A 115,343-nucleotide genomic window follows, 5' to 3' on the forward strand; every position below is an offset into this window, starting at 1 on the left:
CCGCCTCGCGCGGCCCACGGCAAGTCCCTTCTCAGGCAGGTGAGTTCCATGCGACGACGCGTTGCCCCCGACCCGATCCGTGTTGAAGTGGGCTCTATTGCCTCAGCCTGCTCTTCCAGCTACACCGTGCGCGGCGAGCCCTTCTGGTGGCACTTCGACCCGGTGGCCTCTGCTCCCATGCCACGGCAGGGCTGGAAGATCCACGTGAGCGCTGCGCCGCGTGATGCGGCCGAGGTGCTGCGCCGCGTCGCCGCTGTCGTGGTGCCCTTGTCGCTGCGCTGGAAGGCCGCGCGGTCTCTCGACAACCTGATGGACCTGAGCTCGCCGCCGTCGCCGCTCACCCAGTCCGGCAAGTTCATCACGATCTACCCGGACTCCTCGCTTGCGTCGCTCTGTTCGTCTTTGGACGCGGTGACGCGCGATTTCGACGCGCCTGTTGTGCCTTCGGATCGGCGGTTTCGCCCGCACAGCAACGTTTACCTGCGGTATGGGGCGTTTTCCGCTGCTTCGGTGTTCGACCCGGTCGAGCAGAGCCTGAAGCAGGTGCTGACCCACCCCGCTGGGCATCGGGTGGAGGATCGGCGCGCGCCTGGGGTGGCTGCGCCGGACTGGGTTGAAGATCCGTTGCCAGTGCAGTCGCGGGTGTTCCTGGAGCGGCCTGGGAGTGGGTTGTTCGGCCGGGAGATCGTGGTGCAGGGGGTGTTGCGGCAGTCGGTGAAGGGCGGGGTGTTCCGGGTTCGGTACCGGGGTGTGCCGGCGGTGCTGAAGGAAGCTCGGATCGGTACCACGCCTGATCGGCTGGGGCGGGACTCGCGCGCCGCTCTGTTGAACGAGTGGCGGTTGCTGCGGGTGTTGAGCGGGAGTGGGCTCGCGCCTGAGCCGCTTGCCTTCTTCCACCAGGAGGACAACGCCTATCTGGTGCAGGAGTTCTTGCCTGGGCGGACTTTGCGTGCTGAGGTTGAGCGGCGCAACTACACCGAGTCGGTTTCTTCTTCGGCTCTTTTGGGGTTGTTGGACGGGGTTCATCGGGTTGTGCGCGAGGTCGAGGCTCGTGGGATTCGACTGCTTGATCTGACGCCCAACAACATCATGGTCTCCGGTGATCGGCTTGCGGTGATCGACCTGGAGCACGCTGGGCTCGTTGATTCGCCTGAGCCGCCGTTTGTTGCGCACACGCCGGGGTATGTGCCGGAGTCGGCGCCTTGGGCCGGTGATGTGGAGTACGCGCTCGCGGCTATCGATCATTACGTGTTGACGGGGATCGACCCGTACCTGGGGCGTGGCGTCAGGTACGCGGATCACCTGCCGGCTGTGCTGGAGGCCTTCGCTCCGCGTCAGCTGGATGATTCCGCTCTGGACGGTGTTCACGCGAAACTTGGCGGGGGTTCGACGTCCCCTGGTGAGGACCTCACCGTCGAGGAAGCGGTCGAGGCGGGGGAGGAGCTGGTCAAGCTCGTCGAGTGGGACCGCACCCCCTGGCCCTGGCCGCAGCGCTGGGCACCGGGCTCGATGCACCCCGCGTCGTTCATGGCGGGCACGGCCGGCATCGCCCGCTTCTACCTCGACCTGTGGGAAGCCACCGGGGACAAGGCCTGGCTCCGCCACACCGACACCCTCCTGACCTGGACCGTCGACAACAACCCGGTGGTACCCGGCCAGGCCCCGCCCGGCCTGTACTTCGGCCTCGGCTCACTCCCGTGGTTGATGACAGACCTCGCGGCAGCGGGCCACGAACCGGAGCTGTGGCGCACCGAGGCTCGACGGTTCGCCGACGAGCTGAGCGAGATCGAGGTCCACGGCTGGGACATCACGCACGGCTGGGCGGGCATCGGCCTCGCCAAGATCGCCCTGCTCAAGGCCACAGGTGAGGGGCACGACGAGATCGCCGCGATCATCGCCAAGCTGCTCGCCGCGGTGTCGGCCAAGGACGGACCGAGCTGGCCGAACAACGGGTCGGACTTCCACGGGTTCGCGCACGGCAGCGCGGGCGTCGCGTACTTCCTGCTGCACGCCGGGCTCGCCGTGGACGACCCGGTGGCGGTCGATCTCGCCATCGCCACCGGCCGCGCGTTGCTGACCAAAGCGGTAGGAGCGGCGGAAGGGTTGTCGTGGCCGCACAAACCGGGTTCGGAGACCGTGTGGTCGCACTGGTGCAACGGTGCGGCCGGCGTTGGGATCCTGCTGCACGCCCTCGCGCAGCACACGAACGACGACGACTTCAGGAACGGCGTGACCAAAGCCGGGCGGGCGATCACGACGGCACGGCCGTTCGGTAGTGCGTGCCGGTGTCACGGGCTGGCCGGAGACGGGGACTTCCTGCTCGACCTCGCCGCGGATCCGAGGCACGGCGAGGAGTTCCACGACGGCGCTGTCCACATCGGACGCAAGCTCGACGCGCTGCGGTTCCGGGACGGGTTCGCCGTCAAGTGGGCGCCGGAAGGGCTTGGCGTGCCACGGCCCGACTACATGCGCGGGTACACCGGCGTGCACGCGTTCCGACTCAGGCTTGCCGGGCACGTTGCTCGTTCGCCCCTGACCCTGCGACTGGAGGACTGACCGTGAACCTCACCGATCTCCTGGTGCACGAGATGGTCGTGGACTGGGGGCCGAACCGGCGTGTGGTGGCGTCGCGCGCGGGCGAGACCGTGTTCTCGTGCGTGGTGCGTCCGGCTGGCGGCACCTGGTACGTGACGGACTGCCTGCCACAGCGCGATGATCCGGTGGTTGTCGCACAGCTGGAGCGGACACTCGTCTACCTGGCCGCGGAACACGGCATCAGCGACGTCATCGCCGTCGCGCCGGAGTTCTGGGACGTCGGGGGCGACGACTGCGGGCGGATCGTGCCGATGTGGCTGCGGCTGGACGGCGAGCTGATCGCGACGTTCGAGCGGGTGTTGCCGGTCGGGTACCGGGTCGTGCCGTTCGACGCCGAGCTGCCGGGTGCCGAGCACGACCTGCAGGTGTTTCGGCAGATCACGTCTGGCGACTACGGGCCGTTGGTGCCTGAGGCGTCGCTCAAGATCGTGGCTGACGGCACTGTGCGCGGGGCGATCGCGGTGACGGAGGACCGTGGAGTGCCGCTGATCGGGCACCTGGTGGTCGAAGCCGCCGAACGGGGTGGCGGACTCGGGAAGACGTTGCTGGTGCGCAGCATGCTCGGGCTGACGGCGGCCGGATACGCGGACTGCCGGCTCAACGTCATGGCGGACAACTTCACGGCGCGCCGGCTGTACCGGTCGATCGGCTTCGTGCAGGACCGCGCGACGCTCAAGGCGAGCCGGGTGACGTCATGAGCGTGACGGTGCTGTCGGTGGAGTCCGCGCGGACTCCCGATGTGCTGAACGACCTGAGGGAGCGCTACGGCCAGGTGAGGTACTACCTGTCCGCTGGCCGTGCGGTGTGGTTGCGTGGAACGGCTGAATGGCCCGTCGACCTGACGACGGCCATCTTGCGGTGCCATGACGAACGTGAGGCACGGCTGAGGGCCGAAGTCCGGGCCGTGCGTGAGTGGCTGGCCGAGGGCGGCTCACGGGCCGTGGTCGTGGAACTGTTCGGTGCTCCCACCCACGACGACGTGCGTTTCGTTCAGGAGTGCCGGATGCGTCTGGTGCGAGGCGAAGCGCAGTCGGTGACTGTGCTGCGCCACATCCCCGCCGAGTTGCCCGAGGTGGGAGACGAGATTCTGGCGATGCTGCGCCTGGCCGGTGGCGCGGTGTCCGAAGCGGAGTTCCGGCGCTGGCAGTCTGAACATGACTGGGGTGACGAACTCGTGCACACAGTAACGTCCACAAGGGACGGTCTGCGCACGTTCGCCTCGCCGGTGACGCGTCCGTTGCCCATCACCCCCGAACTGGCGGCGGAGGTTGTGGCAGGTTCCCACGCGCCGTTGCTGGAAACCGCCGCCCTGGTGCAGGACCCGGGGTTGACGCTGCAGGCCTTCACCACCGGTGCGGCCGCCGAAGCTGCGGGCCAGGGGCGCGTGCTGTCGCGGTATGCGGGCAACCTGTACCGCCGCGCGCTGCGGAGCACGGAGGTTTCGCACGCCACCGCCGCAACGGCGTACCTGGCGGCACTGGTCGCGGACCGCCGCCGGGTCTCCGGCCCGCTGGCGGATCTGTTGCTGAAGCACGCGGAACGCTGGGACGTCGAACCGTCCGCGCGGGCGATGCTGGCGTTCAGCCTCGGCCAGCTGCTGGCCAAGGACCCCGACGCGGAGGTGCGCTCGTCGGCCGCGCGGTGCTTCGCGCGGGCCCGCGAGCTCGACGTGCCGGTGACGCAGGTCGCGGCGTCGTTCAACGGTGCCGCGCTGGCGCTGTACCGCGACCGTGATCTCGACGGCGCGGTCACCAGCATGCGAGCGGCGCTGGCCGCGCTCGAAGGCCAGAAAATCGCTGCCGACCAACAGGTTCAGCTGCTCACCAACCTCGCCAAGCTCCGCCGCGGCACCCCCGAGGCGACGAGCCTGTACCGGCGGGCGTGGGCGGCCGCGGATGACGTCGCGACCGCCACCTACGTCGCCTCCGACCTGGTGCGGGTGCTGCTCGACGCGGGGGAGGAACGGGAGGCGGAAGCCGTCGCGACGCGGCTGCTCGACCTCTACGACCAGGCCGGCGACACCAGCCAGGCCAGCGAGAAGGCGGTCTCGGCGGTGTGCTTCCGCTTGGCGGACAACGCATCCGGCGAGCCGAAGGAAGCCGCCCGCTGGTACCTCGCCGCAGTCAGCCGGATGCGGCGCGGGGCACCGGAAGTCGTGGACGCCATCCTGCGCAACCTGGGCGACCAGCCGTCGGCCCTCATCGAACCCCTTGAACAGGAACGCATCGCACACGCGCTGGTCGCCGAGGATCTTCTCGCGCTGCGGTGTCTGCTGGCCGGTGCGGCATGATCCTCGGTCCCGACCTGCTCGCCGTCACCCGTCCCGGCGAGGTCGGCCTGGCCCGGCTCACCTCCGACGGCTCGCTCGTCGACCTCGACTGGATCCAGTGCGGCGACTGGCAACTGGTCGGCTGGGCGGCGCGCGACCTGCTCGCGTTGCGCCGCCGGGGCGAGCTGGCGCTCCTGGACACCGGCCGCCGGATGCTGACCTCGACGCATCCGGTGGTCGGCCGCACCTTGCGTTTCAACGGCACGCAAGCCCTGGTCGCGGTCGTGCGCAACGGTCGCCCGGTGCTGTGCCTGCACCGCCCGCTGACCGGTGCCTACCAGGTGCTCGACGCCACCGAGGGCGTGTCGTCCGTCGCCTCCTGGGACCCGGCAGCGCGCACCGCGTTGATCAACCGTGACGGTCAGGTGGTGCTCGTCCGGTACGACGACAGTTCGGCCGTTGAAATCGGTGCGGCGTCGGCGGCTTCGGGCGACGGACCGCTGATCGCGGTGACCGGCCACGACGGGCCGGGCGTGCTCGACCTCCACACCGGCGAGGTGCGCTGGTTCGCGCCGGGCGGAACGGGGATCGCGGTCTCGCGGTCGGGCCTTCTGCTGACCATGGCGTGGACCGATCACCGTTATGTGTACCGAGTGCTGGACCACGACGGCCAGGTGGTGGGAACCGCGGTGCCCGACCACGGCATCGCGACAGACCTGACCTTCACCGCCGACGAGCGTCACCTGCTGGGCCGGCACCAGTCGCCCGCGGCGCCGCCGGTGCTCGCGAAGTGGGAGATCCACAGTGGACGGATGACCGCTCTCCAGCAACGGACCGAGATCGCGGTCCGCTGGCAGCACCGGGAGAGCGAGCTGTCCCCGGAATGGCTCTACGAACCGGAAGGCGGCGGGCACGGCGGTGTGGTGCTGCACCTGCACGGCGGTCCGCGCAGCCAGCTCCGGCAGATCCACGAGCCGATGATCGCGGCGCTCGTCGCGGCCGGGTGGACCGTGATCGGCATGAACTACCCCGGCAGCTCGGGCTACTCCGACGAGTTCCGGGATGCCGTGGTCGGCGACTGGGGTGGTGCCGACGTGGCAGCGGTCGTCGCACGACTGCGCGCGCTGAAGGGCGATCGGCCGGTGTGCTTGTACGGCCAGAGTTATGGGGCTTACCTGGCGTTGCTGGCGGCGGCACCGGACTTGGTGGACGCGGTCGCTGTGTGGGCGCCGGTCACAGATCTGCCGCGGTTGCTGGAGTCGGCGACGGGGTTGCACCGGCAGTGGTTGCGGACGGAGTTGGGGGCCCTCGCGGACGACCCACGCGGACTTTCGGAACGGAGTCCGATCAACCGGCCGTACAACGCGCCGAGGCTGATGGTCGGGCACAGCAAGGGGGATGACCGGTGTCCGGTGGATCAGTCGCGGAGGTTCGTCGAGCTGGTGGGGGCTGATCGGTATGTCGAACAGCCCGGGGACGGCCATGAGCCGGCGGATTTCGAGGGGTGGAGCGACGCGGTGGTGAAGCACTTCGGGCAGGTGGCGTGTCGAGCGAACACCTCGGACGGGGTGGTGGCGTCGTGAGAACACTTCTGTGGCGAGCTGGTCGCTCCCGGTTCGCCCTGTTCTGCGTGCTGGCCGTCCTCCAAGGCCTCGCCCCCGCCGCCGCCATCGCCGCATCCGGCGTGCTCATCGCCGGCCTACCCGCCAACCCGTCCCAGGCCCTGCTCGGCCTCGCGCTGTTCGGCACCTCCCTCCTGTTCGGCACCCTCCTGTCCGCTGTGCTGGACCACGAAGCCGCGGTCCTCGACGGCCGGTTCGCCGCAGCTGTCCACAACACCGTGACCCGCGCGTCCCTGGGCACCGACGTCGCCCTTCTGGTCGACCCCAAGACAACCGCTGAACTGGGCGCCTTGGCCGAGTTCGAGCGCGTGGACGGCTTTGTCGGCACCGCCACCGCCCTGAGGGAACTCCTGCGGCAACGAGCAACGGGCGTTGGTGCGGCCGTGGTCCTCGCGACGTTCGCGTGGTGGGCGCCGCTGGTGATGTTCGCGGGCTGGCGCGGCCTCAGCGCAGCCGTCCGCAAGTGGCTCGACCACGGCATGACCCTCGGCGCACAGCAGGGCGAGACCGCGATGCGCCGGGCGCGTTACCTTCGCGGGCTGGCCGTGGACAGCCCGGCCGCCAAGGAGATCCGCGTGTTCGGCCTGGCCGGCTGGCTCGTCCCGCTCTACCGAGACGCCTACCTGGCGGCACTGGAGGTCGTCTGGGCGGGCCGGCGCCTCGGCATGCGCACGGTCCTCGCCGCGACCGGCGGAGTGTTGCTGGCGCACCTCGTGGTGCTGACCGCGATCGCCCAGGGCACGACCACCCCGGCCGAGATCGTCGTGTACGCGCAGGCTGTCCTGTCCACGAGTGCGCTGGGGTACGTGTTCGGCGCCGAGATTCCGCTCGCCCGCGCCCGCAAGGTCGCCGAACTGGCGCACGAGCTCTCGACCAGACTCGTCGCGACCACCACGAAGCACCGCGAAGCGCCGCAGATCGAGCTGCGCGATGTCCAGTTCACCTACCCAGGGCAGGAAAAGCCCGTGCTCGACGGGCTGAGCTTGACAGTCCCCAAAGGACAGTCGCTCGCGATCGTCGGCGAGAACGGCGCGGGCAAGAGCACGCTGGTCAACCTGCTGTGCGGTATCCACCAGCCCCAGCAGGGCGAGATCGCGATGCCGGGCAACGTCAGCGCGATCGTGCAACGGTTCACCCGCTTCGAACTCTCCCTGCGCGACAACATCGGTCTCGGTGCGACAGAAGAAGAAGCACGCCGAGCACTCGAAAAAGCTGGTGGAGCAAGCCTCCTCGACGATCTTCCGCACGGCTGGGACACGGTCCTTTCGTCGGCCCACCCGCACGGCCGCGATCTTTCCGGCGGCCAGTGGCAGAAGGTGGCGCTCGCCAGGGCGCTGCGGGCCGTCGACATCGGCGCGGACGTGCTGATCATGGATGAACCGTCGGCCAGCCTGGACGTGAAGGCGGAGGAGGAGCTGTTCCGGCGGTTCGGTGAGTTGGGCGGCGAGATCACCACGATCCTCGTGTCACACCGGCTCGCGTCCGTCCGGCACGCAGACCGGATCGTCGTGATCGCTGGAGGCCAGGTCGTGGAGGACGGCACGCACGCCGAGCTGATGGCCGCGAACTGCAGGTACGCCGCTATGTACTCGTTGCAGGCAGAACGGTTCAGGGAGTGGAGCCATGCGTGAAATCCGCCTGCTGGTCGCGACGGCCTGGCGGGTCGACCGCCGGCTGACCCTGGCCATGATCGCCGAACCGCTCGGCAACACCCTCGTGCTGATGTCCGGCCTGTGGCTGGCGATGCTCACGAACGGTGTCCTGCAAGGAGATCCGCGGCAAACAGCGATCGGCATCGGTGCGCTCGTGATCGGCGCCGGGCTCGGTTGGCAGCTCGACCTGTCCGCCAGCCAGTGGCGGATGGTGCTGGGGGAGAAGGTCGCGCACGCGTTCGACACGGAGATCGCTCGGATGTCGGCATCCCTGCCCACGCTGGAGCACTTCGACCGCGCCGAGTACCACGACCAGCTCGAATTGCTGCGCCAGCGCCAGGGCCAGCTCGGCAACTCGATGAGCGCCCTCGCCATGACGGTGAAGGCGCTCGCAGCCGGAGCGACTGTCCTCGTCCTGCTCGTCGTCGCCCACCCGGCGATGCTCGCGCTCGTGCTGCTCGCGTTGCCGGCGTTGCTGATCACCAAGACGCAGCAACGCTGGCGCGCACAAGGAGAGGACAGCTCGGCACTGCCGGGCCGCACCGCACGGCACCTGCGCACCGTCGCCCAGGATCGTGACGCCGCAGTGGAAATCCGGCTGTTCGGCCTCGCCGGTGACCTCGAACGCCGGATGAACGACCTGTGGCGCGAGCAACGCGTACCGATCGAGGCCGCCGAACGCAAGGTCGCCGGAGCGTCGCTGGCCCAGCAGCTCCTCTACGTGGCCGGAGTGATCGCCGCGGTCGGTTTCGTGCTGCACCAAGCGATCCAGGGCAGGTCAGCGCCGGGTGACGTGGTGCTCGCGATCTACCTCAGCCAGCAGGTGCAGACCGCGGTGATCTGGCCGATCCAGGCCGTCACCGGCTTCGGCCGCACCCTGCACACCGTCCGCCGCTACCGGTGGCTCGTCGACCGCGCTCGCACCGCCACCCCGACCGGCTCCCGGCCCGCCCCGACGGAGATCACCGACGGCATCCGGCTGGAGAACGTGTCGTTCCGCTACCCCGGCAGCGAGAAGTGGGTGCTGCGCAACGTGGATCTGCTGATCCCGGCCGGCAGCGCGCTGGCGGTCGTCGGCGAGAACGGCGCCGGCAAGACGACGTTGGTCAAGCTGCTGACCAGGATGTACGAGCCCACCGAAGGCCGCATCACGGTCGACGGCGTGGACCTGGCCGAACTCGACCTCGAAACGTGGCGCGCACGGCTCGCTGCGACGTTCCAGGACTTCGCCCGCTTCGAGTTCACCGTCCAGCACGCGGTGGGCGTCGGTGACCTGCCGCACCTCGACGACCACGAGCACGTCGAGGCCGCCCTCACGAGAGCGAACGCGCACGTCCTCCCGCAGGAAGCCCAGCTCGGCACGTCGTGGGGCGGCACCGACCTCTCCACCGGGCAGTGGCAGAAGCTCGCGCTGGCCCGCGGCCTGGCCCGCACCCCGCTGATCCGGTTCTTCGACGAACCGACGGCGTCGCTGGACGCGTTCACCGAGGACGCGCTCTTCACCGGCATGGCCAGGGCCACCGACGGCGCGCACGGCATGATCACGGTCCTGGTCACGCACCGCTTCTCCACGGTCCGGTCGAGCGACCTCATCGTCGTTCTCGCCGACGCGGGCGTGGCGGAACTCGGTTCACACCAGGAGTTGCTGGCGCGCAACGGACGTTATGCCGAGCTGTACCGGTCACAGGCCGACGCCTTCGCCTAGGGCCGCCACGAGCCGTCAAGCGGAATCCCCGCAGCCGTCGCGATGCCGCGAAACGCCGTCTGCCAGGTGTGGCGGTGGGTGTCGACGAAGCCGGGCAGCACGATCCGGCCGGTCGCGTCGATCACCTCGGCGTCCGGTGCGTCGATGTGCGCGGCCACCTCGGTGATCACGCCGTCGGTGATCAGCACGTCGCCGCGGGCCAGGTCGCCGATCGACGGGTCCAGGCTCAGCACGGTGCCGCCGGAAACAAGAGTCCTCATTCCCAGAAGACAAAGCGGCGGCCCCGGCTGTGACAAGCAGCTGTTCCGCTGGTCAGACCACGATCTTCTGGTACTGCTCACGATCCATGTCGTGCACCTCGAGCGTGAGCTGCGTCGTGAGCCCCTCCACCGGCTTGAGGTGCTGCCGCGCGAGGTCGATCGCGACCCGGCCCACCTCCTGCTTGAGGTCGGCCGGCCGCCCGGACAGCAGGCCGATCCGCACGTGGATCATCGCGGCCGGCGAGCCGTCACCGATCACGGACTCCTCGATCTGCCTCAACCTCGTCTTGAACGCGGCCACGTCCGAGCTGACCAGCGGCGACAGGGTCTGGTGCAGCGCGAGGGCGAAGGCGCGGCGGTCGAACGCCTCGGCGACCTCGGCGGAGTACTCGACGGTGATCTGTGGCATGCCGGTCACGCTACCGGTCGAGCGGTTCGAGCAGCCTGCGCGGAACGTTGAGCAGCTTGGAGACCGGGTCGGGGTTGGCGTTGCCCGCCTCGAACCCCGGTCCCGGCTCGATGCGGGTATCGGCCACCGGGATCACCGCGCCGCACTGCGCGCAGCGGCCCTCGTGGTCTAGCAGGCCGCCGTCGAGGTCGTGCCGCAGCGTGCGCTTGTCGCCGCGCGGTGAGTAGAACTCGTCGCCCCACGCCATCAAAGCGCGCAGGATCGGCCACAGCTCGACGCCCTTGTCGGTGAGCTGGTAGTCGCCGGCAGCGGTGCGTTCGAGCACGCCCTCGTGCACGAGCGCCTTGAGGCGGTTGGTCAGGACGGCCCGCGGGATGCCGAGCTGGGTGGCGAAGTCGCCGAACTTGCGCACGCCGTAGAAGGCGTCGCGGACGATCAGCAACGTCCACCGCTCGCCGACCACCTCCAGCGCTCGCGCCAGGGAGCAGTTGCGGTCCGCGTAGGTGCTGGGCAGTGCCATGGATCTCATCGTAGTTCATTCACCGAACTAGGCCGTGTTGCGGTGGCGGAGTTCAGTGAATGAACTACCCCTCGGGAGCGTGTTCGATGTACCAGTTCCTCGTGTCCTTCACCGTCCAGCCCGAACACCGCGACGACTTCATCCGGGTCGCCAGGAAGACCGCGGAGGACTCCCTCGCGAACGAGCCGGGCTCGCTGCGGTTCGAGGTCATCGCGGACGAGGAGAACCCGGATCTCTTCTACCTCAACGAGGTCTACTCCGACGTCGACGCGTTCGCCGCGCACGCGGGCGGCCCGCACTTCGGCGCGTTCTTCGCCGAGACCAGCGCCTACGCTGAGGGCCCGAACTGGCTCATGAAGGGCAACGTCGTTCCCGCCGTCTGACCACAGAGGACTGATCATGACCGACTCGCCGCGCAAGCGGACCGTGACCTGGAACGACCCGGCGGCGACCGCGGCGATGGCGGTGGGACGCGACGGTCTGGAGTTCATCCAGGCCCTCGCGTCCGGCGCGATCCCGCCGCCACCGATCGTCGAGCTCATCGGCGCGCGCCTGGTGTCCGCGACGAAGGGCGAAGTGGTGTTCGCCCTGGAACCGCAGGAGTTCCACTACAACCCGATCGGCTCAGTGCACGGCGGCATCTACGCGACGCTGCTGGACTCGGCGGCGGGCTGCGCCGTCCACACCACGCTCCCGGCCGGGACCGGCTACACCAGCCTCGACCTCAACGTCCGGTTCCTCCGTCCGATCAGGACGGACACCGGCACGGTCACCTGCACCGGCACGGTGGCGAACCTCGGCCGCCGGACCGCGCTCGCCGAAGCGCGCCTGGAGGACGGAGCCGGCCGCCTGCTCGCCACGGCCTCGAGCAACTGCCTGATCCTGGAAGGAAAACCTTGAGCACTTCACCGATCCTCGTCACGGGTGCCACGGGCCGGCACGGTGGTGGCACGATATGTCCACATTGGACGGCGTGGTGAAACCCGAACACGGCCCGGCACATCTCGGTCGTCGCGCATCGGATCGCGCAGACCGGTCCAACCTGGTCCGGCTGATCGGCCGGGCGCCGCTCACCTTCCGCGAGCACGTCCGAGAAGCTGCGGTGATCAGGTGGTGACGACGCCTGGGGTCCAGCGCCGGACGACGGTGACGCCGAGGAACCCGGCCACGCCCGCCCACCCGGCGAGCACCGCGGTCCACGTCGGCTCCCACCCGGTCTGGTCGAGCCGCAACGCCCAGCTCACTCCGAAGAGCACGAGAACGGCCGTGACCGCGAGATCACGGCCGGCGGCGGGCTGGGAAGCCTCGGCGAAGATCCGGTCGAGCCAGCCGGAGGCCGCGACCGCGATGCCGAGCAGCAGGCCGGCCGTGATCAGGTGCCACGCGGCGGCGGCCAGCGAGGAGCTGCCCGTGAACAGGTGCAACACGTCGAGTCCGGCCGCGAAGGTGAGCAGGGCGAGCGGCAGCACGGCCAGACGGCGCGGCATGGGCGAGTTCCTTTCCCGAGAGGCTTGAGGGTAGGTACCCGCACCTGCCACGGCCACACACATAGGATCCGTTGATGGACGTGTTGCGCAGGAACAACGTCGTCGTGACCGGGACCGGGCCGACGCTCCTGCTCGCGCACGGCTTCGGCTGCGACCAGAACCTGTGGAGCCGCGTGGTTCCCGACCTGGCCGAGCGGTGCCGGGTCGTGTTGTTCGACCACACCGGCTGCGGGCGTTCGGACACGTCGGCCTGGTCGCCCGAGCGGTACAGCGGCCTCGACGGGTACGCCGACGACGTCCTGGCCATCTGCCGTGAGCTCGATCTGCGCGACGTCATCCTGGTCGGGCACTCGGTGAGCGCCATGATCGCGGTGCTGGCGGCGAACGCCGAACCCGACCGGTTCGCAGGCCTGGTGCTGCTCACCCCGTCGCCGCGCTACGTCGACGACGTGGACTACCGGGGCGGGTTCAGCCGCGAGGACATCGACGAGCTGCTCACCGCGCTGGAGTCGAACTACCTCGGCTGGTCGGCGGCGATGGCACCGGTCATCGTGGACAATCCGGACCGGCCGGAACTGGCCGACGAACTCAAGAACAGCTTCTGCCAGACGGACCCGGCGATCGCGCGGGTGTTCGCGCGCGCGACGTTCCTCGCGGACAACCGGGCCGATCTGGCGAAGGTCACCGTGCCGACGCTGGTGATCCAGTGCGCCGTCGACGCGATCGCGCCGCCCGAGGTCGGCCGGTTCACGCACGAGCAGATTCCCGGCAGCCGGCTCGTCACGCTGGACGCGATCGGCCACTGCCCGCAGCTCAGCGCGCCGGAGATCACCGCACAGGCGATCCTGGAGTTCGTGGACTCACGATGAGCGGGGCGTGGCTGGAGGAGAGCGCCGAGGACCTCTACGACAACGCCCCTTGCGGCTACGTGTCGACGTTGCTCGACGGCACCATCGCGAAGATCAACGCGACGCTGCTGGGCTGGCTCGGCTACCGCGCGGACGAGCTGGTGGGGCTTCGGAGGTTCCCGGACCTGCTCACGGTCGGCGGCCGGATGTACTACGAGACGCACTTCGCGCCGCTGCTGCACATGCAGGGCGAGCTCGGCGGGGTCGCGCTGGAGATGAAGGCCGCGGACGGCACGCGGCTGCCGGTGCTGCTCACCTCGATCGTCAGGACCGGCCCAACGCAGAAGGTCATCCGCACGACCGTGTTCGACGCCCGCGACCGGCGTGCCTACGAGGAGGAACTGCTGCGCGCCCGTGAGCAGGCCGAACGGGAACGCGACAGGGCCCAGCAGCTGGCCAGGACGTTGCAGCAGACGCTGTTGCCACCGGCGTTGCCCGAGGTGCCCGGCATGCGGGCCGAGGCGTACTACCACCCGGCGTCGCTCGACCAGGTCGGTGGCGACTTCTACGACCTGTTCCCGCTCACCGGCGACACCTGGGGCTTCTTCCTCGGCGACGTGTCCGGCAAGGGCGTGGACGCGGCCGTGGTCACCTCGCTGGCGCGCTACACGCTGCGGGCGGCGGCGGTGTACAACCCGGAGCCGATCAGCGTGTTGAAGCAGCTCAACGCCGTGCTGACCCAGTCACGGCCGCGGTTGTGCACGGTGCTCTACGGCCACATCCGGCCTGGCGGAGACGGCGCCACCGTCAGCCTGGCCACCGGTGGGCACCCGCCGCCGCTCCTCCTGCGCGCGGACGGCACCTCGTCGTTGCTGCGCCTGCCCGGCGGGCAGCTGGTCGGCATGCTGCCGGACGCTCGGTTCGCCGCCACGGAGGTGCGTCTGGAACCAGGGGACGCACTGCTGCTGTACACCGACGGACTGACCGAGGCGCGCTCCGGAGACACCCGTTACAGCGAAGAGGCCCTGCTCAGCGACTTGAGCGGCCTCACGCCGGCAACCGCGTCCTCCGTGATCTCCGGTGCGACGCGGTTGCTGACTTCACTGGGTGCCGGGGTCGAGGACGACACCGCGCTGCTGGCGTTGAGCGTGCCCGCGCTCAGTCAGGTTGCTCCTGGTCGCCCGGCTCGTTGATCTCCGGCTCGGCCGGGGTCTCCTCGGGGATCCGCGGCTCCTCGTAGTCGAGGTCGCTCAACTGCGGTGTGCCCGGCGAGTGCGGTGCCTCTGGGTTCACTGGATCGGTCATCTGCCTGGTTACCCGCGGGCGCTAGTCGCCATGCGGGTCCGAGGCGTTGAGCGCGGTGACGACCTGGTCGTAGTCGCCGCGCGCCTCGCCGTAGCGGAGGAACTTCACGCGCTCGACCTGGATCTCGTGCGCGTCGGGCTGGGTCTCGATGATCGTCATGACCTCGTCGATGAACTCGGCCAGCGGCATCGCGTGGTCGTTGTCCGCCTGGCCGGGCAGCAGGTCCGTCTGCACCGACGGCGGCTCCAGTTCGACCACTCGCACCGGCGTGTCGGCGAGCTGGAGCCGCAGCGACTCGCTGAGCATGTGGATGGCGGCCTTCGAGGCGTTGTAGCTCGGCGTCACCTTCAACGGCGCGAAGGCGAGTCCGGAGGAGACGGTCATGATCGTGGCGTCCGGCTGCGTCTGCAGGTGTTCGACGAACGCCGCGATGAGGCGGATCGGGCCGAGGACGTTGGTCGTCACGATGCCCTCGGCCGACTCCAGGAACGACTCGGGGCGGTGCCAGTCCTCCACGCCCATGACGCCGGCCATGGTGATCAGCACGTTCAACGAGGGGAAGCGGGCCAGCACGTCCTTGGCGGCGGTCTGGACGCTCTCGGGGTCGGCGGTGTCGATCCGGACGGTCTCGACACCGGGGTGCTCGGCCGCGATCCGGTCGAGCAGTTCGGTGCGCCGGCCGCCGACGATCACGGTGTTGCCGCGCTCCCGCAGGGCGAGGGCGAGCGCCAGGCCGATGCCGCTGGTGGCGCCGGGGATGAAGACGGTGTTTCCGGTGATGTCCATGCACCGAGCTTCGGACAACGCTCTGACCGGCGGCAGAGAGCGCTTATCGGGGGATCGGCGATCCCTGGTCAACGGCCGCGGCGCCTCCATACTGGGGTTGTGGATCGTGTGGAGCTCGCGGCCTTCCTGCGCCGCCGCCGGGAAGAGCTGAGGCCGGAGGACGTCGGCCTGCCGGTGGGTGCGCGCAGGCGTGCGCCAGGCCTGCGACGCGAGGAGGTCGCGTCGCTCGCCGCGATGTCCACCGACTACTACACGCGCCTGGAGCAGCAACGGGGTCCGCAGCCCAGCGAGCAGATGCTGGCCGCGCTGGCCCGCGCCCTGCGGCTGAGCGACGACGAGCGCGACTACCTGTTCCTCGTCGCCGGTCGCAACGCCCCGTCGCCCCAGGTCACCGGCACGCACGTGGCGCCCGCGTTGCAACGGGTGCTGGACCGCCTCAACGACACGCCCGCGCTGATCCTGTCCAACCTCGGCGAGATCCTGGTGCAGAACCGGTTCGCGGAGGCGTTGTACGGCGACTCGTCCCGGTTCACGGGCCTGGCGCGCAGCGGGATCTACCGCTGGTTCCTCGACCCCGACGAACGCCTCATCTACCCCGAGCACGACCGCGACCGGCAGAGCCGTGCGCAGGTGGCGAACCTGCGCGCCGCCTACGCCGCGATGGGCCCTCGCTCACGGGCCGGCGAGCTCGTCCGCGTGCTGAAGAAGGAAAGCGCCGAGTTCGCCGAGATCTGGGAGCGGCACGAGGTCGCGAAACGCTTCGAGGACCACAAGGTGCTCGTGCACCCGCAGCTCGGTGAGATCGAGGTGGACTGCCAGGCGTTGTTCACCGAGGACCAGTCGCAGATGCTGTTGGTGCTCACCGCTCCGCCGCGCACCGAGGCGTTCGACAAGCTGCAGCTGCTCGGCGTGCTGGGCACCGAGAAGTTCGTCAGCTGAGGCGGAGGATCGTCTCCTCGATCTCCGCTTTCCTGGCCGTCGCGTAGGCGACCTCGGTGCCGATCTTCTCGAAGCCCGCCCTGGTCAGCACCCGCATCGAGCCCGTGTTGTCACTGGCGACGCGCGCGTACATCGGCCTCACCGCAACGATTTCGAGCAACAGCGCCAACGCCCGCCCGGCCACGCCCTGACCCCACACCGCGCGGTCGACCCAGTACGTGATCTCCTGATCGCCCTCCATGACGAAACTCGCGATGCTGCCGACCACCCGCCCGTCGCCGAGGATCACCATGTTGATGGTGTCGGGGTTGGCCCGGATCCTTTTCATGTGCGCGTCGAACGCCGCGCGGTCATCGGGGTCCTCCGCGGTGAACGCGGCCATCCGCACGGACTCCGGGTCGCGCATGAACTCGAACAGCGTGTCCAGGTCGGCGTCTTCCAGACCGCGCAACGACACATCCTGCATCAGCGAGCCAGCCTTTCCGCCAGCCAGGCCAGCGAGAGGGGATATCGGTAGTCGATCCCGCCGTGCCCGGCGTCGAACAGCTCGAAGTGCACCCGCTCGTCCGGCAGCCCGGCCTTGGTGATCTCCGCGCGGAACGCCTCCGCGCCCAGGTCGAGGAAGTACTCGTCGCTGCGGCCAGCGTCGATCCACACGGCGCGCAGCCCGCGGATCGCCTCTTCGTAGCGGGGCACCATCCGCACCGGGTCCCAGTCGAGCCAGCGCTGCCAGATCTCCGGCCGGATCGCCCCGGTCAGCGGGTCGAACGGCAGCTCCGGCGTGCCGTTCGCGGTGGCCGAGAAGCACGCCGAGACGCCGAGCAGCCCGAGCAACGTCGAGTCGTCCGGATTGGTGAACGACGGGCGGCCGCGGAAGTCCGCCCACCATGCCTGGATGTCGTGGTCGTAGGTGCGCAACGCTCGCGCGGCCGTGCCGAACTCCGTGATGTAGCACTGCTCGTAGAGCGCGTCGCCCGCGTGCGTGGCCAGCGCGCCGAACAGGTCGGGGCGCAGCATCGGCGTGATCATCGCGCCGAACCCGCCCGAGGACTTGCCCATGATCGCGCGCGACTCCGCCGTGGGGATCGTGCGGTAGCGGGCATCGACCCACGGCACGATCTCGTTGCACAGGTACGAGTGGTACTGCCCGGTCCCCGGTGAATCCACGAACTGCGAGCCGCCGTAAGTCGTCCAGGCGTCTACGTACACGACGACGCAGCCTGGGACGCCCTGTGCGAACACCTCGTCGGCTGTCTCGAAGAAGGGCCGGCGGAACGGCATCCTGTTGGCCCACATGCCAAGGTGCCCGGTGAAGCCCTGGATCACGTACACCGTCGGGTAGCGCTCGGCGCTCTCGTCGTAGCCCGGCGGGACGTACACCCACAACGGCCGCTCGTGCGGGTCACCGAGCGGGTTGTCGCGCAGCAGGTCGGAGACGATCGCGTGGCGGTCGAGGCGGCCGGAGAGTTCGCCCTCCCAGGGAAGCATGCGGCCAGTCAACCACGATCTTCGTTGCCGAGTCTCACAATCAGGCTCGTGATGAGGCCGTCCGCGACCGTCATCGTCATCGAGCCGGCCGTCTTGCGAGGTTCGGCGTCCCAGGCGAACTCGACGGAGTTCCCGTTGACCGCCAGCACGGTGATCGTGTCGTCGGGCGGGGCGGTCTGATAGCCCTTGATGATCGCTTCCCGGCCCACCATCGGCGGTATCGGCACGCAGTCGAACGTGACCATCGCGTCCGGTGCGAAACCCTCGCCGTACGTCTGCCAGTCGCCCTCGCGCACGCCGTTGTTGAACCGCCGCACGTGCGCGTTTACGAGGTCCTGGGGAACGGTACTCAACGTAGTCGCCCAAAACTCAACATTGCCAAGCTGGGGGGAATCGGCCATCTTGTACGCCAGCAGTTCCGCAGCATGGTAGAGCAGTGTAGAGATCGGGCGGCATGAACTCAACAGAATCCAACAGCGCGGCTGATGCGTTCCGACGGCTGCACGGTGTTGCGCCGGTCGGCGTGTGGTCTGCGCCCGGTCGCGTCAACCTGATCGGCGAGCACACCGACTACAACGACGGGTTCGTGCTGCCGTTCGCCATTCCGCACCGGACCCGCGTGGCCGCTTCGCCTCGCGCAGACGGGGTGATCACGCTGGCAACGGTGCAGGACGGTGAGATCGTCGTCGCGGAGCCGTTGGGGGAGTTGGCGCCTGGGTGTGCGCCGGGATGGGCGGCGTACCCGGCCGGTGTGGCGTGGGTGCTGCGGAAGCAGGGTGTTGAGGGCGGGGCCGACCTGGTGATCTCGGGCGATGTGCCGCGAGGTGCCGGGTTGTCGTCGTCGCACTCGTTGGAGGTCGCCACCGCGTTGGCGTTGCTCGGGTTGGCCGGGTTGAGTCCGTCCAAGAGCGACATCGCGAAGTGGGTGCAGCAGGCGGAGAACGACTTCGTGGGCGCGCCGACCGGGTTGCTCGACCAGACCGCGTCGCTGTGCTGCACGGAGGCGCACGTGCTGTTCCTCGACGTGCGGTCGGGGCAGGCCGAGCAGGTGCCGTTCGACGCGGCCCGGTACGGCCTGGAGGTGCTGGTGATCGACACGCGGGTGAGCCACTCGCTGGTCGAGTCCGGGTACGGCGAGCGGCGCAAGGGGTGCGAGCGTGCGGCGGAACTCCTTGGTGTGCCGTCGTTGCGGCACGTGGAAGGTGAAGCTGGACTGCCTTCGGAGTTGCAGCCTTTGGTGCGGCACGTGGTGACGGAGAACGAACGGGTGCTGCGCACGGTCGAGTTGTTGAAGCAGGACCGGTATGCGGAGATTGGGCCGTTGCTCAGCGCTTCGCATGCGAGTTTGCGCGACGACTACCGGGTGTCGTGCGTCGAGCTGGACGTTGCGGCGCAAGCTGCTGAGGGCGCGGGCGCATTGGGTGCGCGCATGATCGGCGGTGGGTTCGGCGGGTCGGCGATCGCGTTGGTGCCGGCGGACATCCGGGGCCGGGTGGTGGCGCATGTCGAGGAAGCCTTTGCCGCGCACGGGTTTGCGCCGCCGCGGATGTTCACTGCGGTGCCGTCGGCCGGGGCTCGGCGGGACGTGTGTAGCGGTGCTTGACGCCGACCGGGAAGTACTCCGGGTCGCCGGCAGGCCGCACCACGACCTCGGGTAGCTGGCGTTCGGCCGGCACGTAGTGGGCGAACTCGCTGTTGAGGTGCAGCAGCTGCGTGCGGATCGACTCCGCGATCCGCGCGGCGTCCGCGGTGGTGCCGGGCGCGGCCTCGACGGTGATTCGCAGGTTGCGGTCGCTGTCGGCGTCCTCGACCGACTCGATGACGAACTTGCCGGTGACCGTCGCGCTGATGCCCGGCTGTTCGAGGCCGACCGTGACGTTCTCCGGGTAGATGTTCGCGCCGAAGAACGACACCGTGAACAGCGACCGTCCGAAGAGGTACACGAACGGCAGCTCCGGCCCCTCCGGTGGCGTGAACCCGTGGCCGGCGCAGTGGTCGAGCAGCTCGGCGTGTTCGAAGAGCCCGCCCTCGTCGGCGATGTGGTAGCGGATCAACGGGATCCCGCCGTCCGCCGTGACCACCAGCGTGCCCTCGTGCACCTCGAAGAACCGGCTCGCCGGGTCGTACTGCACGAGCGTCGGCAGGCGTGAGTCGCCGAACACCTCGCGCGCCAGGTCCGGGCGGGTGGCGAAGAACCGGCGGATGCCCACGGAGAGAGCGGTTTCGGTGCCGAGCACGCCCGAGTCGGCCGTCCCGTACAGCGAGGCGATGTCGCGGAGCGGGTCGGCGATCCCGGCGCGCTGCGAGACCAAGTCGCGCCACTGTTCGCTGAACACCTCGCCGGCCAGCACGAGCTTGATCGCGTATGCCGGCCAGTCGACGTCCTGGGTGAGTCCGGTGTCGATCACGTCCTTCACGAACGGCGGGTAGCCGAGCAGCACGACCTGCTCGAAGTGCGGCGCGAGCTCGGGCAGCACGCGGAGGATCTCGGCCTTGTTGTTGCCCGGCGCCACCACGGTGATCGGGCAGCCCTTGGCCGCGAGGTGCCGCACGCACGCCTGCGTGAACAGGCCGCCGACCCAGGTGCCGAGCGGGAAGCACACCACGGCCAGCGTGGTGTGCTGGTCCGCTGCGAACCCGTTGATCAGCACCTGTTCGAACCGGCGGGCGACGTGCAACTCGTCTTCCAGCGTGCGCGGCCAGATCGTCGGCCTTCCGCTGGAGCCCGACGACACCGCGATCATGTCGTTGCCGGGGAGCCTGCCGTCGCGGCACAGTTCGGGGAGCGGGTACTTCTGGTGGTAGCTCGGCTTGTCCAGCAACGGGAGCTCGTGGAAGGCGGCGTTCTCGACTCCGCGCTCCTGCAGGAACTTCCGGTAGGCGGGCACGGTCTCGGCCGTGCGGTGGAACAGGTCGAGCACCCAGTCCTCTTGCGGCTTCGGCGGTGCGAAGAAGTTCTCGTACGCCTTGAGCACGCGGGTCTGCCGACTCTCGTCCATTCACCGAGCCTAGCGGATTGGACTCGTCGGTCCAGTAACCTTGAAGGCATGGCACTCACGAGCAAGGGGCGCGCGACCAGGCAGCGCATCATCGAGGGTGCGGCCGCGTACCTGCGCAGCGACGACCCCGCGGGCGTGACGCTGGACGACATCCGGGCCATCACCGGCACCAGCAAGGGGCAGATCTTCCACTACTTCCCGGACGGCAAGGAGGAGCTCTTCCTCGCCGTCGCGCGCTACGAGGCCGACCGGGTGCTCGACGACCAGCAACCCCACCTCGGCGCGCTCACCTCGTGGCCGGCCTGGGAACGCTGGCGCGACTCGGTGATCGCCCGGTACCGCGCGCAGGGCCGTTCGTGCCCACTGGGGGCTTTGATGAGCCAGGTCGGCAGCACGCCCGGTGCCGCCGAGGTGGTCACGACGCTGCTGACCCAGTGGCAGACCCAGGTGTGCCGGGGAATCGCCGAGATGCAGGCGGCAGGGTTGGTGCGAGGTTCAGTCGACGCCGAGCGGGTCGCTGGGGCGTTCATCGCGGGCATCCAGGGCGGTGTGCAGGTCCTGCGGTCGACCGGTGAGATCGGGCACCTGGAGGCGGTGCTGGACACGCTGATCGACCACCTGCGCTCCTGATTTTCTGGACTTGCTGGTCCAAAAATAGCTGCCTAGCTTCGAGGACATGACTTCTCGTTTGCAGGGCAGGACCGCCCTCGTCACCGGTTCCACCAGCAACATCGGCCGCGCGATCGCGGTCGCCCTGGCCCAGGAAGGCGCGCACGTCGTCGTCTCCGGCCGTGACGCGGTTAGGGGTGCCGCCGTCGTCGACCACATCCGGCAGCTGGGCGGACAGGCCGACTTCGTGCGGGCTGATCTCGACGGCACCGCCGAAGCCAGCCGGAAGCTCGCGGAGGAGGCGACCGACGTCCTGAAGCGCAAGGTCGACATCCTCGTCAACAACGTCGGCATCTACCCGCCCTCGACCACGCCGACGACCGACGAGGAGACGTTCGACCGCGTCTACGGCGTGAACGTGAAGGCGCCGTTCTTCCTCACCCAGGCCCTGCTGCCGGCGATGATCAAGGCCGAGCAGGGTGTGATCATCAACCTCGGCTCGTGGATCGCGCGGCTCGGTGTGCCGGTCGGCGCCCTGTACAGCTCCACCAAGGGCGCGATGGAGACGCTGACCCGCGCGTGGGCGGCGGAGTTCGGGCCGCAGGGCGTCAGGGTCAACGCCATCTCGCCCGGTGTCGTCGTGTCGCCGGACTGGGACACCGCCACCGACCACCCCGGCGAGGTGATGATGAACGGGACTCCGGCCGGTCGATCGGGGCATCCCGACGCGATCGCCAGCGCGGCGGTCTACCTGGCGTCGGACGAGTCGGCGTTCGTGCACGGCACGGTGATCGACGTCGACGGCGGCCGGACCGGGGTGGCGGTCATCGCTCGCGGCTGACGCACGGCCGCGCGGCGGGTTGCGCGGGTCAGCAAAGATCATCCTCAGGTCGTACGCGCCGACGCGACCGCAGGGTGACGCGGGACGATCCGTCCGGAAAGCACTGTCTGTTCCGTGCAGTTGCCGACCACGATCGAAGTCCGCAAGCCCGCGACGGCCACCATCGCGTCCCCGCGGCCGGAGGTGTTGCGCTGGACGGGTTTCGGCGGTGCCGCGCTGCTCACGGCGGGTGCGTGGGCGACGAGAGCCGGCGCGGACATGGCCCTCGCGGCGGCGATCGCGGGTGCCGGGCTGGTGGTGCTGGCCTGGGCGATGATCGGGCCGCGGCCGGACGCGCGGTGGCTGCGGCGGACGCTGGCCTGCTGGTGCGCGCCGCTCGTGCTGGCGCCGCCGCTGTTCAGTCTCGACGTGTTCAGCTATCTCGCGCAGGGCGAGGTGGCCGCGAACGGACTCGATCCCAACGTGGTCAGCCCGGCGGTCGGCGCGAGCGCGGAGGCCGTTGAACGGGTCGGCGTCTACTGGCGTGACACACCGTCGCCGTACGGGCCGTTGTTCACCACGGTCGAGCGGGCGATCGCGCAGGTCACCGGTGGTGACCCGATCGCAGGCATCGTGCTGTACCGGCTGGTCGCGGTGCTGGGCCTGCTGCTCGTGGTGTGGGCGGTGCCGCGGCTGACCGAAAAGTCGGAAAGCGCCGCGTTGTGGCTCGGGGTGCTGAACCCGTTGGTGCTGTGGCACCTCGTCGGCGGCGTGCACAACGACGCGCTGATGCTCGGCCTCATGCTGTCGGGCACTGTCATCGCGTTGCAGGCACTCAAAGAGCCGAAGTGGTGGCAGTTCACCGCCGGTGTCGTGCTCATCGCGCTCGGCGCGCAGGTCAAGCTACCCGCGCTGGTCGCGCTCGCGGTCGTCGGCACGGCGCTGGCCCTGCGGCTCGGCGGTGGGCTCGGCCGGTTCACGCTCGCCGGGCTCGCCATGGTCGCAGCGGCCGTGGTGACGTCGGTGGTCACGTCGTTGGTGGGTGGCGCCGGTTTCGGCTGGGTGCAGGCGCTGGGCACGCCGTCGAAGATCGCCAGCTGGATGGCGCCGACCAACTGGCCGGGCTTTCTCGCGGGTGCGGTGTTCGGGCCGGAGATCGGCCAGGCGATGATTTCCTCGGCACGGATCGCGGGGCTCGTGCTGATCCTGTGCGGCGTCGTGGTGGTGTTGGACCGCCAGCTGCGCGGCAGGGTCTCCGAGGTGACGGCGCTGGGGTTGATGATGAGCGTGATCGTGGTGCTGGGCCCGGTGGTCCAGCCGTGGTACCTGCTGTGGGCGGTGCTGCCGCTGGCCGCGTGCCTGCCGGTGGGCCCGTGGCGGACCAGGGTGGCGGCGCTCGTAGGCGTCTTCGCCCTGCTGGTACCGCCGCTGGCGGGCAACTTCGCGGGGCGTGTGCCTCAGCTCGCCCTCGCCTACGCGCTCGGGATCGCCGTGGTGGCGGGCGTGTACCTGGTCCTGCGCCGCACGCGGGTCACCGTTGAGCAGGGCTGACCTCGCTGAGGCCGGTGCCGCACGCGAGTCGCGCCCGCGCTGGGCCGGACTAGCACGCCACGGCGCGGCTGGTGCCCGCGACTCGTCCTCACGCCTCGCCGGCCTTGCGCGCTACGGCGCGGCTGCACTGGCCGGTGCCGGGCTGGCCCTCAGTTTCCCGCCCAGAACCCCGTGGTGGCTGGCGGTTCCCGCGTTCATGGTGCTGTGGCTCGTGCTCAAGGGCGCGGGTGCCCGGCGTTCGGCCGGCCTCGGGTTCGTGTTCGGGCTGGCGTTCTTCCTGCCGCACCTGCGCTGGATCCAGCACTTCCTCGGCAACGACTTCGGGCCCTCGCCGTGGCTCGTGCTGTCCGCGCTCATGGCGTTGTTCATCTCGGGTGTCTGCGCATTGGTCCCGCTCGTCGCGAAGCTCCCGGCGGCGCCCGTGTGGGCGGCGTTGTTGTTCGTGCTGCAGGAGACCGCGCGTGGGCTGATCCCGTTCAACGGCTTCCCGTGGGGCCGCGTGGCGTTCGGGCAGGTCGACGGGCCGTTCGCGCGGCTGGCCGTGATCGGCGGGGCGCCGCTGGTGACGTTCGCGGTGGTGGTGACCGGGTTCGGGCTGGCCGCCTGGCTGCCTCGGCTGCGCGAGTGGCGGCACGGGTGGGCGGTGCTGCCGTTCGTCGCGGCGCTCGCGCTGGGCCCGTTGATCAGCGTCGAGCCGCAGAACGGGCAACGGACCGTCGCGGTCGTGCAGGGCAACGCACCCGACATCGGACTCGGCCTGCTCAGCGCGCGGGACACGTTGCGCAACAACCACCTGCGCAAGACCTCGGAGCTCGCGGCGCTCGTGCGCGGGGGCGCGTTGCCCAAGCCGGACCTCGTGGTGTGGCCGGAAAGCGCGACGAACACCCGCGCCAAGGACCCGGTGCTCGACCACGCCGTCAACGAGCTCGGCGTGCCCGTGCTCGTCAGTGCGTTGCGCAACAACGAGAACTCGGTCATCGCCTGGCACCCCGACACCGGGCCGGGTGAGTCGTACGCCAAGCAGGAGCTCGTCCCGTTCGCCGAGCACATCCCGCTGCGCCCGCTGGCCCGGCTGTTCACGCCGTTCGCCGACCAGCCGGACCTGAACGCGGGCACCGAACCCGGCCTGCTGAACGTCGCGGGCACCCAGGTCGGTCTCGGCATCTGTTACGAGGTCGCGTACGACTACGTCCTGCGGGAGAGCGCGCAAAAAGGCGCCCAGCTGCTGGTCGTGCCGACGAACAACGCCTGGTACGGCCGCGGCGAGATGACCTACCAGCAGCTCGCGATGGCCCGCCTGCGCGCCGTCGAACACGGCCGCGCGGTCGTGGTCGCGGCGATCAGCGGTGTGAGCGCGGTCGTGCGGCCGGACGGCAGTGTCGTGCAGTCCACCGGCATGTTCACCGACGACCTGATGGTGGACAGCGTGCCGTTGCGTTCGGACATCACCTTCGCGACCAGGTGGGGCGGCGCGATCCACGTGCTGCTCACCGGGGCGGCGTTCGCAGCGTGCCTGGTCGGGCTGTGGGCGCGCCGCCGTACGGCTGTGCCGGAGAGCTACCGGCACTAGTGTCGAGGAAGTGACGCTGAGCGCTGAGAGCTTCGACGGCTGGTACGCGGACCGCACCGAATCCCCGGTGGCGGACGACCTGGTGAGGCGGATGCTCGACCTCCCACCGGGCCTGCAGTCCACCAGCCTGCTGGGCGGAGCCGGTCTGGACGAGGTGACCGCGGCGCTGGACCTCGACGACACCCACGTCCTGCTGGACCTGGCCTGCGGCCGCGGCGGCTACGGCCTGGAGATCGCCCGCCGCACCGGCTGCGAGCTCATCGGTGTGGACTTCTCGGCCGTCGCGATCGAGCAGGCCCAGGAACAAGCGGGCGACTGCGGCACCTTCCGGGTGGGCGAGTTGACGGCGACCGGGCTGGACAGCAACTCGGTCGACGCCGTCCTGATCGTCGACGCGTTCCAGTTCGCCGATCCGAAGCTCAAGGCGCTGGAGGAATGCCGCCGCGTGCTCCGGCCCGGCGGCCGCCTCGTCATCACCTGCTGGGAGGCCCTGGACCCCGCGGGCGACGTGCTGCCGGCTCGCATGCGCGAGGTGGACCTCGCCGCGCAGCTTCCGCAGGCCGGGTTCACGCAGGTCAACGTCCTCGAGAAGTCGGACTGGCGGGCCGCCGAGAAGCGGCTCTGGGACGGGGCGCTCGCCGTTGACGCGGGTGAGGATCCCGCGATGCACCAGATGCAGGAAGAGGCACGCCGGGTGCTCGCGAACTTCGACGACCTGCGCAGGGTCATGGCATACGCAACTGCGTAGCTACGCAATTCTCACCGACGCGAGGGAGGGCCGTCCGGCGCGAAGGTTGTGGCGTGACAACACGAACTGCGCCAACACCTACAGCCCGGGCGGTGGTACTCGCCTCGGCCACGCTGACGATCATGGCAGCGGCGATCATCGCCCCGAGCCTGCCCGCGATGGGCGAGGTGTACGGCGAGGGCGTGCTCGTGCGGCTCGCCCTCACCATCACCTCGCTGGCCATCGCGATCAGCGCGCCGGTCGCGGGGCTGGTGGCCGACCGAGTGGGTCGCAAACCGCTGCTGGTCGTGAGCCTCATCGGGTATGCGGTCAGCGGTACGGCCGGGTTCTTCGTGAGCAGCCTGCCGGTTCTGCTCGGCACCAGAACGCTGCTCGGGCTCGCCGTCGGCGGGATCATGACGTCGGTCAGCGCGTTGATCACCGACTGGTTCGACGGACCGGAACGCGGCCGCTTCCTCGGGCTGCAGCAGGCGTTCGCGAGCCTCGGCGGGGTGGTGTTCCTGCCGCTGGCCGGGGTGCTCGCGGGGCTGAACTGGCGGTTGCCGTTCTGGCTCTACAGCGTGGCGGCCGTGGTAGCACTGGCAGCGATCGCCGGCCTGCGTGACGAACCGCGAACAACGACAACCCTCAAACCACAAGGCTTCCCCCAAGCCGCTGTCTGGATCTACGCGCTCGCACTCGTCGCGACGCTCGTGTTCTACATGGCACCGACGCAGTTGCCGTTCCTGCTGCGAGATCTCGGCGCCGGGCCCGCAGTCATCGGATTGGTCGTCGCCGGCAGCACGTTGACCAGCGTCGTGGGAGCGCTCGCCTTCCCGAAGCTGCCGAAGGGCCGCATCACCGCGATCAGCGTCGCGCTGCTCGGCGCCGGCTGGTTGCTGATCGGCCTCGGCGGCAGCATCTGGCCGGTCACCGCCGGACTGCTCGTCGGCGGCTTCGGGGTCGGCCTGGTCGTGCCGAACCTCAACCTGCAGCTCGCGGACCTCGCCGAGCCTTCTCAACGCGGCCGTGTCCTCAGTGGACTCGTCGCCGGGATCTTCCTCGGGCAGTTCCTGTCACCACTCGTCATCGCACCCCTGGTCCAGACGGCCGGCATCGCCGCCTCCTTCACCTGGACCGGTGTCGTCACCACCATCGCAGGGGCGGTCCTCGCCCTGGGACACAAGGAGAAGAACTGAGATGATCTACCACGGCAACCGCTTCACCCTGCGCCAGGACGCCTCGCCCGAGCAGGTCGAGGAGGCGCTGGAAAGCCTGCGCAACCAGGGCCGCGTGATCCCGTCGGTCCGCTCGTTCGTCGTCGGCCGCGACTACGGCGGCGAGTACGAGTGGGGTGCCACGTTCGTCATCGAGGACCTCGAGGGCTACTGGGAGTACCTGATCCACCCGGCGCACCGCAACACCGACCGGGTCGGCCTGCCGCTCGTGGACAAGTTCGCGTCGTTCGACATCACCGACGACGAAGACCCGGAGATGGGCGCGAAGATCGCCGCCCTGCACCGGAAGCGCTACGACTCCGACCCCGAGCTGACCCAGCTCGTGTCCGACCTCGGCGAGTACTCGGGCAGCGCCGCTCCCGGCCAGCACGGAGACAAGTGATGAACGACCTCACGCAGGCCTGGATCGACTTCTGGAACGGCGACCTGACGCTCGCCGACGAGATCGTCCACGACGACTTCATCTGGCACGTCGCCCCGCTCACCGGTGGCCCGTCGCAGGACCACACCGGACGCGCGCAGCTCGTGGAGTGGGTCCGCGGCTCCCACGAGACCATGCCCGGCCTGAAGTTTACCGTCCAGGTTGGACCGATCTCGCAGGATCCCTTCCACGTGCTCCGCTGGTTCGCCGAGGCCGGTCAGGTCTCCTTCCACGGCACGGACATCCTCCGGGTGGAGGACGGGAAGATCGCCGAGTACTGGCTCAACGCCGACGGGCTGTGGGCGGCCCAGCAGCTCGGCCTGATCCCTAGCTGAACCGGTCCCTCAGCTGCCGGCGCGAGTTGATGCCCAGCTTGCGGAAGATGTTCCGCAGGTGGGTGTCGACCGTGCGGGGGCTGAGGAACAACCGGGCCGCGACCTCCTTGGACGTCGCCCCGGTGGCCACCAGCCTGGCGATGTGGGACTCCTGACCGGTCAGGTCGTCGGCAGCCGAGGCGGAACGGCTGCGGGCGACCTCACCGGTCGCTTGCAGCTCGGTCGCCGCCCGTGCCGCGAACGCCTCCATCCCCATGCCGGACAACAGGTTGTGCGCGGTCCTCAGGTGTTCCCGAGCATCGACCCGGCGGCCCGCGCGCCGCAGCCACTCGCCGTACAGCAGGTGGGCGCGCGCCAGACAGGGCTTGGCGGTGCTGGTCGCGAGGTGCTTGATCGCTTCGAGGTAGTCCTCCTCCTCACCGGAGACCAGCGCCCTCGCGGCGGCCGCGACACCGAAACCCCAAGGTGTGCCGCAAGGTTCGGTTCGCTCCACGAGTTCGTCCAGCGCGTCGGCGGCAGAACCTGCCTCACCACAACGGATCGCAGCCTCGACCAGTTCGGGTAGCGCGATCCCGGCCAGGTAGAGATCACCGGGTTCGACGGCCAGCCGCGCGGCCTCCAGAGCCTTCGGATAGTCGCCAAGACCGTTGTGCAGCACCGCGGAAGCCCAGTGCGTGTTGGCCACCAGCAGCCCGGCCACCCGAGCGGACGCTTGCGTCGAATGCTCGATCTGCTTGAGCACTTCCTCGCGACGGCCCCGCATCGCCGCGAGGTGCAACCGCTGGTACTGCAGGGGCGGCACACCGATCGCGTCCGCCACGGCTTCTTCCTCGGCGATGGCGGACAACGCGGCGCCGAAATCACCGGCGTGCACCGCGCACACCGCTTTCTGAGCCAGGCCCAGCCGCAGCACGAACGGCGAACCGGTTTCACGGCCGGACTCCATCAGCCAGTCGGTGACCGTGGTGTGCACGTCGGTGTCCCACAGCTCACCCGCCAGCATCGTGGCCAGCGCGGGATGCCGGGTCCACATCAGACTCTCGTCAGAAAGTGCTTGGCGCAAAAGAGGAACACCAGCCCGATGTCCGTCGTCGGCCAGCACCACCAACGCGTTCAGGACATCCGGAGCAGGTTCCAGCCCGCGTGCCTCCCGGACGACCTCGTCCACGACCCCGCTGGCCCTGCCGACGACGAGCCCCATCTCCAACGCGTCCAGCACGCAGTCGCGCCGTTCCGCACCACTCATCCGGCGTGCCGCGCTCAGCACGAACGACGGCCCGTCGTTCTCGGCGTGCCTGATGAACGCCACCCGCGCACGCAACAGATCGGCTTGCGCGCGTTGCAGATCGTCCAGGAACGCGACCTCGACCGACGTCAACAACTCGGCCGCCAAGCCGACGGCACCCGCGTCGAACTTGGCCTGACCGGCAGCCAGCGTGCGTTCGGCCCTCAGCCGCGGTTCCACTGACAACGTCGCCGCACGCTCAAGAAAAGCCGCTGCAGCCGCGACGCCACCACGTGCCTTCGCCCGCGAGGCCGACCGTTCCAGCTCGGCCGCCACCTCGTCGTCCGGACCGGTGCCGGCCTGGGCCAGGTGCCAGACCCGGCGATCCGGATCGGCGAGAGGATCGGTGACCGCGGCCAGCGCGAGGTGAACGGCCTGGCGTTCAACAGCATCCGCGGCGAGGTAGACAGCCGAACGAGCGAGCGGATGGCAGAACCGGACGCGAGTCGAGATGGTGACCAGTCCGGACGCCTCGGCCACCGCACCCGCCATCGACACGTCGAGACCGAGTTGCTGCGCGGCGGCCCACATCAGCCGAGGCTCGCCGGTGGGATCCGCGCTGGCGACCGTGAGCAACCTCCGCGCGTCCTCCGCAAGCTCGGCCACCCTGTTCTGGAAACTGCGCTCGATCCGACTCGGCACGGACGACGCCTCCGGTAGCGCGAAGCCACCCGCCTTGGGCAACTCCAGCAGTGCCAACGGGTTGCCGCGTGCCTCGGCGAGCAGTCGTTCCCGCACCTTCTCGTCGACCACGGCTGCGGAACTGGCCGCCAGCAACGTGCGTGCGTCGGCGTCGCTGAGGCCCTTGACGTCCAGCCCGGGCAGTTCGTCCAGCCGGTGCTCCGCCCACGGCCGCCGCGCCGAGAACACCATCACCACCGGCTCGGCAGCCAGTCTTCGCCCCAGGAACGTGCAGACCCGCGCGGACGCCTCGTCCAGCCAGTGCGCGTCGTCCACCAGGCACAGCAACGGTTTCTCCGCCGCAGCGGACCCGAGCAGCTCCAACGTGGCCAGGCCGATGCCGAGCAGGTCGGGCGTCCCGGTGGCCATTCCGAACGCGACTTCCAGCGCCTCCCGGTGCCGTGCGGACAGTCCGTCCAGATTGTCCAGGAGCGGCACGCACAGCTGGTGCAGCGCCGCGAACGGGAACTCGGTCTCGAACTCCGACCCGGACGCCTCCAGGATCTCGAACCCCGAGGCCTGGACCCGCACGTGGTCGAGCAGCGCGCTCTTGCCGATGCCTGCCTCGCCGCGCACCACCAGAGCCCCGCCGCGACCCTCCCGAGCTGCGGTGACCAAGCCGTCGAGGCAACGGATCTCGTCGGTGCGGCCGAAGAGGGCGAGCGAGGTTTCGGGCGGCATGCGCTGAACGTTAGGCGAGACCCGTGCTGATCGACGTGAACTGCCGGGTTTGCCCGGTTATCGCGGTCTCGACCGGGGTGCGTTCGAGCGACGACGCCCCGTAGAACCCGTGCACCCCGCTGGTGCGCTTCAACACGTGGGCGACGTCCTCCGGTTCGGCGAGCGGACCGCCGTGGCACAGCACGAGAACGTCGTCGCGAACGGAATGAGCCGCGTCGGCCCACTCCTGCAACGAGGTCACGCTCTCGTCGAGGCTCGGCGCGGTGGTGGCGCCGATCGTGCCGCCCACGCTGAGGCCGAGGTGGCAGACCACGATGTCGGCGCCGGCCTCGGCCATCGCCGCGGCGTCCCGCGCGGAGAACACGTAGGGCGCCGTGACGAGGTCGAGGCTGCGGGCCGTGGCGATCATCGCCACCTCGACGTCGTAGCCCATGCCGGTGGCTTCCAGGTTCGCCCGGAAGTTGCCGTCGATCAAGCCCACCGTCGGGAAGTTCTGCACGCCGCAGAACCCGAGGCGGGCGAGCTCCGGCAGGAAGACGTCCGGTGAGTAGAACGGGTCGGTGGCGTTGACGCCCGCGAGGACCGGGGTGCGCGCCACGACCGGGAGGATCTCCCCGGCCATGTCGACCACGACCTCGTTGGCGTTGCCGTAGGCCAGCAACCCGGCCAGCGAACCGCGGCCCGCCATGCGGTAACGGCCCGAGTTGAAGACCGTCAGCAGGTCGATGCCGCCGGCCTCCTGGCACTTGGCCGAGAGTCCGGTTCCGGCACCGCCACCGATGATCGCCTCGCCACGCGTTGCCTTGGCGCGCAAGCGTTCCAGCACCTGCGCGCGGGTGAAACGCGGCACGTCACTTCCCTCGGACGTGGTTGAGCACGGCGCTGATGTCGTTCTCCGCCAAGCCGTCCGCGACGGCCGCGGCGAACTTCTCCTGCGCACCGGCGGCGACACCACCGGCCACGCCGCCCGCGTCGAGCACGAGGCGGAGGTCCTTCTCGGCCAGGCCCAGGGAGAACTGGGTGGAGCCGGGGTTCTCCAGCTTCGCGCGCACTCGCGGCACCAGTGAGCCGACGGCGGTGCCTTCCAGGGCGGTGAGGGCGGCGTCGGTCTCGACACCGAGCTTGTCGGCCAGTGCCAGGGCTTCGGCGACCATCACGAACCAGGACCCGAGCACGAGGTTCACCAGGAGCTTCACCGACGCACCCGCTCCGGGTCCGCCGACGTGCTTGACCTTGCCGAGTACACCGAGGACCTCGGCTGCCTCCGCGAGGTCGGCGTCTTCCGCGCCGACGTAAATGCCGAGCTCGCCGGAGCTCGCAGCGGGCAGGCTGCCCTTCACGGGTGCGTCGATCAGGCGCACGCCGTCCGGCAGGGCGTTCTTGAGCGCTGCCAGTGCGTCGGGGCCGATCGTGGACATCTCGACGACGATGGTGCCGGGCTTCAGCGCCTCCGCGGCGTCCGCGTAGACCTCCTCGACGGCCTCCGGCCCGAACAGCATGGAGATCACCAGTTCCGCGCCGGCCACGGCTTCGGCCGGAGAACCGGCCGCGGTGGCCCCGGCTTCCACGAGCGGAGCCGTCCGTTCGGCGGTGCGGTTCCACACGGCGAGGTCATGCCCTGCCGCCACCAAACGGGCCGCCATGAGCGAACCCATGCGGCCCAGTCCCAGAAACGCGATGCGAGTCACGTGGCCGGACAGTACATGAGTGCGTTCGGGTGTCCGGTGCGTTCCGCGAAACTCAGATGTCGCAACGACTTCAGACTCAGTTCACCGGAACGTCCGATTGCGGTGGCGGTCCGCGCACGACCGGCACATGATCAACTGGTTCTGCCTGACCCATTCGTTTCATTAATTGCCACAAACGGTCTATTGGTCGTTCACCTTCCGTTCACTACCGTTGATGATCACGTGGCCGTGGGGTGTCGCGCCGAAGGAAGCGCTCGTGCCGGGGGGCTTGAGCGCCAGGTGTGTGAACCGTCCGCGTTTCTTTTGCAGGGGGAGAACTACAGTGGCGTTTCCGGACGCACGCATGTCGTTCTGCGTGCCCGAACTCGTCGAGACCCAGGTCGGTCGTCACCCGCACGCATGTGCGGTCACCGACCCGCGGTCCGGCGTTTCGCTCACATATCAAGAACTCTGGCAACGCTCCGGCGATCTCGCGGCGACGTTGACCGCCCTCGGCGTGGCCGAGGGCGAGATCGTGGCCGTCGACGGCGGCAGGTCCGTCGGCATGGTCGTGGCGATGCTGGGCATCGCTCGTGCCGGTGCGGCCTACCTACCGTTGGACGCGCACGCGCCCGCCGAACGGATCAGCGCTCTGCTGGAAGAGGCAGAAGTGCGGTTCGTGGTCGGTAATGGCGCATCGCTCGCCGGGGTGCGGCGGGTCGAGGCTCTGCCAGGTAAGTCCTTTGATGCCGGGCAAATCGGACAAGACGCACCGTTCTACGTGAACTACACGTCTGGTTCGACCGGTCGTCCGAAGGGTGTCGTGGTGCCGCATCGCGCGGTGGTGCGACTGGTGTCGAACCCGGTGTTCTGCACGATCGAACCTGGTGATCGTGTTGCCAACCAGTCGAATCCGGCGTTCGACGCCACGACGTTCGAGCTGTGGAACACGCTCACCGCGGGCGCGACCGTCGTAGTTCTGCCTGCGATCACGGAACTTCGCATCGACGACTGGCTCGCGCTGGTCAGGGACTCCGGCATCACCACGATGTTCCTGACCACGTCGTTGTTCCACCTGGTCGCGCGCGAGCGGCCGGCGTCGTTGGGCGGGTTGAAGACCGTGATCGCCGGCGGCGAGCAGATGGACCTGGCCCTGACCAGGCGAATGCTGGAGGCGGGACCTCCCGCCCGGCTCGTCAACGGCTACGGGCCGACCGAGACGACGACGTTCGCGACGTACTTCGACTGCACGCTGGAAAGTCTGGCCGGACTGGACCGGGTACCCGTCGGGTTCGCCTTGCAGGACACCACTTTGCACCTCGTCGACGACGAGTTGTGCATCGGCGGTCCGGGTGTCGCGCTGGGATATCTGCACCGTCCGGAACTGACGGCGGAGCGGTTCGTGTCCGATCCGGCATCGGGAAAACTGATGTACCGCACCGGAGATCTCGCTCGAAGGCTGCCGGACGGCGCCTTGGAGCTGCTCGGCAGGCGGGACCGGCAGGTGAAGCTGCGCGGGTTCCGCATCGAGCTGGAGGAGATCGAGCAGGCGATCGTCGCGACCGGACTCGCCGACAGCGCGTTCGTGGAGAAGGTGGGGGAAGGGCCGGCGGCTTCGCTGGTCGGGTTCGTCCTCCCGCGCACGTCTGTGGACGGTTCCTCGTTGAGCGAAGCCTTGCGCGCCAAGCTTCCCGCGTACATGGTCCCGGCACGCTGGCACGTGCTGAGCTCGGTTCCGTTCGGTCCCACCGGCAAGGTGGACAGGGCCGCGCTGCTCGCCGAAATTTCTTTGGAATCAGTGGTATCAGAGTCGGTTGAAGCTGCTCCTTCTACTGTGACACAACAGGTTGGACTGGTCTGGCGGGAGGTGCTGGGAGTGCCCAGCGCCGACCCTGCGGACAACTTCATCGACTCGGGCGGCAACTCGATCCTCGCGATCCAGCTGGCCTCACGCCTGCGGGAACGTCTCGCGATCGACCTCGGGCCCACCGACGTCCTGCTCGCCGACTCGCTCGCCGAGCTCGCCGACCGCGTTCGGGATGAAGTAGCCGCCCGCTGAACAATCTGCGTCCTTCTCCAGCGCACAACGACGTCTGTCGGTGTGCGTGGGTTCGACGCACCCATTTTTCGCTCACTATCACGGAGTTTCGCGAGTGACTGAGTCTCATGCGCTCTCGTTCGCGCAGGAACGGCTGTGGTTCATCGACGCCGCCGCGCCTGCCGCGCCGACGTACAACGTTCCGCTGCTGCTGACGTGGCGGGAAGAGGTCGACGTGCCGCGGCTGACCGCCGCGCTGCACGCCGTCGCGGCCAAGCACGAGGTGTTGCGCACCACGTATTCGTTGTCCGACGGCCGCCCGGTTCAGATCGTCGGCGAGCCTTCGGTCTCCGTCGAGGTTGTCTCCGGCGTTGCGAACGTTCGTGCGGACGCCCTGCACCGTGCCCAGCAGGGCTTCGACCTCGCCGCCGCACCGCCGATCCGGTGCACGCTCTGGCCGGGCGAGCCGGACCTCCTGCTGATCAACGTCCACCACATCGCCATCGACGGCTGGTCGCTCGCGGCGTTCTTCGACGACCTCGCGGTCGCCTACGCCGGTGGTGAGCTGGCGCCTTTGATGCTGCAGTACAAAGACTTCGCGGTTGCGGACCGGTCCACTTTCGACAGTCCTAAGATGCGCGAGCTGGTCGCTCGGCGAGTGGAGGAACTGCGCGAGTTCCCGGCGGACCTCACGCTCGGCTCGCCGCGTCCTGCGGCCGGTCCGGTGCGGCCCGGCGAGCAGCACGTCTTCGAGATCCCGGACGACCTGTGGGACCGGGCGGGGGAGCTGGCTCGATCGTTGCGCGCCACGCCGTTCGTCGTGCTCTTCGCGGCCTACCAGGCCGTGTTGCAGCGGTGGTCCGGCCGCGATGAGTTCGTCGTCGGCACGGTCACCGCGAACCGCTCGCTCGCCGACGCCGAGCAGCTCGTCGGCTTCTTCGTGAACACCGTGCCGCTGCGCTGTCTGGTCGACCCTGAGCAGACTTTCTCCGCGCTGTGCAAGGAGGTTCGCGTCGAGGCCTTCAAGTCGCTGACGTACCAGGGCATCCCGTTCGACCAGCTTGCTGCTCAGGGTGTACGCGGCATGGTCGACGTGGGCTTCGCGCTGCAGAACATGCCCGCTCCCAAGACTGATGCGCCGTGGCGCACGCCAGAGTTGCTGCCCACCGGCACCGCGAAGTTCGACCTGATCCTGATCGTCGAGGACGACGCCGAGGGCCGACGCGGCCGCATCGAGTTCGCCACGGACCAGTACTCGGCTGAGATGGCCCGGCACCTGGGCGACAACTTCCTCGCCCTGCTGCGCGCGGCCGTCGACGCCCCGGAAACTCCGGTCTGCCGGTTGCCGCTGACTGGCGGCTCGGTCGTGCACGGCGCACCGCAGGACCTCGGCGGCACCACCTCCGTCCTCGACGTCGTGGGCAGGGGGTACGCACCTGACGCCGCGGCGGTGAGCGTCGCGGGCGACAGCGTGACGTGGGCAGAACTCGACTCCTGGGCGTGGGCCGTCGCGGACCGCGTGCCAGGTGGTTTCGTGCCGGTGCTCGCCGCTCGCGGCCCGGCGCTGGTCGCGGGCTGGCTCGGTGCCTTGCGCGCCGGAGCCGCCTACGCACCGCTGAGCCTGGACACTCCGGCCGACCGCCTGGACCACGTCCTGGCCGAGCTGAACGCGGGCGTCGTCCTGGCGGACCAGGCCGGTGCGGACCTGATCGCGCGGCACGGCACCGATGTCGAGGTCGTGCGGATCGAGGACCACCGCACGCTGCAGGGCACTCCCCGCACGGTCGACCTGATCGGCCAGGAACCCGCCGTCGTGATCTACACCTCCGGCACCACCGGCCGGCCGAAGGGCGTGCTGGTCCCGCACAGCGGCATGCTCAACACCTGCGTGTGGTGGGCGCGCGACATCGATCTGGGCCCAGGCGACCGAGTCCTGTGCACGTGGTCGACCTCGTTCGACGGCGCGACGCACGAGGTGTTCCGCGCGCTGATCGCCGGAGCAGAACTGGTCTTCGCCGACGACGTCGAACGCCGCGACCCGCCCGCGTTGGCCCGGTTGCTGCGCGAGGTCACGGTCACGTCGATGACGCCGAGCCTGCTGCGGGCGATCCTCGACGCCGACCAGGACGGTCCGACCACGCTGCGGACGCTGTACGTCGGTGGTGAGGGCCTGCCGGTCACCTTGGCGGAGGAGTGCACGCGTCGTTGGGGCGTGCCGATGCGCAACATCTACGGCCCCACCGAGGCGAGCTGCATCTCCACGTTCGCGCCGGTGTCGTTGGACGGGCGGCCGCCTGCGATCGGTGTGCCGGTGCCCAACACCCGTGCGTACGTGTTGGGGCCGCGTCAGGAAGAGCTGCCCGACGGTGTTCCGGGCGAGCTGTGCGTCGCGGGTGCTGGGGTGGCGTTGGGTTACCTCGGGCAGCCGGAGCGGACGGAGGCGGCGTTCCTGCTCGACCCGTTGGGTGGGCGGATGTACCGCACCGGCGACCGGGTGGTGCTGCGGGGCGATGGGCAGATCGAGTACCTCGGTCGGGTCGACGACCAGGTCAAGGTGCTCGGAAACCGGATCGAGCTGGGTGAGGTCCGCAAGCTCCTGGAGGAGCAGCCGTCGGTGAAGACTGCCGCGGTCAAGGCGGAAGGGACTCCGCTGAGGCTGGTCGCGTGGGTTGAGCTGGCTGGTGTAGGGCGGGTCGGCGGTGAGGTCGACAGCGACGCGGTCGAGCCTGCCAGCGCCGTGCCCACCCGCGACGAGCTGCTCAAACCCCTCCTCCGCTGGCTGCCGGCCGCCGTCCTCCCTGCCGAGGTCTACGTCGTCGACGCGATCCCCATGACCGGCAACGACAAGATGGACTTCACCGCCCTCGACGCCCTGCGCTCCGCAAAGCTCCCGGACGTCGCCCGCGGCACCGTCGAACTGACCCCGGACCAGCGCAAAGCGGCCGAACTGTTCGCCGCCGCACTCGAACGCGACGCGGACGAACTCCCACCGGACGGCGACTTCTTCACCCTCGGCGGCCACTCGCTGCTCGCGGTGCGGATGCTCGCGGACACCCCGGTGGCACTTCGCGACTTCCTCGCCGACCCGACCGTGGCCGGGCTCGGTGCGTTGCTCGGCACCACAACCCACCACCACGTCGAGGTCGTCGGTGACGAACACCCGGCGACCTCGGTGCAGCAACGGTTCTGGTTCATCGACCGGGTCAAGGCCCTCAGGACCGCGTACCTGGCGCCGGTGATCGCCGAGTTCACCGGCGAGGTCGACGTCGAACGCCTGCGCGCGGCCACCGAGCTCGTGCTCGGCCGGCACCCCGCGCTGCGCAGCAGGTTCACGCTGAACGCCAAGCAGCGCAAGATCTTCTACCGCACCGACGGCAGCGCGCCCGAGGTGCACGTCACCGATGCCACGCAGTGGTCCGAAGAAGAACTCAAAGCGCACCTCGCGCAGGTGTGCTGGACGCCGTTCGACCTGGCGACCGAGGCACCGGCGTACGGCGAGATCGTCACCACCAACGAACGCACGCTGCTCGTCCTGGTGACCCACCACATCGTCGCCGACGGGTGGTCACACCAGGTGCTCGCCGACCAGATCTCCCAGGTGTACCAGGGACAGTCGATCGCCGACCCGGTGCACCCGGCATCGGTCACGACGACCGAGACCGCGGCGGACGAGATCATCGCGAGCCTCGCCGAAGCACCCACGGACGTCGAGCTGCCGCACGACCGCGAACGCGGGCCGGTGCAGAACACCGAGGCGAAGACCCGGACGACGACCCTGCCCGCCGAGATCACCGCGAAGCTCCAGAACCTGGGCAGCACGACGTTCATGATCACGGCCGCGATCACCGCCGTGGCGCTGGCGAGGAAGAGCTCCCAGCGGGACTTCCTGTTCGCGTTCCCGTGGGCCGGTCGCGACAAGCAGCAGCACGCCGTGGGCATGTTCGTGAACACGCTGATTCTGCGCGTCGACCTGCGCGACGAACCGACGTGGCGACAGCTGCTGGACCGGGTGCGAGAGCACAGCACCACCTGCTATCGCAACGCCGACGTGCCGTTCGACGCGATCGCCACGGCGTTGCACCCGGGCCGTGACCTGAGCCGACCCGCCCTCACGCCGGTGTACGTCACCGCGCTGCCCGGCAAGGCGGAGCCGCCGGACCTGAACGCACGCGCGCGGTACCTGACGCCGGAACCGCTGCACATCAAGTACGAGCTGGAGCTGACCGCGACGGACTCCGCAGAACTCGAGCTCTCGCTCGCGTACGCGACGGCGCTGTTCGACGAGTCCACTGTGGACCAGCTGCTAGACGGGGTGGTCACCGCCGCGACCGACCTGGCCATCGATCCCGATGCGCCCGCACTGAAGGAGATCTGAAGGTGAACACACGCGACCAGGTGCGCCTGGCGTGGGCCGAGGTGCTCGACGTCGAGTCCGTACCGGACGACGTCAACTTCTTCGAGCTCGGCGGCGACTCGCTGCTGCTCATCGTGTTGCTGGAACGGCTGAACGCGTTCACCGAGCGCGATCTGGAGGCCGCCGACCTCTTCCAGCACAGCACGGTGACGGCACAGGTCGAGCTGCTGAACTCGCCCGAGACCAAGCGCGAGCTCGTGGAACTCGGTGCGACGAACCGGCGAGGCCTGATCGGCCGCGCCCGACAGGGGAACTGAACGTGAGCGACACCGACATCGCCGTCATCGGCGTGGGCTGCCGGTTCCCGGACGCCTGGACGCCGCAGGAGTTCTGGCGCAACATCGGCAACGGTGTGGTCTCCACGCGCGAGCTGCCGGATGAGGTGTTGCGCGCGGCCGGGGTGTCCGACGCGCAGCTGGCCGACCCCGGTTTCGTCCGCGTCGGCGCGACCATGCCCGGCGTCGCCGACTTCGCGGCGGAGTTCTTCTCCTACCCGCCCACCGAGGCCGAGCTGATCGACCCGCAGCAGCGGATCTTCCTGGAAGCCGCGTGGGAGGCACTGGAAACCGCAGGCCACCCGCCGACCCTGCAGGGACCTGTCGTCGGCGTCTTCGCGGGCGGTGCGCAGAGCACCTACACGTCGATGCTGTTCGCGGCCAAGGCACAGGCGGAAGGTCTGGCCGCCGCGATCGACGACGTCGACCTGCACCTCGGCGGCCTCGGGGACTTCCTGTCCTCGCGGGTGGCCTACAAGCTCGGCCTGCGCGGCCCGACGGTCGGCATCCAGACCGCGTGCTCGTCCTCGCTCTACGCCGTGCACTACGCGACGCTGAGCCTGCTGTCCGGTGAGTGCGACATCGCGCTGGCCGGCGGTGCGACGGTGCTGGAACCCCTGGCGGGCTACCGGTACCAGGCCGGCGGGCTGATGTCGGCGGACGGGCTGTGCCGTGCGTTCGACGCCAGGTCCACCGGCACGTCGTTCAGCTCCGGCGTCGGCGTCGTGGCATTGCGACGGTTGAGCGACGCGCTGGCCGACGGCGACCGGATCCTGGCCGTGGTCAAGGGCAGCGCGGTCGGCAACGACGGCTCGGACCGCTCCGGCTTCACCGCGCCGAACCCGTCCGGTGTCGCCGAGGTCGTGGCCGGTGCGCTGCGGGTGTCCGGGGTGAGCGCGGACGAGTTGCGCTATGTCGAGGCGCACGGTTCCGGCACCTCGCTGGGTGACCACATCGAGCTGCGCGGCCTCACCGAAGGCCTGCGGGCCAGCACGAAGAACACGAGCTTCGTCGGCCTCGGGTCGGTCAAGGTCAACATCGGGCACACGGGTCCGGCCGCGGGTATCGCGGGCTTCATCAAGGCCGTCAACGTGGTTGCGACCGGCGAACTGCCCGCGCACCCGTTGTTCGAACGCCCGCGCGACCCCGGCGTGCTCGCGGAGAGTCCGTTCTTCCTGTCCGCGGAAGCCGGCCGCAGCAACGACGACGACCGGCACGTATTGATCAACTCTATGGGTCTCGGCGGCACGAACGTGGCCGCGGTGATCGCGCCGCCGCCCGCGCCGACCCGGCCGAGTGCGCCTGCCGACGACGTCGTGCGGCTCGTGCTGTCCGCACGAAGCCGCACCGAACTGGACGCGATGTCCAAGCGGCTCGCCGAGACGATCGACCCGGCCGAGGCGGGCGACATCGCGCACACGTTGCGGGTGGGCCGCAAGGGCTTCCCGGAACGCCGTGTCATCACCGCGCCGGCCGAGAAGCTCGCCGCCGCGCTGAAGCTGCCGCGTCCGCCGATGGCGCGGACCGTGAAGTCCTCGCCGCGCAAGGCAGTGGTCGTGGGAACCGAGAACATCGAGCGGTTTCAACGAGCGTTCGGCTCGGACGTCGAGGTGCGAGCGGAGGAAGGCCTGCTGCCCGAGGGCGTGCACGTCGTGTCCGCCGCAGATGACTTCGACGCGGCCGTCACCGACGCGTGGCTCAACGGCGTCGAGGTGAACTGGGAGGCACTCGCCGGCGACACCGGTCGTCGCGTGCCGCTGCCCGCGTACCCGTTGCCGCGCAAGCGGTACTGGGCCCTGGACCGGCTCCCGGCGCTCGGTCAGGCCGCCACGGCGGCACCGGCGTGTGCCGCGGTACCGACCACGGCGTCCGACGACGTGGAACAGCAGCTGCTGGACGTCTGGCGTGACCTGTTCGGTGCCGCGGAGATCGGGATCGACGACGAGTTCGGCATGCTCGGCGGATCCTCGTTGCTGTCCGTGCGGATGGCGTTGGAGGTCCAGCAACGCACGGGCGTCCTGGTCAACGTCCACCGCGCCGGCGGCAGCAAGGCCACCGTGCGCAGGATCGCCGAGATCGTGCGCGGCGTGCAGGGCGGTGCCCAGCGCGGCGCGTCCGACATCGACCCGATCGCGGACGGCGACGGCGACCTGGTGGACGCCGACATGCTGCTGCCGCTGGGCGACCTGGCCGCGCACGAGGCGGCGGGCAGCGACGTCCTGTTGACCGGCGCGACCGGCTTCCTCGGCACGTTCCTGGTGCACGAGCTGCTGGCCGCCACGGAAGGCCGCGTCTACTGCATCGTCCGCGCGGACGACGAGGACCACGCCCGTGAGCGGCTTCGCGAGGCCTCGGCCAAGCTCGGCCTGCCCGAGCCCGACCGCGACCGCGTGCGGCTCGTCGTGGGCGACCTCAAGGACGGCGTGCTGGAGTCCTATCGGGACGGTGAGCTGGCAGAGCGGATCGGGTACGTCCTGCACTGCGCCGCGAAGGTCGTCTTCACCGAGCCCTACCGGGTGCTGCGCGAGGACAACGTGCTCGCGATGGTCGACCTGCTGCGCTGGATGCGGGGCCACGGCATCCGCGACTTCAGCTTCGTGTCGACGGTCGCTGCGACGCACTACGCGTTCGGCACCGACAACCGGATCCTGGAGACCCGTCAGCAGCCGCTCGACCCGCAGCAGGGTGGCTACGGCGTCAGCAAGTGGGTCGCCGAACGCGTCCTCGAACGCGCCGAGGAAGACGGCATGCGGATCCGCGTGTTCCGCCCCGGCTTCATCCTCGGTTCGACGAAGACCGGTGCCTGCAACGACAAGGACCTCATCTGGAACGTCCTGACCAGTGGTCTCGCCGTCGGCGCGCACCCGCTCGACGACCGCGCGATGCCCATGGCACCGGTGGACGTCGTCGCCCGTGCGATGGCGGAGCTGACCGTGTCGCCGGGTTCGGTCGGCCGGGTCTACCACCTGGTGGACCGGGTCGCCTACAGCCCGCGGCGGATGTTCGGGCTGCTCGCCGAGGCCGGACTGCAGACCGAGGCCGTGACGCCGCAGACCTGGCAGCAACGCATCGCGGACAAGGCGCTCACCAGTGGCAGCGCGTTGCTCTCGACGATGGCGCTGTACGAGCTGGAGGGCCACGAACTGGCCGACGACGGCCTGGAAGCCGTCGCCTGGCGCCCGTGGCTGGAGCGCGCGGAGCTGTCCAGCGCGCCGACCGGTGAGCTGTTGCGCCGCTGCCTGACCTTCCTCGCTGAACGGCACGACAAGTTCGGCGAACTCATCACCGGCGTCTTGGACGTCGACCTCGTGGAGGCATGATCATGAAAATCGGTGTTCTCGGCGCGGGCGTCATGGGCGCCGCGATCGCGACGCTGGCGATCGGGCACGGCGTGGCCGTCGTGCTGGTGGACGTCGACGACGACACGCTCGCCAAGGCGCGCAAGGAAGTTCGTCAGCAGCTCAAGCTCGCCCGGCTGATGGGTCAGCTGCCGCGCTCCGGTGAGGCGGAGCTCGTGACGACGACGAACTACGGCGACCTCGCGGACGTGACCTCGGTGATCGAGGCCGTCACGGAGAAGCCGGAGCTGAAGGCGAAGGTGCTGGCCGAGGTCTCCGCGATCGTGCGGCCCGGCACGGTGATCGTGTCCAACACGTCGGCCATCCCGGTCGACGAGATGGCGGACGCGGTGGCCAGGCCGGAAGACCTGTGCGCCATCCACTTCATGAACCCGCCGTACCTGATCCGCGCGGTGGAGGTGATCCGCGGGCCTCGCACCGGTGACGAGGCCATGCTCAAGGTCACCGAGCTGCTCGCGGCACTCGACCGCGACGGTGTCGTGGTCGGGGACGGACCGGGGTTCGTGATCAACCGCATCCTGCAGCGCTCCATCAACGAGGCCGCGCGCATCGTCGAGGAGGGCAGGGCGACACCCGAGGCGGTGGACGCCGCATTCGAAGGGTGCCTGGGGCACCGCACGGGACCACTCGCGACGGCCGACCTGATCGGCCTGGACAACGTCGTGGACTCGCTGCGGGTGCTGCACGACCGGACCGGGGACCGGGGCTACGAGCCCTGTGACCTGCTGGTGGCGAAGGTCGCCGCCGGCGATTTCGGCCGCAAGACCGGCCGCGGATTCTACGAGCACGGAGGAGCACTGTGACCACGTCAGTCGACCACGCAGCCGCGATCGAACGGCAGCTGCTGGCGTTCGTCGAGAAGCACACGAAGAAGACGTGGACGCCCGACGACGACTTCTTCGCCGCCGGAGCCGTGTCGTCCATGTTCGCGATGCAGCTCGTCGTGTTCATCGAGAGCACGTTCGACGTCGAGATCGCCGGTGACGACCTGGTGATCGACAACTTCCGCACCGTCGGCGCGATGACAGGCCTGGTAGCGAGGCTGCGCGGTGAGTGAGGAACTACGGGCGCTGGTCACCGACCTCGTCGGTGACCGCGCGGACGAGTGGGACCGCCAGGGGGTGATCCCGGTGGACCTCGTGCGGCAGCTCGGGAAGGCGGGCGCGCTCTGCCCCGAGGTGCCGGCGAAGTTCGGCGGGCTCGGCCTGTCGAGCCTGGACAACGGCGAGTTCACCGCGCACGTCGGCGCGCTGTGCAGTTCGTTGCGCAGCCTGATGACCTCGCAGGGCATGGCGGCGTGGGCGATCCAGCGGTTCGGTTCGCTGGAGCAGCGGGCGCACTACCTGGCCCGGCTCACCAGCGGCGAGTTGGTCGGCATCGCGTTCAGCGAGCGCGGTGCGGGCAGCGACCTGGCCGCGATGGGCACGACGATCCGCGTCGACGGCGACGAGGTCGTGGTGGACGGGGCCAAGATCTGGGTCACCGGTGCCGGTTACGCGGACCTGATCGTGGTGATCGGCCGGTTCGGTGACGGTGCCGCCGCGGTCGTCGTGCCGGCCGACGCACCCGGTGTCACGGTGACCCGTGTCGCGGACCCGATGGGTTGCCGGGCCGCCGGACACTCCAATGTGGAGCTTCGCGACGTGCGGCTGCCGGGTGAGGCACTGCTGCGCGGCGCCGGGCAGCCGTTGCAGATGCTCGTGACCTCGGCCCTGACGTACGGCCGGGTGTCGGTCGCCTGGGGCTGTGTCGGCATTCTGCGGGCCTGCCTCGGTGCCGCCGCCCGGCACGCCAAGGCGCGTGAGCAGTTCGGCAAGCCGTTGGCGGAGCACCAGCTCGTCGGCCGGCACCTGGCCGAGCTGCTGGTGGCCGAGCAGATCGCGAGCCGCGCTTGCGAGCACGCATCACGGTGCTGGGACGAGAACTCGCCGGAGATGATCACGGCTGCCGTGGTGGCCAAGCACGTCAGCGCGGGTCATGCCGCGAAGGGTGCTTCCAGCGCGGTGCAGGTGCTCGCGTCGTCGGGTGCGAACGACGGCCATGTGGTCGCTCGGGCGTACCGGGACGCGAAGTTGATGGAGATCATCGAGGGAAGCAACGAAATCTGTCAGCTCGTGCTGGCGGAGCACGCCCTGGCGGTGGCGTCATGACCTCTGACCTGCCAATCGGTATCGGCGCCATCCACTGTCTGCTGCCGGAAGATCGAGCGAAAGTCGTCGACCTGCCCGAGTTCGAGCTGCTCGGCCACGAGGAGCAGGAGTTCACCCGTCAGTCCGGAGTGGACACGGTCTCGGTGTTCGAGGACGCGGCCACGACCGACCTGGCGGCCCGCGCGATCGCCGGACTCGGCCCTGTCGACCCGGACGTGCTCATGCTCGTCGGCCCGCGCTCGCCCGAGGTGCTGCTCGGCTCCGACTCCGGAGCGGTGGAACACCAGGCAGGCCTGAAGAAGGCGTTCTCGTTCACCGTGGACGGCCTGGGCTGCGCGGGTTCCAGCGTGGCCTGGTCGCTCGCGGCCGACCTGCTCAAGGCCGACCCGAGCCGCGAGTCCGTCGTGATCGCACACGCCAGCCGGCCGACCGGCGCGGACCGGATCCGGTTCCCCGTCACGGTCATCGGCGACGGCGCCTACGCGATGGAGATGGTGCGAGGCGGACGTCCGGTGTTGCGCGCTCATCGGCACGAGACGGACGGGTCGTTCCACGACCTGTTCCGCGTCGACTACAAGCAGGCGCCCTGGTACGAGTGGCGCGAGGAGTGCGACTCGGCCGACCGGTACCGGTTCGAACTGGCCATGCACAGCCAGAAACGCCTCGCACGGCTCGTGCGCGAGGTGCTCGCTGACGCGGGCGCGGAGCTCCCCCAGGTCTCCGCGACCATCATGCAGAACGTCACCGCGAGCGCCTACGGCTTCTACGAGACCTTGCTGGGCACGCCGATCCACCCGGTCTGCGGCACGCATCTGAGCGAGCTCGGGCACCTCGGCGCGATGGACGTCGTGCTCAACCTCGACGCGCTGCTGCGCTCCGGTGAGCTGAGCGAGGGGGATCTGGTGCTGGTGCTGAACAACAGCCCGGTCGCCGCGTGGGCGGTGACCCTGTGGGAGGTGTAGAGGTGAGCACAGTCAAGTGCCTCGTGTGGGACCTCGACCACACGCTGTGGCAAGGAATCCTGCTTGAGGACGGCGACGTCACGCTGACGGACGAGATGCGTGCGGTGGTCGAGACGCTCGACTCACGCGGCGTCCTGCAGTCGGTCGCCAGCCGCAACGACCACGACAACGCCTGGGCCAAGCTGGAAGCGCTCGGCATGGCCGAGTACTTCGTGCACCCGCAGATCGGGTGGGGCCGAAAGTCCGACTCGGTCAAGGCGATCGCGGACGCGCTGAACTTCGCCATCGGCACCATCGCGTTCATCGACGACACGCCGACCGAACGCGCCGAGGTGGCCTTCCACCACCCCGAGGTGCGGTGCTACGAGGCCGAACGCGCGCTGGAACTGCCGAGCCTGCCGGAGTTCAGCCCGGCCGTCGTCACAGTCGACGCGCGCCGCCGCCGTGAGATGTACCAGGCGGGCTTCCAGCGGGAGGCCGCCCGGACCGAGCACGACGGCCCGGACGAGGACTTCCTCCGCTCGCTCGGCCTGGAGCTGCGCATCCACCGCGCGGGCGACGAGGAGATCTCGCGGGTCGAGGAACTCACGCTGCGCACCAGCCAGATGAACGCGACCGGCGTGCACTACTCGGACGCGGACCTGCGGGCACTGCTCGCCGACCCGCGGCACGAGGTGCTGGTCACGACGCTGACGGACCGCTTCGGCCCGCACGGCGCGGTGGGCGTCATGCTCATCGAGAAGCACCGCGACGTGTGGAACCTCAAGCTGCTCGCCACGTCGTGCCGGGTGGTCTCGTTCGGCACCGGCGCGGTCATCCTGCGGTGGCTCACCGATCAGGCCGCCCGCGCCGGCGTTCACCTGGTGGCCGATTTCCGCAAGACCGAGCGCAACCGCATGATGGAGGTCGCGTACCGGTTCGCGGGCTTCGACACGGCCGATTGTGCGTGCCGGGTAACGCTTTCCGACACGGACGTGCAGCGTCTGCACCTCGTGCCGACCAGGCAGTGCGAGTCGACCACGATGACCGTGCACGCCCCGGAGCTGGGTGGGAAGACGCTCTACGAGTGGTTCACCGGGTCCGTCCAGAAGTTCCCGGACGAGCCGGCGCTGGAGGTCCGCGGCGAGTCGATCACGTACGCCGAGCTGCACAGCCGGGTGATCTCGCTGGCCGACCGCGTGCTGCGCGAGCACGGCAAGCCGCCGCAGCGGCTCGGTCTGCTCGCGGCCCGCAGCCTGGTGGCGTTCACCGGGTACCTCGCGGCGCTGCGGCTGGGCGCGACCGTCACGCCGCTCAACCCGGGCTATCCCGCGCAGCGCAACCGGATGGTGGCCGAGCTGGCCGGCGTCGACGTGCTGCTGGTCGACGAGTCCGGTGCCGCGCAACGCACCGCGGAGCTGGACGAGCTGGTCCCGACCGTGATCGCGCTGGCGGAGAACGACGTCGTCGACACCGGTGTGGACGAGGACGAGCTGCCGCCGTACGAGGTCTCGCTCGACGACGTGGCGTACGTGCTGTTCACGTCCGGCTCGACCGGCCGGCCCAAGGGAGTGCCGATCCGGCACCGCAACCTCTCGCCGTACGTCGCGCACAACATCGAGCGGTACGAGGTGACGCCGGGCTGCCGGATGTCGCACACGTTCGACCTGACCTTCGACCCGTCGGTGTTCGACCTGTTCGTCACTTGGGGCGGCGGCGCGACACTTGTCGCCCCGCAACGCAACGAGCTGCTCAAGCCGGTCGAGTACGTCGCGAACCACGGCATCACGCACTGGTTCTCGGTGCCGTCGGTGGTCTCGGTCAGCGCGGAGCTGGGCAACCTGCCCATGGGCCGCGTGGACTCGTTGCGCTACAGCATCTTCATCGGCGAGCAGCTCACCACGCGGCAGGCCGGGCTGTGGCACAGCGTCGCGCCGGACGCGATCATCGAGAACGTCTACGGCCCGACCGAGCTGACCGTGGCGTGCACCGAGTACCGGCTGCCGGCCGACCCCGGCGACTGGCCGAAGACGTCGAACGACACCGTCCCGATCGGCCCGGTGTACGAGTTCCTCGATTTCCGGGTGATCGACGAGGAGGGCCGGGACGTCGAGGAGGGCGAACTCGTCGTCCGCGGTTCGCAGCGGTTCGACGGCTACCTCGACCCGGCCGACAACCAGGGCCGGTTCGTCGACCTCGGCGACGAGCTGACGCCGCAGCACTACTACCGCACGGGTGACCGCGTGCGCGTCGAGAGGGGCGAGTGGGTCCACCTCGGCCGGTTGGACAACCAGGTCAAGGTGCGCGGCTACCGGATCGAGCTGGGCGAGGTCGAGGCCGCGATGCGCAAGCACCCGGACGTCTCGCAGGCCATCGTCGTCGCGGTGCGCGTCGAGGACGAGACCGAACTGGTCGGCTTCCACACCGGGGAACCGGTCGACGCCACGAAGTTCCTGCTGTGGCTGCGCAAGCAGATCCCGGTGCACATGGTGCCGCGTCGCTACCGGCACCTGGACGCGTTGCCGTTGAACGCCAACGGCAAGGTCGATCGGCCCAAGCTCCGCGACATGATCGCGGCGGAGAGGTAAGAAGATGTCGTTCCTCCGTCATCTGGTCCCGCCACCGGGACCGATCCGGATCCTCGCGGCCAGCAGCCTGGGCCGCAGTGTCGGCAACGGCATGCTGCTGTCGGTCAGCGTGCTGTTCTTCACCAGATCGGTGGGGCTGCCCGCGACCCAGGTCGGCCTGGGGCTCACCATCGCCGCCGTCGTCGGGATGCTCACCAGCATCCCGGCCGGGCACTCGGCGGACGTGCTGGGCGCACGCAACACCGCGACGTTCTTCGTTGCACTGCAAGGCGTCCTGATCTGCGGGTACGCGTTGGTGGGCGGGTTCACGGGGTTCCTGATCGCGGCGAGCCTCGTCGTGATGGCGGAGGCCGGCTCAGACGCCTCACGCGGCGCGCTGGTCGCCGGCGTGGTGCCGAAGGAAGAACGTGTGCAGGCGCGGGCGTTCATCCGCTCGGTCAACAACATCGGCATCTCGCTCGGGGCGGTGAGCGGTGGTGTCGCGCTGCACTTCGACACCAGGTCCGTGTACGTCGGCCTGCTGATCACGTGCGGCCTGATCTACGTCGCGGCCGGGTTGGTCTACCTGATCCTGCCGAACGTCGAGGCGGCCGCGAAGAAGAAGGAAGAGTCGGACGGCCCGCGTTGGGTCGTGCTGCGGGACAGGCCGTTCGTCGTCGTGGCGCTGATCAACGCGGTGCTCGTGATGAACGGCGGCATCCTGACCGTCGCGCTGCCGATCTGGATCGCCCAGCGCACCAGTGCGCCGACGTGGGTCTACGCGGCGATCCTGGTGCTCAACACGGTGATGGTCGTGCTGTTCCAGGTGAAAGTCAGCCAGGGCACCGACACCGCCGCTGGTGGCGCACGGGCGTTGCGCCGTGCCGGTGTCGCGCTGGCGGCCTGCTGCGCGTTGTTCGCGCTGGCGGCCGGACAGCCTGCCTGGGTCGCGGTCGCGGCGCTGGTGGCGGGTGCGCTGGTGCACGTGTTCGGCGAACTGCTGGGTGCCGCCGGTGGCTGGGCCCTGGCCTACGAGCTGGCGCCGGAGCACGCGATGGGGCAGTACCAGGGTCTGTTCGGCATGACCGACCAGCTCGCGGCGGCGGTCACCCCGCTGGCCGCGACGGTGCTGATCATCGGCATCGGCTGGCCGGGCTGGCTGGTGTTCGGCGCGCTGATGCTCGCCGCCGGCGCCGTCGCGCCGATCGCCGAGGGCTGGGCGTCGCGCACTCGCGAGCGCTACGGGGTGGTTGTCCACAATGGATGAAAAGGGGAGAGAGTTGAACCGGAGCTGCTACGGGTTCCCGGTGGAGTGTTCGGCAGACCCGGACGCGGCCCACGTGATCGACGGGTTCTTCGGCCCCGCGGCGGGACCTGTCGTGCCCGGCGCGCCGGTCGTCCGGATCGAGGTCGACGTCGTGGATCAGGGCGGCGAGCAGGTCGAACCGCCGTACTTCCCGGAGAACTGGGAGACCGCCGACGAGATCACCATCAACGTCGGCCGCACGCAGGCGACCGTCGACCCGGCCGCGTGGTCGGTGCACATCGCGTTGTCCCGCGAGGACCTGCACGACCAGATCGTGTGGGGGCGCTGGATCCTGGAACGTGCGTTCATCTACCTGGTCTGCCGGTCGCAGCGGCACTACCCGCTGCACGCGGGCGCGGTGTCGGTCGAGGGTCGCACCGCGGTCGTCACGGCGGACAGCGGCGTCGGGAAGTCGACGTTCTCCGCGTGGGCGTTGCGCCGCGGGGCGGACTTCGCCGGCGAGGACATCATGGTGCGTCACATGGACGACGAGTCCGGCACGCTGTGGGGCTACCCGCGCGTGACGTACCTGTCGCCGCAGCTCCTTGAGCTGTGGCCGCAGCTGGACGGCGCGCAGACCACCGAGGTGCCCAAGCGCGACAAGTTCCGGGTGATCCTGCCGCCGTCGTTCGAGCCGCGCATGCTGGCCGGCTCGGCGCCGCACTGCCTGCTGTTCCTGGCTCGTGGCGACGGCTCGTTGCTCGACGTCGAGATCGACGACGCCGTGGAGCGCACCAGGTCGGACTGGAACACCGGCAAGATCGGCACCCCGTTCGAGGCGGACGTGGAGAAGGACCTGCGGCACCTGCTGGAGGGCATGCCGGTCTGGGAGCTCGCGCTGACGCCGGACTTCGACACGAACTTCGACACCCTGGTCGCCGCGCTGGAGAGGAGCTGACCGTGGACTTCAGCCTGTTCTACTTCGCCAACAACAGCCGCGAGCTCGACCACGACCGCTACCGGTTGCTGCTCGACGGCGCCAGGTTCGCCGACCGCAACGGGTTCTCCGCGGTGTGGACGCCCGAACGGCACTTCCACGAGTTCGGCGGGCTGTACCCGAACCCGTCGGTGACCGGTGCCGCGGTCGCCGCCGTGACCGAACGGATCCAGATCCGCGCGGGCAGCGTGGTCGCGCCGCTGCACCACCCGCTGCGCATCGCCGAGGAGTGGTCCGTGGTGGACAACATCTCCGGCGGCCGGGTCGGGCTCTCGTTCGCCTCCGGCTGGCACGCCGTCGACTTCGCGCTGAAGCCGGAGAACTACGAGAACCGCCGCAACGTGCTGATCGAGTACACCGAGCAGGTCCGCTCGTTGTGGCGCGGCGGCAAGATGGACGTCGTCGACGGCACCGGGAAACCGCAGCAGGTCGGCATCTTCCCGCCGCCGGTGCAGCCGGAGCTGCCGGTGTGGATCACCAGCGCGGGTGGCGTCGAGACGTTCCGCAACGCGGGCCGCGCCGGCGCCGGGCTGCTGACCCACCTGCTCGGCCAGGACCTGGGCGAGCTGGAGACGAAGATCGCCGAGTACCGCGACGCGTCCCGTGAGCACCACGGCAAGGACGGGAACGTTGTGCTGATGGTGCACACGTTCCTCGGCGAGGACGAGGACGAGGTGCGCGACCTGGTGCGCGGGCCGATGTCGGACTACCTGCGCAGCTCGCTCGGGTTGCTGCTCGGCTCGCAGCAGGGCAGTGCGCGCAAGATCGACCCGTCGTCGTTGCGGGAGAAGGACATCGACTTCCTGGTGGAGCGCGCGTTCGAGCGGTACTACGACGACGGCGCGTTGCTCGGCACGGTCGACAAGACCCGAAAGATCGTCGACAGGGCTGCGGGCATCGGCGTCGACGAGATCGCCTGCCTGATCGACTTCGGGCTGCCGCAGGAGACCGTCCTCTCCGGACTCAACCACCTGAACGTCTTACGCCAGAGCACGTCATGAGCGCCCGCTTCCGCAGCACCGCGGCGACGTTCCCGACCGGCGTGACGGTGCTGACCACGGTGGCGGACAACGAGCCGCACGGCATGACCGTGAACTCGTTCGCGTCGATCTCCATCGATCCGTTGCTGGTGCTGGTGTCCGTGAACAGCTCGTCGCGCACCTACGAGCGGATCGCGCGGTCGGGCCGGTTCGCGGTGACCGTGCTGAGCGACGGGCAGGAGGAGACCGCTCGCTGGTTCGCGAACTCCTCGCGGCCGGGCGGTGCCGAGGGGTTCGCGGGCGTCTCGTGGAAGCCGGCGCCGCACTCGCGGTCGCCGGTCCTGCTGGACGGGATCAGCTACTTCGACTGCGAGCTCGACCAGGCGCACGTCGCCGGTGACCACACGATGCTCATCGGTGCCGTGCGCGCATACGACGTCTTGTCCGATCGGCCGCCGTTGTTGTTCGTGCGCAGCCGGTTCACCGAACTGAGGAAGTGAGCATGGAGGAACTGGTCAAGGAGTGCTACGGGTTCCGGGTGGTCTGCTCGGTGCACCCCGAGGCACGTGATGTGGTCGAGGCGTTCTTCGGCACCGGCGAACCACCGCGCAGCACGCAGGAGGTGCGGCTGGCGTTCGACGTGGCCGACGGAGCCGGTGTGCCGTCCGAGAACCCGCCGCACACGCTGGAGGTCATCGCCTCCAACCCGATCACGATCGACACCGGGAACTCCCGCGCGGTGATCGTGCCGGACGAGTGGAGCGCCACGATCACGCTGGCCCGCGGTGATCTCGCGGACCAGATCGTGTGGGGCCGCTGGATCCTGGAGCGGCTGTTCCTGTACCTGGTGTGCCGCTCGCCCCGGCACTACCCGCTGCACGCCGGCGCGGTCGGGGTGGACGGCCGGACGGTGCTGCTGTCGGCGCCGACCGGCACGGGCAAGTCGACGTTCACGTTCTGGTGCCTGCACCGCGGAGCCGCGCTGTTCGGTGAGGACATCATGGTGCGGCACATGGACGACCCGAGCCGCACCGCGTGGGGGTACTCGGAGGTCGTCTACCTCGACGAGGAGACGATCGCGCGCGCCGGGCTGGTCGGGGCCGACGTGAGCGCGGTGGCGCCGGGGGAGAAGGCTCGCGTCCGGCTGCCGGAGTCCTTCCGCGAGCGGTTGCACACCAAGGCTTCGCTCGACGCGGCGGTGTTCCTCGTGCGTGACGGCTCGACCGGCACGCGCGAGCTGTCGGTCGACGAGGCCGTGAAGCGTTGTTGGGACGACATCACGACCGGCAAGACCGATCAGGCCGTGCTCGACTCGGTGGATGCCGACCTGCGGCTGTTGTTCGACGGCCTGCCGTTGCAGGAGTTCTCGCTCAACGGCGACCTGGACGAGTGCTTCGAGGCGTTCACTTCCCGCTGACGTCGATCGATTCGATCGCTGCGGCGGCCAGGGGCGACGCGGTCTCGGTGTACCGCGTCGCCAGTGACTGGAAGAGCTGCTCGGCCTCGATCGCCGGCCAGTCGGCGTCGAGCAGCTCCGCCGGCAGGTGCGGGTCCTGCCGCACCAGTTCCAGCCAGTCCGAGTGCAGCACCAGCTGCCGGGCGAGATCGTCCGGCAGCTCCTTGAGCGGCGTTTTCCCGCCCCAGCGCGCCAGGAAGTCCTGGTAGCGCGCGGCGATCGCCTCCGTGTCGAACGCCCGGTGCGCGAGATCGGCCGCCTCGGTGGGCTTGGCGTGCTGCGCGGTGAACACCGTGACGTGCTGCGCGAGGTCCAGCTCCTCGACCATCCCGGTGACGTCACGTGTGCCCGGCGCGATCCACAGGCCGTTCTGCACCGGCCCGAACCCCGCCCACATCAGTTGCGAGCGCAGGTCGTGCCGGTCGCTGCGACGGCTCTCCGGCAGTGAGAAGCCGATCAACGTCCAGGTGCCGTCCCAGTCGGTGTTCAGCGCCCCGGTCTGCCAGATGCGGCGCTCACCGTCCTGCAGCACGTCGGTCGCGTGCGGAGTCAGTCCGAAGTAGACCTTCCGGCCGTTGCGGTGCTTGGTGAGCAGACCTCGCGCGGCCATCCGGGTCAGCGTCGAGCGAACCGCCTCCTCGGAGACGTCCACGCGTCCGAAGACGTCGATCACGCTGCCCGAGTACACGGCTGTGTCGCGGCCGAGCACGTACAGGCCGAGGAAGTTGAGCATCAGCGACTGCGGGGTCACGCTGTCACGATACATGTTGGGCAGAATCTAGACGAGCGTCACGAATATGACGTACTTTGGGTGCGACCCCAACGGAGAGGACTCGTCGGATGGATCTGTCGGGCAAGGTCGCGATCGTCACCGGAAGCGGCCGCGGACTGGGGCGTGCCTACGCGGAAGCCCTGGCGCGCCACGGGGCCAAGGTCGTGGTCAACGACGTGGACGACGCCGCCGAGGAGGTCGCCGCGCTGGTCGGCGGCAAGGCGGTGATCGCGCCGGTCGGCTCCACCGAGACCGCGGAACTGCTGGTCAGCACCGCCGTCGAGGAGTTCGGGCGGCTGGACGTGCTGGTCACGAACGCGGGCATCCTGCGCGACCGGGTGCTGTGGAAGATGACCGACGACGACTTCGACGCTGTGATCAACGTGCACCTGCGCGGCACGTTCACGTGTGCCCGCGCGGCCGCTGTGCGGATGCGGGAGCAGGGGACTGGCGGCAGCCTCGTGCTGATCTCGTCGCCCGCCGGCCAGCGCGGCAACTTCGGCCAGACCAACTACGCCGCCGCCAAGGCCGGGATCGCCGCGATGGCGCGCACCTGGGCGTTGGAACTCGCGCGGTCTGACATCGCGGTCAACGCCGTGGTGCCGGTCGCCGCGACCGAGATGACCAGGACGATTCCCGCGTTCGCGCCGCTGATCGAGGAGTCTGAACGGACCGGTGCCCCCTTGCCCGCATGGGTGCGGCGCGACGAGGGTCTGGGCACGGTCGAGGACGTCGCCTCGTTGATCGTGTACCTGGCTGGGGTCAAGGGGGTGACGGGGCAGGCGATCGGCATCGGTGGCGACCGGCTGGCGCTGTGGTCGCACCCGGCGGAGAAGCAGGTCGAGTTCGCGGACGGTGGCTGGACGGCGGAGGAGATCGCCTCGAAGCTGGCCGGGTTCGAGCCCGAGACCTACGGCATTCCGGCACCGGTGGCGCCATGAACGTTCCCAAAATGAATGTTGCTGAGTTGGTTGCGATCGACGTCCACACGCACGCCGAGATCTCCTGCGATGGCCACAGTTCGCTGAGTCCGGAGCTGATCGAGGCGTCCGCCGAGTACTTCAAGGCCGAGCATCGCCAGCCGACGATCGCCGAGACCGCAGCCTTGTACCGCGAACGGAAGATGGCCGCGGTTATCTTCACCGTCGACGCCGAGCACGCCACCGGGCATCCCCGCATCACGAACGAGGAGATCGCCTCGTCCTGTGCCGAGCACGCGGATGTGCTGATCCCGTTCGCGAGCGTCGACCCGTGGAAGGGCCGAGCCGCTGTCCGGGAGGCGCGCCGGCTCGTCGAGGAGCACGGCGTGCGCGGGTTCAAGTTCCACCCGAGCTTGCAGGACTTCTCCCCGAACGACCGGATGGCCTACCCGCTGTACGAGGCGATCGAGGAGCTGGGCGTGCCCGCGCTGTTCCACAGTGGACAGACCGGGATCGGGGCCGGGGTGCCGGGTGGCGGCGGCATCCGGCTCAAGCACTCCAACCCGATGCTCGTCGACGACGTGGCCGTCGACTTCCCGTACCTGAAGATCGTGCTGGCGCACCCGTCGTTCCCCTGGCAGGACGAGGCGCTCGCGGTCGCCACGCACAAACCGTTCGTGCACATCGACCTCTCCGGCTGGTCGCCGAAGTACTTCCCGCCGCAGCTGGTCCGCTACGCCAACACCGTGCTGCAGGACAAGGTCCTCTTCGGCTCGGACCACCCGGTGATCACGCCTGACCGCTGGCTCAAGGACTTCGCCGCACTCGACATCAAGGACGAGGTCCGCCCCAAGATCCTCAAGCACAACGCCGCCCGCCTGCTCGGACTCGTCAAGGAGGACACATGACCACTGCCGTCAACGGACTCGAAGAGGTCAAGGCCCTGGCAGGCAGGGACCTCGGCTACACCGACTGGCTTCAGATCGACCAGGACCGCGTGTACCGGTTCGCCGAGGCCACCGACGACCACCAGTGGATCCACGTCGACCCCGCCCGTGCCGCCGCCGGGCCGTTCGGCGGCACGATCGCCCACGGCTATCTCACGCTGGCGATGCTCATCCCGTTGATGGGAGAGCTGCTCGACGTCTCCGGCGTGCGCATGAGCATCAACTACGGCCTGGACAAGGTGCGGTTCCCCGCTCCGGTGCCGGTCGGCGCCAAGATCCGGTTGAAGGGTCAGGTCGCGTCCGTCGACGAGGTCGCGGGCAACGGTGTGCAGCTGACCGTGGACTTCACGGTCGAGATCGAGGGTTCGGACAAGCCCGCCTGCGTCGCGCGGGCCATCTACCGCCACTACGCGTGAGGTGAAGTCATGGCGACAACAACGCAGTTACGCCGCGCCGTCACATCCAGCTTCCTCGGCAGTGTGATCGAGTACTACGACTTCCTGCTCTACGCCACGGCTTCCGCGGTGGTGTTCAACAAGGTCTTCTTCTCCTCGCTCGACCCGGTGGTCGGCACGATCGCGAGCTTCGGCACGTTCGCCACCGGCTACCTGGCCCGGCCGCTCGGCGGTGTCCTCTTCGGACACTACGGCGACCTGCTGGGCCGCAAGAAGATGCTCGTGCTCACGATGAGCCTGATGGGCGTCGCGAGCTTCCTGATCGGCCTGCTGCCCACCTACGCCCAGGTCGGCTGGCTCGCTCCGGCCGGACTCGTGCTGCTGCGGGTCGTGCAGGGCATCTCGGTCGGCGGCGAGTGGGGCGGCGCTGTGCTGATGTCCGCCGAGCACGCCACTTCGCGGCGCGGGCTGTGGGCGAGCTTCACCAACGCGGGCGCGCCCTGCGGCATGGTCCTGTCCACGGCTGCTTTGACCGGCACGGCGGCATTGGTCGGGGAACAGGCGTTCCTGGCGTGGGGCTGGCGGGTGCCGTTCCTGCTCAGCCTGGTGCTGCTGGGCATCGGTCTGTTCGTGCGCACCAGGGTCGAGGAGACGCCGGTGTTCAAGGCCGCGGAGAAGCGCACTTCAGCTCCGCTGATGGACGTCCTGCGCAACCACCCGCGCACGTTGCTGCTCGGGGTCGGCGTCGGGCTCTCGGCGTTCGTCGCTCAGTCCACACTCACGACGTTCGTGCTGGCGTACGGCGTGCAGGCCGGCAACAGCAGGCAGGACATCCTCAACGCGCTGACGTTGTCCTCAGCGCTCGCGGTGCTCGGCATTCTCGGCTGGTCGGCGGCGTCGGACCGGTTCGGGCGGCGACCCGTCGTGCTCGCCGGTGCGGTGCTGATGGCGGCGTTCGGGTTCGCGCTGTTCCCGTTGGTGGACAACGGGTTCATCGTGCTCGCGCTGGTGGTCGGTCAGGCCGTGCTGCACCCGATGATGTACGGCCCGCTGGCCGCGCTCTACAGCGAGCTGTTCGCGACCGGCAGCCGGTACACCGGAGCCTCGCTGGGCTACCAGCTCGCCGGACTCGGGGCGGGCCTGGCACCGCTGCTGTTCGCGCAGGTGCAGGTGTCGGCGGGCACGTCGGCCATCTCGTTCATCCTGGCGGCGTTCTGCCTGCTGACCGTGCTGTGCACGCTCGCACTGCGGGAGACCAGCCGCACCAGCCTGACAGGAGACCGGAGTGCGCAACGCGGGACTGGGCAGCTGGCCGGCACGCCGGGCGCGGATGGCGCCCCAGCGTGAAGCGTTCACCTTCGAGGGCGTCTCGACCACCTACCTCGAAGTCTTCCGGCGCACCACGAAGCTCGCGCGGCGGTTGGCGGAACTCGGCGTGCGGCACGGGGACCGGGTCGCGTACCTCGGCCCGAACCACCCGTCGTTCGCCGAGACGATGTTCGCCGCGCACCAGCTCGGCGCGATCTTCGTCCCGCTGAACTTCCGGCTCACCACCGCGGAGATCGACTACCAGCTCGCCGACAGCGGTGCCCGCGTGCTGATCCACGCCGCTCAGTTCGGCTCCGACCACCCGCAGGCCATCTCACTCGACTCCTACGAGTCCTGGCTGGCGGGTGGCTCGGAGGAGCCGCTCGACGTCGCTGTGTCCATTGAGGACGCTGCGCTGATCCTTTACACCTCCGGCACGACCGGCAGGCCCAAGGGTGCCGTTCTCAGCCATGCCAACCTGCTGTGGAACACGTTCAACCTGATGATCGGCATCGACATCGCCTACGACGAGGTGGCGCTCGTCGCCGCTCCGCTGTTCCACGTCGCGGCGCTGACCCAGACGCTGCTGCCCACGTTCATCAAGGGCGGCCGCAGTGTGATCACGCCGCGGTGGGACGTCGGCTCAGCACTTGAGCTGATCGAGTGGGAGCGGGTGACGTGGATGTTCGGCGTGTCCACGATGTACGCCGATCTCGCCTCGTCTCCGGACTGGCGCACCGCCGACCTGAGCTCGTTGCGCGTGCTCATGTGCGGCGGTGCGGCGGTGCCGGACGCGGTCATCCGCGCCTACCAGGACCGCGGACTGGTGTTCTGCCAGGGTTACGGCCTCACCGAGACCGCGCCCGGTGCCACGTTCCTGGAAGCGGCCGACAGCGTCCGGAAGGCCGGATCGGCCGGTGTGCCGGTGTTCCTGGGCGACGTGCGGCTCGCCGAGACCGGCGAGATCGAGGTCCAGGGACCGAACGTGACGCCCGGCTACTGGAACGACCCGGTCGCCACCGCGGGCGCGTTCACCGCGGACGGCTGGTTCCGCACCGGCGACGTCGGGCGCCTTGACGACGGTTACCTCTACATCGTCGACCGGGTCAAGGACATGTACATCTCCGGCGGTGAGAACGTCTACCCGGCCGAAGTCGAGAACGCGATCTCCGATCATCCCGATGTCGCCGAGGTGGCGGTGGTCGGCGTGCCCGACTCCCGGTGGGGTGAGGTGGGCCGGGCGTTCGTCCGGCCTCGGTCGGGTGTGGTCGTGGATGCGGCCGGGTTGCGGGAGTTCCTGTTGCCTCGCCTGGCGAAGTACAAGATCCCGGTGCACGTGGAGGTGGTGGCGGAGTTGCCGAGGACGGGCTCGGGGAAGGTGCTCAAGCCCGCTTTGCGGCGGCTACCGTTGTGAGCTGGGGGAGTGCTCAGGCGCTCCCCGCAGCGCTCACCGCCGTCAGCTCCACGTGGTCGCCCCTCAGCGGTGCGTTCTCCGGCCACCCCACGGTGACGGTGTGACCGTTGGTGGCCGGCAGGTTGAGGTTCACGACACTCGGCCAGAACGTCACCGGAGCCTGCGAGCCCACCAGGATCCGCGACTCGGCCGGCCTGCCGGGCTGCACGTTCACCGGCGCCGGGTGACCGTAGGGGTCGTCCAGCAGCACCTGGATGTCGCTGCCGTCCGCCTGACTGTGCCCGTTGCCCTTGGTGAACGTGACGGCGGTCGGGGCGCCCTGCAGGCTGCAGTTGGTGTGCGGGCCGGCGGCGACGTAGTGGATGACGTACGCCTGCTGGCCCGCCGCCGAGGTCGGGTCCTTGGTGACGGAGACGACGAGATCGGAGGTGTCGCAGGGCTTGTCGGACGGGTTGGCCGACGCGGTCCCGGTGAGCACCACTCCGGTCGTGAGTGCGACGGCTGTCAGCGCCGTGATCTTGCCAATCATCTTGTCCTCCTGCACGAGTCGGTTACTCCACTGTGTCCAGTCCGTTCGTACGCCGACGTCATCCTCAGGTAGTGCGTGTGGTCGTCCTCTGGCCTGATGTCCGGGCACCGGACAACAAACCGGTCCGCCTCAATTGGCGGAGAGCGTTTCCACTCGATGCGGCCGTCGCTATGTTCAAGATCGCCACATCCACGGCTTTCGAGGGGGAACTCGAAATGAAACAGCGAAGGCTGAGCCTTGCGCTGGCGGGCGCCGCCAGCGTGGCGTTCCTGGTCGGGACGTCGGTGGCCGCGCCGCCGCCAGAAGCCGCGCCGGTGCAGGAGGGGCCGACGTACGTCTACCGCGTCCCGGCCCCGCTCGGTCAGAAGGCGCAGGACCTGCTCGCGCGCGGGTTCGACGTGCTCGAACAGCGCGACGGCGACGACCTGTTCGTGCTCGGTGGCCAGGCCGTGCACGACAAGCTCGCCCAGGCCGGGTACACCGGCACGGTCGAGTCCGTGATGGCGCCGCCGCGGTCCGAGATGAAGGTCCAGGGAACGGGCGTCGACGAGACCTACTACGGCGGCTACCGCACGGTGAAGGCGCACTACGCGCACCTCAACCGGGTGGCGTTCAAGTACGCGGGCCTCGCGACCGTCGTCGACTACGGCGACTCGTGGCGCAAGACCCAGGGCGCGGGCGGCTACGACCTCAAGGCCATCTGCCTCACCCGGAAGACGCTCGGCGACTGCAAGCTGACGCCGCACGCGCGCAAGCCACGGCTGTTCGTCTCGGGGCAGATCCACGCCCGCGAGATCACCACCGGCGACATGGCGTGGCGCTGGATCGACCACCTCACCACCGGCTACGGCAAGGACGCCGAGGTGACGCAGCTGCTGGACACGACCGAGATCTGGGTTGTGCCGATCGCGAACCCCGACGGCGTCGACATCGTGCAGTCCGGCGGTGACTCGCCGAAGCTGCAGCGCAAGAACGCCAACCACACCAACGGCCCGAAGGAGTGCGTCCCCACCGCGGAGAACCCGCTCGCCCAGGTCGGCATCGACGTCAACCGCAACTTCGACGCGCAGTGGGGCGACAACGGCACGTCGTCCGACCCGTGTCACCAGGTCTACCGCGGCCCGAAGCCCGACTCCGAGGTGGAGACCAGGGCGCTGGAGAAGCTGTTCCGCTCGCTCTACCTGGACAAGCGCGGACCCGCGGTGACCGACCCTGCCGCCCCCGACACCCGTGGCATGGTCATCACGATGCACTCGGCGTTCAACGTCGTGCTGCTGCCGTGGGGTTACACCACGCAGCCGTCGCCGAACGACGACAAGCTGCGGGCGATGGCCCGTGACATGGCCCAGCTCGCGGGGCCCGAGTGGCAGTACGGCCAGCCCGGTGAGCTGCTCTACACCGCGGGCGGTTCGATCGACGACTGGGCGTACGGCGAGCTCGGCGTGCCGCACTACACGTGGGAGATCGGCAACTGGGAGGGCGACTGCACCGGCTTCCTGCCCGCCTACTCCTGCCAGGACGGGCATTGGGCGAAGGTCAAGCCCATGCTGATGTACTCGGCCCGCAAAGCGGCCAAGCCGTACGCCTGAGATGGCAGAATTCGTGATGTGAACACGGCACGGTTGAGCGCCCGCGCGCTCAACCGTGCCCTGCTTTCCCGGCAGCACCTGGTGAAGAGGCAGGAGCTGCCCGAACGCGAGGTGGTCGAACACCTCGTCGGCCTGCACGCGCAGATCCCGGTCGGGCCGTACCTCGCGCTGTGGTCGCGGTTGCGCCGCTACCGGCCGGACGCGTTGTCGGCCATGGTCGCCGACCGCTCGCTGGTCCGCACCGCGTTGATGCGGTCGACGATCCACCTCGTGACGCCGGACGACTGCCTGACGCTGCGGCCGTTGATGCAGCCGGTGCTCGACCGCGACCTCTACACGAACTCCGCGCACGCCGCCGTCGTCAAGGATCTCGACCTCGACGCGGTCGTCAAAGCCGGCCTGGAACTGCTCGACGAGCGCCCGCGCACCCCGAGTGAGCTGGGCAAGGCGTTGCACGAGCGTTGGCCGGACCGCAAGCCGGACACGCTCGCTTACGCCGTGCGGAATCTGGCCGCGCTGGTGCAGATCCCGCCGCGCGGCACGTGGGACGGCACCGGCCGCACGGTCCACGCTTCCGCTACGACTTGGCTCGGCAGGCCGATCGACCCGGCCCCGTCGGTCGAGCGGATGATCCGGCGGTACCTGGCGGCGTTCGGACCGGCGAGCGTGCAGGACGTGCAGGCGTGGTGCGGGCTGACCAAGCTCGGCGAGATCGTCGACGGGATGGACCTGCGCGGCCACCTCGACGCCGACGGCAGGACGCTGTTCGACGTCCCGGAAGCCTCGCTGCCCGATCCTGATGTGCCCGCGCCGCCCAGGTTCCTGCCCGAGTACGACAACGTGTTCCTCTCGCACGCCAACCGGGAGCGGATCATTCCGGACGGTCTGTCGTTCGCGCAGTGGTGCCGCGAGCACGGGTTGCTGATGACCGTTCGGGGCGGGGTGCTGCGCGGCAACCTGCTGATCGGCGGACTGCTGCAGGGGATCTGGCGGGTGGACAAGGAGAGGAAGTCCTACCGGCTGGTCGTCGAGCCGTTCGTCAAGGTGTCCAAAAAGGATCTCCTGGTGCTGGAGAGGGAAGGTCACGCCCTCCTGGCGTTCGCCTTCCAGGCAGGGGAGTTCGACGTGCAGGTGCTGCCAGGCCGGCGCCCTTAGCGGGCGCCGGCCTGTCTCGGCTAAGCCGGCACGGTCCACCTCTGGTTCGCGCCACCGCCGCAGGTCCAGATCTGCAGTCTGGCGCCATCGGCGGGGTTGTTGTCGCGCACGTCCAGGCACTTGCCGCTGCCGACGTTCACCAACGTGCCGTTGGAAGCCGTCCAGCGCTGGTTCCCGCCGCCGAAGCAGTCCCACAGCTGGACCGCCGTGCCGTCCGCGGTCCCGTTGCCGGTGACGTCGAGGCACTTGCCGAGCCCGCGGATCGTGCCGTCGGTGCCCGCGGTCCACTGCTGGTTCGGGCCGCCAGTGCAGGTCCACATCTGCGGCTGGTTGCCGTTGGTGGTCGAGCCGTTCGTGACGTCCAGGCACTTGCCGCCGAGGCCGGTGATCTGGCCGGTGCGGCCGGGCTGACCGGGGTCGAGCGTGCCGGGCCAGGTGAACGTCGCCATTGCGCCGGCCGGCAGGTTGTAGCCGAACGTCTGACCGGCGTAGGAGACGCGGAAGTTCTGCGCGCCACCGGAGTTGAGCGCGACCAGCACGATCCGGCCGTCCGGGTTGCGGAACGCGACGTTCTGGATGCCGCCCTCGCCGTAGCCGGTCGAGTCGATCCGGACCGCGCCGGGCTGCACGAACTTCGACAGGTGCCCGAGCACGTAGTACTCGGCGTTGTAGGTGACGCTGCTGCCGTTGGTGGTCACGACACCCATGCAGTTGGTGCAGCTGCCGATCACCGGGCCGTGGTTGTTGTCCAGGGCCATGTTCCAGATCGCGACGGAACGCGCCCAGTTGCGGGTGGCGCCGATCGCGAGGTTGATGCCCTGCCACCGGAGCGTGTCGCGGAACGTCGCCGCGTCGTTGCCGCTCGACGTGCCGGAGCACTCGGTGAAGAAGATCTCCTTGTTGGGCTGGGCGTTGCGGACGACCGACTGTCCACTCGGGTTGCCGCCGTAGCAGTGCCACGCCGAACCGACGACGTTGTTGCCCGCGCCGTTGTTCACGACCTGCGCGTAGTTCGTGTCGTCCCAGTTGTGGTCATAGCCCAGCAGCCGCGCGTTCTGGCCGACCGCACGCAGCTTCGGGACCAGGTTGTTGATGACGTTGACCTGCTGCTGCGCCGACATCCGCATGCCGGGATAACCCGGCGGCTCGAAGTTCGGCTCGTTCTGCACGCTCAGGTAGTCGATCGGCGCGCCCGCGGCCTGGTAGGCCTGCGTGAACTTGACCAGGTAGTCGGCGTAGACACCGATCCGGCTGTCGTTCAGCGAGCCCTGGATGAGGCTGTTGTTGTTCTTCATCCACGCGGGCGCGCTCCACGGCGTCGCCATGATGCTCAGCTGCGGGTTGAGCTGCTTCGCCTGCCGGACCAGCGGCAGGATGTACGCGTTGTCGTGCGCGATGGAGAACCGCGAGAGCGTCGGGTCCGCCGCGCCGTCGTTGTAGGTGTAGAAGCTGCGCGAGAAGTCGGTCGCGCCGATCGGCTGGCGGATGAAGCTCATGCCGATGCCGCTGCTCCTGTTGAACAGCTGGTCCATGATCTCGTCACGGCGCGGTGAGTTGAAGATGTTCCAGGCGGCCGAGTCCGTGAACGAGGCGCCGAAGCCGACCACGGACTGGTAGCTGACGTTCGGGTTGATCGTGATCGTGGGGCCGTTGCCGCCCGACCCGAACGTCACGTCCGCCTGTTGCCGCAACAGGTTCGACCGGTCCGCGGTGGTGAGCCACACGTTCGCGTTCGTGGCCGCCGTCGCGGACGGGGCAGCGAGCCCCGCCATCACGACGGCCGACACGATCGCCGTGCTGCGCCAACGTTTTGTCGTCATTGACATCAAGCGCTCCTTGCAGGGGTTTGGGCGCCCGTTGTTCGTTACTCGTACAGACGGATGTCCGCGATGCTCCACCAGTTGCTCGCGGCACCGGTCGTCGTGATGCGCAGGAACCTCGCGCTGGTCCGGCGCACGTCGATGTTCGTCAGCTGGCCGGTGCTCGTGCCGGTCTCGAGAGAGCGCCAGTTGGTGCCGTCGTTGCTGACCGACAGCTCCCAGTTCCGCGCGTAGTCACCGAGGTTGCCGCCGCTGTCGACGGCGACGCGGCGGAACTCCTCGCGCCGCCCCAGATCCACCTGCACGTGCTGGCCGGGAACTTGCGCCGCGCCGCTGGACCACCGGGTCGAGCCGTCGTCGTCGACGAGCGCGGGATCCGTCGCGGTGGCGCCGGTCAGTGGCACGAAGTCGAGCTTGTTCCTGAACTTCGCGGTCCACGTGAACGTCGCCAGCGCGCCGCCGGGCAGGGTGTGTTCGAACGTGCGGTCGCCGACGTTGACCGCGAACGTGCGCGGGTCGTCGTGCTGGTTGTGCACCACCAGGGCCGTCGAACCGTCCGGGTTGCGGAACGCCACGTCCATGATCTGGCCGTTCCAGCCGGTGGTGCCGAAGGACGTGCTGGCGATCCGGCGCGCGCCCGGCTTCACGAACTTCGCCAGGTGGCCGATCGTGTAGTACTCGGCGTCAGTGGTCACCGAACCGTCCGGATGCACGGTGACCAGGCCGGTGCACGTGCCGCAGCCGCCGTTGTGCGGGCCGCCGGTGCTGTCCAGCGCGATGTTCCAGTTCACCGCGCTGCGGGCCCAGTTGCGGGTCGTGCCGATCACGACGTTGCGGGCGTGCCACCGGAGCGTGTCGCTGAAGACCTTGGCCGGTGGGTCGGTGGCGCCCTTGGAACCCGAGCACTCGGTGAACCAGATGCCCTTGTCCGGGAAGGCGTTGTGCAGCGCGGTCTGGGCGCTCGGGTTGCCGTAGTAGCAGTGGTAGGCGGTGCCGGCGATCCACTTCGAGACCGGTGAACGCAGGATCTGGTACGGGTAGTCGGCTTCCGCGGTGCCGTCGTTGGGGTGGGTGGCCCAGTTGTGGTCGAAGCCCAGGATCTTGGTGCGCGGGCTGGCGATCCGGAGTTTCGGGCCGAGCTTCTCGATCACCCTGAGCTGGGCCGCGACGGGCATGTCCGTGCCGGGATACGCATCGGGCTTGCGGTTCTGCGGCTCGTTCTGCACGGACAGGAAGTCGATCGGCACGCCCGCTCGCGTGTAGGCCTGGACGAACTTCACGAGGTAGCGCGCGTAGGCGTCGTAGATCGCCGGGTCGTCCTTGAGCTGTCCGCCGACGAGCGAGTCGTTCGTCTTCATCCACGCCGGCGGGCTCCACGGCGTGGCCATGACCTTCAGCTTCGGGTTGAGCCGCTTTGCCTCACGCAGCAACGGAAGGATCTTCGCCTCGTCGTGCCGGACGCTGAAGTGCTTGAGCTCGAAGTCGGTCTGTCCGGCCGGGACGTCGTCGTAGGTGTAGTGCTCTTTTGCCGCGGTGAAGTCTGACGAACCGACCGGCTGGCGCAGGAAGCTCACACCGATCCCGGTGGCCGGGTCGAACAGCTTGCGCATGGTCTCGGCGCGATCGGTGAGGCCCATGAGCAGCTCGGCAGACGAGTCCGTGATGGAGGCGCCGAACCCGTCGATCGCCTGGTAGCTGCGATCCGGGTCCACCACGATCGTCGGGTGCGCCGACTGGGCCGTGCCGAACGTGACGCGCGGGCGTTCGCTGAGCAGCTCCGTCCGGTCCGGCGTGGTGACCCACACGCGTGCTTCCGGCTCCCTTTCGGCCGCTTCGGCTGAGGGGACGGTCAGGCTCACGAGCAGCGCCACGATCGCGGTTCGTCTCATGTAACACCCGTTCATCACTGTGAAACATCGGCTTTCAGGATGAAACACCCGGCCGTGTCGAGGGTCAATGGTTGCGGCGAGTTCCGGTACATTGACCTCGTGGAACGCAAGATCGAACCCGTGAAACAGCGCGCGAGTCTCCGTGACCTCGCGGCCGAGACCGGCGTGTCGATCGCGACCGTCTCCCGCGTCCTGAACGATCACGTCAACGTGGCCCCGCGGACCCGTGACCTGGTGCTTCAGGCGGTGGAACGCCGCCGGCAGGAGATGCCGTCCAGGACCGTCTACGTCCGCTGCCCGTACGTGCTCACCGACTACTTCGGCCTGATCGTGTCCTCGATCGCGGAGACGCTGAAGCTGCACGGCCTGCGCCTGCTGCTGGACGCGGGGGAGTCCGGTCAGCAGAGCGACGCTTTGAAAGCGTTGCCGCGGCAAGCCGATGTCGACGCCGCGATCCTCATCCTGCCGCCGGAGGAAGGTTCCGAGCTGGTCGCGTTGTCCCAGGCGGGTTTCCCGTTCGTCGTCGTCGACCCCCGCACCCCGCCGCCACCGGACATCGCCGCGGTGTCGGCCGCGCACTCCTCGGGCGCACGGGCGGTGGCGGACCACCTGATCGGCCTCGGTCACCGGGACATCGGGGTGATCGCGGGGCCGGAGGAGTGGCTGGCGGGGGACGCGCGTCTGGCCGGCCATCGCGCGGCGCTGGCGCAGGCAGGCGTGCTGCTGACCCCGGATCGCTTGCGGTACGTCGAACCCACGACGGCGGCGGGCAAGCGTGCGGCGGCGGAGCTGTTGGATCTGCAGCCACGTCCGAGCGCGATCGTGTGCTTCAACGACAAGGTCGCCGTGGGCACGATGCAGGCCGCGCGGGAACGCGGGTTGCGGGTGCCGGAGGACCTGTCGATCGCGGGGTTCGACGACATCGACCTCGCCGAGGCGACGGATCCGCCGCTGACGACCGTGCGGCAGCCGTTGCAGGAGATGGGGCGGATCGCGGTCACGCAGCTCATGCGGGTGTTGGACGGTCACGAGCCCGAGGCGTTGCACATCGAGCTCGCGACCACCCTGGTGGTGCGCGGTTCTACGGCCGCAGCGTCACCGACTGCCCCTTCCGGAGCTTGATCCGCTTCGACCACCGGCCGGCGCGCACCTCGGTCTCCGTGCCACCGACGCTGCGCACGACGACGTTGGTGACCTTCCCGTCCCGCCAGGCGAGGTCGACCGTGAACCCGCCCCGCGCACCGATTCCGGTGACAGAGCCCGTCTTCCACGCCGACGGCAACGCGGGCAGCAGCTCGATCACGCCCGGCCGCGAGTACAGCAGCATCTCGAGCATGCCCGCGGGCGCGCCGAGGTTCGCGTCGATCTGGAAGATCGAACGGTCGCCGAAGCTGTACATGTCGAAGAAGTTGGCCGCGCTGCCGTTCGCGTAGTTGATCGACGGCCGGATCACCTTGAGGAACAGCTCATACGCCCGGTCGGCGTCCTTCAGCCTGGCCCAGCACGCCACCCGCCACGCGAGGCCCCAGCCGTAGCTCTCCATGCCGCGGGTGATCAGCAGCTGCTTCACGCCCTCGATCAGAGCGGCGGGGGAGTCGTCGCGGTTGATGCGGTCACCGGGGAAGAAGCCGACGAGCGGCGACAGGTGGCGGTGGGTGGTCTCGCCGATGTCGTCCGGCGTCATCCACTCCTGCAGCATGCCGGTCTTCGGGCTGACCTCGGGCAGGTACAGCCTGTCGCGCAGCGCCGACATCTTGCGGCCGTACGCCTGGTCGCGCCGCAGCACGTCGGTCGCGATGCGGTACTTGCCGAACAGGTTGTGCACGATCTCCTGCGCGTAGGTCATTCCGCGCGCGTCCTGCGGGCCGTGCTCCGGTGACCAGTCGTAGTCGTCGACCAGGCCCTGCGGTGTCTCCACCAGGCGTGCTTCCCAGAACTCGCAGGCGCCCTTGAGCAACGGGTAGATCTTGGCCAGGTAGTCGCGGTTCAGCGTGTACTCGTAGTGCTCGAACAGCGACATGCACAGCCACGCGTTGCCGCCGGGGTGCCACCACCAGCCGCTGCCGCCGTAGATGTTGGTGGAGAAGGCGACCGCCCAGCCGGCGACCCTGTTGTTGGTGTTGCGGAACCTGTTTCGAGGGTCCTGGTAGACGGCCTGCGTGGTGTTGGTCCACGCGGGCAGCTGCGCCACGCAGTAGTCCGCGAGTGCCTCGAAGGTGTCGGACAGGCCGGCCCGGTCGGCGAGCCAGTAGTTCATCTGGATGTTGATGTCGGTGTGGTAGTCGCTGTACCAGTCCGGGTTGTTGTTCGACAGCCACAGACCCTGCAGGTTGATCGGCAGGTTGTCGCGCGAGCCGGTGATCGTGAGGTAACGGCCGAACTGGAGGTAGCTCGCCTCCAGCTCCGGGTCGGGCGTGCCGCCCGAAGCCCTTGCCTGCAGACGGGTCCACGTGTCCATCGCGCGCTGGGCGTCGGTGGACTTGCCGAGATCGACGCGCTGGCGGTCGTACTTCTTGCGGTAGTCGGCGACGTGGGTGTGCAGCAGCGCGTCGGCCTTTGCCCGCACGGCCGCTTTCTCCAGCGCGATCGCGGCGGGTTCGACGAGCGGGTCGAGGAATCCTGCGGCGGCGTCCGGGATGTAGTTGGTGCCGCCGGAGAACACGATCACCAGGTCCGAGCAGTTCTCGAACGCCAGCTCGGCGCCGTCGACCTTGACCGTCCCATCTGGACTGAAGGCGGTCACGACACCGCTGTACGCCAACCGGTTCGGGAACGAGCCGGTGAACACGGCGGCGGTGTGCGGGGCGTCGCCGACGGTCGGTTCGCCGTGCGTGCCGGCGAGCGTGATCGTGCCGGTCTGCTGCGGACCCTTCAGGCGGACGATCACGACGTCGTCCGGGTGGCTGGAGAAGATCTCGCGCCGGTACTGCTTGCCGCCGTGGGTGTACGTCGTGGTGACGATGCCGTTGCTCAGGTCGAGCGCTCTCCGGTACCCGGTGGCGCCCGCGTGCGCGGGCATTTCGATGTAGAGCTTGGCCAGCAACGAGAACGTGCCGAACCGCCCGTCGTAGGGGAGCTGGCCGTCGCCGTCGAGCGTGTCGTTGAGTTCGCCGGTCCACAGCGTCACGTCGGTGAGGTACAGGAAGTCCTTCTCGACGCCGCCGCCGACGAGCGCGCCGAGGCGGCCGTTGCCGATCGGCAGGCCCTGCTCGATGATCTTCGCCTCGTCGGCGGGAGCGGGGTACCAGAGGGTCGTCGGGTTGGCGTTGAGCGGGTTGCTGCTCGGCCGCTGAGGTGCGGCGTGGGCGGTGAACGTGGGCAGGGTGAGCGCACCCAGACCCAGGACGCCGGAGGCCTTCAGGAAGGCGCGACGGGTTGACATCGTTGTGCTCCTTGAAGGTTCGTTAGAAGGTGGCCAGGTGCACGGCGTTGTCCGGGCCGCGGTAGGCGGCCCAGGTCGACCCGCCCGCTCCCGCCGCCGCGCCGAGCGCGCCGGTGACCGCGTTGCTCGGGAACTGGTCGCGCTTGGACCACCAGGTGCCCGCGCCGTCGACGAGGTCCTGCTGCCACAGCGTGTAGTCACTGCCGCGGACGAACACGTTGACCCGGTCGCCGTTGGCCAGCGCCGTCGGGCTGCCGCTGATCACGCCGCCCAGCGAGGTCCACGCGCCCCAGCCGTTGGCAGTGCGCCTGCGGTACCAGGCGGAGTCGTCCTGCAGCCGCACCACGACGAACGTGCCCGCGGCGACGGTCGCGGCTGACGGCCTGCCGTAGATCTGCTGGTTGCCGGGCGAGCCGACCGAGGTCCAGCCGTTGTTCTTGTCGCGCGTCCACACCCGGCCGTCGGCCCCGCGGCCGAACAGGCTCCAGCTGTCCGGTCCGGTGAACGCCACCGACACCGAGTCGGTCAGCGTGCCGCCGAGCGAAGTCCAGGAGCCCCAACGGTTGCTGGCGTACGTCCGCTGGTAGGCGACGTTGTCGGTGCCGCGGACGAACAGGTCGATCCGGCCGTTCGGGCCGGCGAACGCACTCGGCTGCCCGAGGATCTTGCCGTTCTCGGGCCCGCCCAGGGTGACCCAGCCGCGCCACTCGCCGTCGACCATCGACCGCTGTTCCAGCTGACCAGACGCGTTGCGTGCGAACACCGCGGAGTTCTTGTCGTCCCAGCGAACGAGCGCCGGGCTCGCGGACGTGGTGCCGCCGAGGTCGGTGCCGGGAACCGCGGTCTCGCCGCGCAGCTTGAGGAACGCCGTGCCGTGCGGGGGAACCGTGACGGTGTACGAGCCAGTGGCGGTACCGCGGTCAGCGCGCGCACGCAGGTCGCGGACGGAGACGTTGCCCTTGAGTCCGGCATCGGCGAAGTTCACGGTCATCTGCTGCGCGGTGTCGTTGCGGTTGAGCACCGCGACAGCGCGTTCACCCTTGCCGGACAACACCTTGCTGTACACGTCGACGTTGTTGGAGCCCGCGACCCGCACGCCCTGGATGGCCAGCGGATCCTGGTCGACCGCGATGATCTCCGGGTTCTTCAGCGTCTCGATCATCGACGGCGGCAGCGTGCGCGGGTCCGATCCGATGATCAACGGCGAGGCCATGACCGACCACATGACGAGCTGCGAGGTCGACTCCTCCTCGTTGAGCTCGTACGTGCCCTGCTCGGTCTTGCGCATCGGGATCAGGTAGTCCGGGTCGTTGTAGTGACCGGGTCCCTGCGCGCCGGGCCGGTACAGGTTCCGGTCCATGTTCCGCAGCACGTCACGCCAGATGCCCTCGTACGGCGTGCCGAACGCGACGTCCGTGCTCGTCCGCCACGAGTCACCTGTGCGCGGCCCGTACTGGTAGGCCACGTACGCGGTCTGGTGCGGCCCGTGCGGCACGTTCCACTCGTCGGTGACGGGGTTGCAGAGGTTGAGGATCATCTTGCGCCCCGCCTTCTGCACCGCAGCCGAGAACTGCGCGAAGGCGACCGCCGGGTCCATGTTCTGCGCGATCCCGCACAGAAAGTCGATCTTGATGGCGTCGAACTTCCACCCGGCGAACTGCTTGGCGTCGGCTTCGTAGTACCCGCCACCACTGCCGGCCGCGCAGTTCTTGCCGTCCGACGCACCGGCGTCGGTGTAGATGCCGGCTCGGAGTCCCTTGCCGTGCAACGTCTCCACGAGCTTCGTGAACCCGGACGGGAACCGCGCGGGGTCGGGCAGGAGCGAGCCCTTCCCGTCACGCGGCGGGCTGGCGTTCCACCCGCCGTCGATCCAGACTATGTCGTACCCGGCCTTCGCGAGCCCGCTGCTCACGAGGAAGTCGGCAACCCCCAGCACCTTCTCCTCCGACGCCGCACCAACGGCGAAGTAGGAGTTCCACCCCATGTACGGGGTGCGCGCGATGCCGGAGTCGTAGTAGGTCGGCGCGCCCTGGTCGACACCGGCGTGCTCTATCGGCACGGCGGGCGCGGCGGCAGCAGGAGGTGCCAGCAGCGTGAGGGCGATGGCCACGGTCAGCAGGGCTCTGGGCATACCCGTACCTCTCGTCGTCGAGGGCCACAGCATGCGTCGGCCACTCGACTCCGTCAAGAATAAATACTAAATAAGGTTTAGTAGTCCTTGCGCCCGCGCATACCGTAGCAGTGCTCCGACCTCTGGCTGCCTCGAGCGGCTTGTTCCGGTACGGCCGACCGAAGGTGAGCCGAGGTCCTCCGAGGTGTTCGAGCGCGAGGGGTCGCAGGCGCGAGGCCGAGCGGTGGCCTCGGTCGGTCGCGGTACGCCGCGCGCGGGACATTCCACGCGAATCAGATTTGTGTTCAGGGCGCATTCGTAACGAAGCGCGCCATCGTTTCGATGCACCCCGTGCGGCGGCGCAGAGCTATTGGCAGGGAATGAGGGCGCAATGTCGTGGAATCAGCTCGAGATGACGGACGGCAGCAAGTACCGCGTTCTTGTGGAGTTCACTGAGCTCGTGCACACGGTGGATGCTGCGTTGAGGGCAGGTGGCCTGCTCACGCTGCCCATGGGGATCAAAGCTCCGGGAAATCCGGTGACAATCAACCCGCAGCACGTCGTGCGGGTAATTGAAGGCACGTACTGATCGCCTCGGCGGACTTGCGTCCTGGAAATTGTGTGGAGTTCGGCAGAATCTGGGCGCACCGTGAGCGTCGGGAATGACTGTTCAGTGCTGGAACACCGCGACGGGCGGGTCAGGACAGGTGTTGGAGGTCCGGCCTGAAACCGAGGAACCGTGAGCCGGGCGAGGAGGTCGCCCGGCTGATCGCGGCGACTTCGCCCGCGCACGGGTTCAGGGCACGTAGATCTGCCCGGTCTGCCGCCCCTCGATCGACCGCACGTACGCCAGCACCACGTCGGCCAGCGGCACGGGCTTCATCCCGGGGAAGTAGTCGCCGTAGACGTCGAGCGACTCGGTGAACACGGTCGGGCTGACGGCGTTGATCCGCTGCGGCGCGATCTCGATGGCGGCCGCGCGGACGAACGACTCCACCGCGCCGTTGGCCAGCGAGGCGGTGGCACCGGTGATGATCGGTTCGCGCGCGAGCACCCCGGTGATCAGCGTGAACGACTCGGTGACGTGCGCGAGGCCCTCCTTGACCAGCGAGACCTGGGACAGCACCTTCCCGGTCACCCCGGCCTGGTAGTCCTCGACCGTCAGCTCGGCCAGCGGCTTGAACGGCACGTGCCCGGCAGCCGAAGCGACGGCGTCCACCTGGCCGACGGTCTGGTACAGCTCGGCCACCGCAGCCGGGTCGGTCACGTCGAACTGCAGATCGCCGCCGGTGCGGGAAACGGTCACGACGTCGTGCTTGCGTGCGACGAGCTCCTGGTGCACAGCGGTGCCCAGCGTGCCGGTGGCTCCTACGAGCAAAATCCTCATGGCGAAGACGCTAGGCACGCTCGTCCACGGAGTGAAATGCCGTTCGTGCAGCACTTATGATCAGCAGTTATGAATGTCGAGCTGCGCCACCTCCGGGCACTGGCCGCGATCGGTGACCACCGGTCGATCACCGCGGCAGCTCAACACCTGCACGTCACGCAGCCCGCGCTCTCTCGCACGCTCGAACAGCTGGAGCGCCGCCTGGGCGTGCGGCTGGTCGACCGGACGACCCGCCACGTGGCCCTGACCGACACCGGCCACAAGCTGTGGGAGCACAGCCACCGCATCCTCACCGAACTGGACACGGCTCTCAAAGAAGCCGTCCAGCCGCAACCGCTCCGGCTGACGTTCGCCTGGGCCGCGCTCGGCCGGTTCACCATCCCGTTCCTGCGCCAGTGGCGCGCCGAGCACCCGGACGTCCTCGTGCGCATCCGCCGGTTCGACGACCCTGAGGCGGCGCTCAGGCGTGGCGAGGCGGACGTGGCGGTGCTGCGCGTGAAACCGGTGCACGCAGGCGTCGACCACGTGGCGCTGATAGAAGAACCCCGGCTCGCGGCAGTCGCGGAGGATCACCCGCTGGCGGCCCGCGCCGCGATCTCGCTCGGCGACCTGGTCAAGGACACCGTGTCCGTGTGCGAGACGTCGGGGACGACCGCGGCCGATCTCTGGCCGGCGGGGGCGCGCCCGCGGACTGTCGACGTGCCGGGCGTGGTCGAGTGGCTCACGTCGATCGCGACCGGGGCGACGGTCGGGGTCACGGCCGCGGGCACCAGCCACCACAACCCGCACCCCGGTGTCGTCTACCTGCCGTTGACCGACGCCGAGCCGATCACCGTGCACCTGGCGTGGCCCTCACCCACCGCGCACCCGTCGACGGAGGCGTTCATCGCCCTGGCTCAGCGGCACCTGGCAGCCACAGCCGGAGCTGAAGCATCGCCGCGAACCGCGCGTCCGGATCGCTGAGGTCGATCTCGCCGACCTCCGACAACCGCCGCAGCCGGTACCGGAAGGTGTTGGGGTGCACGAAAACGGCGGCGGAAGCGGCCGCCACGTCCCCGAACGCGTCCAGCCACGCGCTGAGCGTCTCGACCAGGCACGCGTTGTGCTTGCGGTCGTACGCGATCAGCCGCGCGACCGGCCCGCTCAACGTGTCGCCGCGCTCGGCGATCAGATCCGACAGCTCCAGCAACAACCCCTCACTGTGCACATCGGACACTCTTGCCACCGCGTACTGCGCGCGACGAGCACGCAGCACCCGCAGCACCAGATCAGCGCCCGCACGAGAGCGGGACAGCTCCAGCCCGTCCGCAACCTGCCCCACACCCACGAGGACGTGGTTCCCGATCCGCGAACGGAAGTCGGTGGCGATCCGCAACGCCCGGTCCTCCGACTCCGCGGGCAGGATCGCGTAGGCGACATCGCCGATCAACGCGGCGGCAGCGCGGGGGTGGACCGCCGTCAGGTGCATCGCGAGCGCGTCGGCGACCTGCTGCCGTTCGGCCAGCAAGCGGGCATGCCCGGCGGGATCGTCACCGTGCGAGTGGGCCAGCGCCAACGCCAGAACCACACAAGCCTGGTCCGCCAAACCGAGCCGGCGCACCGCCTCGGCCGCGCCCGGTCCGCCTTCCACCGCGGTCGACACCAGGTCGGCGCGCAGCCGGCGTTCGACGTCGGCGCCCGCCCGTTGCCGCATCATGTGCAACGCCACGAGCTTGGCCGCGTCGCAGAACGCCTGCGAACGGTCGGCGGGCAGCGGTGCGCGGACCGCTGCCCAGATCGAGCCGAGGAACTCGTCGCCCGCGCGGACCGCCACGGCCACCCGAGGCAGGCAGAAGGTGCCGTCGTCGGCGGGCAGGCCCTCGATGTAGACGGGCTGGTCGCTGCGGTAGAGCTGCTGGAACACCCCGCGCGCCTCCAGCATCTGCGAGTAGCGCGCGGGGACCTGCCTGCCCAGGATCGTCTCGACGCGGGACGAGTCGGCCTCGTCCTGGCGGCCGGAGAACGCGAGGACGCGCGAGCTGCGGTCCTCGATCGTGACCGGGGCGGCGATCAACGACGCCACGGCGTTGGCCAGCGCGAACAGGTCACCGGCCGGCACGCCGCCCAGCGTCTCGGACGGGTCGACCTCGCCCTCGGCCAGCAGCGACCGCAGCATCGCCGCCAGCTGGGTCCACGACGCGCCCGGCGCCAGGCCGAGCAACGCCACCCCGGTCCGGTCGACGGCCTCGGCGACCGGCGGCGTGATCTCCACCGGACCCCGGACGACAAGCCCCGCAGCCCCGCGCGAGCCCAGGAAGTCCAGGATCTCCAACGGATCCCGGACGCCGACGCCCAGCACCAGCGCGGACGGCGGCAGCTCCTGGTCGTCGTGCGGGTCGTGGATCACCACGCCGCCGATGTCCACGGCACGGCCGGGATCGCCGCGGACCAGGTCGATCAGCGTGGTGCCGAGGTCGTCCAGAACCCTGGCGAGGCCTGTTCTGCTCACCTGCACAGCGTGCCACCGTCTACAGAGGAATCCACTCCGTCTTCACCGTCACGGCGTCCAGCGCGTCCGGCAGCGGGGTCACGCCCAGCCCCGGCCCGGTCGGCACGGTCAGGTGGCCGTCGTCCAGCACGAACGGCTCGGTGACGTCCATCCGGTAGTAGCGGTCCGACGCCGAGGTGTCACCGGGCAGCGTGCAGCCGGGCAACGCGGCCAGCGCCACGTTCGCGGCCCTGCCGATGCCGGTTTCGAGCATCCCGCCGCACCACACCGCGATCCCGTGCGCCGCGCACACGTCGTGGATGCGCCGCGCCTCCAGGTAACCGCCGACCCGGCCGGGCTTGATGTTCACGACCTGGCAGGCCCCGAGCTTGATCGCGTCGGCGGCCGACCGGGCCGAGGTGATCGACTCGTCGAGGCAGATCGGCGTGCGCACGAGCTTCGCGAGCTCGGCGTGCGCGAGGATGTCCTCCTCGTCCAGCGGCTGTTCGATCAGCAGCAGGTCGAACGGGTCGAGCCGGGCGAGGTGCCGGGCGTCGGCGAGCGTGTACGCGGTGTTGGCGTCGACCTGCAACAACACGTCCGGGAACCGCTCACGGACCGCTCGAACCGCTTCGACGTCCCAGCCAGGTTCGATCTTCAGCTTGATCCGTACGTACCCCTCCTCGACGTAGCCGGTGACGGCGTCGAGCAGCTCGGGGATCGAGTTCATGATCCCGACCGACACCCCGCACGGCACCCGGTCGCGCGTCGCCCCCAGCTCACGCCCGAACGACACCCCGCGCGCCCGCAACTCGGCGTCGAGCACCGCCATCTCCAGCGCGCCCTTGGCCATCCGGTGCCCGCGGAACCTCGCCAACTTCGGCGCGACGGACACGCCGTCGACCGGCCCGGACAACGCCGGAACCAGGAACCGGCGCAGCACGTCCGCGCTGCCTTCGAGGTATTCCGACGAGTACACCGGGTCGGCCATCGCGACGCACTCGCCCCAGCCCTCGGCCTCGTCCGTGACAGCACGCAGCAGCAGCAACGAACGCACGGTCTGGGTGCCGAACGACGTCCGGAACGGCGACTTCAACGGCATCTCGATCCAGCGGAGCTCGACTCCGGACAGCTTCACGACTCGTTCCTCTCGACTACGTACCACCCGGCCCGGTCGAACCCGGTGACGCGGGCACCCGCGGCGAGCAGCCCGCCGAGCACGTCCCGCACGGCGTGCCGCCACTCGTTCGCCGCAGCCGGGTTCTCCGATCGAAGCGTTTCGATGTCCGGCGGCACCGCGACCAGCACGGTGTGGCCGGCGGTTGTGCCCCGCACCGGCATGCAGTCCGCCGAGATCCCCAGCCCGACCACGCCGGTGGCGTTGACGACGCGCGGCCCGGCCGACACCTTCCACCTGACGAAGAGCCGATCGCTCTCGCCGCTGGTGTTGATGTCGTCGTGCATGTGGCCGTAGAAGTCGGCCAGGTACTCGGTGGCGTCCGCGCCCAGCTTGGCGAGGTTGAAGTAGGCGTTGCGGCGCACCAGCGGGTCGAACGTCCAGGTGATCTCGCTGATCCCGCGCTCCGCCGCCCACTCCCGCTGGTCCAGCTTCAACGCGTGGCCGACGCCGCGCCCGCGCCCACCCGCCACCACGCCGGCGATGTGGCTGTGCAGGAAGTTCTCCGCAGGCGGTGAGCAGAACCCGGCACACGCGCCGACCAGGTCCTCGCCTTCGAACGCGCCCGCCACGTAGTTGCCGGACTTGATCAGCGCGCGCATCAGCTCGGCGGTGACCGGGGGAGTGCTCGAACGCCAGATCGACTCGTAGAGCCGTTGCGCGGCAAGGAGTTCCTTGTGCTCGGTGAGCTGTCTGATCATGTCAGCTCCTTGATCAGCGCAGCGAGCAGCGTGGTGCGCGGGACGAGCTCCGACACCAGCACGTGCTCGTTCTCCGCGTGCGCCCCACCACCGACCGCGCCGAGCCCGTCGAGCGTCGGAACACCCAGTCCCGCGGTGAAGTTGCCGTCCGAAGCGCCACCGACCGCGGCCGAGGTGAGTTCCAGGCCGATCTCCGCGCCCAGCCGCTTGGCCACGTCGAACAGCCCCGCGGACATCTCCAGCTCCATCGGTGGGCGGTTGGGGCCGCCGGTCACCTCCACCTTCGCGCCGTCGAGCACGGGCTGCAGCGCCCGCATCGCCTCGTCGACCCGCTGCTGTTCGGCGAGGTTCCGGATGCGCACGTCTACCATGAACCTCCCTTGCGCGGGAACGGTGTTCGTCGTCGTGCCGGACGACAGCACGGTCGGCGTGACGGTCGTGCCCGCACCGAGGTCGGTCAGCTTCGCGACCGCGAGAACCTGGTGCGCCGCCTCGATCGTCGCGCTCACGCCGCGTTCCGGTTCGAGCCCGGCGTGGGCCGCGCGGCCGTGCAGCGTCACCTCGTACATCGACGTGCCCTTGCGCTCGGTCTTGATCGCGCCGCCGTCCGCCGAACCCTCGGTGACGAGCACGGCGGTGTGTTCCCGCGCCTCGGCTTCGATCAGGCCGCGCGACGACGGCGAGCCGATCTCCTCGTCGCTGGTGACGAGAACCGTGACTCCATCAGGGGAATCGAGCGCTGCCACGGCGTGGAAGATCATCGCCAGCCCGGTCTTCATGTCGAAGCAGCCGGGCCCGCGCAGCACGCCGTCGCGAACCTCGAACGGGATCCGCGCCAGCGTGCCGATCGGCCACACCGTGTCGTGGTGGCCGAGCAGCAACACCTTGCGCGGCCCGGAACCCAGGCGCCAGCGCAGGTGGGTGCCGATCCGTTCGGGCTGTGCCCCGAGCAGTGCTGCGCCCACCGCCGCGGTGACGTCCGCACTGCGGGCGACCGCGTCGAGATCGGTGGACGGCGACTCGCAGTTCACGAGGCGCTCGATGTCGGCGAGCAGATTCATCTTCAGGACACCTTCGGGGTGGCGCGGACGCCCATGTGCACGTACTTCTCACCGGTGGGCAAGGTGTAGAACACGACGGACATCCAGCTCTCGTTCTCGGACAGGCGGCACACGAACAGCGAGTCGTCGATCGGTACGAGGTCGATCTCCGGCTGCTCGGGGATGAGCTCCGCCAACGGTCCCGTGACGGTCATCTTCAGCCGCAGCCCATTCTCTCCTTCACTGACGTCGAGTTGCTGTGACGCCCGTTCGTACCGGCCGACGTACTTGGTGGGGTCGATGGTGTGCGGTTCGCCCGGCTCCAGCGGGCGCGGCATCTCGATGCCGGCCAGCTCCGCGAAGATCTCCCGGTACAGGTCCAGGTACAGCTCTCGCGCGTGGTCGCCGTTGGTGAGCAACGTGACCGCAAGGCGCTGCTCCGGCAGGATCCGCAGGAACGCCGACTGTCCGATGGTGTTGCCGTCGTGGCCGATCAGCCGTTGGCCGTCCCAGCCGAAGCGGATCCAGCCGAGACCCCACGAGTCGCCGAGCGCGTTCGGGTCGGGGACGTCGGTCTGCTTCTCCGTCATGGCTTTCGCGGACGCCTCCGACAGCACGTCCGCGCCGCTGTCCAGATGCATCCTCGCGAACGCCAACACGTCGGTGGTCGACGCGAAGATCGTCCCGGCCGGGCCGACGGACCGGGGCAGCATCCACACCGGTGTCGGCACCTGCTCGCCGTCCTTGGTCGCGTGACCGACGGCGGCGCGGTGCAGCAGCGCCTCCTCCGGCAGCGTGCCGGTGTGGGTCAGTCCGAGCGGCGTGAAGAGCTTCTCGCGCATCGCCGCGTCCCAGGACTTGCCGGTGAGCTTCTCGATCACTCGGCCGGCGAGCGTGAAACCCGAGTTGCAGTAGGAGAAAGTGGCTCCCAGCGGGTGGTTCTGCTTCGCGTCGGCGAGCAGCTCGACGTACCGCTCAACGCAGTCGTCGCCGCGCCCGGTGTCGGTGAAGATGTCGCCGTCGATGCCGCTGGTGTGCGTCAGCAAGTGCCGCATGGTCACCTTCTGCGCCACGACCGGGTCGGCGAGCTTCAGCTCCGGCAGGACGTCCGCGATCGGCGCGTCGAGGTCGAGCAGCCCTTCGTCGACGAGCTGCATCACGACGGTCGCGGTCCACACCTTGCTGATCGAGCCGATCTGGAACACCGAGTCGTTCGTGACCTCGACGCCGGTGGCCTTGCTCAGCACGCCGTGGTGCGCCTGGACGATCTCGTCGTCGCGCAGGACGCCGAGCGCGGCGCCGGGCAGGCCGTGCTTCGTCGCGAGCGCGGAAAGCCTGCGCTGCCAGTGCTTCGCGTCGAGCGGCCGGCGGTTCTCGGCGTGCTCGCGCACCCAGTCGACGACCCGGCGGTTGAAGTCCTCGCGGTGCGACGGCTTGCCGCTGAGGATGAACAGGTGCGACTCGCCGGGGTACAGCACGAGCTTCGCCGGCACGTCGTTCTGGCGCAGTGCGGTGAACCACTGCTCGGCCTGGCCGACCGGGCACCGGTCGTCGCTCGCGCCCTGGTAGATCAACGTGGGGGTGCTGACGTTGTCGACGCTGGTCAGCGGGTCCAGCTCCGCGATGTGCTCGCCGGGGCCGCCGAGCTCCAGGTCGGTCAGGTAGTGGCCCGCGTCGGAAGTGCCGGCGACGCTGGTCAGGTCGCTGACCACACCACCGGCGACCGCGGCGGCGAACCTGGTGTCGCGGCTGGTCAGGTAGCAGGTCATGTAGCCGCCGTAGCTGTAGCCGGTGACGGCGAGCTTCTCCGGATCTGCCAGGCCTTCGGCCACGAGCTGGTCGAGCGGTTCGAGGAAGTCCTTGGCGTCGGCCTTGCCCCACGCGCCGATCGCCGCGGTGTAGAAGGACTCGCCGTAGCCGTCGCTGCCGCGGGGGTTGATCAGGAGCACCGCCCAGCCCTGCTGCGCCAGGACCTGGTGGTAGAGGTGGATCGGGTCGGCGGTGCCGCTCCACGCGTTGTGCGGGCCGCCGTGGATGTCCAGCAGGAGGGGGAGCGGGCCTTCGCGGTCCGGGTCGCGGACGAGCCAGCCGTGCACCTTCATGCCGTCCGAGATGGTGAACTCACGCTCTTCACGGACCAAGAGGTCGGTCTTGTTGTGTTCAGTGTGGACGGTCAGGTCACCGGTGATGAGGTCCACGGTGGCGATCTCGCCGTAGGAGGTGGGGGTGGAGAGGACGATGGCCGCGACTCCGCCTGCCACCGACAGTCCGGACACCACCTGGGAGTCACCGCCGACCAGGAGTTCTGGCGATCCAGTGTCCACTGTGTACAGCTGTGTGCAGCCCCGATCGCGGGCGCAGAACACCACGCGCCCGTCCTCCGTCACGGCCGGCAGCCCGCCGGGATATCCCGACATGCCTGGCATGACGTTGCGGTCCAACGCCCCGGACAGATCGCGAACCTCGCCGTCCAACGACACGAGCAACAGGTTGAAGTGCCCGGCGTCAGTGTTGGTCCGACCGGTGACGATCAACCCGTCCGCGGTCCAGGTGACCGTCGCGGCCTGACCGGCGGCGAGCCCGACGAGCTTCGGCTCCGTCCGTCCGTCGATGTCGACGACGTGCACCGGCACGCGGAACGTCAGGTCGGCGTCGACGTCGCGGGCCGCTGCGAAAGCGAGTTCGGTGCCGTCGGGAGACCAGGCAGGCGCGCCGGCGTGCCAGTCGCCGTCGGTGATCTGCCTGGTAGCGCGTTCGTCGAGGTCGACCACGTGCAGGTGGCTGCGAACCGAGCGCAGGAACCCCGCGCCGTCCGCCTTGTAGTCCAACCGTTCCGCCACGATCGGCGCCTTGGCGTCCGCGATGTCGACCGGCGCGGTGAACGCGAGCCGGCTGCCGTCCGCGTTCCACACCGGCGGACCGGCACCCAGCGGCAGCGACGTGACCTGCTCGGGCTCACCGCCGTGCGCCGGCAGCAGCCACACCTGCGCCGGCCCGTCCTGGGCCCGCAGGAACGCGATGCGGCTCCCGTCCGGCGACCACGCGGGCGCCATGTCGGCGGTGCCCCTGGTGAGCTGCTTCGCCGAACCGTTGGTGATCCGCCACAGCGACCGCACGTCGCGGTCCTCGGAGCGGTCGGTGGTGCGCAGCACGTAGACGATCTCGGTGTCGTCCGGCGACAGTGCGGGCTGCTCGGGCAGCGCGAAGCCGTACAGGTCCTCGATGGTGGTCACGATGCGGATCCCCTCGTCAGCTCGGAACGGAAGAAGTCGAGCACGTTGCGGCCCATCACCAGGGCGATGTCGTCGTCGGGCCACCCGCGCTCCTTCAGCGCCTCGGCCACCAGCGGCAGCCCGGCCGGCCCCTCCAGGCCGGGCAGGAACCTGTCCGTGGGCACGCCCTCGATGAACTGGGCCTCACAGCAGGGCGGGGTGACGTCCTCGAGGACCTCCTTGACGAAGTCCGGACCGAGGCCGACGTGCCGGACGCCCATGACGCCCGCGATGTGCTCGATGTGGTCGATCAACCGCTCGATGCGGAAGTCGGACTCGTGCAGGAACGGCGCGAAGAAGTTCACGCACACCACGCCGCCGTTGGCCGCGATGCCGCGAAGCTGGTCGTCGGTCAGGTTGCGGTGGTGGTCGCGCAACGCCCGTGCCGACGAGTGCGTCGCCATCACCGGACGGGTCGCCATCTCCAGCACGTGCTCGACGCCCGCCGCGCTCAGGTGGCTGACGTCGAAGATCATGCCGAGGCGTTCCATCTCGGCGAACGCGGCCACACCCGCCCTGGTGAGCCGGCTGCCGGTGGCGTCCTCGCCGCTGCCGTCGGCCAGCGCGGTGCGGCCGAAGTGCGCGAGCGACGCGATCCGGACTCCCAGCCGGTACAGGGTTTCCAGCAGTTCGACGTCCTCACCGACCCCCGGCGCGCTCTCCAGCGCCAGCACCAGAGCGATCCGGTCCTCGGCGAGTGCGGCGTCGATCTCGGTGCCGTCCAAGCACAACGCGACGGTGTCCTGGTCGGCCTCGGCGATCCGGTGGGCGGCCTCGATCATCCGCAACGTCTGCCGCAGCGCGCCTTCCGGCCGGAACACGTCGTCGATGAACACCGGCAGCACCTGCACGTTCACCCCGCCCGCGTGCAGCTGCGGCAGCCAGCGTTCGCGGAAGTGCGGAACCCACCGTTCGACGGGCCGGTGCGCGATCGCGTCGAGCAGGTCGTTGTGCGTGTCCGCGATGATCACGAGGCGTCCTCCAACAGGCTGGTGTGCCGCGACGGTGCCGCGGCGAGCAGCTCACGCGTGTACGGGTGCCGCGGGCCGGCCAGCACCTGCGCGGCCGGTCCCTCTTCCACGATCTTGCCCTCGCGCATCACCGCGATGCGGTCGCTCACGTAGCGCACGACGGCGAGGTTGTGCGAGATGAACAACATCGACAGCCCGAGCTGCCTCTGCAGGTCCCGCACCAGGTTCAGCACGGCGCCCTGCACCGACACGTCCAGCGCGGACGTGATCTCGTCGGCGATGATCACCTTCGGTTGCCCGGCGAGCGCCCGGGCCAGCGCGACCCGCTGGCGTTGCCCGCCGGACAGCTGCGAAGGCCGCGAAGAGGCACGGTCGGGGTCGAGGTTCACGAGTTCGAGCAACCGGGCGACCTCCGCGCGCCGGTCCGTACCCCTCGGCATGGCCTCGGCGATCGTGGCGCCGATGCTCATCCGCGGGTCGAGCGACGAGTACGGGTCCTGGAACACCATCTGCAGCCGGCGGTCGCGGCGGCGCAGGCGTTGGACGTCGACGCCGTCCAGCAGGACGCGGCCGGCGGTGGGTGGCACGAGGCCGACCGCCGCGGCGGCGAGGCTGGACTTGCCGGAACCCGACTCGCCGACGAGCCCGACGACCTGGCCCGACGGCACGGTCAGGCTGACGTCGTCGACGGCCCGCAGGCTGCCGTACTGGAGGGTGACCGCGTCGAACCTCAGCTCACTCATCGCGCGCTCCCGGTGTCGTGGCGTCGGCAAGTACCGCCAACTGACCGTTGGTGGTACTTGCGGACGCGCCAACAGCAGCCGTTTCCCGCCAGCAGGCGACCTGATGCCTGTCCGCCACCTCCACCAGCGCGGGCTCCTCGACCCTGCACCTGTCGTCGGCCAGCGGACACCGCGGCGCGAACGGGCACCCCGCCCCGATCTCGCCAGGCTCCGGTGGCCGGCCTGGAATCACCGCCAGCGGCGCCTCTCGATCCGTGTCCAGATCAGGCACGGCCGCCAGCAAAGCGGTCGTGTACGGGTGCCGAGCGGCCGTGAACAGCTCGTCCGTCGGCACCTCCTCGACGATCCGTCCCGCGTACATCACCAGCACCCGATCGCAGGTCTGTGCGACCACCGTGATGTCGTGGCTGATCAGCAACACCGCCGCCGACCGTTCGGCCCGCACGCGTGCCAGCAACCGCAGCACCTCCCGCTGGACGGTGACGTCCAGCGCGGTGGTCGGCTCGTCGGCGATCACCAGCCGCGGTTCGCCCATCAGGCCCATCGCGATCATCGCCCGTTGCCGCATCCCGCCGGAGAACTCGTGCGGATACTGCCGAACCCTCCGCTCGGGGAACGGAATCCGCACCGCCCGCAACCGTTCCACGGCCCGTTGCAGCGCGGCCTTGCGCGACATTCCTTGGTGCACCTCGGAAACTTCCGCGAGCTGCCGTCCGATGCGCCTCGTGGGGTTGAACGACGTCATCGGGTCCTGGAACACCATCGCCAGCGACGTCCCCAGCTCCCGCTGCGACGTCCGGCTCACGGGCTTCCCCGCGAAGTCCAGCCGATCGGCCGTGACCACGCCGGGATGCTCGACCAGTCGCGACACCGCAAGCGCCGTGAGGCTCTTGCCAGACCCGGACTCGCCGACCACGCCGACCATCTCTCCGTTGTGGACGTCGAACGACACCCCGCGCACGGGCGTGATCCACCCCGCCGCTCCCGGGAACGCCACCCTCAGGTTGCGCACGCTGAGCAGGCCGCCTTCGGAGTCGTCCACTGTGGACTGACAACTGGGCTTGGCTCGAGGGCGAGTTTGCTGCCGATGCCCGGCGGCGGACGCGGCGGCCTCGCCGAAGAGGTTGAACGCCAGCCCGGCGAGCACGACGGCGATCGCGGGCCCCAGCGCGGGCGCGGGGGTGACGTAGATCCGGTTGAGGCCCTCGCCGAGCAGTCGTCCCCAGTCGTACGAGGGCGCCTGCACGCCGATGCCCAGGAACGAGAGCCCCGCGAACGCCGTCAGCGCCGAGCCGGCCGCGAGGGTCGCGTTGATGACCAGCGGTTCGGCGATGTTCGGCAGGACGTGCCGGGTGAGCAGCCGGAACCGCCCCACCCCGCACACCCGCGCCGCCGCGATGAAGTCACGGCCGCTGACCGAGGCCGTCAGGGTCTGGGTGAGCCGGGCGAACGACGGCGTGATCGCGAACGCGATGGCGAGCACCGCGCCCATCGTCCCGGTCCCGAAGATCACCGCGAAGAACAACGCCAGCAACAGCCCGGGGAACGCGACGGCGATGTTGACCGCCGACGTGACGATCCGGGCCGCCCATCGCGGCAGCACCGCCGGCAGCGATCCCAGCAGCAGGCCTGCGGTGACACCGACGAAGGTGGCCAGCAGCGCGAGCCCCAGCGTCAGCCGGGTCGCGACCAGCACGCGGTAGAAGATGTCGCGGCCGAGCGAGTCGGTGCCGAGCAGGTGGCCCTCGGACGGGCCCTGCTGCAGCGCGTTCGTGTCGATCGCATCGGCTCGGTCGCCCCAGAGGAGAGGGGCGAACACCGCCAGCGCGACGAGCACACAGAGGAGGAATGCCGACGCGGCACCGACTGGAGTGCGGAGGGCACGCATCAGGCCTCCCGGTCTGTCGTGAGCGGGGTGCGGAGGACAGCTGGGTGGCGCATCAGGCCTCCCGGCTCGTCGTGCGAGGGGGCTCGAGCAGGGGTGCGCAGCCCGTGCATCAGGCCTCCCTGATCGTCGAGCGAGGATCGAGCAGCGCCAGCACCACGTCGACCGCCAGGTTCACCAGGAGCACGCCCGTGCCGTACACCAGCACGATGCCCTGCACGGCCGGGTAGTCCTTCTGCTGGATCGAGCCGACGATCGTCGACCCCAGCCCCGGCCACGCGAAGATGTTCTCCACCAGCACGGTTCCGGCGACCAGCGAGGCGAGCATCATGCCGCCGAGCGTCAGAGTCGCGGTCACCGCGTTCGGCAGCGCGTGCCGCAGGTACACCAGCCGCGCGGGCAGCCGCTTGGCTCGTGCGGTGCGGACGAAGTCGTTGCCCAGCACGGCGAGCAGCTCCACCCGGACGATGCGGGCGAGCACCGCGGCCGGTCCGGCGGCCAGCGCCAGCACCGGCAGGACGAACGAGCCGGGCGCGTCGTTGCCCGCCACCGGCAGCAGTTCCAGCTGCACCGCGAACAGACTGACCAACCCGACCGCGAGCAGGAACTCCGGGATCGCCGCGAGCACCACGCTGGACGAGGTGAACGCCAGTTCGCCGCCACGGCGACGGCCGCCCTTCGTCAGCACCGCCATCAGCACGCCCACCGGCACCGCCACGACGATCACGACCAGGAACGCGGACACCGCGAGCTGCACGGTCGCGGGCAACCGGTCGCCGATCAGGTCGGCCACCGGCGTGCCGCTGATCAGCGACGTGCCGAACTCGCCGCGGAAGAGCCCGGTCAGGTAGTGCCAGTACTGCACCGGCAGAGGATCGTTGAGCCCCAACGCTTCCCGGCGCGCGTCGACGACCTCCGGCTGCGCGGTGAGGCCGAGCGACTCGCGCACCGGGTCACCGGGGATCAGGTGGATCATCAGGAAGGCCGCGGTCACCAGCACCCACAACGAGGTCAGGAACCGGATCGCCCGCCGCCGGGCGAAGGGCAGCCACGTGCTGCCGCCCTTCACCCGTTCCGCGATGATCATGACGCGAGCATCCGGATCGACGTCGGGTCGAGGCCGTCGCTCATCGTCGCCCGCGCGCCCTTCACGAAGGTCGGGATCAGCGAGTCCACGTACGGCACGATGTCGATGTTGCGCACGAGTGCGGCCTCGGCCCTGCTCCAGTGCTCGCACCCGGTCGCGCCCGCCATCGTCGCCGCCTGCTTCGACTGCTCCTCGAACTCGGCGTTGCGGATGTGGCCGAAGTTCACGCCCTGCGGCGGCACCGGTCCGGACGCGAACGGCACGAGCTGGCTCGGCAGCGCGAGCGTCACCGGGACCATCGACACGTCCCACGCGCCAGTGCCGAACAGCGTCTGGTTGACGGCGGCGGCGTCGACGGGCTGGATCTCGGCCTTGACGCCGATCTCCTGCCAGGCTCGTTGGACGAGTTCGGCGGTCGCGGTCAGCGTCGGGCCGGCGGTGGTCGGCTGGAGCAGCTTGAGCGACAACGGCTTGCCGTCCTTGGCCCGCGTGCCGTCCGGTCCGGCCCGCCAGCCCGCGGTGTCGAGCGCGGCGGTCGCGGCGGCCTTGTCGTGCGCGGGGAGGTTCCCGGTGACGTTGTCACCGGCGCACGGCCTCGGTTCGACTGTCACCAGGCTCTCGGAGGGTCTGCCCTTGCCGTTGGTGAGCACCTTGCCGAGCTGTGCGAGGTCGAGCGCCTGGACGAGCGCGCGGCGCACCGCCTGGTCCTGGCCGGGACGCCCGGAGGCCTGGTTGAAGAACAGCGTTCCCAGCGGCACGCCGATGTCGACGTGGCCGACCTTCTGCGCGTGCAGGCGTTCTTGGTCGGGGCCCGCGACCGCGGCCGCGTTGAGCTGCCCGGACAGGAACAGGTTCACGGCGGTGGTCTCGTTGGCGACGACCTTGACCACGACCTTGTCCGGCAGGCCCTGCTGGCTCTGCTGCCAGTCACCGGGACCCCACGCGAAGTCCTTGCGCCGCACCAGCGTGTAGTGGTCGTTCGGCACGATCTCGGAGATCGTGAACATCCCGGTGCCCTGCTCGCCCTTGCTGAGCAACGACCGGTCGCGCATGCCCTTGGCGCACACGACCGGCAGCGTGCCGATGTTGGTCAGCAGGAACGCGTCCGGTGCGCCGCTGGTCACCGTGACGGTGCGGGTCGACTCGTCGGCCGTCGCCGTGGTGCCCGGCGTGACCTGAATCCCGGCGAGCGGCGACTTGTTCTTCGGGTCGCCGACGAACCTGATGTTCGCGGCGACGTCCTCCGCGGTGAGCGGCGCGCCGTCGGCACACGTGACGCCCTGGCGCAGGGTGAACTTCGCCGTCGTGACGGTGGCTTCCCACTTCTCCGCGAGGCTGGAGACGACCTCGCCGCTCGTGGTGCGCTCGATCAGCCTGGCGTAGAGGAACCTGCCCAGCCCGCGGGCCACCGACAGGACGGTGAGCGCGGGATCCAGGCTGCCAGGATCGGCGCTGATCGCCATCGTGAACGTCTTGCCGTCGGCCAGGGTCTCGCTGCCGGAGCCGGAACCACCGGAGGTTCCGCACCCTGCCAGCACGACTGCCGCGGTGAGGGCCGCTGTGCGTTTCACGGCGTGCTCCTTCGGAGGTGGTCGACGGCGAGGCGCCCGGCACGGCCGATCACCGCGTCGACGGCGGGTTGCCGCAGGTCGAGCGACTTCGCGCGGGTGAACACGGCGACGGCGTAGCTGCGGCCGTCGGGGTAGGTGACGACGCCGGCCTCGTTGCGCACGCCCGGCAGCGTGCCGGTCTTGGCGGCGACCTGGACGCCGGCGGGGAAGCCGGAGCTGAGCCGGTGCGGCCAGATCTGCTGCGCCATGATCTTGCGGACCTGTTCGCACGCCTCGGGTTCCGCCGCGCGATCGGTCCAGATGGCCTCCAGCAGCGCGGTGATCTCCCGCGGTGTGGAGGAGGTCGTGCGCTCCGGGTCCACAATGGCCATTTTTTCGATCAGCTCCCACGTGGGGTTGCCGAGCGCTTCTTCGGCTTCTTGCGGAGTCAGGCCGAGGTCGGTCGACATCGAGGCGAAGAGGTCCTCGCAGCAGCCCAGGATCCGGGTGCGGTGCAGGCCGAGGTCGGCGAGGATCTTGTCGACCGCGGCCTGGCCGACGCGGTGGAAGATGACGTCGGTCGCGGCGTTGTCGCTCATGGTCATCATGAACAGCGCGAGGTCGCGCCAGCTCATCTCGACGTCGTCGGCGCACCCCGCGGTGCCGATGCCGCCGATGCGGTAGCGGGAGGTGACCCGCGTCCGCTCGGTCTCGTCGAGCCTTTTCGCGGCCACCTCCGCCGCGTAGGCGACGGCCACCGGGATCTTGAACACCGACGCCAGCACGACCGGGTCGTCTGCTCGGTGCGCGAACTCGTTGTCCGTGCCGATTTCCTTGGCGTGGACGAACCCTTCGGCGCCTGCTTCGGCGAAGACGTTCACAGGGCGACCCGCCGGTCCGCGCGGCCGGTGTGCAGGAACAGAGCGCGGCCTTGCCCGTCGTCCCCCACGAACGCGTGCGGCATGTGGATCCCGAGCATCGGCTCGAACGCGAGGAACGTGTCGCCCTCCCACGGCAGGAGCTCGGTCTTGCCCGCCCGCTTCGGGCTGAGCTCGGCGAAGATGCCCTTGGGGACGAGCTCCATCCAGAGGCGGCCGGCCTCGTCCTGGGTGACCTCGCGTTCGCCGACCGACGAGGCGTAGGTGCCGACGTAGCGCTCGCCGTCGACCGGTTCCGTCACCTCGGCGGGCTCCGGCCTCGCGGGCAGCTCGATGCCGGTGAGCTCGCGCAGCACGTGCCCGAAGATCTGCTGGTACACCTCGATGGGGTTGCCGCCGTTGGTCAGCAGTGCGACCGCGACGCCGTGCTCTGGGACGAGACGCAGGAACGCGGACTGCCCGATCGTGCCGCCGTCGTGCCCGATGACCGTGCCCTGTGGATAGTGGAACAGCTCCCAGCCGAGGCCCCACGTGTCGCCCATCAGCGCCAGCTTCGGCACCTCGACCTGGATCTGCTGCATCGCCTCGACCGCGACCGGCGAGAGCACCTTGGTGCCGTCCGCCGCGACGCCGCCGTTCATGTGCATGCGCGCGAACGCGAGCAGGTCGCGCGGCCGCATCGCGAGCATCGAGCCGGCCGGGATGTTGGACCGCACGAGCGACCACAACGGTGCGACCTGCGGCCCGGCTTCGGGGTCCGGCGTGATGTGGCCGACCGCGGCCCGGAACATGATCGCCTCGTACGCGCTGGTCGCCGCGTGGGTGAGGCCGAGCGGCGCGAACAGGTGGTCGCGCAGGCACTCGTCGTACGACTTGCCTCGAACCGTTTCGATGACGCGGCCGAGCACGGTGTAGCCGGCGTTGTTGTAGCTGAACCTCTCGCCGGGCGCGAAGAGTTGCGGCGTTTCGTGCAGCGTTGCGACGTACTTCTCCACGCAGTCGTCGCCGGTGCCGGTGTCCGTGAACAGGTCGCCCTCGAAGCCGGACGTGTGGCACATCAGCTGCCGCACGGTGATCTTCGTGGCGGCGTCCTCGTCCCCGATCTTGAACTCGGGCAGGTAGTCGCGCACCGGCGCGTCCACGTCCAGCAGGCCTTCGTCGACCAGCTGCATCGCAAGGGTCACCGTCCAGACCTTGGTGATCGACCCGATCTGGAACACCGAGTCGGTCGTCGTCTCGACCCCGGTGTTCTTGTTCAGCACACCCGCCGCGGCCTCGACCACCTCGTCGCCGACGGTGACGGCGGCGGTGGCCCCCGGCACCCCGTGCTCGGCGACCAGCCTGGGGAGGTTCTCCTGCAGCCAGTCGTTGATCTCGCTCAGCTTGGACATCCGCGCCTCATCCACGTCGACGTGACTCCGGTCACGGCCAACGCTAGGTTCGGCGGGCTGGTCGCCACCTCGTCGTGGCCGACGAATCTCGGGGTCCCGATCTGTCCTGCGCGACGAACTCCGTTCGGGGGTAGAGCAGGCTCCACCTTCGTCCGGGCAGCCTGCGTGATCGTTCAGCGGGGGTCCACGAACCTACTTTCTTGGTCGGAAGTTGTTGCGGACCAAGGAGAACGTGATGAACGCGCTTTCGCTGCAAGCGGTGCGCAAGGTGTATGGCAACGGCGGTGGCGCGGTGACGGCGTTGGACTCGGTGACCGTCGGCATCCGGCCAGGCACCTTCACCGCCGTGATGGGACCGTCCGGCTCGGGCAAGAGCACGTTCCTGCACTGCGCGTCGGGCATGGACCGCCCGACGTCCGGCCGCGTGCTGCTCGGCGACACCGACCTGGGTTCGCTGCGGGAGGCCGCGCTGACCAAGGTGCGCCGGGACCGGATCGGGTTCGTGTTCCAGGCCTACAACCTGCTGCCGTCGCTGACCGTGCGGCAGAACATCACCCTGCCGCTCCTGCTGGCGGGCCGGTCGGCCGATCGTTCGTGGCTGCAGTCGGTCGTCTCGCGGGTCGGGCTGGACTCTCGGCTCGATCACCACCCGGCGGAGTTGTCCGGTGGTCAGCAGCAACGGGTGGCGATCGCTCGCGCGCTGGTCGCCCGGCCGGAGGTGGTGCTGGCAGATGAGCCGACCGGTGCTCTGGATTCTCGTACGGCGCAGCAGGTGTTGTCGCTGTTGCGGTCCATTGTGGACGACATGGGACAGACCGTGCTGATGGTGACGCACGATCCGGTCGCTGCTTCCGCCGCGCACAGCGTGTTGTTCCTGGCGGATGGGCGGCTGGCCGGGGAACTGGTCTCGCCGACGCCCGAGAAGGTCGCCGAGCGCATGACGCACCTGGGGGAGTGGTAAGCCGTGCTGACTCTCGCCTGGCAGACCGTCAAAGCCCGTACCAGCGGGTTCATCGGCGCTTTCGTCGCCATCCTGTGCGGTACCGCGCTTGTCGCGGCCTGCGGGATCCTCATGGAGTCCGGGTTTCGCGGCGGCGTGCCGACCCAGCGCTATGCGGCCGCTGACGTGGTCGTCACCGGCGATCGAACGGTGCGCCCGCCAGGTGGCGACGTGCTGGCGTTCGAGCACGCCGCCGAGCAGCCGGCCATTCCCACCGCTCTGGTGGCCAAGATCGCCGCGGTGCCGGGGGTGAAGGCCGCGGTGCCGGAGCAGACGTTCCCGGCGGTGGTGGTCGGGCCCGATGGTCAGGTGCTGGCGGACAAGCCCTCGTTCGGCCACAACTGGGAGTCGGCGGTGTTGGCACCGTTCGAGTTGACGCAGGGGCGGGCTCCGGTGGCGGATGACGAGGTGGTGCTCGACTCGGGGCTGGCGGGGCAGGCCGGCGTCGGAGTGGGTGGCGAGGTGCGGGTGATGGCCCGCTCGGTGCCGGTGAGCTACCGCGTTGTCGGTGTCGCGGAGGCTTCGGGATCAGCGCGGGGTGACGCGGAGAACCGAGGTTCTCGGCAGGCGTCGCTCTTCTTCAGCGCTGCCAAGGCCGCCGACCTCTCCGGCCGCCCGGACCAGCTCACCGCGATCGGGGTGCTGACCACGGGTGACATCACCTCCCGCCTCGAAGACGTCCTCGCCTCCGACCACGTCACCGTCTCGTCCGGCGCAGACCGCAGCGCCGCCGAGTTCGACGACGTCAGCCAGACCAAGGCGATCCTGGCGCTCATCGCGGGGTCGTTCGGCGGCTACGCGGTCCTGGTCGCGATCTTCGTCGTGGCCAGCACCCTGGCGTTGACCGTCGAGCAACGGCGCCGCGAGTTCGCGTTGCTGCGAGCCGTCGGTGCGACCCCACGTCAGATCCGCAAGCTGATCGGTGTTGAGACGACGGTGGTGTCCGTGATCGCCGGCGTGATCGGCAGCGTGCTGGGCATCCTGGTCAGCCAAGGGCTCCGCAGCGCGTTCGCCGCGATCGGTGTGGTCCCGCACGACTTCGCCCTGAAGATCAGCCCGATTCCGCTGGTCGCGGCCCTGCTGATCGGCATCGGCGCGGCGCGGCTGGCCGCCTGGAGCGCGTCGCGGCGCCCGTCGTCGATCAACCCGGTCGAGGCGCTGGGGGAGGCGGCGGTGCAGCGCAAGGACGTCGGCCGCGTCCGCCTGGTCATCGGCGGGATTCTGCTGGCGATCGGCACGGTGGCGACGACGGTCCCGTTGTTCCTGCGCGGGCAGCTCGGTGCGGCGATGTCCGTGATGGCGACGCTGGTGCTGATCATCGGCCTGACGCTGGTCGGCCCGAGGGTCGTGGGCAAAGCAGTCCGCGTGATCGCGCCGGCGCTGCGAGGGGTCAGCGGGTATCTGGCGGCGGCGAACGTCGTCAAGAACTCGCGGCGACTGGCCGCCGCGGTGACGCCGTTGATGCTGGCCATCGGGTTCGCCGTCGTGAACTACTACAGCCAGACGACGTTCACCGCCGCCGTGCAGCAGGAGACGACCGAGTCGATCACCGCGGACCACGTGATCACCGGGGTGGCCGGTGTGCCTTCGGAAGTCGCGGAAGCGGTCCGCGGGATCCCCGGAGCGAGCGCCACGTCGTTGGTGCGCACGCAGGTGATCACGGCCAGGAAGTCGGGCGACAGCGTCGAGGTGAACCGCGGGCCGGCCAACGGGCTCGACGCGTCGGCGCGGAACACGGTCGACCTCGACGTCGTCACGGGCAGCCTCGACGACCTCACGACGGGCACGGTGGCGTTGAGCGACGTGTACGCCTGGTGGAACAACAAGAAGGTCGGGGACACCGTCGAGTTCTGGTACGCCGACGGCCGGCCGGCGAAGCTGAAGGTGATCGCGACCTACCAGCACGAGCTGGCGTTCGGCGACCACGTGCTGTCGGCGGCCGACGCCCGCGAACACACCAGGGCCGGGATGGACAGCGCGGTGCTGGTGAAGGATGCGAACGTGACCGCGCTGAAAGACGTGGTCAGCCGCTATCCGGGCCTCCAGGTCACCGAGACCGTCGCCGCGCAGGACCGGGGTGAGGAACGGACCCAGTTCCTGCTGAACCTGGTCGCCGTGGGCGTGATCCTCGGGTACGTCGCCATCTCGGTGTCCAACACGCTGGTGATGTCGACGGCGGCACGGCGGCGGGAGTTCGCCCTGCTGCGGCTCGTCGGCACCGGGCGCCGGCAGGTGATCAGGATGATGCGGACCGAGGCACTGGTGACGGTCGGACTCGCGGCGACGTTGGGCACGTTGGTGGCCGCACTGCCGTTGACGCTGCTGGCGATCGGGTTCACCGGCGTCCCGCTGCCCGCCGGAGGGATCTGGGTGTACCTGGGCGTGCTCGCGGGAGCCGCAGTGCTCGGCGTGGTGTCGATCGCGGTGTCCACGCGGTTGTCGTTGCGCGCCAAGCCGATCGACACCATCGGCATCCGTGAGTGAACGCGAAAGGGCCACCCCCGCGAAGGGGTGGCCCTGATGCGTGCGGTCAGCCGACCGGCGGTGCCATCTCGAACCAGTTGTAGCCCTCCACCAGCTGCGTGGTGGGCGCGGTCGAGCCCGGCGTGGTGAGCTGCCACCTGGTCACGGTGCGGAACGTGCCGGGAATGGCGATGTCGCCCAGGTCGTTGTCCGGGTTGTTCTTCGTCGGGACCCACTCGAGAACGGTCTTCTTCGTCAGAGTCGCGTTGATCGTCGCGTAGTCGGACTGGTTCTTCAGGTAGTCGCCCACGCCGTGGTCCGCGGCGCGACCGGGGTCCATGTAGCGCACCTGCAACGTGTCGCCGTTGAAGGAACCGTCGACCTGCACCAGCGTGACGATGTGGCCGCCACCGCGCTGCAGGCTGCCGGTCTTCGGACCGGCCGAGTAACGGCCGTAGACCATCTGCACCGGGCCGCGGGCCAGCTTGCGGGCCAGGTCACCGCCGAAGTCCTCGGCACCGTGGGTGCTCACACCCCCGGTGACCGCCGCCCATCCGGCGTCGCGGGCCGGCTGGGCCGCGATGTTCCAGGCGGCGCGCAGGTTGTAGAGGTTGGTGCCACCGTCGTACTTGGCGTCGTCACCGATCCGGCCGATGGAGTTGGTGATCACGTTGTAGTCGGCCTGGTCCATCGGGTCGAGGTTCTTCACCTTCGTGGTCAGCCAGCCGACCGGTGCGTTCTTCTCATGTGCCCAGTAGTGCAGCACGTTGTAGAGGGAGGTCGGACCGCAGTACGCGCTGCCGTTGTTCTCCAGACCCGCACGGTGCTGGTCGACGTCGCTGACCCCGCACTGCTTCACGAAGAAGTCGGGGCCCACCAGGTCGGTGACCTTCGCGCACGGCGTCGGCTGCCCGATGATCGGGTCGGCGACCGCGACGGCCGGGAGCGCGAGGGTCGAGAGGGTGGCGGCGGCGATGATGGCCTTGCGGATCATGGTCCTTACCTTCCGTTCGCTGATTGCGTTGGTAGGTAAAGACTCTTCTGTTCGACAGGCGAAGGCATGAGGGATGATCCCTCAACCCCAACGGTCGAAAGTTGGGTGTATCAGGCCATCCCCCACCCGACTCCGTTAAAGATCCAGCTGGATCGGACTGGTGTGGTTGCCGAGGTGGACCGGCAGCTTGTGCAGCCCGTAGACGATGGAGAGCTTGCGGAACGAGAGCGCAGCCGGGTCGGCCGCGAGCAGCATCTCCGGGAAGCGGCGCACGAGTGCCGGGTACGCGATCCGCAGCTCCATCTTGGCTAGCTCGGCGCCGATGCACCGGTGCGCGCCGTACCCGAACGCGAGGTGCTGGCCCGCCGCCCGCTCCGGGCAGATGTCGTCCGGCGAGGAGTAGACGCTCGGATCGCGGTTCGCCTGCGACAACGAGCACGCCACGATGTCACCCGCGCGGATCTTCGTCCCGGCGACGTCCACGTCCTTGCGCGCGATGCGGAGGAACGCCACCTGAACGACGGTCTGGTGGCGCAGCAGCTCGTCGACCACCCCGCCGATGGCCTCGTCGTCGTCGCGCACCTGGGCGAACAGGTCGGGGGAGCGCAGCATCGCTAGCGTGCCGAGCGAGATCATGCTCGCCGTCGTCTCGAACCCGCCGGTCAGCAGCCCGTCGGCCAGCCCGGCCAGTTCGTCGTCGTCCAGCTCGTCGCCGTGCTTGCGGATGAGCTCGCCCAGCAGACCGTCGTTGGGAGCCGCACGCAGCGTGCGCACCAGCTCGCGGAAGTACACGACCGACTCCGACACCGCGGACAACGACGCCGTCGCCGCCCCGCCCAGGTCGAACCGCGCCACACTGCGCCGCTGGAACTCCTCGCGCTCACTCGCCGGCACGCCCAGCAGCTCGCAGATCGTGAGCGCCGGCACGGGCATCGCGAAGTCCTCGACCAGGTCGACCGGCCCGTCCTTCATGGACATCAGATCGAGCTGATCAGCCACGATGGCCTCGATGCGCGGCACGAGCCGAGACAGCCGCCGCATGGTGAACTCCGGCGTCAGCACCTTGCGCAACCGCGTGTGCTCCGGCGGGTCGCTGAACCCCAGCCCACCAGGCGCCTCGTCCGCGAACAACCCGAGCTCCTTGAGGTGCCCGAAGTCGTTGCTGAACGACTCGCTGTCCACCAGCACCTGCTTGGACGCCTCGTACCCGGTGACCAGCCACACCGTCACCGGCAACGGCAACCGCGTGACCGGCCCGTTCGCGTGCATCCGCGCCAGCTCGGGCACGGGGTCGAGCCCGTTGCGCCGCAGCGGCGCCAGCACCTTCGACGGCACGAACCACGAGGACCCCAGGTCGAACCCGGTCTTGCTGAGGTGCGCGAGGAACCGCCGCCCCATCCATCCGGTCACGCGCGACCGGACGTCCGTCGCTGACTGCAGAACATCCCTCATGGCTCGCGCTCCCCTTCGGCGGCAAGGGTGTCGATGGCTCGTGGTCACCACCGTGAACGGGACAATAACGACGCCGCGGCCCGCACGTCGTCATACCCAGGCCTAACGCGCCGTCATACTTTGGTCCAGACCCGCTCAGCGCCTCGTACGATGCTCCCGTGCCGACCTACCTGACCCCCGGGATCTATCTGGAGGAGGTGGGGTACGCCAAGGGCCCGAAGCCGCTGCTGCAGCTCCCGCCCGAGGCCGAGGAGACGGACAACGACCGCCCGCCACGCCGCTGGACCGCCGAGCACACCCACACAGCGTTCATCGGCCTGGCCGACAGAGGGCCGTTCGACGAGCCGGTGTGGCTGCACAGCTGGTCCGACTTCGGCGTCACCTTCGGCAACGGCATCGAGGGCGGCGCGCTGGCGCTCGCGGTCTACGGGTTCTTCGCCAACGGCGGCCAGTCCTGCGTCGTCGTCCGCACCGCACCGGACTACGACCTGGCGATCGCTCAGCTCGACACCGTGGAAGACATCTCACTGGTGTGCGCGCCCGACCTCATGATGCCGGGCACCGACGCCGAGGAGACCGAAGACGTCCAGCGCAAGCTGATCGACCACTGCCACCGGCACGGCGACCGGATGGCGATCCTGGACTGTCCTCCTGGTCTCGACGCCCATGAAATCAGGAACTGGCGGATCCACGCGGCCGGGTACGACTCGGCGCAGGCTGTCCTCTACTACCCGTGGATCAAGGTCTACGACTGGCTCACCGCGGACAATCGGCTGGTTCCGCCGTGCGGGCACATCGCCGGCGTCTACGCCAGAACGGACCTGCTGCGCGGCTTCCACCACACCCCGGCCAACCAGCAGATCAAGGAATCGATCCGAGTCGAGACCCTCCTCAACCGCCATGAGCAGGACCTGCTGAACCCGATCGGCATCAACGCGCTCGTCGAGTCGCCGGGCCGCGGCACGATGATTTGGGGAGGCCGCACGCTGAGCACCGACCCGGACTGGCGCTACATCAGCCGCCGCCGCACCTTCAACTTCATCTTCCGCAGCATCCGCAAGGGCACGAACTGGGCGATCTTCGAACGCCCCGACGACCGCACCCTGCGCCCCAGGATCGCCGCCGACATCCGCGACTTCCTCAACCTGCTCTGGCGCAGCGGTGCGCTGTGGGGCGACACGCCGGAAGACGCCTTCTCGATCAACTACAACGCAGGCCCCTTCGACGACCCGAGGGTCGTGCACGTCGAGTGCGCGGTGCGGCTGGAGCACGACTACACCAACCAGTTCCGGCTCGCTTACTTCTGCGACTAGCGATCAGCCAGGCCGAACAACGCCGCCGGTGTCGCGATGGTCCGCAACGCCACTTCCGCCGGCATCGCCGCGACGTCGTGGTCCAGCAGTTTCAGCAGTCCGGGCACCGCCTTCCCGCCGATCTTGACCGCCATGCCCGTCGCCGCTTCACGCACGGCGGGGTCCGGCGAGGTCATCGCCTGCCACACCACGGGAAGCGCGTCTTCGCCGAAGTCCGCCAGCGCGTCGGCGGCGTCGCGCCGGTACGCGTGGTCGTTGAGCAGCTCGCCGAGGTCGGGCAACGCTCGCAAGGCGCCGGGATCGCCCAGCGGGTTCGCCCGTGCTGGGTCGTGACGTGCGATCCAGCCGACGGCACGGATCGCATCAGCAGTCACGAAAGCCTCTCCGAACCTGGCCCAGCCGAGCAGGACCGGAACGGCCGCGGACCCGATCGCGGCCAGCGCTCGTGCGGTCGCCAGACGTTCGTGTTCCGGCATGAGCGGGTTGGCCAGCCACGCGACCAGCTCGGGAAGAGCGGTCTGTCCTCTGACCGCTGCGGCGTCGGCCACGCGGTGCCAGACCCACTCGTCCTCGATCGGCCCCACACCCCGCAGATCAGCGGGTGCGCACCGGATCCACACCCCGAGGGCGAGCGCGCGAGCGGGACCGGCCAGCGACGCCACGTCGAGCAGGTACTCCGCGGCAACGTCCTCGTCGCTCTCCGCGAGCGCGTCCGCGGCCGCCCACCGCACGTCGTGATCGCCGTCGGTCAGCGCCTCGGTCAGCCGGACCTCGCTTCCGAGCGCATGCGCCGCGGCGCTGCGAATCGCGGGATCCGCGTCGTGCATGAGGCCCAGCAGGTGCGGAGTGGCGGAATCGTCGCCGATCGCGGAGAGGATCTCGCACGCCAGCCAGCGCACGTCCGGACTGTCGTCGCCGAGCGCGGTGATCACGCCGGGGAGCGCCGCCTCACCGAGCGCCACGAGGGTCATGGCCGCGTTGTGCCGTACCTGCGCGCTGTCGTCGCGCAGGCCTTTGAGCAGTTCGGGGAGACCGCGGTCGCCGATGGCGAGCAGGGCGCGCCGGGCGGGTTCCCCGTCCAGTTCGAGCAGCGTCGACACAGCGCTGGGGCCGTACGCGCCGAGTGCGCCGACCGCTTCCCAACGGAGGTCTTCCGGTCCGTCCTCCACGACGGAGCCGAGCATCGCCATCGCCATGACCGTGCCGACTCTCTTCAGCATTCCCACGGCGGCTGACCGGACCCTGACATCCGGATCGCGCAGCACCGACCCGACGCCCAGCGCGATGCCGGAGTCGTCCATCACGCGCAGTCCGGCCAGTGCGGCCAGCCGGACCTCTGGATCAGAGTGGCGGAGTGTGTCGAACAGACCTGGCATCGCGGCCGCGCCGATCCTGCCAAGAGCGGTCGCGGCGGCCTCCAAGATCAGGAGGAGATCGTCGTCGATGCCTGGAGGCGTCGGGCGGTTGAGGAGTTCGAGCAGACCCGGGATCGCAGGCGGGCCGATCAGGACCAGACGGTCCACGGCGCTGTCCCGCAACCGCGGCTGAGGCGAGAGGAGCCGCGGCAGCAGACGCAGGTGTTCAGGCTCGACAAACGCTGTGGTGAGCGGGTCCAGGGTGGTGCCGCGGCGCTCGAGCATCGCGTAGACGGGTTCCATGCGTTCGTGCGGCCACCGGAAGACGTCGTCGCGGCCGTTGCGGTCCCACTCGGCCGCAGCCGCGGTGACCTTGTGCTCCAGCAGCAGGTCGTCACGGGTCGCCTGGATCCAGTCGGCCAGCCGTTCCCAGCTCCCGAACAACGCCTCATGAGCGACGTAAACAACCGGCCGGTTGTGCTCGTCCCGGTTCTGCACCAGCAGCCGGGCCTGCGTCAGCACCTCGACGAACCGGCCGGCGGCATCAGAAGAAGCGACCTGGCTCAGCAGGGCGCGGCGGCGTGCGGCGAGGCCGTCCTCGTCGACCCGCACGAGATCGCGGAACACCTGGCCGAACGCGGACCGGGCGGCGGAGTCGAGGAGGTTGACGAACACGTGCTCAGCGCGCGTGCCGATCGCGCCCTGCACGCCACCCAGCCGTTCGTAGGTGGCATGGTCCAGGACGCCGCCGGCACGGGCGCGGTACAGCTCGTCCAACGTGTAGGCGAGCAGCGGCAAGGCATCCGGGTCGGAGCCGGTGTCGTGCAGGATCCGGCCGGGCAGCCCCTCCTCGAACGTCAGGTCGGCGCGCTCGGCCGGTCGCGTGATCATGTCGAACAGGCCCTCAGTCGGGGCGCTCAGAGGAAGCTGGCCGGTCTCCAGCAGCCGCGCGAGCCGCGGGATCTCCAGGCAGCGGTGGTAGAAGTCCGCGCGCAACGTCACCACGACGTGGCAGCGGCCGGACCCGGCCGCAGCCTCCAACAGCGCGATCCACGGGTCCACGTAGGCCGGATCGACGAGCGTGAACAGCTCCTCGAACTGGTCGACGAAGATCAGCGACACACCAGGTGGCAACAGGTCGACCACCTGGTTCGGATCCCGAGCCAGGGACAAGGCGTCCGCGCTCGGTCCCAGCCGTCGTGCCGTTGCGTCGAACGGGTTGTCGCCCGCCTCGCCGGGGGTGAACCGGAGCCCGGACCAGCGAGGGCCGTCATAGCGGGGCAGTGTCCACCCGCTGCGCTCCAGACGTGGCAGCAGACCGGCTCCCACCAGCGAAGACTTGCCGGAACCGCTCGCACCCACCACGGCCACGAAGCTGCTCGCGGTCACCCGCGCCACGAGCTGATCGGCCTCTCGGCCGCGGCCGAAGTAGATCGGCGCATCACGAGTGGTGAAGGCCCGCAGGCCGGGGAACGGCGAGCCCGTCCACGCCGGCGGCAGGCCGTCACTACGACGAGGAACGCCCGCCACGTGCTGGTGCACCACCGCGCGGAGGTCCTGCTCCAGCGTGGCCCGGAAGTCCTCCGGCGCCGCGTACTGCTTGTAGCCGCGCAGAAGAGCGCCGGTCTCCGGATCGCTCATCCGGGCGAAGAACGTGTCCACCGCCCGTTTCTGCGCGAGCCGCGCGTCGAAGTCGGGAGCGTCCGGGTCGAGCAGCACCGGAGCCGAGCACCGGTACACCAGCACCACAGGGCCACCACGCACGGCGTCCTGGAACTCCCAGTCGGTACCGGACAGGTAGGGCTGACCATCCGAAGTGGCATAAGCGGGGAACGGCAGCGGTGTGCCCATGCGCGACCACAGGATGACGATCACGACGTCGCACTCGCTGGGGCGGGGCATGCCGCGGTTGATCGAGGCCTGGGGCGTTTCGGTGGCCGACAGCGGTGCGCCGCCGGGCTGGTCCCAGGCCACGACGTCGAGGAAGATCCGGCCGCGCACGAACGGGTCGTACTGCAGCTGGTCGATGACCGTGCGCGCGACGGTTCGCTCGCCGGTCACGTCACCCGGCGAGGAGAGGAACACCCGGAGCTGGCGCACGATCACGAATGGTACGGCTGAAGACGGATCTCCTCGCCCTGCCAACGCGCCCGGAGCCAGCGGTCGTGGCTCGCGAGCACGATCGCGCCCGGTCCCGGCCCCAGCGCGGACTCCAGCTCGTCGCACAGCAACGGCGACAGGTGGTTGGTGGGCTCGTCGAGCAGCAGCAGGTCCGGCGGCGAGGCCACGAGCAACGCCAGAGCGAGCCGCCGCCGTTGGCCCACCGACAACGCGCCGACCGGCTTGCGCAGGTCCCACTTGTGCAGCAGCCCCAACGACTCCAACGGCACCTCCGCTACCCGCGAAGCCCCGAGCGCGCGGCCGTAGGTGCCGAGCGGGGTCAACCGGGGGTTGGCGAACGTGGTGTCCTGGTCGAGCAACCCGACCCGCAACTCTGAATGCCGCTGAACCCCGGCCGCCGCCAGCTGCCCTGCCAGCACCAGCAGCAACGTCGACTTGCCCGAGCCGTTGGGCCCGCTGACCAGCAGCCGATCACCGTCGACCAGGTCCAAGGAATCAAGGGAGAGCCGGCCAGGCACGCGAACATCCCGCAGCGACACCAGAACCGAGCCGGTCGAGGTCAGCGAACGAGCGAAGCTCAGCGGCCGTGGGGGAGCGGGCACGCTGCGGCGCTCCAGGTCTTCGAGGCGGCGCGTGGTGTTGCGGATCCGCCGCGAGATCTGGCTCTGCACGCGGTTCGCCCGCACGCCGTAGCCCATCTTGTCGCTGTCGCGCATCGTCCGGTTCGGCGCGATCCGCCCGGCGACCAACCCCAATGACGACCGCAGCGCGGCCAACTCCTCCTGTTCCTCGACGTACCGCTGTTCCCACCGCGCCCGATCAGCCCGCTTCTGCTGCAGATAGGAGCTGTAGTTGCCGCCGAACCGGACGGGCCCCTCGACGGCCGGGTCCAGGTCGATCAGGTCCGTGCACACCGCGTCGAGGAACGCCCGGTCGTGGCTGGCCAGCACCACGGTCCCCGGCAGCCCGCGCAGCTGTTCCTCCAGGAACGCGGCCGCGTCGTCGTCCAGGTGGTTCGTCGGCTCGTCCAGCAACAACGCCAAAGGCCGGCGAACCAGCAGCGCCGCCAGGTCCAACCGGCGACGCTGACCACCCGACAACGACCCGAGCGGCCGAGACCAGGAGACGTCGCCGAGCCCGAGTCCGCTGAGGACGATCGATGCGCGGCGGTCCGCGTCCCACGCCTCGTGCTGCTGCGCGAGTTCGAGCCGTTCCGCATACGCTGCAAGGAGATCCGGATCGTCGCCCATGATCCCGCCGAGCCGTTCCAGCTCAGCCACATCCGCGCGAGCCTCAACCAGAGCAGAGTCGACGACGTCCGCCACGGAAGCCGACGACGGGAACGGCATCTCCTGGTGCAGGAACCCGAGATCGGAAGGCCGCTCGACAGAACCGCCGTCGGGCTGGTCGACGCCCGCGAGCAGCCGCAGCAACGTCGACTTGCCCGCGCCGTTCTCGCCGATCAACCCGATCCGCCGACCGGGTGCCGCGACCAGCGACACCCCGTCGAGCACGCGGCGGCCTCCGAAGACACGCACCAGGTCGTGGGCGACCAGAGCGGCTTCAGCCACGGGAGACCTCCAGCAGCTTGCCGCCGTCGAGGCGCAGCCAGCGGTCGATCTTCACCTCGCTCAGGAACCGCTCGTCGTGGCTGACGACGACGAACGCGCCCTGGTACGCGTTCAACGCGCTCTCCAGCTGGCCGGCGCTGATCAGGTCGAGGTTGTTCGTGGGCTCGTCGAGCAACAGCAGTTGCGGCGCGGGCTCGGCGAACAGGATGCACGCCAGGGTGGCGCGCAGGCGTTCGCCGCCGGACAGCACACCAACGGGCAGGTGTGCTCGCGGACCGCGGAACAGAAAGCGCGCCAACAGGTTCATCCGGTCCGCGGGTGGCATCGCGGGGGCGGCCGCAGCGAGGTTCTCGGCCACCGTGCGGGCGTCGTCGAGCAGGTCGAGCCGCTGGGACAGGTACGCGACCCGGCCGTCCGCACTGCGCACCGAGCCGCTGTCCGGCGTCAGCGAACCGTGGATCACGCGCAACAGCGTCGACTTGCCGGCGCCGTTCGGAGCGGCCAGAGCGATGCGCTCCGGCCCGCGGATCGTGAGATCCAGATCGGCGAACAGGTCGCGTACCCGGATGTCCGTGCCCTCGAACAGGGTGCGGCCGGACGGGACCGCGGTCTGCGGCAGCTCCAGGCTGATCTTCTGCTCGTCCTTCAACGCGCGTTCGGCCTGGTCTAGACGGGTCTTGGCGGCGCCGAGACGAGCCGCGTGCGTGCCGTCGGCCTTGGCCGCTGACACCTGTGCGTCGCGTTTCATGTTGCCGGCGAAGATCCGCGGCAGACCGGCGTTCGACAGGTTCTTCTGCGCGTTCGAAGCACGGCGAGCGGCGCGTTCGCGGGCCTGCTGCATCTCCCGCTTCTCGCGCTTGACCTCCTGCTCGGCGCTGCGGATGTTCTTCTCGGCGACCTCGCGCTCGGCCGCGACGGCTTCCTCGTACGCGCTGAAGTTGCCGCCGTAGAAGCGAATGTCGCCGTCGAGCTCCGCGATCCGGTCCATCCTGTCGAGCAACGCCCGGTCGTGGCTCACCACGAGCAGGCAGCCGCGCCAGTCGTCCAGCACGGAGTAGAGGCGGTGCCGCGCGTCCAGGTCCAGGTTGTTGGTCGGCTCGTCGAGCAGCAGCACATCGGGTTGCCTGAGCAACTGGGCAGCGAGCCCGAGCGAGACGATCTGACCGCCGCTCAACGTGCCGAGCAGCCGGTCGAACGCCAGATCGAGGCCGAGCCGGTCGAGCTGGGCGCGGGTGCGTTCCTCTACGTCCCAGTCGGAGCCGATGACGGTGAAGTGCTCCTCGTCGACGTCACCGGACTCGACGGCCGCGATCGCGCGCAGCACGGTCGCAACGCCGAGCACCTCGGCCACGGTCAGGTCGGCGGTGAGCGGCAGGTCCTGCGGCAGGTAGCCGAGCACGCCGTCGACCGACACGCTGCCCTCGGCGGGCTTCAGCGCGCCCGCCACGAGCTTGAGCAGGGTCGACTTGCCGGCACCGTTCGGGGCGACGAGCCCGGTGCGGCCCTCGGGGAACGTGACGGACAGACCGTCGAAAACGGGGGTGCTGTCCGGCCAGGCGAAGGACAAATTGGACACGACGATGGACATGTGAAGCCTCAAGAGGTGCTGCGCGCGAAACGGTCGCGCGAGTGGAAAAGGGGACGACGGAACGGCCATCGCGATCGATGGCCTCTCACCTCACGGGCTCACCCGGAGATGTCGTCTTCACCCACCAGCACGTCGAACTCCTCAGTCGATGATCTCCGCCGTCCACGGTAGCAGCTTGCGCCACCGGGTTGCTGGACCTACGGTAACGCAACAACCTGTTGTGGAATGAGGGACAGTCATGGCGCGTCCGCGGGATCCCGAACTCGAACAGCGGCTGCTCGTCACGGCGTGGGCGCTGCTGACCGAGCACGGGTACGACGCGCTGACGTTGACGCAGGTCGCCGCGCAGGCGAACGCGCACCGCACGGACGTCTACCGCCGGTGGAGCAGCAAGGTGCGGCTGGTGGCGGACGTGCTCGACGAGTTCCTGCCGCCCGTGCCCGACTGCGACACGGGTTCGCTCCACGGCGACCTCAGCGCATTCGTGGAGGACCTGGCGATGGCCTGGGACCAGCCGTGGAACGACGGCCTGATCGGTTTCCTGGCCGACCTGCGCCGCGACGACGAGGCGGAGCGCACGTTCCGCAGCCTGGTCGCGCGCCGGTCACAGCCCCTGGTGGACGCGATCGCACGAGCGGTGCGGCGCGGTGAGATCGGCGAGGTCCCCGAGCTGGCGCTGGTGGGCAACCTGCTGGAGGGCCCGCTGATGCACCGCAGGATGTTCGGCGGGCAGCCGCTGAGCCCGCAAGAGCTGGAAGTGGTCACGTGGTCCGTGCACAGCCTGCTCACCGGAACGGCGGTGACGCCATGAGCGACCTGCACGAGCTGACGGCCGCGCAACAGTTGCATTCCTTGCACACCAAGGAGATCAGCTCACGTGAACTGACCGAGCACTACCTCTCGCGCATCGACCGCCTCGACGCACAACTCGGCGCGTTCGTGACGGTCGCTGACGCCGCACTTGAAGAAGCTGCAGCCGCGGATGAACGACTGGCCCGAGGCGAACGGTCGGCGTTGCTCGGCCTGCCGCTGGGCATCAAGGACCTGGCGGCGACCGCGGGCATCCGGACCACGTTCGGGTCGGTGGCCATGGCGGATTTCGTGCCCACAGAGGACTCCTGGACCTCCGGACTGCTGCGGCAGGCGGGCGCGGTCGTGCTCGGCAAGACGAACACGCCGGAGTTCGGTTCCACCTGCTACACGGAGAACGACGTCACGCCGCGCCCGTCCGTGACGCCTTACGCGCTGGACCGCTACTCCAGTGGGTCCAGCGGCGGCGCGGCAACGGCTGTCGCAGCGGGACTTCTGCCGGTCGCGCACGCGAGCGACGGCGCGGGTTCGATCCGCACGCCCGCGGCCACCTGTCATCTCGTCGGGTTCAAGCCGAGCAGGGGTTTGGTGAGCTCGGCGCCCGCCACCTCGTTCTTCGTCGCCTCCACCGAAGGCCCCATCGCACGCACAGTTGAGGACGCCGCGCTGCTCCTGGACGTGATGGCGTGTCCCGCGCCTGGCGATCTCTACGGCTGGCGTCCGGCAGGCAGTTTCACCGCCGCGCTCGGCGTCCGGCGGCCGTTGAGGGTGGCGATGTGGACCGACACCGGACTCGACCAGGACGTCGACCCGCAGGCGGAACTGGCCGCCCGGCGCACCGCGGACCTGCTCGCCGAGCTCGGTCACGAGGTCCGGGAGATCCCGCTGCCCGCGCGCTGGGAGGAGCCGGTGCGGCGCGCGATCGTCGACTGGTTCGCGTACTCGGTGGGTGCGGCGGTGCAGGCGATGATGCTGTCGGACCGGACGCATCTCCTTTCGTCGTACTCACAACAGCTCCTGTCGATGAGCGATGCCTTGTCCGCCAACGACGTCGTGACCGCTCAGGCGGTGCTTGCCCGCTACGCCAGCACGTTCCTGGCCGCGATCGACGACTACGACGTGGTGTTGACGCCGACGACGAACGGCGCGCCTGTCCCGATCGGCTACTACGAGGGTGAGGAGGCTGACCGGATGCTGCGCTGGTCCTGCCACACGCCGTGGGTGAATCTCGCCGGTGTGCCCGCGATCTCCGTTCCGTCGCATGTGGACGGTCTTGGTCTGCCGCACGGTGCCCACCTCGTCGGCCGCAACCGGCACGACGCCGAACTGCTCGCCTTGGCCGCACAGCTGGAAAGCGCGGGGCTGTGGGCCGACCTCCGCCCTCCGGTCTGGGAGGCGTGATGCCCGATCCCGGCGCCGGCCTGACCGAGAAGATCGTCACGCTGCCGGACGGGCGGAAGCTCCGCACCGTCATGGCGGGGGAGGGCCGGCTGGTCGTCTTCGAGGCAGGCATGAGCGCGCCCGCGTCGTCGTGGGTCCACACGCAGCGCGAGGTGAGCGCCCGCTGTCGCACGTTGTCCTACGACCGCGCGGGTTACGGCGGCAGCGACGTCGACCCGCACGACCGCACCCTCGACCGGATCGTCGACGACCTCGTCGCGTTGCTCGACGTTCTCGGCGAGACCGAACCGGTGGTGCTCGTCGGGCACAGCTGGGGCGGGCCGATCATCCGGCTGTTCGCCGACCGGCATCCCGAGCGAACGGCGGGGATGGTGTTCGTCGACGCGACCCTCGCCGAGGTGATGTCCACGAAGAACGCGAAGATCGCCGCCCGGTTCTTCGCGCTGATGGCGTTGATCGCGCGGTTCGGCGGCAAGGGGTTGATCAAGAAGGCGACGTTCCGCAACGGGGTGTCGCCGGAGATCACCGCCGCCGACGTGGCGATCATGACGCGCGACTACGCGTGTGCGAGGGCGATGCGCGCGGGCAGCAGGGAAGCGCAGCAGATCGAGGGTGCGCTGCCGTTGATGAGGCGACTCCAGGCCACCGGCACGCCGGACGTGCCGACGGTCTGTCTGCAGGCCGGACTGGTCGAGCGGGGCATGACGGAGTGGCGGCCGAGGTTCAACCAGTGGGCCGCCGACCTGATGGCCGCCGTCCCGCGCGGGAAGATGATCGTCGTCGAGGAAGCCGGGCACCTCATTCCGCAGGAGTGTCCTGCGGTGGTGCGCGAAACCGTCTTCGGGGTCGTCGAGCAGTTACCTTGAGCGCGTGGACTTCGACGAGTACCGGAAACACGACGCCACCGGGCTGGCGCAGCTCGTCGCGGACAAGCAGGTGTCCGCGGCCGAACTCCTCGCGGTGGCACGAGCCCGCGCCGAGGCGGTGAACCCGAGGCTCAACGCGATCGTCCGGGACGTCCCCGCCGAACCGTCGGACGAGCTCACCGGCCCGTTCGCCGGGGTGCCGTTCCTGATCAAGGACCTCGGCCAGGACTACGCGGGCCTGCCCACGTCGAACGGCTCGCGCTCGCTGTCGCGGCTCCCGGTCGCTGAGCACTCGACCGTGGTCCACCGCTGGCTCGACGCCGGTCTGGTGATCTTCGGCAAGACCAACCTGCCGGAGTTCGGCGCGAAGGCGATCAGCGAGCCGCTCGCCTGGGGACCCGCGCGCAACCCGTGGGATCTCTCGCGCACCCCCGGAGGTTCGTCCGGTGGTTCGGCAGCCGCGGTCGCCGCCGGCATCGTGCCGTGCGCCGGCGCGAACGACGGTGGCGGCTCGACCAGGATTCCCGCGGCGTGCTGCGGACTCGTCGGCATGAAGCCGGGTCGTGGCCTCACGCCGTTCGGCCCGGAGACCGCCGAGATGATGCACGGCGCGGCGGTGCAGGGCGTCGTGTCCCGCACGGTCCGCGACACCGCCGCGATGCTCGACGTGATCTGCGGCGGCGAGCTGTCCGGGCCGTACTCGCCCGCGATGCCCGAGGCCTCGTTCGCGTCGTGCGTCGGCGAGGCGCCGGGCAGGCTGCGGATCGGCGTGCGGGTGCCGTCGGCGATCAACCCTCAGCCGCACGCTGAGGCGTTCGCGGCCGTCGAGACCGCCGTTCGCGTGTTGACCGAGCTTGGCCATGAGGTTGAGGAGCTGCCGGAGGCGCCCTTCGACGACGCCGTTCTGGCCCGCGACTTCCTGCTGACGTGGTTCGTCAACCTCGCTTGGAAGGTCGCCGACGCCAAGCGGCTGTCCGGGGCTCCGGACCTCGCGTTCGAACGCGAGACGCTGCTCATGGCCGCGCTGGGCCGGGCCACGAGCAGCGTCGACTACGTGGACGCCGTGCAGCGGCGCCACGAGCACACCCGTCGGCTGAGCGTCTTCTTCGAGTCCTACGACCTGTTGCTGACGCCGACGCTGGCGACTCCGCCGCCGAAGGTCGGTGCGTTCGAGCTGCCGGTGTCGTTGCAACGGGCGACGGACGTGCTGCTTCGCACCCGCACGGCCCGGCTGCTGCGGCACACCAAGATCGTCGACGACATGATCCAGGACAACCTCGGCTGGGTGCCGTACACGCAGCTCGCGAACATCACCGGCCGGCCCGCGATCTCGTTGCCCCTGCACTGGACGGCGGACGGGCTGCCGCTCGGCGTTCAGTTCGTGGCGCCGCTCGCGGGGGAGTCGCTGTTGATCCGGCTCGGCGCCCAGCTGGAGGAAGCACTGCCGTGGGCTGACCGGGTCGCGCCTATTTGAGGAAGCTCAGCAGCTCCGCGGTGACGAACTCCGGGTTCTCCTCGGCGAGCCAGTGTCCTGCGTGCGGAACGTCCACCGCGCGCACGATGTTCGTCATCCGCGGGGCTGCGGTGCCTCGGATCGCTTGGGCTTGACCCTGCGCGGCCATGATCAGCGTCGGGGTCTTTACAGGCGCCGCTTTGGTGGTGTCGCTGACGTCCTGGTCCAGTGCGCGGTACAGCCCAAAACCGCCCTTCAGTGCTTCGGGTTTCTGGTACGTGCGGGCGTACTCGTCGATCTCGGCGTCGGTGAACGGGGACTGCGTCGAGGTGCCGCCGAAAGCCGTGCCGTTGAAGGAGACCTGCGGGTAGAAGAGCTTGAGGTACTCGCGGACGTCGTTGCCCACCACCGCTTCCGGCACCTGGGGCTGGGAGTGGAAGGCGATGTGCCAGCTGAGGTTCCGGTAGGTGCGGCCGTCGATGGCCGGTCCCGGCAGCGGCAGGTCGAGGTAGCCGAGGCGGGCCGTGTCGGCGGGGAACCGGCTGGCGTACTGGAACGCGACGGCGGCGCCCAGGTCGTGTCCGATGATGGAAGCGTTGCGGACGTTGAGCGTCTCGGCGATCAGCTTGTGGACGTACCTGGCCAGCGTGGCTTTGTCGTAGCTGCCCGGGGTGCCGGTGCTGTCGCCCAGGCCGGGCAGGTCGATGGCGTAGACGGTGTGCTGTTCGGCGAGCTTCGGCATGATCGGCCACCAGCCGTACCAGGTCTGCGGCCAGCCGTGGATCAGCACGACCGGGGTGCCGCTGCCACCTTTCACGTAGTGCATCTTCACGCCGTCGACGTCTTGGAACTCGTGCCGGAACCTGCCCTGGAACGCCTGGTCGTGCTGGGTCACCGCGGCGTACTGCGGGGGCGCTTCCGGGGAGGGCGCGCAGGCGGCGAGGGCGAGCAGAAGGGCGAGGGCGATGTGTTTCATGGCCTCAGCCTGGGACGGCCCGGCCTGATCTGGCACGAAAACTTGCCGTCCTGGCAAGATGGCCGGGCGTGAACCGCGAAACCGAAGACGTACTGGACGGTGTGGGAGCACGGCTGCGGGCGCTGCGGCGGCACCGCGGCATCACCCTCGCCGACCTCGCCACGACGACCGGCATCTCGGAGAGCACGCTGTCCAGGTTGGAGAGCGGGCAGCGCCGCGCGACCCTGGAGCTGCTGCTTCCGTTGGCCCGCACCTACAACGTGCCGCTGGACGACCTCGTGGGCGCCCCGCGCACCGGTGATCCGCGCATCCACCTCAAGCCGATCCACCGGTTCGGCATGACGTTCGTGCCGCTGTCCCGGCGGCCGGGCGGGGTGCAGGCGTTCAAGATGCTCATCCCCGCCACGCCGAAACCACTCGAACCCACGCCGAAGACGCACGACGGGTTCGAGTGGCTCTACGTCCTCAACGGACACTTGAGGCTGGTGCTCGACGATCTCGATCTGACCGTGCCGCCTGGTGAGGCGGCCGAGTTCGACACGTCCTCGCCGCACTGGCTGGGGAGCGCGGACGGCGGCGCTGTGGAGCTGCTGGTCCTGTTCGACCCGCAGGGAGTCCGCACGCACATCCACGCCGACCCGCATCGTGCTAGCTGAGCGCGAGGCTCTTTCGGTTGAAGCCGGTCGTGACGATCACACCGGTCAGCGCGACGAGCGCGGTGACGACGCCGAACCCGGTGGCCATGGCGGCAGCACCGACGACGCCGGCGAAGTAGCCCGCGACGATCGCGGAGACACCCATCGCGAGGTAGCCGACGAGGTAGATCGCGGTGAACAGGCCCGCACGGTGCTGCGGCGCCACCTCGGGAACCATCCCCCTCGTCGTGCCGGAGAACGACGAACCGAGCCCGGCGCCGCCGAACGCCGCGGCGGCCCACAGCAGCGGCAGCGAGTGCGCGCCGACGCTGCCGACGAACAGGATCGCGCCGACGGTCATCGCGCTGGTTCCCACCAGCCGCAACCGATGCGGGCTGATCTTGGTCGTGGTGGCCGCGACCGCGGTTCCCGCGCTGAACGCCACGAACGCGGCCAGCGAGCCGACGACGGGACTGTGCACCGCGAACACGGAGACGAGCACGACCGGCACGAGTCCCATGAACAACGTCATCAGCATGAAGCCGCTGACCAGCCCCGGGATGGCCGTCGAGAACAGGCGACGCACCTGAGCAGGCACCTGCACGCTCGGGATCAGTGACAACAGAGCGCCCGGCTTGCGGGTCGCGGTCTCCGGCGTGACCAGTGTGAAGGCCGTGCCGAGCGCCATGATCACGACGAGCACCAGCCACACGGTCTCCGGCGCCGCGATCAGTCCCGCGAAGAGCGAGCCGATGCCCAGGCCCGCCAGTGGTGCCATGCCGGTCATCAACGCGCCGAGCTTCTTGTGCCGCTCGGGCGCGAGCTCGACGACGGCCGCGCTGAGCGCGCTCGACGCCGCGCCGGTCGCGATGCCCTGGACGACCCGGCCGGCGATCAGCCAGCCGACCGAGGGGGCGAGGAAGAACATCAGCATCGCCACGAGCTCCACGGCGAGGGCGCCGATCATCAGCGGCCTCCGTCCGATGTGGTCGGACAGCGACCCGATCACGAGCATCGCCACCAGCAGTGCGAGCGCGTAGACGCCGAAGACCAGGGTCAGCGTCGACGGCGGGAAGTCCCACCGCGCCTGGTAGATCGGCAGGAGCGGGGTCGGGGCGCCGGCGGCAACGAGGATCGCGACCATCGCCGCAGAGATCCCCGCGAAGCCCACGGTGCGCGGCAGGCGCGGCCCGGCAGTTGTGGCGCGATCGAGCAGTGCGGTCATGGCGCTTCCTTCTCGTCTTCGGGGTTGAGGACACTGACGGTAGACCACTCTACTTCGTTTTTGCAAGTGAACTTCTAAAACGGTGACTTGCACCGCTTGTGCAAGCTCGCTACGCTGGGTGCATGAAGCGACGTGATTTCGGCCAGTACTGCGGCATCGCCAGGGCGTTGGAGCTCGTGGGCGAGCGCTGGGCATTGCTGATCGTGCGCGACCTCTTGGTGCGTCCGCGCCGCTACACGGACCTGCAGTCAGGGCTGCCGGGAATCCCGACGAACGTGCTGTCCACCCGGCTGAAGGAGCTGGAACAGGCGGGCGTGGTGGAACGCCGCGTCGCCCCCGCACCGCAGCGTGGCGTGGTCTACGCACTGACGCCGGTCGGCCAGGACCTGGAGCCGGCCGTTCTCGCGCTCGGCCGGTGGGGCTCCGCCCAGCTCGGCGAACCGCAGCCGGGCGACCACGTGAGCGTCGAAGGTGTGACGCTGAACATGAGGGCCGCCTTCCAGCCCGGCCAGGCGGAAGGCGTGACGGCGTCCTGGGAGATCCGCGCCCACGACATCGTGCTGCACGCCGTGCTCACCGACGGGAAGCTCGAATCCGGCGTCGGGCCTGCCCCTGAACCTGATCTGGTGATCACGGCGAAGATCGACGAGGACGCCCTGCCGTCGTTCAGGGCGATCGTGACGGCGGCGAAGAGCGGGCTGGTGGAACTGACCGGCCGCAAGAAGCTGCTCGACACGTTCCTGCGCGTGTTCACGACCCCACGACCGGCCTGAGCCCGCTCGCCTCTCCACCTCCGCCCGGCGCACCTCGCGCCGCGCCGCGAACATGGGTGTTGCCACGGATGGACACGTGGCCGTGTCACCCGTCAGCCTCGCAGGCGAAGCGGGAAGTGAATCACGGAGAGGCGAAGCGCGTGTCGTTGTTCGGGCGGATCTTCCTGCTCAACGCCCTGGTCCTGGTGGCGGCGGCCGCACTGCTGGTGTTCGGTCCCGCGACCGTCTCCACGCCCGCGCTGCTCGGCGAGGTGCTCGTGCTGGCCGCCGGGCTGGCGGTGATGCTGATCGCGAACGCCGTGCTGATCCGCGTCGGCCTGGCGCCGCTGGGCCGGCTGACGCGCGCGATGACGACCATCGACCTGCTCAAGCCGGGGCCGCGGCTGACCACGCGCGGACACGGGGAGATCGCCGAGCTGATCACCACGTTCAACAGCATGATCGACCGGTTGGAGGCGGAGCGCGGGTTCAGCGCGGCGCGGGCGTTGTCGGCGCAGGAGGCTGAACGCCGCCGCGTGGCGCAGGAGCTGCACGACGAGGTGGGGCAGTCGCTGACCGCGGTGTTGCTGGGGCTCAAGCGGGTCGCCGACCAGTCGCCACCGGAGGTGCGCGAGGAGTTGTTGCAGGCGCAGGAGACCACCCGCAGCACGCTCGACGAGATCCGCCGCATCGCCCGCCGGCTGCGGCCCGGTGTGCTGGAGGAGCTGGGGTTGGTCAGCGCTCTGAAAGCCCTCACGGCGGAGATCGGCCTGCCGGTGCGGCAGTCGTTCGACAGGAACCTGCCCGCGCTGGACGCCGAGACGGAACTGGTCGTCTACCGGGTCGCGCAGGAGGGCCTCACGAACACGGTCCGGCACGCTGCCGCCGACGCTGTCGAGCTGTCGTTGCGCGCTCGTTCGTCCAAAGTGGAGCTGCTGCTGCGCGACAACGGCCGTGGGATCGGTGAGGCTTCTGAGGGTGCGGGGATCCGGGGTATGCGCGAACGTGCGCTGCTGGTCGGTGCCGAGCTCAGCGTCGGCTCGGCGCCTCAAGGCGGCACCGAGGTCCGGCTCGTGGTGCGCGGATGACCGTGCGCATCCTGTTGGCCGACGACCACGCGCTCGTGCGCCGTGGAGTCCGGTTGATCCTGGACAGCGAACCCGATCTGACCGTTGTGGCCGAGGCCGGTGACGGTGCCGAGGCGATCACGTTGGCGCGGGCGGAGAAACCGGACCTGGCCGTCCTGGACATCGCGATGCCGCGGATGACCGGGCTGCAGGCCGCGCGCGAGTTGTCGCGACTGTTGCCTGACCTGCGGATTCTCATCCTGACGATGTACGACAACGAGCAGTACTTCTTCGAGGCGTTGAAGGCGGGCGCGTCCGGGTACGTGCTGAAGTCCGTCGCCGACCGCGATCTGGTCGAGGCGTGCCGGGCGGCGATGCGCGACGAGCCGTTCCTCTATCCCGGCGCGATGAACTCGTTGATCCGCAACTACCTGGACCGCGCGAAGGACGGCATCCCCGCCCGCGCGATCACCGACCGCGAGGAGGAGATCCTCAAGCTGGTCGCGGAGGGCCACTCGTCCAAGGAGATCGCCGACCTGCTCGTGATCAGCGTCAAGACCGTCGAACGGCACCGCGCCAACCTGCTGCAGAAACTCGGGCTCAAGGACCGCCTGGAGCTCACCCGGTACGCGATCCGCGCCGGGCTGATCGAACCCTAGGAACCCAGTGAACGTCGAAGTGACGCCCCTGCCCGGCATAGGGGTCAGGCAGGACTTCAGCATCCGCTCCGGCCGCCGGATCGGGGTGATCTCCTACCGCGACGGCAAGTTCGAGCTGATTCTGTCCAAACAGGACGACCCGGACGCCACCGTCGCCTCGATCCCGCTCGCGCCGGAGGAAGCCGGCACGCTGGCTGGCCTGCTCGGCGCGCCGCAGCTCGTGACGCAGCTGGCGAAGCAGCACCGCGACATCACCGGGATCACGACCCGTCAGCTGCCCGTCACCGCGTTCGCTCTCAGGACCCTGGGCGACACGGCTCTGCGCACCCTCACCGGTGCGTCGATCGTCGCGGTCGTGCGCGCGGGCAACGCGCATTCGTCGCCGGGGCCCGAGTTCGTGTTCGAGCACGGCGATCTCGCGGTAGTCGTCGGCACCGGGGACGGCCTCGATGCCGCCGCGGACATCCTGACGGGCGGCTGAGGCACGTGCACGAGACCACGATCGCGCTGATCCAACTGGGTGCGGTCTTCTTCGGGCTCGGCCTGCTCGGCCGCCTGGCCTGGAGATTCGGCATCTCACCGATCCCGCTCTACCTCGTCGGCGGCCTGGCGTTCGGCTCCGGCGGCCTCGTCCCGCTGCACGGCATCGAGGAGTTCGCCCACCTCGCCAGCGAGATCGGCGTCGTGCTGCTGCTCCTCTTACTGGGACTCGAGTACTCGGCGTCCGAACTCACCACCGGACTGCGCAAGTCGTGGATGGCCGGTGTGCTCGACATCGTGCTGAACGCCGCACCAGGCGCGATCGTGGCGCTGCTGCTGGGCTGGGGCCCGGTCGGCGCGCTGGCGATGGCCGGCGTCACCTACATCTCGTCGTCCGGGATCATCGCCAAGGTGCTGGGCGATCTCGGCCGGCTCGGCAACCGCGAGACGCCCGTGGTGTTGTCGGTGCTGGTGTTCGAGGATCTCGCGATGGCTGTGTACTTGCCGGTGCTCACTGCAGTGCTGGCCGGGGTCAGCTTCCTGGGCGGGCTGACGTCGGTCGGCATCTCTTTGCTCGCCATCACCGTGGTTCTGGTGGTGGCGTTGAAGTACGGTCGCGTGATCTCGGCCGTTGTGGACAGTCCGGACCACGAGGTGTTCCTGCTCAAGCTGCTCGGGTCCGCGTTGCTCGTCGCCGGCATCGCCTCTCAACTGCAGGTCTCCGCCGCGGTCGGCGCGTTCCTGCTGGGCATCGCGATCTCCGGTTCCACCGCCGAGAACGCCACTCGTCTGTTGGAGCCGTTGCGCGATCTGTTCGCCGCGATGTTCTTCGTGGTGTTCGGTCTCAACACCGATCCGCGGACGATCCCGCCGGTTCTGGGTATGGCGGTGTTGCTCGCGGTGATCACGACGTTGACGAAGGTGGCGACCGGGTGGTGGGCCGCGCGTCGTCAGGGGATCGGTCCTATGGGGCGTGCGCGCACGGGTGCGGCACTGGTGGCGCGTGGCGAGTTCTCCATCGTGATCGCCGGGCTCGCGGTCGCGTCCGGGCAGGTGAACTCGCAGCTGGCGGCTCTGGCCACGGCCTACGTGCTGCTGATGGCGATCATCGGGCCCATCGCCGCGCGGTACGTCGAACCGGTCGGCGAGTTCTTCGCGCGCAGGCGGGCAGCGGCCCGGTGAGGTGGCCCGGCGTCCTGCTCGCGTTGCTGCTGGTGCTCGTCGGCTCCAGCGCGCGACATGACGCCGTCCGTTCGGATGTGGGTCTGAACGTCTCGGTTTCCGCCGTGCACGCGCTGTCGGTCGCGGCACCGGACGCGTGCTTCGCACCGAGCGTTTCCGGTCCGCGCCCAGCGTCGAGGGCTGCGCATGTCGATGTGCCGGGTGATGTGGGGTGGGAGGCAGCGGAATCGGGTCCGTGGTCGAGCCGGGCGCCTCCTCGGGCGGTGTTCTCCGACTCCGTGCACCCCTGATCCGAGGAACTCGAGACAT

Annotated in this window: 98 protein-coding genes and 1 pseudogene (1 of these 99 running past the window's edge); 60 read left to right on the forward strand and 39 right to left on the reverse strand. The window is 69.5% G+C overall.

All coding sequences use genetic code 11. The features are described from left to right. Positions 1-48 precede the first annotated feature (48 nt). The 6 genes from LFM09_RS08390 to LFM09_RS08415 are packed head-to-tail and all read left to right on the forward strand — an operon-like array spanning position 49 to position 9,843. Complete coding sequence (locus LFM09_RS08390; protein ID WP_414095737.1) at positions 49-2,556, forward strand: lanthionine synthetase LanC family protein; 2,508 nt, start codon at positions 49-51, stop codon at positions 2,554-2,556. 2 nt (positions 2,557-2,558) lie between these two features. Beyond that, the gene (locus tag LFM09_RS08395) at positions 2,559-3,293 is read left to right on the forward strand and encodes a GNAT family N-acetyltransferase (protein ID WP_414095738.1); all 735 of its coding nucleotides are present in this window, start codon (positions 2,559-2,561) and stop codon (positions 3,291-3,293) included. After that, on the forward strand, positions 3,290-4,885 hold the full coding sequence (locus LFM09_RS08400) for a hypothetical protein (protein WP_414095739.1): 1,596 nt from the start codon (positions 3,290-3,292) through the stop codon (positions 4,883-4,885). The genes LFM09_RS08395 and LFM09_RS08400 overlap by 4 nt, the downstream gene beginning before the upstream one ends. Beyond that, the gene (locus LFM09_RS08405) at positions 4,882-6,447 is read left to right on the forward strand and encodes an alpha/beta fold hydrolase (RefSeq protein WP_414095740.1); all 1,566 of its coding nucleotides are present in this window, start codon (positions 4,882-4,884) and stop codon (positions 6,445-6,447) included. Before LFM09_RS08400 ends, LFM09_RS08405 begins: the two co-directional genes overlap by 4 nt. Then, the gene (locus LFM09_RS08410) at positions 6,444-8,117 is read left to right on the forward strand and encodes an ATP-binding cassette domain-containing protein (protein ID WP_414095741.1); all 1,674 of its coding nucleotides are present in this window, start codon (positions 6,444-6,446) and stop codon (positions 8,115-8,117) included. The genes LFM09_RS08405 and LFM09_RS08410 overlap by 4 nt, the downstream gene beginning before the upstream one ends. After that, entirely contained in the window at positions 8,110-9,843 is a 1,734-nt protein-coding gene (locus tag LFM09_RS08415; protein ID WP_414095742.1) for an ABC transporter ATP-binding protein, read from the forward strand. Before LFM09_RS08410 ends, LFM09_RS08415 begins: the two co-directional genes overlap by 8 nt. Here LFM09_RS08415 and LFM09_RS08420 read toward each other — a convergent pair. The 3 genes from LFM09_RS08420 to LFM09_RS08430 are packed head-to-tail and all read right to left on the reverse strand — an operon-like array spanning position 9,840 to position 11,032. Further along, complete coding sequence (locus LFM09_RS08420; protein WP_414095743.1) at positions 9,840-10,103, reverse strand: hypothetical protein; 264 nt, start codon at positions 10,101-10,103, stop codon at positions 9,840-9,842. The two genes, LFM09_RS08415 and LFM09_RS08420, sit on opposite strands and share 4 nt — an antisense overlap. A 52-nt stretch (positions 10,104-10,155) precedes the next feature. Further along, positions 10,156-10,512: a 5-carboxymethyl-2-hydroxymuconate Delta-isomerase gene (locus tag LFM09_RS08425; protein ID WP_414095744.1), complete on the reverse strand. Its 357-nt coding sequence runs from the start codon at positions 10,510-10,512 to the stop codon at positions 10,156-10,158. Between the two features lie 10 nt (positions 10,513-10,522). After that, positions 10,523-11,032, reverse strand: a complete 510-nt coding sequence (locus LFM09_RS08430) for a winged helix-turn-helix transcriptional regulator (RefSeq protein WP_414095745.1) — start codon at positions 11,030-11,032, stop codon at positions 10,523-10,525. Between the two features lie 86 nt (positions 11,033-11,118). Here LFM09_RS08430 and LFM09_RS08435 point away from each other — a divergent pair, with 86 nt between their 5' ends. After that, the gene (locus LFM09_RS08435; protein ID WP_414095746.1) at positions 11,119-11,415 is read left to right on the forward strand and encodes a putative quinol monooxygenase; all 297 of its coding nucleotides are present in this window, start codon (positions 11,119-11,121) and stop codon (positions 11,413-11,415) included. Between the two features lie 16 nt (positions 11,416-11,431). Further along, positions 11,432-11,932 carry a PaaI family thioesterase gene (locus LFM09_RS08440; protein ID WP_414095747.1) on the forward strand — a complete coding sequence of 167 codons (501 nt, stop codon included), beginning with the start codon at positions 11,432-11,434 and terminating at the stop codon, positions 11,930-11,932. A 206-nt stretch (positions 11,933-12,138) separates the two neighbouring features. Here LFM09_RS08440 and LFM09_RS08445 read toward each other — a convergent pair whose 3' ends face one another. Beyond that, positions 12,139-12,519: a DUF2231 domain-containing protein gene (locus LFM09_RS08445; protein ID WP_414095748.1), complete on the reverse strand. Its 381-nt coding sequence runs from the start codon at positions 12,517-12,519 to the stop codon at positions 12,139-12,141. Positions 12,520-12,593: 74 nt separating this feature from the next. On the opposite strand from LFM09_RS08445, the gene LFM09_RS08450 reads away from it, so the two are divergent. After that, positions 12,594-13,388: an alpha/beta fold hydrolase gene (locus LFM09_RS08450; protein ID WP_414095749.1), complete on the forward strand. Its 795-nt coding sequence runs from the start codon at positions 12,594-12,596 to the stop codon at positions 13,386-13,388. Then, positions 13,385-14,560 (forward strand): PP2C family protein-serine/threonine phosphatase, encoded by a 1,176-nt coding sequence (locus tag LFM09_RS08455; protein WP_414095750.1) that lies wholly within the window; start codon positions 13,385-13,387, stop codon positions 14,558-14,560. Before LFM09_RS08450 ends, LFM09_RS08455 begins: the two co-directional genes overlap by 4 nt. On the opposite strand, the gene LFM09_RS08460 is transcribed toward LFM09_RS08455, so the two are convergent. Continuing rightward, a complete protein-coding gene (locus tag LFM09_RS08460) occupies positions 14,526-14,672 on the reverse strand; it encodes a hypothetical protein (RefSeq protein WP_414095751.1) in 147 nt (48 codons plus the stop codon). The two genes, LFM09_RS08455 and LFM09_RS08460, sit on opposite strands and share 35 nt — an antisense overlap. Before the next feature lie 21 nt (positions 14,673-14,693). Beyond that, the gene (locus tag LFM09_RS08465) at positions 14,694-15,458 is read right to left on the reverse strand and encodes an SDR family oxidoreductase (protein WP_414095752.1); all 765 of its coding nucleotides are present in this window, start codon (positions 15,456-15,458) and stop codon (positions 14,694-14,696) included. Positions 15,459-15,557: 99 nt separating this feature from the next. Here LFM09_RS08465 and LFM09_RS08470 point away from each other — a divergent pair, with 99 nt between their 5' ends. Continuing rightward, positions 15,558-16,397 (forward strand): helix-turn-helix transcriptional regulator, encoded by an 840-nt coding sequence (locus tag LFM09_RS08470; protein ID WP_414095753.1) that lies wholly within the window; start codon positions 15,558-15,560, stop codon positions 16,395-16,397. Here LFM09_RS08470 and LFM09_RS08475 read toward each other — a convergent pair. Genes LFM09_RS08475 through LFM09_RS08485 form a run of 3 tightly spaced genes read right to left on the reverse strand, consistent with a single transcriptional unit; the run spans position 16,390 to position 18,238 of the window. Further along, positions 16,390-16,863: a GNAT family N-acetyltransferase gene (locus tag LFM09_RS08475; RefSeq protein ID WP_414095754.1), complete on the reverse strand. Its 474-nt coding sequence runs from the start codon at positions 16,861-16,863 to the stop codon at positions 16,390-16,392. The genes LFM09_RS08470 and LFM09_RS08475 overlap by 8 nt on opposite strands. Next, positions 16,863-17,885: an alpha/beta hydrolase-fold protein gene (locus tag LFM09_RS08480; RefSeq protein ID WP_414095755.1), complete on the reverse strand. Its 1,023-nt coding sequence runs from the start codon at positions 17,883-17,885 to the stop codon at positions 16,863-16,865. Before LFM09_RS08480 ends, LFM09_RS08475 begins: the two co-directional genes overlap by 1 nt. Before the next feature lie 8 nt (positions 17,886-17,893). Next, on the reverse strand, positions 17,894-18,238 hold the full coding sequence (locus LFM09_RS08485; protein ID WP_414095756.1) for a nuclear transport factor 2 family protein: 345 nt from the start codon (positions 18,236-18,238) through the stop codon (positions 17,894-17,896). Positions 18,239-18,339: 101 nt separating this feature from the next. Here LFM09_RS08485 and galK point away from each other — a divergent pair, with 101 nt between their 5' ends. After that, complete coding sequence (gene galK / locus LFM09_RS08490) at positions 18,340-19,488, forward strand: galactokinase (RefSeq protein ID WP_414095757.1); 1,149 nt, start codon at positions 18,340-18,342, stop codon at positions 19,486-19,488. On the opposite strand, the gene LFM09_RS08495 is transcribed toward galK, so the two are convergent. Beyond that, positions 19,436-20,884, reverse strand: coding sequence for a phenylacetate--CoA ligase family protein (locus tag LFM09_RS08495; RefSeq protein ID WP_414095758.1), 1,449 nt, complete (start codon positions 20,882-20,884; stop codon positions 19,436-19,438). The two genes, galK and LFM09_RS08495, sit on opposite strands and share 53 nt — an antisense overlap. Before the next feature lie 48 nt (positions 20,885-20,932). Here LFM09_RS08495 and LFM09_RS08500 point away from each other — a divergent pair, with 48 nt between their 5' ends. From LFM09_RS08500 to LFM09_RS08535, 8 genes are all read left to right on the forward strand, one after another. After that, positions 20,933-21,514, forward strand: coding sequence for a TetR/AcrR family transcriptional regulator (locus tag LFM09_RS08500; protein WP_414095759.1), 582 nt, complete (start codon positions 20,933-20,935; stop codon positions 21,512-21,514). A gap of 46 nt (positions 21,515-21,560) precedes the next feature. Further along, entirely contained in the window at positions 21,561-22,334 is a 774-nt protein-coding gene (locus LFM09_RS08505) for an SDR family NAD(P)-dependent oxidoreductase (protein ID WP_414095760.1), read from the forward strand. 114 nt (positions 22,335-22,448) lie between these two features. Further along, on the forward strand, positions 22,449-23,864 hold the full coding sequence (gene mptB / locus LFM09_RS08510) for a polyprenol phosphomannose-dependent alpha 1,6 mannosyltransferase MptB (RefSeq protein ID WP_414095761.1): 1,416 nt from the start codon (positions 22,449-22,451) through the stop codon (positions 23,862-23,864). After that, positions 23,851-25,434: an apolipoprotein N-acyltransferase gene (gene lnt, locus LFM09_RS08515; protein ID WP_414095762.1), complete on the forward strand. Its 1,584-nt coding sequence runs from the start codon at positions 23,851-23,853 to the stop codon at positions 25,432-25,434. The genes mptB and lnt overlap by 14 nt, the downstream gene beginning before the upstream one ends. Positions 25,435-25,444: 10 nt before the next feature. Further along, positions 25,445-26,182, forward strand: coding sequence for a class I SAM-dependent methyltransferase (locus tag LFM09_RS08520; RefSeq protein ID WP_414095763.1), 738 nt, complete (start codon positions 25,445-25,447; stop codon positions 26,180-26,182). Between the two features lie 92 nt (positions 26,183-26,274). Continuing rightward, complete coding sequence (locus LFM09_RS08525) at positions 26,275-27,360, forward strand: MFS transporter (protein WP_414095764.1); 1,086 nt, start codon at positions 26,275-26,277, stop codon at positions 27,358-27,360. A gap of 1 nt (position 27,361) precedes the next feature. Beyond that, positions 27,362-27,781, forward strand: coding sequence for a Dabb family protein (locus LFM09_RS08530; protein WP_414095765.1), 420 nt, complete (start codon positions 27,362-27,364; stop codon positions 27,779-27,781). Continuing rightward, complete coding sequence (locus LFM09_RS08535) at positions 27,781-28,155, forward strand: ester cyclase (RefSeq protein ID WP_414095766.1); 375 nt, start codon at positions 27,781-27,783, stop codon at positions 28,153-28,155. Before LFM09_RS08530 ends, LFM09_RS08535 begins: the two co-directional genes overlap by 1 nt. Here the strand turns inward: LFM09_RS08535 and LFM09_RS08540 are convergent. Genes LFM09_RS08540 through LFM09_RS08550 form a run of 3 tightly spaced genes read right to left on the reverse strand, consistent with a single transcriptional unit; the run spans position 28,148 to position 32,490 of the window. Further along, the gene (locus tag LFM09_RS08540; RefSeq protein WP_414095767.1) at positions 28,148-30,802 is read right to left on the reverse strand and encodes an AAA family ATPase; all 2,655 of its coding nucleotides are present in this window, start codon (positions 30,800-30,802) and stop codon (positions 28,148-28,150) included. The two genes, LFM09_RS08535 and LFM09_RS08540, sit on opposite strands and share 8 nt — an antisense overlap. Before the next feature lie 10 nt (positions 30,803-30,812). After that, entirely contained in the window at positions 30,813-31,652 is an 840-nt protein-coding gene (locus LFM09_RS08545; RefSeq protein WP_414095768.1) for a phosphoenolpyruvate hydrolase family protein, read from the reverse strand. A 1-nt stretch (position 31,653) separates the two neighbouring features. Beyond that, a complete protein-coding gene (locus tag LFM09_RS08550) occupies positions 31,654-32,490 on the reverse strand; it encodes an NAD(P)-dependent oxidoreductase (protein ID WP_414095769.1) in 837 nt (278 codons plus the stop codon). Between the two features lie 322 nt (positions 32,491-32,812). On the opposite strand from LFM09_RS08550, the gene LFM09_RS08555 reads away from it, so the two are divergent. From LFM09_RS08555 to LFM09_RS08625, 15 genes and pseudogenes are all read left to right on the forward strand, one after another. Beyond that, a complete protein-coding gene (locus LFM09_RS08555) occupies positions 32,813-34,528 on the forward strand; it encodes a non-ribosomal peptide synthetase (RefSeq protein ID WP_414095770.1) in 1,716 nt (571 codons plus the stop codon). A 94-nt stretch (positions 34,529-34,622) separates the two neighbouring features. After that, on the forward strand, positions 34,623-38,882 hold the full coding sequence (locus LFM09_RS08560; protein WP_414095771.1) for an amino acid adenylation domain-containing protein: 4,260 nt from the start codon (positions 34,623-34,625) through the stop codon (positions 38,880-38,882). Between the two features lie 2 nt (positions 38,883-38,884). Continuing rightward, positions 38,885-39,178 (forward strand): phosphopantetheine-binding protein, encoded by a 294-nt coding sequence (locus tag LFM09_RS08565; protein ID WP_414095772.1) that lies wholly within the window; start codon positions 38,885-38,887, stop codon positions 39,176-39,178. A gap of 2 nt (positions 39,179-39,180) precedes the next feature. Next, positions 39,181-42,516, forward strand: a complete 3,336-nt coding sequence (locus LFM09_RS08570; RefSeq protein WP_414095773.1) for a thioester reductase domain-containing protein — start codon at positions 39,181-39,183, stop codon at positions 42,514-42,516. Between the two features lie 2 nt (positions 42,517-42,518). After that, the gene (locus LFM09_RS08575; protein WP_414095774.1) at positions 42,519-43,358 is read left to right on the forward strand and encodes a 3-hydroxyacyl-CoA dehydrogenase family protein; all 840 of its coding nucleotides are present in this window, start codon (positions 42,519-42,521) and stop codon (positions 43,356-43,358) included. Beyond that, positions 43,355-43,612, forward strand: a complete 258-nt coding sequence (locus LFM09_RS08580) for an acyl carrier protein (protein WP_414095775.1) — start codon at positions 43,355-43,357, stop codon at positions 43,610-43,612. Before LFM09_RS08575 ends, LFM09_RS08580 begins: the two co-directional genes overlap by 4 nt. Beyond that, positions 43,605-44,705: an acyl-CoA dehydrogenase family protein gene (locus LFM09_RS08585; protein ID WP_414095776.1), complete on the forward strand. Its 1,101-nt coding sequence runs from the start codon at positions 43,605-43,607 to the stop codon at positions 44,703-44,705. The genes LFM09_RS08580 and LFM09_RS08585 overlap by 8 nt, the downstream gene beginning before the upstream one ends. After that, on the forward strand, positions 44,702-45,667 hold the full coding sequence (locus LFM09_RS08590; RefSeq protein WP_414095777.1) for a 3-oxoacyl-ACP synthase: 966 nt from the start codon (positions 44,702-44,704) through the stop codon (positions 45,665-45,667). The genes LFM09_RS08585 and LFM09_RS08590 overlap by 4 nt, the downstream gene beginning before the upstream one ends. Positions 45,668-45,669: 2 nt before the next feature. Further along, a pseudogene (locus LFM09_RS08595) lies at positions 45,670-46,713 on the forward strand (HAD-IIIC family phosphatase); the annotation flags it as partial. After that, positions 46,690-48,234, forward strand: a complete 1,545-nt coding sequence (locus LFM09_RS08600; protein ID WP_414095979.1) for an amino acid adenylation domain-containing protein — start codon at positions 46,690-46,692, stop codon at positions 48,232-48,234. The pseudogene LFM09_RS08595 and the gene LFM09_RS08600, both read left to right, overlap by 24 nt. Before the next feature lie 4 nt (positions 48,235-48,238). Continuing rightward, positions 48,239-49,480: an MFS transporter gene (locus LFM09_RS08605; protein WP_414095778.1), complete on the forward strand. Its 1,242-nt coding sequence runs from the start codon at positions 48,239-48,241 to the stop codon at positions 49,478-49,480. 13 nt (positions 49,481-49,493) lie between these two features. Further along, entirely contained in the window at positions 49,494-50,417 is a 924-nt protein-coding gene (locus LFM09_RS08610; RefSeq protein ID WP_414095779.1) for a hypothetical protein, read from the forward strand. 2 nt (positions 50,418-50,419) lie between these two features. Next, positions 50,420-51,457 (forward strand): LLM class flavin-dependent oxidoreductase, encoded by a 1,038-nt coding sequence (locus LFM09_RS08615; protein ID WP_414095780.1) that lies wholly within the window; start codon positions 50,420-50,422, stop codon positions 51,455-51,457. Then, positions 51,454-51,936, forward strand: a complete 483-nt coding sequence (locus LFM09_RS08620) for a flavin reductase family protein (protein WP_414095781.1) — start codon at positions 51,454-51,456, stop codon at positions 51,934-51,936. Before LFM09_RS08615 ends, LFM09_RS08620 begins: the two co-directional genes overlap by 4 nt. A 2-nt stretch (positions 51,937-51,938) precedes the next feature. Then, positions 51,939-52,853, forward strand: coding sequence for a hypothetical protein (locus LFM09_RS08625; RefSeq protein WP_414095782.1), 915 nt, complete (start codon positions 51,939-51,941; stop codon positions 52,851-52,853). On the opposite strand, the gene LFM09_RS08630 is transcribed toward LFM09_RS08625, so the two are convergent. Then, positions 52,840-53,643, reverse strand: a complete 804-nt coding sequence (locus LFM09_RS08630; protein ID WP_414095783.1) for a PaaX family transcriptional regulator C-terminal domain-containing protein — start codon at positions 53,641-53,643, stop codon at positions 52,840-52,842. The genes LFM09_RS08625 and LFM09_RS08630 overlap by 14 nt on opposite strands. A gap of 89 nt (positions 53,644-53,732) precedes the next feature. Here LFM09_RS08630 and LFM09_RS08635 point away from each other — a divergent pair, with 89 nt between their 5' ends. Genes LFM09_RS08635 through LFM09_RS08655 form a run of 5 tightly spaced genes read left to right on the forward strand, consistent with a single transcriptional unit; the run spans position 53,733 to position 58,648 of the window. Beyond that, complete coding sequence (locus LFM09_RS08635) at positions 53,733-54,605, forward strand: SDR family oxidoreductase (RefSeq protein ID WP_414095784.1); 873 nt, start codon at positions 53,733-53,735, stop codon at positions 54,603-54,605. Between the two features lie 11 nt (positions 54,606-54,616). Continuing rightward, a complete protein-coding gene (locus LFM09_RS08640) occupies positions 54,617-55,492 on the forward strand; it encodes an amidohydrolase family protein (RefSeq protein ID WP_414095785.1) in 876 nt (291 codons plus the stop codon). Continuing rightward, positions 55,489-55,947 carry a MaoC family dehydratase gene (locus LFM09_RS08645; RefSeq protein ID WP_414095786.1) on the forward strand — a complete coding sequence of 153 codons (459 nt, stop codon included), beginning with the start codon at positions 55,489-55,491 and terminating at the stop codon, positions 55,945-55,947. Before LFM09_RS08640 ends, LFM09_RS08645 begins: the two co-directional genes overlap by 4 nt. A gap of 9 nt (positions 55,948-55,956) precedes the next feature. Beyond that, the gene (locus tag LFM09_RS08650) at positions 55,957-57,273 is read left to right on the forward strand and encodes an MFS transporter (protein WP_414095787.1); all 1,317 of its coding nucleotides are present in this window, start codon (positions 55,957-55,959) and stop codon (positions 57,271-57,273) included. Next, entirely contained in the window at positions 57,212-58,648 is a 1,437-nt protein-coding gene (locus tag LFM09_RS08655) for an acyl-CoA synthetase (RefSeq protein ID WP_414095788.1), read from the forward strand. The genes LFM09_RS08650 and LFM09_RS08655 overlap by 62 nt, the downstream gene beginning before the upstream one ends. A 13-nt stretch (positions 58,649-58,661) precedes the next feature. On the opposite strand, the gene LFM09_RS08660 is transcribed toward LFM09_RS08655, so the two are convergent. After that, on the reverse strand, positions 58,662-59,177 hold the full coding sequence (locus LFM09_RS08660) for a DUF4232 domain-containing protein (protein ID WP_414095789.1): 516 nt from the start codon (positions 59,175-59,177) through the stop codon (positions 58,662-58,664). Between the two features lie 215 nt (positions 59,178-59,392). On the opposite strand from LFM09_RS08660, the gene LFM09_RS08665 reads away from it, so the two are divergent. Both LFM09_RS08665 and LFM09_RS08670 read left to right on the forward strand, forming a co-directional pair. Next, entirely contained in the window at positions 59,393-60,766 is a 1,374-nt protein-coding gene (locus tag LFM09_RS08665; RefSeq protein WP_414095790.1) for a M14 family zinc carboxypeptidase, read from the forward strand. An 18-nt stretch (positions 60,767-60,784) separates the two neighbouring features. Then, positions 60,785-61,921, forward strand: coding sequence for a winged helix DNA-binding domain-containing protein (locus LFM09_RS08670; RefSeq protein WP_414095791.1), 1,137 nt, complete (start codon positions 60,785-60,787; stop codon positions 61,919-61,921). Positions 61,922-61,941: 20 nt separating this feature from the next. Here the strand turns inward: LFM09_RS08670 and LFM09_RS08675 are convergent, their stop codons facing one another. Both LFM09_RS08675 and LFM09_RS08680 read right to left on the reverse strand, forming a co-directional pair. Beyond that, on the reverse strand, positions 61,942-63,741 hold the full coding sequence (locus tag LFM09_RS08675; RefSeq protein WP_414095792.1) for a ricin-type beta-trefoil lectin domain protein: 1,800 nt from the start codon (positions 63,739-63,741) through the stop codon (positions 61,942-61,944). A 44-nt stretch (positions 63,742-63,785) separates the two neighbouring features. Continuing rightward, positions 63,786-65,630: a discoidin domain-containing protein gene (locus LFM09_RS08680; RefSeq protein WP_414095793.1), complete on the reverse strand. Its 1,845-nt coding sequence runs from the start codon at positions 65,628-65,630 to the stop codon at positions 63,786-63,788. Positions 65,631-65,729: 99 nt separating this feature from the next. Here LFM09_RS08680 and LFM09_RS08685 point away from each other — a divergent pair, with 99 nt between their 5' ends. Then, complete coding sequence (locus LFM09_RS08685; protein WP_414095794.1) at positions 65,730-66,752, forward strand: LacI family DNA-binding transcriptional regulator; 1,023 nt, start codon at positions 65,730-65,732, stop codon at positions 66,750-66,752. Here the strand turns inward: LFM09_RS08685 and LFM09_RS08690 are convergent. Together LFM09_RS08690 and LFM09_RS08695 are read right to left on the reverse strand one after the other, a co-directional pair. Continuing rightward, positions 66,712-69,012 (reverse strand): glycosyl hydrolase family 95 catalytic domain-containing protein, encoded by a 2,301-nt coding sequence (locus tag LFM09_RS08690; protein ID WP_414095795.1) that lies wholly within the window; start codon positions 69,010-69,012, stop codon positions 66,712-66,714. The genes LFM09_RS08685 and LFM09_RS08690 overlap by 41 nt on opposite strands. Before the next feature lie 22 nt (positions 69,013-69,034). Next, positions 69,035-71,143, reverse strand: coding sequence for a hypothetical protein (locus LFM09_RS08695; protein WP_414095797.1), 2,109 nt, complete (start codon positions 71,141-71,143; stop codon positions 69,035-69,037). Between the two features lie 370 nt (positions 71,144-71,513). Between LFM09_RS08695 and LFM09_RS08700 the strand changes: the two genes are divergently transcribed. Further along, positions 71,514-71,711 (forward strand): hypothetical protein, encoded by a 198-nt coding sequence (locus LFM09_RS08700; protein ID WP_414095798.1) that lies wholly within the window; start codon positions 71,514-71,516, stop codon positions 71,709-71,711. Between the two features lie 207 nt (positions 71,712-71,918). On the opposite strand, the gene LFM09_RS08705 is transcribed toward LFM09_RS08700, so the two are convergent. Further along, on the reverse strand, positions 71,919-72,509 hold the full coding sequence (locus tag LFM09_RS08705) for a short chain dehydrogenase (RefSeq protein WP_414095799.1): 591 nt from the start codon (positions 72,507-72,509) through the stop codon (positions 71,919-71,921). Between the two features lie 69 nt (positions 72,510-72,578). Here LFM09_RS08705 and LFM09_RS08710 point away from each other — a divergent pair, with 69 nt between their 5' ends. After that, positions 72,579-73,472 (forward strand): LysR family transcriptional regulator, encoded by an 894-nt coding sequence (locus LFM09_RS08710; protein WP_414095800.1) that lies wholly within the window; start codon positions 72,579-72,581, stop codon positions 73,470-73,472. On the opposite strand, the gene LFM09_RS08715 is transcribed toward LFM09_RS08710, so the two are convergent. The 12 genes from LFM09_RS08715 to LFM09_RS08770 all read right to left on the reverse strand — a co-directional run bounded on the left by LFM09_RS08715 (position 73,393) and on the right by LFM09_RS08770 (position 89,671). Next, positions 73,393-74,997, reverse strand: coding sequence for a PucR family transcriptional regulator (locus tag LFM09_RS08715; RefSeq protein ID WP_414095801.1), 1,605 nt, complete (start codon positions 74,995-74,997; stop codon positions 73,393-73,395). The two genes, LFM09_RS08710 and LFM09_RS08715, sit on opposite strands and share 80 nt — an antisense overlap. 19 nt (positions 74,998-75,016) lie before the next feature. Next, positions 75,017-76,114 carry an o-succinylbenzoate synthase gene (gene menC / locus LFM09_RS08720; protein WP_414095802.1) on the reverse strand — a complete coding sequence of 366 codons (1,098 nt, stop codon included), beginning with the start codon at positions 76,112-76,114 and terminating at the stop codon, positions 75,017-75,019. After that, positions 76,111-76,854 carry a GNAT family N-acetyltransferase gene (locus LFM09_RS08725; protein WP_414095803.1) on the reverse strand — a complete coding sequence of 248 codons (744 nt, stop codon included), beginning with the start codon at positions 76,852-76,854 and terminating at the stop codon, positions 76,111-76,113. Before LFM09_RS08725 ends, menC begins: the two co-directional genes overlap by 4 nt. Beyond that, positions 76,851-77,915 carry a M20 family metallopeptidase gene (locus tag LFM09_RS08730; RefSeq protein ID WP_414095804.1) on the reverse strand — a complete coding sequence of 355 codons (1,065 nt, stop codon included), beginning with the start codon at positions 77,913-77,915 and terminating at the stop codon, positions 76,851-76,853. The genes LFM09_RS08725 and LFM09_RS08730 overlap by 4 nt, the downstream gene beginning before the upstream one ends. Before the next feature lie 2 nt (positions 77,916-77,917). Next, complete coding sequence (locus LFM09_RS08735) at positions 77,918-80,947, reverse strand: serine hydrolase (protein ID WP_414095980.1); 3,030 nt, start codon at positions 80,945-80,947, stop codon at positions 77,918-77,920. A 176-nt stretch (positions 80,948-81,123) separates the two neighbouring features. Further along, on the reverse strand, positions 81,124-82,137 hold the full coding sequence (locus LFM09_RS08740) for a dipeptidase (protein ID WP_414095805.1): 1,014 nt from the start codon (positions 82,135-82,137) through the stop codon (positions 81,124-81,126). Beyond that, on the reverse strand, positions 82,134-82,880 hold the full coding sequence (locus tag LFM09_RS08745) for an ABC transporter ATP-binding protein (RefSeq protein ID WP_414095806.1): 747 nt from the start codon (positions 82,878-82,880) through the stop codon (positions 82,134-82,136). Before LFM09_RS08745 ends, LFM09_RS08740 begins: the two co-directional genes overlap by 4 nt. Further along, positions 82,873-84,768 (reverse strand): dipeptide/oligopeptide/nickel ABC transporter permease/ATP-binding protein, encoded by a 1,896-nt coding sequence (locus tag LFM09_RS08750; RefSeq protein WP_414095807.1) that lies wholly within the window; start codon positions 84,766-84,768, stop codon positions 82,873-82,875. The genes LFM09_RS08745 and LFM09_RS08750 overlap by 8 nt, the downstream gene beginning before the upstream one ends. A 109-nt stretch (positions 84,769-84,877) precedes the next feature. Then, a complete protein-coding gene (locus LFM09_RS08755) occupies positions 84,878-85,852 on the reverse strand; it encodes an ABC transporter permease (protein ID WP_414095808.1) in 975 nt (324 codons plus the stop codon). After that, on the reverse strand, positions 85,849-87,423 hold the full coding sequence (locus tag LFM09_RS08760) for an ABC transporter substrate-binding protein (RefSeq protein WP_414095809.1): 1,575 nt from the start codon (positions 87,421-87,423) through the stop codon (positions 85,849-85,851). The genes LFM09_RS08755 and LFM09_RS08760 overlap by 4 nt, the downstream gene beginning before the upstream one ends. Then, a complete protein-coding gene (locus LFM09_RS08765) occupies positions 87,420-88,283 on the reverse strand; it encodes a serine hydrolase (protein ID WP_414095810.1) in 864 nt (287 codons plus the stop codon). The genes LFM09_RS08760 and LFM09_RS08765 overlap by 4 nt, the downstream gene beginning before the upstream one ends. Then, entirely contained in the window at positions 88,280-89,671 is a 1,392-nt protein-coding gene (locus LFM09_RS08770) for a serine hydrolase (RefSeq protein ID WP_414095811.1), read from the reverse strand. The genes LFM09_RS08765 and LFM09_RS08770 overlap by 4 nt, the downstream gene beginning before the upstream one ends. Positions 89,672-89,906: 235 nt before the next feature. Between LFM09_RS08770 and LFM09_RS08775 the strand changes: the two genes are divergently transcribed. After that, positions 89,907-90,632, forward strand: coding sequence for an ABC transporter ATP-binding protein (locus LFM09_RS08775; protein ID WP_414095812.1), 726 nt, complete (start codon positions 89,907-89,909; stop codon positions 90,630-90,632). A gap of 3 nt (positions 90,633-90,635) precedes the next feature. Continuing rightward, positions 90,636-93,155 carry an FtsX-like permease family protein gene (locus LFM09_RS08780; RefSeq protein ID WP_414095813.1) on the forward strand — a complete coding sequence of 840 codons (2,520 nt, stop codon included), beginning with the start codon at positions 90,636-90,638 and terminating at the stop codon, positions 93,153-93,155. 46 nt (positions 93,156-93,201) lie between these two features. Here the strand turns inward: LFM09_RS08780 and LFM09_RS08785 are convergent, their stop codons facing one another. Together LFM09_RS08785 and LFM09_RS08790 are read right to left on the reverse strand one after the other, a co-directional pair. Continuing rightward, the gene (locus tag LFM09_RS08785; RefSeq protein ID WP_414095814.1) at positions 93,202-94,128 is read right to left on the reverse strand and encodes a hypothetical protein; all 927 of its coding nucleotides are present in this window, start codon (positions 94,126-94,128) and stop codon (positions 93,202-93,204) included. Positions 94,129-94,263: 135 nt separating this feature from the next. Further along, on the reverse strand, positions 94,264-95,580 hold the full coding sequence (locus LFM09_RS08790; RefSeq protein ID WP_414095815.1) for a cytochrome P450: 1,317 nt from the start codon (positions 95,578-95,580) through the stop codon (positions 94,264-94,266). Positions 95,581-95,738: 158 nt separating this feature from the next. Between LFM09_RS08790 and LFM09_RS08795 the strand changes: the two genes are divergently transcribed. Next, the gene (locus tag LFM09_RS08795) at positions 95,739-96,893 is read left to right on the forward strand and encodes a phage tail sheath family protein (protein WP_414095816.1); all 1,155 of its coding nucleotides are present in this window, start codon (positions 95,739-95,741) and stop codon (positions 96,891-96,893) included. On the opposite strand, the gene LFM09_RS08800 is transcribed toward LFM09_RS08795, so the two are convergent. The 3 genes from LFM09_RS08800 to LFM09_RS08810 are packed head-to-tail and all read right to left on the reverse strand — an operon-like array spanning position 96,890 to position 103,528. Next, positions 96,890-100,348 carry a HEAT repeat domain-containing protein gene (locus tag LFM09_RS08800; RefSeq protein ID WP_414095817.1) on the reverse strand — a complete coding sequence of 1,153 codons (3,459 nt, stop codon included), beginning with the start codon at positions 100,346-100,348 and terminating at the stop codon, positions 96,890-96,892. The two genes, LFM09_RS08795 and LFM09_RS08800, sit on opposite strands and share 4 nt — an antisense overlap. 2 nt (positions 100,349-100,350) lie before the next feature. Further along, entirely contained in the window at positions 100,351-101,940 is a 1,590-nt protein-coding gene (locus LFM09_RS08805; RefSeq protein ID WP_414095818.1) for an ABC-F family ATP-binding cassette domain-containing protein, read from the reverse strand. Continuing rightward, positions 101,933-103,528 carry an ABC-F family ATP-binding cassette domain-containing protein gene (locus tag LFM09_RS08810; RefSeq protein ID WP_414095819.1) on the reverse strand — a complete coding sequence of 532 codons (1,596 nt, stop codon included), beginning with the start codon at positions 103,526-103,528 and terminating at the stop codon, positions 101,933-101,935. The genes LFM09_RS08805 and LFM09_RS08810 overlap by 8 nt, the downstream gene beginning before the upstream one ends. A gap of 238 nt (positions 103,529-103,766) precedes the next feature. Here LFM09_RS08810 and LFM09_RS08815 point away from each other — a divergent pair, with 238 nt between their 5' ends. Genes LFM09_RS08815 through LFM09_RS08830 form a run of 4 tightly spaced genes read left to right on the forward strand, consistent with a single transcriptional unit; the run spans position 103,767 to position 108,079 of the window. Further along, on the forward strand, positions 103,767-104,339 hold the full coding sequence (locus LFM09_RS08815) for a TetR/AcrR family transcriptional regulator (protein ID WP_414095820.1): 573 nt from the start codon (positions 103,767-103,769) through the stop codon (positions 104,337-104,339). Continuing rightward, the gene (locus LFM09_RS08820) at positions 104,336-105,739 is read left to right on the forward strand and encodes an amidase (RefSeq protein ID WP_414095821.1); all 1,404 of its coding nucleotides are present in this window, start codon (positions 104,336-104,338) and stop codon (positions 105,737-105,739) included. Before LFM09_RS08815 ends, LFM09_RS08820 begins: the two co-directional genes overlap by 4 nt. After that, positions 105,739-106,605 carry an alpha/beta fold hydrolase gene (locus tag LFM09_RS08825; RefSeq protein ID WP_414095822.1) on the forward strand — a complete coding sequence of 289 codons (867 nt, stop codon included), beginning with the start codon at positions 105,739-105,741 and terminating at the stop codon, positions 106,603-106,605. Before LFM09_RS08820 ends, LFM09_RS08825 begins: the two co-directional genes overlap by 1 nt. Before the next feature lie 4 nt (positions 106,606-106,609). Beyond that, on the forward strand, positions 106,610-108,079 hold the full coding sequence (locus LFM09_RS08830) for an amidase (protein WP_414095823.1): 1,470 nt from the start codon (positions 106,610-106,612) through the stop codon (positions 108,077-108,079). Here the strand turns inward: LFM09_RS08830 and LFM09_RS08835 are convergent. After that, positions 108,072-109,034, reverse strand: a complete 963-nt coding sequence (locus tag LFM09_RS08835; protein WP_414095824.1) for an alpha/beta fold hydrolase — start codon at positions 109,032-109,034, stop codon at positions 108,072-108,074. The genes LFM09_RS08830 and LFM09_RS08835 overlap by 8 nt on opposite strands. A gap of 68 nt (positions 109,035-109,102) precedes the next feature. On the opposite strand from LFM09_RS08835, the gene LFM09_RS08840 reads away from it, so the two are divergent. Then, on the forward strand, positions 109,103-109,690 hold the full coding sequence (locus LFM09_RS08840; RefSeq protein ID WP_414095825.1) for a helix-turn-helix domain-containing protein: 588 nt from the start codon (positions 109,103-109,105) through the stop codon (positions 109,688-109,690). On the opposite strand, the gene LFM09_RS08845 is transcribed toward LFM09_RS08840, so the two are convergent. After that, positions 109,683-110,894, reverse strand: a complete 1,212-nt coding sequence (locus tag LFM09_RS08845; protein ID WP_414095826.1) for an MFS transporter — start codon at positions 110,892-110,894, stop codon at positions 109,683-109,685. The two genes, LFM09_RS08840 and LFM09_RS08845, sit on opposite strands and share 8 nt — an antisense overlap. A gap of 122 nt (positions 110,895-111,016) precedes the next feature. Here LFM09_RS08845 and LFM09_RS08850 point away from each other — a divergent pair, with 122 nt between their 5' ends. The 7 genes from LFM09_RS08850 to LFM09_RS08880 all read left to right on the forward strand — a co-directional run. After that, positions 111,017-111,667 carry a winged helix-turn-helix transcriptional regulator gene (locus LFM09_RS08850; RefSeq protein ID WP_414095827.1) on the forward strand — a complete coding sequence of 217 codons (651 nt, stop codon included), beginning with the start codon at positions 111,017-111,019 and terminating at the stop codon, positions 111,665-111,667. A 116-nt stretch (positions 111,668-111,783) separates the two neighbouring features. Beyond that, positions 111,784-112,734 carry a histidine kinase gene (locus LFM09_RS08855; RefSeq protein ID WP_414095828.1) on the forward strand — a complete coding sequence of 317 codons (951 nt, stop codon included), beginning with the start codon at positions 111,784-111,786 and terminating at the stop codon, positions 112,732-112,734. Continuing rightward, positions 112,731-113,372, forward strand: a complete 642-nt coding sequence (locus tag LFM09_RS08860; RefSeq protein ID WP_414095829.1) for a response regulator — start codon at positions 112,731-112,733, stop codon at positions 113,370-113,372. The genes LFM09_RS08855 and LFM09_RS08860 overlap by 4 nt, the downstream gene beginning before the upstream one ends. A gap of 7 nt (positions 113,373-113,379) precedes the next feature. After that, positions 113,380-113,853 carry a cation:proton antiporter regulatory subunit gene (locus tag LFM09_RS08865; protein ID WP_414095830.1) on the forward strand — a complete coding sequence of 158 codons (474 nt, stop codon included), beginning with the start codon at positions 113,380-113,382 and terminating at the stop codon, positions 113,851-113,853. 5 nt (positions 113,854-113,858) lie between these two features. Further along, positions 113,859-115,034, forward strand: a complete 1,176-nt coding sequence (locus tag LFM09_RS08870; RefSeq protein WP_414095831.1) for a cation:proton antiporter — start codon at positions 113,859-113,861, stop codon at positions 115,032-115,034. Then, positions 115,031-115,324, forward strand: a complete 294-nt coding sequence (locus LFM09_RS08875; protein ID WP_414095832.1) for a hypothetical protein — start codon at positions 115,031-115,033, stop codon at positions 115,322-115,324. The genes LFM09_RS08870 and LFM09_RS08875 overlap by 4 nt, the downstream gene beginning before the upstream one ends. 17 nt (positions 115,325-115,341) lie before the next feature. Beyond that, positions 115,342-115,343: a 2-nt sliver of a hypothetical protein gene (locus tag LFM09_RS08880; RefSeq protein ID WP_414095833.1), read on the forward strand. It continues 163 nt past the right edge of the window; only 2 of the gene's 165 nt are visible here; its start codon straddles the right edge of the window (only 2 of its three bases are visible, at positions 115,342-115,343); the stop codon falls past the right edge of the window.

It is taken from the genome of Lentzea alba, from assembly GCF_047445655.1.
GTDB classification, from domain to species: Bacteria; Actinomycetota; Actinomycetes; order Mycobacteriales; family Pseudonocardiaceae; genus Lentzea; species Lentzea alba_A.

Bases quoted from the DNA above. Each gene is read 5' to 3' on its own strand.
- LFM09_RS08390 (WP_414095737.1), top strand. From the start codon at position 49: ATGCGACGACGCGTTGCCCCCGACCCGATCCGTGTTGAAGTGGGCTCT.
- LFM09_RS08400 (WP_414095739.1), top strand. From the start codon at position 3,290: ATGAGCGTGACGGTGCTGTCGGTGGAGTCCGCGCGGACTCCCGATGTG.
- LFM09_RS08405 (WP_414095740.1), top strand. From the start codon at position 4,882: ATGATCCTCGGTCCCGACCTGCTCGCCGTCACCCGTCCCGGCGAGGTC.
- LFM09_RS08415 (WP_414095742.1), top strand. From the start codon at position 8,110: ATGCGTGAAATCCGCCTGCTGGTCGCGACGGCCTGGCGGGTCGACCGC.
- LFM09_RS08420 (WP_414095743.1), bottom strand. From the start codon at position 10,103: ATGAGGACTCTTGTTTCCGGCGGCACCGTGCTGAGCCTGGACCCGTCG.
- LFM09_RS08425 (WP_414095744.1), bottom strand. From the start codon at position 10,512: ATGCCACAGATCACCGTCGAGTACTCCGCCGAGGTCGCCGAGGCGTTC.
- LFM09_RS08430 (WP_414095745.1), bottom strand. From the start codon at position 11,032: ATGGCACTGCCCAGCACCTACGCGGACCGCAACTGCTCCCTGGCGCGA.
- LFM09_RS08435 (WP_414095746.1), top strand. From the start codon at position 11,119: ATGTACCAGTTCCTCGTGTCCTTCACCGTCCAGCCCGAACACCGCGAC.
- LFM09_RS08440 (WP_414095747.1), top strand. From the start codon at position 11,432: ATGACCGACTCGCCGCGCAAGCGGACCGTGACCTGGAACGACCCGGCG.
- LFM09_RS08445 (WP_414095748.1), bottom strand. From the start codon at position 12,519: ATGCCGCGCCGTCTGGCCGTGCTGCCGCTCGCCCTGCTCACCTTCGCG.
- LFM09_RS08450 (WP_414095749.1), top strand. From the start codon at position 12,594: ATGGACGTGTTGCGCAGGAACAACGTCGTCGTGACCGGGACCGGGCCG.
- LFM09_RS08455 (WP_414095750.1), top strand. From the start codon at position 13,385: ATGAGCGGGGCGTGGCTGGAGGAGAGCGCCGAGGACCTCTACGACAAC.
- LFM09_RS08460 (WP_414095751.1), bottom strand. From the start codon at position 14,672: ATGACCGATCCAGTGAACCCAGAGGCACCGCACTCGCCGGGCACACCG.
- LFM09_RS08465 (WP_414095752.1), bottom strand. From the start codon at position 15,458: ATGGACATCACCGGAAACACCGTCTTCATCCCCGGCGCCACCAGCGGC.
- LFM09_RS08475 (WP_414095754.1), bottom strand. From the start codon at position 16,863: ATGCAGGATGTGTCGTTGCGCGGTCTGGAAGACGCCGACCTGGACACG.
- LFM09_RS08480 (WP_414095755.1), bottom strand. From the start codon at position 17,885: ATGCTTCCCTGGGAGGGCGAACTCTCCGGCCGCCTCGACCGCCACGCG.
- galK (WP_414095757.1), top strand. From the start codon at position 18,340: ATGAACTCAACAGAATCCAACAGCGCGGCTGATGCGTTCCGACGGCTG.
- LFM09_RS08495 (WP_414095758.1), bottom strand. From the start codon at position 20,884: ATGGACGAGAGTCGGCAGACCCGCGTGCTCAAGGCGTACGAGAACTTC.
- LFM09_RS08500 (WP_414095759.1), top strand. From the start codon at position 20,933: ATGGCACTCACGAGCAAGGGGCGCGCGACCAGGCAGCGCATCATCGAG.
- LFM09_RS08505 (WP_414095760.1), top strand. From the start codon at position 21,561: ATGACTTCTCGTTTGCAGGGCAGGACCGCCCTCGTCACCGGTTCCACC.
- LFM09_RS08530 (WP_414095765.1), top strand. From the start codon at position 27,362: ATGATCTACCACGGCAACCGCTTCACCCTGCGCCAGGACGCCTCGCCC.
- LFM09_RS08535 (WP_414095766.1), top strand. From the start codon at position 27,781: ATGAACGACCTCACGCAGGCCTGGATCGACTTCTGGAACGGCGACCTG.
- LFM09_RS08540 (WP_414095767.1), bottom strand. From the start codon at position 30,802: ATGCCGCCCGAAACCTCGCTCGCCCTCTTCGGCCGCACCGACGAGATC.
- LFM09_RS08575 (WP_414095774.1), top strand. From the start codon at position 42,519: ATGAAAATCGGTGTTCTCGGCGCGGGCGTCATGGGCGCCGCGATCGCG.
- LFM09_RS08590 (WP_414095777.1), top strand. From the start codon at position 44,702: ATGACCTCTGACCTGCCAATCGGTATCGGCGCCATCCACTGTCTGCTG.
- LFM09_RS08600 (WP_414095979.1), top strand. From the start codon at position 46,690: ATGACCGTGCACGCCCCGGAGCTGGGTGGGAAGACGCTCTACGAGTGG.
- LFM09_RS08605 (WP_414095778.1), top strand. From the start codon at position 48,239: ATGTCGTTCCTCCGTCATCTGGTCCCGCCACCGGGACCGATCCGGATC.
- LFM09_RS08620 (WP_414095781.1), top strand. From the start codon at position 51,454: ATGAGCGCCCGCTTCCGCAGCACCGCGGCGACGTTCCCGACCGGCGTG.
- LFM09_RS08625 (WP_414095782.1), top strand. From the start codon at position 51,939: ATGGAGGAACTGGTCAAGGAGTGCTACGGGTTCCGGGTGGTCTGCTCG.
- LFM09_RS08635 (WP_414095784.1), top strand. From the start codon at position 53,733: ATGGATCTGTCGGGCAAGGTCGCGATCGTCACCGGAAGCGGCCGCGGA.
- LFM09_RS08640 (WP_414095785.1), top strand. From the start codon at position 54,617: ATGAATGTTGCTGAGTTGGTTGCGATCGACGTCCACACGCACGCCGAG.
- LFM09_RS08645 (WP_414095786.1), top strand. From the start codon at position 55,489: ATGACCACTGCCGTCAACGGACTCGAAGAGGTCAAGGCCCTGGCAGGC.
- LFM09_RS08650 (WP_414095787.1), top strand. From the start codon at position 55,957: ATGGCGACAACAACGCAGTTACGCCGCGCCGTCACATCCAGCTTCCTC.
- LFM09_RS08660 (WP_414095789.1), bottom strand. From the start codon at position 59,177: ATGATTGGCAAGATCACGGCGCTGACAGCCGTCGCACTCACGACCGGA.
- LFM09_RS08665 (WP_414095790.1), top strand. From the start codon at position 59,393: ATGAAACAGCGAAGGCTGAGCCTTGCGCTGGCGGGCGCCGCCAGCGTG.
- LFM09_RS08675 (WP_414095792.1), bottom strand. From the start codon at position 63,741: ATGACGACAAAACGTTGGCGCAGCACGGCGATCGTGTCGGCCGTCGTG.
- LFM09_RS08680 (WP_414095793.1), bottom strand. From the start codon at position 65,630: ATGAGACGAACCGCGATCGTGGCGCTGCTCGTGAGCCTGACCGTCCCC.
- LFM09_RS08690 (WP_414095795.1), bottom strand. From the start codon at position 69,012: ATGTCAACCCGTCGCGCCTTCCTGAAGGCCTCCGGCGTCCTGGGTCTG.
- LFM09_RS08695 (WP_414095797.1), bottom strand. From the start codon at position 71,143: ATGCCCAGAGCCCTGCTGACCGTGGCCATCGCCCTCACGCTGCTGGCA.
- LFM09_RS08700 (WP_414095798.1), top strand. From the start codon at position 71,514: ATGTCGTGGAATCAGCTCGAGATGACGGACGGCAGCAAGTACCGCGTT.
- LFM09_RS08705 (WP_414095799.1), bottom strand. From the start codon at position 72,509: ATGAGGATTTTGCTCGTAGGAGCCACCGGCACGCTGGGCACCGCTGTG.
- LFM09_RS08710 (WP_414095800.1), top strand. From the start codon at position 72,579: ATGAATGTCGAGCTGCGCCACCTCCGGGCACTGGCCGCGATCGGTGAC.
- LFM09_RS08725 (WP_414095803.1), bottom strand. From the start codon at position 76,854: ATGATCAGACAGCTCACCGAGCACAAGGAACTCCTTGCCGCGCAACGG.
- LFM09_RS08730 (WP_414095804.1), bottom strand. From the start codon at position 77,915: ATGAATCTGCTCGCCGACATCGAGCGCCTCGTGAACTGCGAGTCGCCG.
- LFM09_RS08735 (WP_414095980.1), bottom strand. From the start codon at position 80,947: ATGGCGCCCGCGTGGTCGCCGGACGGGAGCCGCATCGCGTTCCTGCGG.
- LFM09_RS08745 (WP_414095806.1), bottom strand. From the start codon at position 82,880: ATGAGTGAGCTGAGGTTCGACGCGGTCACCCTCCAGTACGGCAGCCTG.
- LFM09_RS08750 (WP_414095807.1), bottom strand. From the start codon at position 84,768: ATGCGTGCCCTCCGCACTCCAGTCGGTGCCGCGTCGGCATTCCTCCTC.
- LFM09_RS08755 (WP_414095808.1), bottom strand. From the start codon at position 85,852: ATGATCATCGCGGAACGGGTGAAGGGCGGCAGCACGTGGCTGCCCTTC.
- LFM09_RS08770 (WP_414095811.1), bottom strand. From the start codon at position 89,671: ATGTCCAAGCTGAGCGAGATCAACGACTGGCTGCAGGAGAACCTCCCC.
- LFM09_RS08775 (WP_414095812.1), top strand. From the start codon at position 89,907: ATGAACGCGCTTTCGCTGCAAGCGGTGCGCAAGGTGTATGGCAACGGC.
- LFM09_RS08785 (WP_414095814.1), bottom strand. From the start codon at position 94,128: ATGATCCGCAAGGCCATCATCGCCGCCGCCACCCTCTCGACCCTCGCG.
- LFM09_RS08790 (WP_414095815.1), bottom strand. From the start codon at position 95,580: ATGAGGGATGTTCTGCAGTCAGCGACGGACGTCCGGTCGCGCGTGACC.
- LFM09_RS08810 (WP_414095819.1), bottom strand. From the start codon at position 103,528: ATGTCCATCGTCGTGTCCAATTTGTCCTTCGCCTGGCCGGACAGCACC.
- LFM09_RS08815 (WP_414095820.1), top strand. From the start codon at position 103,767: ATGGCGCGTCCGCGGGATCCCGAACTCGAACAGCGGCTGCTCGTCACG.
- LFM09_RS08820 (WP_414095821.1), top strand. From the start codon at position 104,336: ATGAGCGACCTGCACGAGCTGACGGCCGCGCAACAGTTGCATTCCTTG.
- LFM09_RS08825 (WP_414095822.1), top strand. From the start codon at position 105,739: ATGCCCGATCCCGGCGCCGGCCTGACCGAGAAGATCGTCACGCTGCCG.
- LFM09_RS08835 (WP_414095824.1), bottom strand. From the start codon at position 109,034: ATGAAACACATCGCCCTCGCCCTTCTGCTCGCCCTCGCCGCCTGCGCG.
- LFM09_RS08845 (WP_414095826.1), bottom strand. From the start codon at position 110,894: ATGACCGCACTGCTCGATCGCGCCACAACTGCCGGGCCGCGCCTGCCG.
- LFM09_RS08850 (WP_414095827.1), top strand. From the start codon at position 111,017: ATGAAGCGACGTGATTTCGGCCAGTACTGCGGCATCGCCAGGGCGTTG.
- LFM09_RS08860 (WP_414095829.1), top strand. From the start codon at position 112,731: ATGACCGTGCGCATCCTGTTGGCCGACGACCACGCGCTCGTGCGCCGT.